Source organism: Microcoleus sp. AT9b-C3 (assembly GCF_036705485.1).
Lineage (GTDB): Bacteria > Cyanobacteriota > Cyanobacteriia > Cyanobacteriales > Microcoleaceae > Microcoleus.
In genome coordinates this window covers 23623-138965 of the sequence record NZ_JAUBUR010000020.1, presented here as the reverse complement: position 1 = coordinate 138965, position 115343 = coordinate 23623, and the positions used below count along the sequence as shown (strand labels likewise).

Genomic DNA, 115343 nt, shown 5'->3' with positions numbered 1-115343 from the left:
TCCCAACCTATCGGCTTCCATTGAAGTTAATTGCTGAAGTTCTGCAATACTCTTCTTTTCAAAAAATTGAGTTGAGATAGCCGGCTTGATTTCAGCGGAGATTGCTTCAACGCTTTTCATGCAGCGCTGAAGTTTTTCGCCCTCTTCATTTGTAAAACCTCCTTTCTGCCCGCCAGTGCCCCAAGAACAAGACAAACAAGCACTTTTGTGCAGCAAAGTTTTCCACAGTTTCGGGCCTTCCGGGGACAATGTATGTTCTGCCCAATATTCTATTACGGGCAAACCGCCACCTATCTCTGGTGTTTCTTCGTTTGTCTCGTTGAATGGCGGGATTGGTTGGACATTTTGGGAGTTGACATCCATGTGGTTGACCTTTTGTTTGAATTGCGGATTGATGCGGCGGGCAAACCGCCAAAAAAGTTAAGTTTCTTACTGGAATTTTACCGCAAATTTACAGCCAAAAACCCCAGTCAACAGATAGATATTTTAATCTAAATTAAACTCGACGTTCGCCGTCACGAATGCAAGTTGTTATTCATCCGCCGACAGAGGAATGCAGTCCTCACTAAAGGGTTTATTTCCTCTTATTTAATGCCTGCTTCCCAAACCCAAGACAAAGCAGTCGATCGCCCTCAGCAACATTCGGGTCATTCTGCAAATAATCTCCCAACCATTCGCAACTCCGAGCAATGATATTATTCAGTTCCAAATTCTCCAAATGCCACAGAATTACAGTTCTATCGCTGCTAGCAAAAGCCAGAGTTTTGCTATCAGAACTAAAAGTAACGCTCAACACGCGATCGCTCGATTCCAAAGTCTTAGATAACAGCGCCTTCTTGCCATTAAAATCCCACAGCTTAACAGTATTTCCCCCACTCGCCGCCGCAATCAATTTGCCGTCGGGACTAAAACTCACACTTTCTACAGTATCGCTGTGGTCGAGTTTTTCAGTTAAATTAACTGCGTTGCCATCAAACCCCCACAAGTAAACTTTTTTGTCAGCGCAAGCAGCAGCAATAGTCTTGCCGTCGGGACTGAAACTAACATTTTTAACGCTGTCTTGGTGGTCGAGAGTTTTCAGAATTTTCGCCGACGAACCGTTAAATTGCCACAGGTAAACTCTCTTTTCTCCGGTAATTTCAAAAGCTTTTTTCTTCCCGCTTGCCTTGTCCTCAGCAGCGGTAGCAGTAGCAATAGTTTTGCCGTCTGGACTGAAGCTAACGCTAATTACTGGATTGGTGTGATCGAGTTTGGCAAACAAAGTTGCTTTAGAACCGTTCCAGCGCCAGAGGTACAATTTGCGATCGGCATTGGCGGCGGCAATTATCTTTCCGTCTGGACTAAAACTCACGCTTCTAACAATCCCGCTGTGGCTGAGAGTATCTAACAGTTTGCCGTTTAAACTCCAGACTTTCACTGTTTTGTCATCGCTGGCCGAAGCAACAGTTTTATCATCAGGCGAAATGCTCACCCAGGTAACAGAATCCTTGTGACCTTCTAAGGTTTGTAATAAACTGCCGTCAGCCCGCCAAAGTCTCACGGTTTTGTCCCCGCTAGCAGAAGCAATTGTTTTGCTATCCGCGCTAAAACTGACTTTGTAAACCCAGTCTCCGTGTCCCGATAAAATCTTATTCAGCGGAGTGCTGTCCGGTTTCCAAATTTTCACTATTTTGTCCTTACTTGCGGAAGCAATAGTGCCGTCACCGCTGAAACTTACGGCCCTCACGTCGTCTTGATGTCCTCGAAAAGTGTTGAGCAAATTGCCAGTGCGACTCCAAACTTTCACCGTATCGTCTGCACTTCCGGTGACAATTTTTTTGCCGTCGCGACTGAAACTCGCGCTGACAACTTCATCGTTGTGTCCTTTGAGAGTTCTGATTTCCTCACCGTTTCGGTTCCAAATTTTAGCTGTGGTGTCGGCACTTGCTGAGACGAGTTCTCGGCTGTTTGGACTGAACTTAATGCTGTACACAATGTCAGAATGTTTGGTTAATGTTTTGGGATTAATTGTAAATTTCTGGGTTTTAGTTTCTCGGTTCCAAAGTTTGACAGTTTTGTCAACACTTGCTGAGGCTATTGTTTGGCCGTCGGGACTGAAACTGACACCGAGCACCCAGTCTTTGTGTCCGGTTAAGGTTTGCAGCAATTTTTTGTTCGCAAGGTTCCAGATTTTGACGGTGTTGTCGTGACTGGCGGAAGCTAGGGTTTTGCCGTCGGGACTGAAACTGACGCTGGTGACGATATCGCGGTGGCCGGATAAAATGCCACTCGCACTTTTGTCGTTATCTACTTGCCAAATTCTAATTGTACGATCGGCACAACCAGTAGCGATCGTTTTCCCATCGGGACTAAAACTAACACTCGTCACGCTATCTGGGTGATTGAAAGTTTTTAATAACTTACCTTCTTTGCTCCACAATTTAACAGTTTTGTCAGCACTTGCCGAAGCAACTGAATTGCCGTCGGGGCTGACACTCACATCCAAAACAAACTTGCTGTGCTGCTCGAAACGGTTGCGTTCTTGCACCCCGGCAACTGCTTGTCTGAGTCTTTCAGCAATTTGATTTTTAGTGTCCGCAGGCAGCGCTGTACTTTTCAGAGAATCACGACCAATTTTGATACTATTTTCTAACACTCCTAATTGATTTTTTTCATTAGAAATCACCAAAGCTTCCGACGCCGAATTTAGGGCATCAGTCCGACTTTTTTCTGCTTCTTGCCGTGCGCTTTCTGCTAATTTGGCTTGCTCGAATGCCAGCCCAGAAACACCTGCGAGTACAAGCACTCCTACAACCGCCGCCCGCAATTGCCATCTACGACTTTGGTAAAGTTGAGCTTCCGCTTGGTACTGTTTGTCTCTAGCTTCCGACAGTAAAGCGTCTTGCTCTCTGTCTTTGCGAATTTGTTCAATTTCATCTCGGTTAATTTGGTTTTGCTTTCGCAGTTCCTCAAATTCGGCCTTTTGATCTAATTCCTGCTGCTGGCGAATGAAGCTAACTAAATAATCGTGAACGAGCTGATAAAGCTCTGCTGGTAGTTCCGTCCATCGAAAAACTAAACCAGAGCTTACTAACAGTTCTAAGACTAGATCTAATTTATCAGCTTCAGCAAATGTCGCTAGATTTGAAGCTAATTCGGCGCGGGTTTTTAGGGGACGAATTTGCTCTTCATCTGTGAGTAAGTACAATACTCTGCGTGCAGCTACTTCATTTTCTGGACCACAATCTTTGATGACTTCTTCGAGAAACCTTTCGACTAACTTTTGTTGCGGATTGTCACCGAGTTCCTGATATTGAGTTAAAGTTCTAATGTTTTCTTGTTGCAATTGAGCGCCGACAAGTTGTAGTTCGATCGGGCGGACTTCTCCCAATTCTCCCGCTAAATCTTTGACTAATTCTTCGATGAGTTCCGGTTCTAAGTAAAACTGCGCTCGCTCAGTTAAAGTGCGAATTACCGCTCGCGCATCGACCAGCGAAAAGTTTCCCAAATAAAACAGAATGTTTTTGCTGAGAATGTCCTCCAAAATATCATTGTTAACGAATCCTGTCTGGTTTTTGGGTCGGGAAAATTCCAGCAAATAGTGCAGGTAATCTTCCCGCAAACACAGGACGACTTTTAAATATTTGATTTTTAAGCATTCCCGCAAAAAATCAAAAAATATTTGTCTTTCCGCTGGCTCTTTCCACACGAAAAAAAATTCTTCAAATTGGTCAAATATCAGAACAGTCACTAAATGTTCGGAATTTATTTGCAGCTCCTTGAGAATATTTTCGTATTCGATCGCCTGTTGTTGTATGATTAATTCTACTGGCTGTGACTGCTCCCTTTGCTCCTCATTATTCCCAGTCGAGCCACCCTGAAACCCCGAAATAAGATTTCCCTTGACTGCACCTGCTTCTACGGTCAAATCTACCGGAGCAGTTTCTGGTAATGCTTGGGAAATTTCCGGATCGAATATTTCAGCTTTCCCAGCAGATAGCTGTCTGGTCAATTCCCGCGGCCAGTTGTTGTAAACTTGCAACACTACTGGCAAAACAGTCCGCATTTCTATTTTTTTTTGTTTGAGAGCTGGTACTAACCCTCCCGTGACTATTGAACTTTTGCCAACTCCAGACTGACCGTAAATTACTGTCAGTTTGTCTGGGGTATTGTTCATCCTATATATTAAGCGGTTGAGGTCTTGCTCTCTGCCGGAAGCTGTAATTTCGTCCGCAATAGTAGCAGCCCCGGCAATAGTTTCGGCGACGGAATTAACCGCTTCTCTGTGCGGCTGCAATTTTCCTGCTCCAATAAAAGCTCGGAACCGATACGTATGTTCCACCGCTCGATAATCTTGCTTGATTTGAAATGCTTCGAGATATTCTCCCCGCTGAAAATAGAGCGAACGCAGCATTTCTAAAACCCGCAAATACAGTTGCGGGTTGTAGCACGCTTCGGTTTCCGAGCGAGCAAGCTCTAAATGCGCGATCGCCTCTTGCACCTCACCCAACTGACTCTGTGCCTCTGCTAAAATTAACAGATATAAGCCTAGATGCTGCGACTTTACAGGCGTTCCCTGTCCCGTCGCTTCTAAATTCGAGTTGAGAACGTCTAGAGCGATTAAAGCCCATTCTTTCGCCCCTTTCCAGTTCTTTTGCTCTAAGGCTACTCTAGCCAAAAAGCCGTAATCTTGAGCCAAATTAACTGCTGAATTTTCCATATTTTCATGTAACCTCCGAGCTTTGATAGCTAAATTCCAGAGTGCATCCCAATCTTCTAAATGCTGCAATACTTCGCCAAGTTGATTGATGAATATACCAACGGCATCCGGCCGTCCCGCCCGTTCTAAAACATCAATACATTCCTGAAAATAATTCTTAGCTTCCGTCCAGTAAGGACGGTTGCCGCTGCGGTGTTTTTCTGCTTGGAAGCGGTAGCAAAGGCCGATGTGGAATAGGATAATTCCCTCTAAGACCGGTGCGGGGTGAACGGTAAATAACAAATTGCTAAATTCTGTTTTTTGTCCACCAATAAATGCTACTTGATGCTTCCAAAAACTGAGACTTTTTTGATACAATTCAATAGCCGCAGGGATGCGGTGACAAGCATATTCGTGCCTACCGCGAATAAATTGCAAACTTGCTTCAATAGCTGGTTCTAACCTGATGTTGCAAGTTTGCAAGTCTTGGCTAGCCGACTCTAGTTCACTCAAAGAATTGGCTCCGAGAATGGCAGAATTAGTTAAACGCCAATTGCCACTTTCTAAAATGTTGGAAAAAATGCGATCGGCACTTTTGCCCAGGAAATCCGCCAAGTCGTCGGGACCAATCACAAATTCAACACTTGTCGTCCAAGTTTCGATATCTGTTACTAACCGAATCAGTTTTTTTAAGATTTTGTCTGTCACCCACAGCACCACCGGGAAGGGAAAATTATTCCGAAATTCTTCCCTCACGTAGTTGGTAGATGTCAGCAGTCGATCGATCGCACTTACCGATTCCAATCCAAACACCATTAAAGCAGACGGGTGGCTGCAGGAAACTTTGGTTTCTATCGTCGTGTAAAGAGTTTTAACAGATGGCGGGAGGACAATTTCTCGAATCTCGATCCCAGACTCCTCCCGCAATTGCCTTACAATTTCCTCTCTCATCGCACTGTAATTGCACCGCGCCAAAATCAGCGAAAATTGCCCCTGAGACATCGAGAGAGTCCGGGTGAGAGTTTGCAGCGAACTTTTGTTTTGCTGTGCTGCGGTGTCTTGCTGGCAGTGCGAATTAATCATAATTAATTAGTGAAAAATTTTCTCAGGATAGGTGCTGTCAACTGCCGAAAAAAGGAAGTTCGGCAACGGATTATTTAACGGATGTCACGGATGGCAGTTCGGCAACGGATTATTTAACGGATTTAACGGGTGGAAGTTCGGCAACGGATTATTTAACGGATTTAACGGATGTAACGGATGTAACGGGTGGAAGTTCGGCAACGGATTATTTAACGGATTTAACGGATGTAACGGACGGAAGTTCGGCAACGGATTATTTAACGGATTTAACGGATGTAACGGATGTCAGAAATCGACGGCAGGGGAAAGTGCAATTAAGAACGTCATCACCGTTTTGGCGGTTGCTCTAAGTTTACTTTTAGCCGTTTTTACCTGTGCCAATCACAGCGAAGAATCACATGATTAATTTTATTTCTGCCCTTGTGGGCGATTTCCAATCAATGGGAACTATCAATTAGTTAAGTTTATTTCAGCCTGCATACTTATTGTTTTAGCCGATCGCCTTAAAGCATACCCAAAAAAATACATACTCTGTTATTCGCATATTCCCAGCAAAATCAACCGGATTTTACTTAAATCTTGATAATGGCTCCAATTCTAGCCAGCCAAAGAGTCGTTGTTTGCATGGTTCCCAGCCATCGCCAAAATTGTACAAATCCGATTCAGTTATTCGCAGATCCCAGAAATCCGGCATTCCCGGGTTGACTGGCCCCTTGCATCACTGAGATAAACTATCGGCGGCGGCTCATCAATTACAGCTTGAAGATTTTTTGTCATAAATTTACTAATCTCCATATCTAAAGTAGCTGCAAAATCAGGTTTATCCCAATCCTCGCTTTCTTCAATGCTGATTGTTGTTGGTGGCCCAATATCAACATCTAGCTCATCGCCAAAATCCGAAACTTTCTTAATTGGATCTATTTTCTGATCGGTATCAGTGGCAAAAGCTTCAGTTGTATTGGCTATTAGTACGAGCGGCAGTGCTACTATGGCACTTATTGTTTGTCGCGCCGTGATTTTCCTCATGGTATTCTCCTGGTATAAACTAAACTTTGGTGCTGCTATACATTCAACTTCTGCGGCTACTTTAGAGCGCTGTCAGTCGATTTTAGATTTTAGATTTTAGATTTTAGATTTACTCCACAGATGAATATGAGAGCTTGAACTAGGGTGTAAAATTTTAGATGGGGGCCCAGAAACCGGGTTTTTTTACGACATACTTTGCTACACACCGTAAATTCGGTAAAAAACCCGGTTTCTTTGTCGGAGTGCGTCCAGTAATTAATAGTGGCTTGTTTTTCCACAGGATATAACCTTATCTGTGACTCTTCGCGGCAAGTTTGCTTAACGCAGCATATCCGGTCAAGTGTTTGCCTTTCTATTTACTACGTGAAAACTCTTAAACAGTCAGGTTTTCCCGTTAAGTAATTCCCCAGCCTTTGCGAGTGTTCATCTCAGACTCAAAGCAAAGTGCGTGAGAAGTTCGATCGCACACCAGTTTTCGCACACCAGTTTTCGCACACCAGTTTTCGCACTCCCGCGCTGCCACCAGCAAGCTGATGTGCGATACCACAGCCGCCGGATATCTGTCAATACTTATATCTTAACATTTCTACGTTTTTGGATGATTTTCGTTACCAGGCTCTTCCTGGTAACGCAGCTCGGCGAGGCACAGCCTCCAGCCAAGTCGAGAGGGCTCCTATTTCGTCAAGCCGTGTTCGAGAGCGAAGCGAACCAACTCAGTACGGCTGTTAGTACCCGTCTTGCTAAACAAACGGCTGACGTACTTTTCCACATTACGCACGCTAGTTTCCAAGCGGCGGGCAATTTCCTTATTCATCAAACCTTGAGCCACCAAATCCAAAACACTTTGTTCTCGCGGAGTCAAATCAATTTTAATCGGCGAAGGACTTTGGGCGATCGAACTCCGCCCACTCAGCAAAGACTCAATTCTCGCCATTTGGCTTGTCAAAGCAGCAATATCTGGACTTTCAGCATTTTCGCCCGTCTCCTTAGCAGCCGCGCGGCGGGCCAGCAAATTGGTTACTATTGCTACTAATTCGTCGGGATCGAAGGGCTTAGAAAGATAAGCATCGCAGCCGGCTTGATAGCCTTGAATACGATCGCTCGTCATCCCCTTAGCCGTCAAAAACACCACCGGCAAAGCCTTATAGCGAGGATCTTCCCGCACTTGCTTGAGAAATTGATAACCGTCCACCTGGGGCATCATAATGTCTGAAATCACCAAATCGGGATTGTACTGCTGCAAAAGTTCCCAGCCGTCGCGAGCATTACTGGCCACCTCAACCGCGAAATCGCTATCTTCCAAATAAGCTTGTACTGCTTCCCGCAAGCCCGGTTCATCATCTACCAATAATAATCGTGCTGACATAGTTGTTACCCTTACGCTTTACCACTATTTTTTAATTTAGCCGCATTTAAGTCTTATTGTCACTCCATCCATCGAAGGAACTAAAAAAATTGTTGTTCAACTCAAGAGTTTTGAGTTAGGTTTTGATCTAACGATTAAAAAGTGTTTAAATCTTTAATTCAAAACTCCAAACTCAAAACTCAAAATTATTGTTGAACCCTTCCACTTAAACTTTTGAACGATCTGTCAAAATTTCATAACCAGTTTCTGTCACCAACACAGTATGCTCAAACTGAGCAGACATAGCATTGTCAACCGTTACAGCAGTCCACTTGTCAGAAAGCGTCCGAGTGTACTTAGAACCGGCATTCAGAATTGGTTCGATCGCCAATGTCATGCCCGATCGTAATTTCACGTTCGGCATTTCCCGCGTGCGGAAATTGAAAACCGACGGTTCCTCGTGCAAATTTCGCCCGACACCGTGGCCGGTAAACTCCTCAACGACGCTAAAACCGTTGCTTTTGACATGATCTTCGATCGCACCAGCCAGATCGAGCAAATAAGCTCCAGCCTTCACTTGTTCGATGCCTTTGTAGAGAGCTTCTTCTGCAACTCGGATTAATTTTGCAGATTCGGGAGTCACTTCCATAACTGCGATCGTGATGCAAGAATCGCCGTGAAAACCTTGATAATATGCCCCAGTATCTACCTTGAGAACATCTCCTGCCCGAATTACTTTTTTGGGACTGGGTATGCCGTGAACAACTTCGTTATTAATGCTAGAGCAAATCGATCCCGTGAAACCGTGATAGCCTTTAAAGCTGGGAGTTGCACCCATTTCGCGGATGCGTCTTTCGGCATAAGCATCCAAATCAGCAGTAGTCATTCCCGGTTTTACCATTAGGGAAATTTCTTTGAGTACCGTTGCAACGATTTTCCCTGCCTGTCGCATAATTTCGATTTCGCGTTCCGACTTAATTTCAATGCCTCGACGCTGTTTTTTGACTTGGGGTGCTTGAGTTGGGCTAGAAAGCAGACTGCTAAAAATATTCATGTATTGATCGGCGGGTAATTTTGTACTTTGACGGCAGGTTGAAGCAAAAAACGGCAAATATCCAGTTTTTTGTGGAAAAAAGAGTGTCTTGTTCCGAACTGTCGATCGCTTGTCCTTTTAGCTAGCTTAATATTTTTCTCACTAATCGGCACGGGATTGGGGGGTCAACAAAGCGGTTTTAACCGCCGAGTCTGTCGGTTCAGGATTTCCGAGCATTCCTGTGAGGTTAGCAATTGCGGCAATTAACTTAGTTATGTCAACTGGTTTAGATAAGTGCATCTGGAAACCAGCTTCCAGCGCTTGCTTGCGCTCTTCCTCTCTGGCGTAGGCCGTCAGGGCGATCGCAGGCATCTTTCCACCCCTAAGCCTTTCCATTTCTCTCACCCGCGCGATCAACTCGTAGCCGTCTGCTTCCGGCATTCCAATGTCGCTCAGCAGCAGATCCGGCCAATAACTTTCCAGTGCATCTAGAGCCCCGGCCACCGATGCCGCCGATCGCACAATAGCTCCTTCGTCCTCGAGTAAAGCAATCAAAAACTCTCGCGTGTCATCGTCATCATCCACCACCAGCAATTGCAAATTAGCCAGAGTGGGGAGAGTCTCTGTCGCGTCATTGAGCAGCGACCAATCATCGTCAGCAGCGAGGGCGTTCCTCTGTGCAAGAGGTAGAGTCACCGTAAATTTCGCACCCTCGCCCGGATTATTTTCTGCATACACCTTACCGCCGTGCTGTTCCACCAAGTGACGGACGATCGCCAATCCCAGTCCCAAACCCCCGTAAGACCTAGTTGTGCTGCTATCAGCTTGGCGGAAGCGATCGAAAACATAAGGCAAAAAATCAGGCTCGATACCAATGCCGCTATCAATTATCTGAATTTGAGCCTTATCGCCAACTGACTCTAACCGCACCTCTACTTTACCATCTTGCGGACTAAACTTAATCGCATTTGACAGCAAATTCCACACAATTTGCTGCAAGCGATCGAAATCGCCGATAACTTCACATACATTGGGACTACAGGTTAATTCTATGCCTATTGATTTTTCCTCAGTCAGCGGCTGCAAAGAATCTATTGCCAGCTTAATCGCAGATTCCAACCGAATCGGGTGCATATTTAAATTTAGTTTCCCCCGCAGAATCCGCGAAACATCTAAAATATCTTCAATGAGTTGCGCTTGAGATTTAGCATTGCGCTCAATTGTTTCTAGGGCTTTGTCAATAGTGTCTTGGTCAAATGTTTTGGTACGAAGCAGCCTAGACCAGCCGAGAATTGCATTTAAAGGAGTGCGGAGTTCGTGAGAGAGAATAGCTAGAAATTCATCCTTCATCTGATTAGCTCTCTCAGCTTCTTGCCGCGCCACTTGTTCCCGGAGTAGTCTGCCGCGTTCTTCCTCTGCTTGCTTGCGGTCTGTGACATCTCTAACCGTGCCCACGTGACCGATCAGTTTTCCCAAATCCGAAAACATTGGCGACGACTGCACGTGAATCCACCTCACAGTTTCGCTACCAGCTAATCGAAACTCGTTAGAATATTCCTGGCTTTCTTTAATCCAAGCTAACCAATCTGCTACTACGCGATCGCGATCTTCTGGATGAACTTCCCGCTGCCAAACCTCTGCCAAACTTTCCTCCAATGTTAACCCGCAAATCGCTTGACAACGGGGATTGATGTAAGTACAGCGGCCTTCAACGTCAGCCAAGTAAATTCCCAGTGGTGAACAAGCACACAAAGTGCGAAACCGCTCTTCACTTTTACTTAGTTCACTATTAACCGCAGCTAACTGTGTTGCTTGCTGCTTCACCTCGACTGTTTTTTGGAACAATTCCACAAATACCTGCACCTTAGAGGTCAATATTTCCGGTTCTAAGGGTTTGAACAGGTAATCCACCGCCCCCAGAGAATAACCTTTAAACACGTGGGTGTCATTACTGCTGAATGCTGTAATAAAAATAATCGGAGTCGCTCGCGATCGATCTCTAGAGCGAATCAATGTTGCTGTCTCAAATCCATCCATTCCCGGCATCTGCACATCAAGCAAAATTACTGCAAAATCTTCATTAAGCAGGCATCTCAGAGCCTCCGCGCCCGAACTAGCTTGTACTAGATGATAAGAGGGGCTGTTGAGGATAGCTTCGAGAGCTAGCAAATTTTCTGGGCGATCGTCAACTAAAAGGACATTTACGCGCTGGGGGGGCTGCAGATTCATAATTTTTTTAATCTTTAATTCTTAGCAAATTGACTAAACAGGGAGCGATTTTAGAGAGGGGTAAAATCCAGTCTACTTCAACATTTGCGATCGCGGAGGCTGGCATTGTCGGGCATAGAGCTGAAGCCGGTTCCTCCACAAATGTCAATCCTCCCTCAGCTTTAATTTTTGCCAGCCCTTTACTGCCATCCGAATTAGCTCCCGTTAAAATTATGCCGATAACTTTCTCCCCAAAGGCATCTGCAGCAGACTCAAACAGCACATCGATTGATGGACGCGCGTAGGAGACAGGAGCCTCAGTTGATAGTGCAAATGTAGGAGTTCCGCGATTGGGGATTGGGGATTTTGAATTATGGATTGACTCCACTGCCACGCTCCCCCATTCTGTAAAGTCGTTTCCATAAAGGCTAAACTCCTCCTCACAGGGCGATTCTATTAGCAAGTGATAGTCCGCAGGAGCCAAGTAAACCCGTCCAGGTACGATCTCTTCTTTGTCTTGGGCCTCTGTGATTTGGAGAGAGCTTTGCTTTTGTAAAAAATAAGTAAGCCTATTCTGAGAACTCTTATGGCGGTGTTGGACAATAACTACAGGCAAAGGAAAGCTTGGTGGCAAATCTGCCAGCAGCACAGTCAGAGCCTCTAGCCCTCCCAAAGACGTGCCAACAACCACTATTTCAAAATTTTTTTTATTTAATTCTTCGGTAGATTTTATCACTACTTTCAATGGGTTCATAGTATTTTTCATAAGGTGTAAAAGTCAGAGACTCCTGATGTCCTAGTCCTAAAACTCCAAACATGGCCAGGCTCTCATAAAAAAGCTTGTGTACCCGCTCTTGGAGGTGTGAATTGAAATAAATCATCACATTACGGCATAAAATAACATTAAATTCATTAAAAGAATTATCCGTTGCTAGGTTGTGGTGAGCAAAGACAATATTATCTTTAAGTGAAGACCGAAAAATCGCATTTTCATAGGCAGCAGTGTAATACTCAGAAAACGCTTTCTTACCCCCCGCTTGGTGGTATAGTTGCGTATATTCTTGCATTTGTTTCAGCGGGAATATCCCTGTTTTGGCTGTTTTCAACACTAATTCATTCATGTCCGTAGCGTAAATCCGACAACGGTCATACAGTCCTTCTTCTTGCAGCAAGATTGCCATAGAATAGACTTCTTCTCCCGTTGAACATCCAGCGTGCCAAATCCGAATAAAAGGATAAGTACGCAGCAGCGGCACTACTTTATTTCTGAAACTAATGTAAAAGCTGGGATCGCGAAACATCGCCGTTACATTGACAGAAATATCCAGCAGTAAACGGTCTAGGTAAGCAGGATTGTGAAGTACCTTTTCCTGAAGTGCAGAGACAGTGGTGAGCCGTTCCGAGCGAATAGTGTTCCAAATACGGCGCTTGAGAGAGGCAAGAGCATAATTGCGAAAATCAAATCCGTAATAGCGAAACATTCCTTCTAGTAGGAGTTGAATTTCGATTGTTTCAAGTTCATGGCTTTCGGGCATTTTTAATGACTAATTGGTTATTGGGCATTTTTGACTGTTGAATGTTGAATATTGAGTGTTGACTGTTGACTGTTGACTGCTGACTGCTGACTGTTGACAAGTGCCAACAGTCAACAGTCAACTTCCAACTGACTTCATTATCGATAAAGCCAGACACGCAGCAGCGAGAGCAACTGTTCCGTATCAACTGGTTTGGTAATGTAGTCAGACGCACCCGCTTCGATACATTTTTCCCGATCGCCCTTCATAGCTTTCGCAGTAAGAGCAATCATTGGCAACGAAGCAAATTGAGGCATATTACGAATTGCTTCCATTGTTTCGTAACCGTCCATCTCTGGCATCATCACGTCCATCAACACAATATTTATGTCAGGCGTATTTTGCAATTTAGCAATGCCCTCTCTGCCATTCTCAGCATATTCAATCTTCATTTTATGGCGCTCCAGCATACTCGTGAGGGCGAAAATATTCCGCATATCGTCGTCAACAATCAAGACTGTTTTGCCCGCGAGCGTCGAATCTGTTTGATACAGTTGCTCTAGCATTTGGCGCTTTGGTTCCGGCAAATTTGCTTGGACTCGGTGCAAAAACAAAGCTGTTTCATCTAACAAACGTTCCGGCGATCGCACATCTTTAAGAATGATTGTTTCCGCCATGCGCTTGAGTTGAGTTTCTTCGGATCTTGTCAACTCTTTGCCCGTATAAATAATAATCGGCAGACTTTTCAAATTAGCCTCTTGCTTGATCTGATCGATAAGTTCAAAACCCGTCATATCTGGTAGTCCCAAATCGAGTACAACGCAGTCAAAATGCCCCGATTTCAAAATTGCTAGCGCCTCTGCACCACTCCCCACAGCCGTTGTAGAAACATCGTGATTGCCGATTAAATCCACAATACTCAGACGCTGTGTTTCGTCGTCTTCCACGACTAGCAAACTCTTCACTGGCCGCTCGACAAAACCCTTAATATCTGTCAAAGCTTTGCTCAATGCTTCGCGACTTACAGGCTTTTGTAAGTAGGCGATCGCCCCTAACTGCAAACTGCGCTGCCGCCCTTCTTCAACTGATACAATGTGAACCGGAATGTGGCGCGTACTTGGGTCGTGCTTCAAGCGATCGAGCACTGTCCAGCCATCCATCACAGGCAAATTTAGATCCAGCATAATCGCAGTTGGCTTGAACTCTCGCGCCATCGCCAAACCGATATCGCTCCGCAAAGCCACCAAACCTTTAAAACCCTGTTCCTGCGCCATATCCAACAGAATTCGAGCGAAGTTTACATCATCTTCAATAATCAAAAGCACGCGATCGTCATCCTCAATATTTTCTCGATCATCAGAAATTAAAGGTGAGGGGTAAGGCGCGATCGGCAAGTGGAAATTCGGCAAAGGAAGTGCGGGAGAATTAGCAGCGGGTAATTGAGGCGTTTGCTTGCCCGTCCCCGAACCAGTTTCATTCATTATTCGCGATTCTTGGTAAGTTTGTGGCAGATAAAGCGTGAACTTACTACCCTCACCAGGGCGACTTGTCAATTTAATTTCTCCACCTAACAAATTAGCGATTTCTCTACTAATTGACAAACCCAAACCCGTGCCCCCGTATTTGCGGCTAGTGCTACCATCAGCTTGTTGGAAAGCCTCAAAAATAACCCTGTGTTTTTCAGCAGAAATCCCAATCCCCGTATCGCTAACTGAGAAAGCCAAAACAGTAGGGGAAGTCCTTAAACTTTCTATCTCTAAACTCCACCCTTCCCGCGCTACCTCGGCACGCAATTTCACCTCACCTCGCTCTGTAAACTTAAACGCATTAGAGAGGAGATTCTTCAAAACCTGTTGCAGGCGTTTAGCATCAGTATAGAGACCTTTTGGCAACCCAGCCTCAAGCTCTATTTTAAAACTCAACTTCTTATCCTGGGCGATTTGGCGGAAAGTCCGATCCAAATGATCTCGCAAGTCCGTAAACAACACTTGCTCAATTTCCACCGACATCGTGCCCGATTCAATCTTAGCGAGATCCAAGATGTCATTAATCAGCCCTAACAAATCTGTTCCCGCCGAGTAAATTGTGCGCGTGTATTCAACTTGCTTCTGAGTCAAATTGCCTTCAGTATTGTCAGAAAGCAATCGAGCGAGAATCAACAGCGAATTTAGCGGAGTTCGCAACTCGTGAGACATATTTGCCAGAAACTCCGACTTATACTTAGAAGTTAGAGCCAACTGTTCTGCTCTTTCTTCCAACAACCCCCTCGCCTGTTCGATATCTCGGTTTTTCCGCTCCACTTCCTTATTTTGCAGCGCTAGCAATTCCGCTTGTTCTTCTAGTTCTTCATTGGTTTGTTGCAACTCTTCCTGCTGACTCTTTAACAGTTCCTCAGATGCGCGGAGTGACTGCGCTTGTTGTTCGAGACGCTTGTTAGTTTCCGTTAGTTCTTTTTGCTGAGTTTGTAACTCTTCTGCCAAAGACTGTGACTGTTTCAGCAACTCTTCCGTCCGCATACTCGCCGCAATTGTATTTAAGACAATGGCGATACTTTCTGTAAGTTGGTCGAGGAATGTCAAGTGTATTTCGCTGAATCGGCGGAACGAAGCTAACTCGATTACTGCCGTTACTTGTCCCTCAAATAATACGGGTAAAACCACCACATTCAGCGGCGTAGATTCTCCCAGTCCCGATCCAATTTTAACGTAATTTTCCGGCACTTCGGTCAACAGGATTCGTTCCTTTTCCAGGGCGCACTGTCCTACCAAACCTTCGCCTAAATGGAATCTATTTCCTAACTGTTTGCGTTCGCGGTATGCGTAGGTACTTAACAGTTTGAGAAACGGATCGTGTTCTACAGATTCCATCATAAAGAAGACGCCATGCTGAGCAGACACCAGCGGCGTCAATTCTGAGAGAATTAGTTTAGAAACAGTTTCTAAATCCCGCTGACCTTGGAGCATTCGAGTAAACTTAGCAAGGTTTGTTTTCAGCCAATCTTGCTCAGTATTTTTCTGCGTAGTCTCCCGGAGATTGGCGATCATCTGGTTAATGTTGTCCTTAACGATCGCAACTTCTCCTTCCGTGGCGACGGAAATTGACCTCGTTAAATCGCCTCTGGTAACAGCAATTGCCACTTCTGCGATCGCCCGCAACTGAGTAGTCAAATTCGCAGCCAATTCATTCACATTATCCGTCAAATCTCGCCACGTCCCCGCCGCGCCCGGAACCTTCGCCTGGCCGCCCAATTTCCCTTCAATACCCACCTCCCGCGCCACGGTAGTAACTTGATCGGCAAACGTCGCCAGCGTATCAATCATCTCGTTAATCGTATCTGCCAGAGTCGCAATTTCTCCCTTAGCTTCCAGCATTAATTTGCGCTTCAAATCGCCATTCGCCACCGCCGTCACAACCTTAGCAATACCCCGCACTTGCGCTGTCAAATTCCCAGCCATCGAGTTTACATTGTCGGTTAAATCTTTCCAAGTTCCCGCAACTCCTTTCACCTCAGCTTGACCGCCCAATTTACCCTCAGTTCCCACCTCCCGCGCCACCCGCGTTACCTCAGAAGCGAAGGAATTAAGCTGATCCACCATCACGTTAATAGTGTCTTTCAACTCCAGAATTTCACCTTTAACATCCACGGTGATTTTCTTAGACAAATCGCCATTTGCCACCGCTTTCGTCACTTCCGCAATATTCCGCACCTGCGCCGTCAAATTCCCCGCCATCAAGTTTACGTTGTCGGTTAAATCTTTCCAAGTTCCCCCTACACCCCGCACGTAAGCTTGCACGCCTAATTTACCTTCCGTTCCCACTTCCCTAGCAACTCTGGTTACTTCCGATGCGAAGGAACTCAACTGATCCACCATGATGTTAATCGTGTTTTTCAGTTCGAGAATTTCCCCTTTTACATCTACAGTAATTTTCTTGGATAAATCGCCATTTGCCACCGCCGTTGTCACTTCGGCAATGTTCCGCACTTGTGCTGTTAAATTCCCCGCCATCGAGTTAACTGAATCCGTTAAATCTTTCCAAGTTCCCGCAACTCCTTTAACTTCAGCTTGCACGCCTAATTTCCCTTCGGTTCCCACTTCCCTAGCAACCCTGGTTACTTCAGATGCAAAGGAATTTAACTGATCCACCATCGTGTTGACGGTGTTCTTCAGTTCAAGAATTTCACCTTTAACATCTACAGTAATTTTCTTCGACAAGTCGCCATTTGCCACCGCAGTAGTAACAGCCGCAATATTCCGTACTTGTTCGGTTAAACTACCCGCCATGAAATTAACTGAATCCGTTAAATCCTTCCAAGTTCCTGCTACCCCTCGGACATCCGCTTGACCGCCGAGTTTACCTTCCGATCCCACTTCCCTAGCAACTCTGGTTACTTCAGATGCAAAGGAATTAAGCTGATCCACCATCACGTTAATGGTGTTTTTCAGTTCTAAAATTTCGCCTTTAACCTGTACCGTAATTTTTTTAGATAAGTCACCGTTAGCAACAGCCGTCGTCACCTCAGCAATGTTGCGGACTTGTGCTGTTAAATTCCCGGCCATTGAGTTAACTGAATCCGTTAAATCTTTCCAGGTTCCTGCTACTTCCTGCACTTCAGCTTGTACGCCTAATTTCCCTTCGGTTCCCACTTCCCTAGCAACCCTGGTTACTTCAGATGCGAAGGAATTTAACTGGTCAACCATCGTGTTGACGGTATTTTTAAGTTCGAGAATTTCCCCTTTAACATCTACGGTAATTTTTTTAGATAAATCACCCTTTGCCACAGCGGTTGTCACTTCAGCGATGTTCCGCACTTGTGCTGTCAAACTGCCTGCCATGAAGTTAACGCTATCTGTTAAATCCTTCCAAGTTCCGGCAACTCCTTTCACCTCAGCTTGACCCCCCAGTTTGCCTTCGGAACCTACTTCTCTCGCCACCCTGGTTACTTCAGATGCGAAGGAATTTAACTGATCCACCATGATGTTAATAGTGTTTTTTAACTCCAGAATTTCACCTTTAACATCTACTGTAATTTTTTTAGATAAGTCACCATTTGCCACAGCAGTCGTCACGTCGGCAATGTTCCGTACTTGTGCGGTAAGATTACCCGCCATTGAGTTAACTGAATCCGTTAAATCTTTCCAGGTTCCTGCTACTCCCCGCACTTCAGCTTGCACCCCTAATTTGCCTTCGGTTCCCACTTCCCTAGCAACCCTGGTTACTTCAGATGCGAAGGAACTCAACTGATCCACCATGATGTTAATCGTGTTTTTCAGTTCGAGAATTTCACCTTTTACATCTACAGTAATTTTCTTCGACAAGTCGCCATTTGCCACCGCCGTTGTCACTTCAGCAATGTTACGCACTTGTGCTGTTAAATTCCCCGCCATCGAGTTAACTGAATCCGTTAAATCTTTCCAAGTTCCCGCAACTCCTTTAACTTCAGCTTGCACGCCTAATTTCCCTTCGGTTCCCACTTCCCTAGCAACCCGCGTTACTTCCGACGCAAAGGAGCTCAATTGGTCTACCATTGTGTTAACAATTTGCGCTGTTTGGAGGAATTCTCCTTTAAGGGGTCTGTCTTCTATTTCTAAGGCGATAGTTTGCGATAAATCTCCTTTTGCTACGGCCCGAATTACTCTGGCGGTTTCAGAGGTTGGTTGCACTAAATCTGTAATTAGGGTATTGACAGAGTTTACGCTAGCTGCCCATGACCCCTCGGCACTGCCAATGGTGGCCCGCTGGGCGATTTTGCCTTCTTTACCGACAACTGTGCCGATCCGCTCGAGTTCAGCGGCCATTCTCTCATTGAGCTCGATAATGTCGTTAAGTTCGTCAGCAATTTTCCCCGCTAGACCGGTCTGGTCTATGGGCATCCGAACTGAAAAGTCCCCTTTTTTGACTGCCACTAAGGTTCTAAGTAACTGTTTGGCATAACCATTATTGGAATTGGGGCTTGTGATCTGTGCAGTTGACATGACAGTTACCTTTGACGAGTTTGAAGGGGAAGGGGGGAATATTTTTGAGATTATTGATATTATCCAACTAAAGCAGTGTCTGATTGCTTCTATCGAAAGATGGATGACAAATTGCTGTTTATCAGCTACTTTGTTATTGGTTATTTTATACTGGTTCGCAGGCTCTTCTTAATAACCAGTTAATTGTCGGGTGTCAGGAACAAGCCCGAAAGCCTGTTCCACCCTGTTCTACAAAGAGTGAATTTTTTTGTAGGGCGGGCAGGATGTCCGCCCTACAGATTACCAACTGCGATTATTTCCAATTTTGCCACGAACTATTGAAAATAGAAGTACCCGGAAAGGCGATGGGATTGGCATTTTGTTGCAACCGCAACTGTAACACTTCCAAGTTTGGCTCGCGGGACGGCAATTCGTCCACCAATTCATAAGGTAGAATCCCCTTTTCTAGGGAAAAAGCAGCCGTAACTCCCGCCGCCGCACCTGCAGACCATTCAAAAGAATGCACTCGATAAGCAGCGGCCGCTGTGTGGCTCACAGCTATACTTTTACCTGCCACTAACATATTGTCAATTTTCTGGGGAATCATTGCCCGCAGCGGAATTTGGAAGGGATAAGCTTGCCCTTGACCTTTGCGAGTGCCTTCGCGTTCGGTATTTCCTGGTGCTTCCGGCGGACTGTTGGTCATGCAGGGGTGAAAGTCGATCGCATAATGACCGATACCCACAGAATCAGGATAAATCGTAGCGCGCGATCGCGATTTTGTATCCTCAACAGATTGACTTCCCACAGCCAAAGCCGGCGCATTCAAACCACCCACAGCTAACCACAAATTGCGATACTCTTCCTCGGACAAATTTTGGCGATAAAAATCAGCCGTAAAGTCAGTGCGAGACATATCAACTTCCCACACCGTAAAACCTTGAGGCTGATTGAAACTCGGCCGCCCAATAATGCGCCGGCCCTCCCGCATATAAGGATATTTAGAAAGTCCGTGCACCGTCCCCATCGGCGAATCCAACCCGCTCAAAAAACGATTGTTTGGATTAGGCTTTTTGACTCCCTCTCCTAGCTGCGAGTCAGTAGTTCCTGTTACCAGCCAGTAGAAAAATCCTTTGGCATTTTCCTCTCCCTTTCGCAAAGTTTCGGTTCGCAAACCGCCCATCCATCCCCCCGGTTGCAGTTGACCTGCTTCTTGCAACTGCTCGCGAGTATAAATTAAATTATCCTGGGCAGAACCGGGACGATAGTCATTGCCCCAAGTCCAGTTTTGCATCGAAATATCCCCCGGATAAATCGGGTATTGCTTCGGGTCTGAAGGTCGCTTTTCATCCGGCATCATGCTCCTGATTTGGCGGTAGGTGAAAACTAAGGGAAAGCTCGCCAATCTCTGCAATTCGTAGCTGTAGTAAGGAGCGTATTGTTGATAAAAAGACGGCACTTGATGCTGCTGCGGTTCCTTCGTTGCCTGCATCGCAAAGGTGTAGGTAAAACCTTGAGTGCAATAAGCGTCGCCGCTTGGGCTAGCGGAGGAAGGTTCGAGAGGGGAACGCGGGTCAATTCCGAGGCGGTAGGGAACATCGGCAAGTCCGATCAATTCGCCTGTTTCAGTGGCATCTACAACGTACCAATCAGCACCTTTAGGTTGAGAATTGGACTGGTTAGGTGGTTTAGGAATAAACCTAATAATAGTTTTGTTAAATCGCGGAGAATTTTCGTAGCGATAGGCATCTTCGATAGTCTGAGAAAGAGTTTCGGTGTTGAGTGGTGGCGTGTTGGCTGCGGGTTTGTGTTGAATTGCGATCGCACTTTTAATTTGTTGGCCCCCAACCGCATTCCCCGCCACAGCAGGAGTAATTGCTAGTTCTTTAATAACGGTATTGGGAAACCATTTCAGCGTGCCTTTGCCTTTTCTAGCAGCATCCTGCAAGATGTTAAATAGAATTTTGTGACCGTCGTAGGGCATGAAACACGAATAGCTAACCCAACAGCCTCCGGGATTTAGCCGGCCGTAATGTTCCTTGATCCGCCCCCGCAATTCGAGGTAGCCGCGGGGGTAAAATAAGAGCGATCGCTGAGTATCTCTTTCATCGAGTGCGGAAGTTCCCTGGGAGGAAATTTGACCCCCTACCCAGTCAGTAATTTCAGTAAGGCAAACTGTGCGCCCCGCCAGTAAACCTTCGTAAGCGGTAGCAGCGCCTGCGAGTCCGCCGCCTGCTACTAGAATGTCGCAAGTTTCTGCCTTGTCTGGATTACGCGGAGGTTCGGCAAATACTGGCGAAATGCTTCCTATCGCGGAAATTATGCCGAGGGTGAGGCTAAGGATCGATCGACCTTTGAGCAAAAATAGATACTGTCTAAGTTTCATCAGAGATTGTGGAATTAATTGTGACATAGCGCGAAAAACACTCATGCCATCTAAATGTTTATTTTGCAGTATACTGGTATTTCGCGGTGTTGTCAGGGAAAACTTTTTTAGAGAAGAGGCATTAATACCAGCAACAACTATTGAACAGCCGGCTCTACCTTATGCTCAAAATCGTCAAAATTTTTAGGTCATTGATTCCTTTTGAGAGTTTAACAATTACCACAAGTTTAACTTTTTCCGAGGTTTTACGCAGGTTGGACGAAGTTGTTACTCCTCCCAAAGTTGTTAGAATAATTATACCCTTTGGGCCGCCACCTCCAAAACCTTATGAAGGAACAATTTCTGGCAAAACCTTCAAAATTAATCGCATCATCATCGGTCGAAATTTATTGTTCCCAATTATAGAAGGAGATATACAGACTCAACAGTTCGGTTGTTCCATCAAAATTAGGATGACTTTACATAAAATAGTCATAGGACTTCTGATTCTTTGGCTGTGGACAACTGGCAGTATTGGAATGTTTGCTTTATTTGCTTGGTTGGTCGAACCCTCCGTGGGAGCAATATTTTTACCAATTTTAGGAATGTTTATTTTGGGCTGGCTTTTGTGCTTGATTCCTTTTAAAATAGAAGCAAAAGCAGCTACAAAATTTTTGTCTATTCTCTTAACCTAAAGTAAGTTGTAACGGCAATATTTTAGCTGTATTATTAAAAACAATTTAGGTGCATCGGTCGTCATCGACGGTAAAAAAAACTCCAAATTTATGCGTCAAAACCAACTCAAACAAAAAATTAAACAAGGCGAAACCGTCCTCGGTTTATTTATGAACTGCGCTTATCCCGCATTCATGGAAATATGCGGTCACGCTGGATTCGATTTCGCCGTTATCGATATGGAACACGGCCCCCTGAACCCGCTTGCTGCTGAAGATTTGTGTCGCGCCGCCGACTGCACTGGAATTGCACCGATTATTCGTGTCCGCAAAAACGACGGGCCGCAAATTCAACGAGCTCTTGATATCGGCAGTGCAGGCGTTCAAGTACCTCAAATTGAAAGCAAAATCGATGCCGAAACCGCTGTCAAAAGCGCTAAATACAGTCCTCTGGGTACGCGAGGCCTTTCCTTCGCTACGCGGGCGGGACTTTACACCGCTGCAGGTACAAATATCACCGACAAACTCAACCAAGAATCCTTAGTTGTGATTCATGTCGAAGGCAAAGTTGGCATCGACAACCTGGCAGAAATTGTTACTGTGCCAGAGGTGGACGTGATTTTTCTAGGGCCTTACGATCTGTCACAGTCGATCGGCATACCCGGCCAAGTCCGCGATCCCCGAGTCATCGACATGATGCAAGAGGCAGTGCAAACTATCCGCCAAGCAGGCAAAGCGGCCGGTACTTTTGCTGACAGCCCCGAAATCGCCCAGCAGTGGATTGATGCTGGCGTTCAGTACGTCACACTTGGGGTCGATGTTGCCGTTTTCCTGCGGGCCTGTCAGTCGCTGGTGAAAGCGGTCAATCGATTTTAGATTTTAGATTTTGGATTTTGGATTAAAAGAAAAACAAGCCCCCGGATTCGTCTTGCAAGCTTTACGATATCTTTGCAATTTTTGTAAGGTCTTTTACGACACATACAAAAAACCTGCGCTAGAGTAGAAGCATACACCTCCTCAAGGCAAAATTAGGGAGGGGAGCAAGGCTTCAGGGAGTAAAATCTATGAAAACCGTATTAGAATCCATTCATTTGGATTATGCCTTCATGTTTACTTTCAAAAAAGTAAACTCGATTAAGCTAGAAGGTTTCAAGGAATTTTTTGACGATATGCCTGTCGATCCGTATGTAAAAGGTAAGTATCGTTCTAGAAGATTGTCGCGGTTTACAGTCAACGGAGATGAGTTAGTTAAGTTACCTCACGGCTATTTGTTTCAAAGCAAAACATACAATCCGTTAGTGGGTGATATCAGGCGGGAATTTGCCGAATTGGACGATCGGCTAATCGCCCTCGATAATTTCAAACAGATGATTTTTGCTTTTTTCGATTCCTGCAAAATTCACCCGGAAGCTGAAATCGGCATCCATCAAATCAGGACGACTTGTTCGCCGCACAATTTCGGCAACCCCGCACCGGAAGGCATTCACCAAGACGGTACTGACTTTATCGGGATTTTCTCGGTTGACCGAACTAATATTGTAGGCGGGGAAACGCATTTGTACTTGGCTAAAAAAGAGAAGCCTGTTTTTAATAAAGTTCTGCAGCCAGGGGAATTGCTGTTAGTTAACGACCACGAGTTTTTCCACTTTACTACACCGATTAAACCGGAATCTGAAGGTGTGGGAACCAGGGATGTCTTTGTCCTGACTTCTCCGAGTTTGCTTACCGATTGAGGATACAGTCCTGGACGCATAACCTAATGATGTAGGGTGCGCGCCGCGCACCTTACTCCGATTACCGATTACTGCATCCCACAGAGCACCTTTTGGTTTCGCCCCCACCCATCTCGATCGTGGTTAATGCTTGGGAAAATCGATTCCTGAAATGGATATTCCTTCCATCTTCTGCACATATCGTCCTTGAGCAGCTACACATTCTGCCATTTTTTTAGCTTGTATGGGTTGACTCCTTGGATCGGGGGAGATACCTCTATACTCCCATGTACCGCGAATGTCGCCAGAGAATGCTTTTCCATTGTTTTTTAATACTAGCTCTGTGCCAGTTGCATCAATATAGAATTTCCCATTTTCCAAAGACACGCTGCTAATTGTGATAGATTCGACTCCTTTGTAGGGATTTGCAGGGCCATCGACGATCTTGATGCAGATTCTATTGTTTTGATGTGCAATCTCTCTACGGGAGTTATTGAACATTGTTCCTTGAGCGTAGTAAGCTCCTGTGGGTAGAATTGTAGATCCCTGTTGATTACTTTGAGCCGATGACAATGATGAGATTGACAGAAGAATAGAACTAACAATTAGTGTTTCGATCGCCAAAATTTTCATTTGCAACAAAACTCCATTAAAATTGTTTTTTCATATTCTACACGATCGCAGATGCTCTATAAACTTCTCTAGAGTTCTGGCAAAAGTAAAATTCACCCCCCTTAGTCCCCACTTATTAAGAGGGGAAACAAGAATAATCTTGCCTCCTCCCCTGATTCAAGGGGAGAGTTGGGGTGGGCTGCTTTGTATTTTTGCAAGAGTTCTAATCATGACTCAAGTCCTTACTACAAACCTTTCGTTAGTAGTGAGGACTTTATTCGTCTTTCTGGCTGTGAGTCAATCATGACTAAAGTCCTGACTACAAACCTGCGTATTTTCCTAAAAAACCAGGTTGATGCCTCTAACAACTCACAGATAAATCTTATCGAAACTTCCGTTCCGATTCTTGAATCGGAACATCATTAATGCTAGCTTCACGTCTTCGCATTAACCCATTTTCGGCAAATTCCCACTGTTCATTACCATAGGCGCGATACCAGTAGCCAGAATCATCGTGCCACTCATACTCGAAGCGAACAGAAATTCGATTGTCTGTAAAACTCCACAGTTCTTTCTTTAAACGGTAATCTAATTCCTTTGCCCATTTTCGTCTTAAAAAAGCCTTGATTTCTTCCCGTCCGCTGAAGAATTCGGCACGGTTTCGCCACTGAGAATCTTCCGTATAAGCTAAGGCTACTCGTTCGGGATCGCGGGTATTCCAGGCATCTTCAGCAGCTTGAACTTTGGCTTTAGCCGTTTCCAACGTAAAGGGCGGTAGAGGTGGTTTAGTTTCCATCAGCTTTGTTTTTTGTGATTATAAAAGATAAGGTGCGGGATGCTCGCGCTACAGAGATAGTTTTGGGACTTTGATATCAATCCTCAGCATCGGGATCGATTCCCATTGCTCGCAGTCGCTCCGCTAACTGGGTAACTTTTCGCTGCTTGTCCGGCTCTTTCCCATTCTTGTTCGGTTCTAGCCCGCTCAATTTCAACTTGTTCGGAGCCAGTTAACAGCAAATTCCCCTGGGAATCCCACCACCGCAGCCAAAGCAGTTCTTGATTTTGATAGCTTCCCTGCCACAGTCCCAATTCTACATCTAGTACAGGAATGGGATAGTGACCGCGTTCGTTTGGCTCCATCCTTTGATACACAAAATCTATCAGGTGATAGACCTCTAAATTGCCCGTTCTCATTTCATAAATGCCGTAGTAAGGAATGCGGATAATTCTCTCGTACACCCAGAACTTACCGGGTTTAGTTGTTGTACCGTCAGCGGCCACAGTCAAGGGAATACGTGAATAGTTTTGTCACTAAGGGAAGACTAATGGTAAAACCTGCCGCTTGTAGTCCCGAAGCTATTTCTTTATGCGTCAAATTAGTTTATTTGATTAACTCATTCATTGGGTCTCCGGCTGTGTGATTTTTTTAAACTTCTAAAAAGGCTGCATCAATGCCGATTTGAGTAGACAGAATACTTTTTATTCCCGCTCCTTTCTTTCTGACCCTGGAACTCTTTAGTGTCTCAGAGTCCATTTTTTATCAATCTTCTAATCCCTTGATGATGGTATTTCTGCTGCATCCCAAAAGTTGCTTTACATAGCTAATTCCACCCCATCCTAATTTTTGAGATTCTTTCTTCTGTATACCTTATTTTATCCTTTTATGATCTGGATTTATATTTTTTTTCATTTCTGACTCAATTGAAGTAGAATAAAACATGGATTAAAAAGTAAATTAGAATAGTTAAGGAGAAAAATCCGTTGTGAGTTGAGTTCTCTTTTGGCGAAAATTGCAATAAGCGCACTTTTTTCATTATAACCGATAACTCATCAACTTATTTATTTTTCATTCCTTAGCATAGAGGCTATCAAGGAAATTGAGCGTCAGATAGCGCTATTTGAGCCGTCAGCCGACAAAAATGCAAATAAACCTGCTTTTGAAGAAATGATAGAAGCTGTTCTTGAGGCGCAAAAAACTAACCATTTAGTTAGGCGATCGGTCAAAGCAGATTTGTACGTGCTATCCCGTGACGGGAGGAAAGTTTTCTTTGAAATTAAAGGATCTAAACCCAACAAAGGACAATGCAATGTCAGCTATTAGCTCAACTACCCGCGTCATAATCAAAGCATACTTAGAAGTTTTCATCGAAAATCTTGTCAATGAATACAGAGGACGGCTAATACCGAAACTTGATATTCCAGCAGCATATTTATCATGCAAATCCTCTAAAGGTCAACTGAAACCGTTTCAGGCTGCTATTATGCCGTCAGAATTGCTACGGATTAACGAGTTTGAAAGAGGTTTCAGCAGTAGCTTGGGCACAACTTATGAAGAATGTGCAAAACTCATTGCTTTGGAACATCACCAAGAAGCAAGCAGAAGCTATGAAATTTCTGGCGAAGTTAGCATAGAGGCTATCAATGAAATTGAGCATCAGATAGCGCTATTTGAACAGTCAGCAGACAATAATGCAAATAAACCTGCTTTTGAAGAAATGATAGAAGCTGTTCTTGAGGCTCAAAAAACGAACCATTTAGTTAGGCGATCGGTCAGAGTCAAAGCAGATTTGTACGTGCTATCCCGTGACGGCAGGAAATTTTTCTTTGAAATTAAAGGATCGAAACCCAACAAAGGACAATGCTTGGAGGTAATTCAACGACTGCTGAGATATCATTTACTGTGCGGACTGTCTCGGCCCGATGCTCAATCTTATTATGCTATGGCTTACAATCCTTACGGGCCAAATCGTTCAGATTATAAATGGCCAGTGGCAAGGAAGTACACCCCTTTTGAACAAGCTGTCATTATGGGACATGAGTTTTGGAATATTATAGGGGGAGAGAGTGCCTACGAAGAACTTTTGGATATATATCAAGAAGTGGGGCGGGAGAAGGGTAAGTATATGCTTGATGCTCTTGCTTTTGGATTTTAGTAAAGTATGAGTTTCTTCAGCTTTCTCTTTTCAGTTAACTAATATATAAAAGAGTTGAGGAGAAAGAAAAGTGTCAGAGCAACTTCATGAATTATTAGCATTTGTTTTAGAAAAAGAAGTAGGACTGCCTGCCAGAAAGTCTCGCTCTTTCGCCAGTCACTTTGCGGAGTTAGAAGAATTTTTTAACTTAGAAGCCGCAACACTCAGAAACGGCATCAGCAGCATATCTGGCAAAACAGCGCTCAGATTTACTGCCGATGAGATTGAACGGATTTTAGCATTTATATCTTCAGGCAAGCTTTCGCTGCAACTTACGATCGCTGAAAATTTTTTAGGCAGTATTTGTCGGGATTTTACTGGGCGACAGCTAGTTATGGTTGAAAATCTGACTTTAGGGAAAATTCATCCCAACCCATTTTTAATCAGGGCGTTAAATCTGGACACTCCTGAAGAAGTTGTCAGGCTTAATGTTTATATGACGGCTACTAGGTCTATTGTCACTTCAATGGGATTTTTTATTCAAAAACTATTGATATCTTGCTCTGAAAGTGCAGAAAGTGCACCGGAAGAGTCAGGATGGGACGCAATTAAAACTACGAGTGATGGCGAGAAATGCTGGATACAGGTAAAAAGCTGCCCCAATGATATGGATAAAGACCAGATAGTATATTGGGCTGCCAAAATTGAGGAAAAAATTCAGGAGGGCGATCGCGCTTATATTGGTATAGCTTACGGCAAAAGAACTAATAAAACTGTAACACTGGGTTTGCTGAAGCAAATTTTGCCAAATTCGGAAATGATCACTTTAATCGGTCGAGAATTGTGGGATTTTGTCAGTGAAGATACTCGCTATACTGTGAATCTGTTTGAAGTTTTGCGTCTATCCGCCAGTCAAGTTTTAGCACACAGTTCTATTGCTGAAGCTATAGAAAGGTGTAGCGATCGACTAATCGCTGAATTTATCGGAAAGTACGGTGAGGGAAGTCAAGGTGTTTTTAACTATATAGCAGATATATTTTGATTTACAGCTTTGCAGTAGCCCAGAAGCGCTACTGCAAACCCCAAACTACAAAACCCCTTTAGAACTCGGAATCCGACTGGCGCGCCGCGGATCGATTTCCACCGCCATCCGCAGAGCTCGCGCAAATGCTTTAAACGCCGCTTCTACAATGTGATGAGAATTTCCGCCCTGCAACTGTCGAATGTGCAGTGTCATTTGAGTGTGGTTCACCACCGCCGAAAAAAACTCTTTCACTAATTCGGTATCGTAAGTGCCGATCCGCTGGTTGGGAATTTCCAAGCTGTAACTTAAGTGAGGCCGTCCCGAAAAATCTAGCACTACTTCAATTAAAGCTTCATCCAAAGGTGCGATGAAATGTCCGAAACGAGAAATGCCCGATCGATCGCCGACAGCTTTTGCTAGGGCTTGGCCCAAGGTAATTCCCACATCCTCGTTCGTGTGGTGGTCGTCAATCTCCAAATCCCCGATCGCCTGCACGTCCAAATCTATCAATCCGTGAGAAGCAATCTGGTGCAACATATGGTCTAAAAACGGAATCCCCGTAGACGCCTTGCAAGTTCCCACACCGTCTAGATTGAGGCTGGCCGTGACATCCGTTTCTAGTGTCGTGCGTTTCACCAAGGCGGCCCTAGCTGGTTGAACTGAACTTGTAGGAGGTAGAGAAGGGCGATCGATTATCTCCATAATTCGCAATGGGTCATTCATTAGTTATGGATAATTAGTAATTGAAGATTACAGATTGAGCAGCGCTGATTCTCAAGTGTTTAGTTAAGAGAATTATGCACAACTCAAAACTCTCGAAAGGGGCGGATTTTGCATAAAACTTACTTGTTAAAGTTAAAGTTTATTGTCTCAACCCGCCCCTACATAACTCAAAATTCTCGACAACTGTTACATTCCCATGATTTCGTAACCGGCATCGACATACAAAACTTGACCCGTAATCCCGCTAGCGAGATTGCTGCACAGAAAAGCCGCAGCATTTCCCACTTCCTGCTGAGTCACCGTCCGCCGCAGCGGCGCCACTTCCTCAACGTGGTGGATCATGTCCAGAATACCGCCAACTGCTGACGAAGCCAGAGTCCGAATTGGGCCAGAAGAAATCGCATTTACCCGAATATTTAACGGGCCCAGTTCAGCAGCCAGATAACGAACATTCATTTCCAAAGCCGCCTTAGCAATTCCCATCACATTATAATTAGGAACTACCCGGACGCCGCCCAAATAAGTCAGCGTCACAATACTGCCACCCTCGGCCATCAGCGGTTTAGCAGCAGCACAAAGCCGCACCAGCGAGTAAGCGCTAATATCCAAAGCATTGGAGAAACCTTGGCGCGAGGTGTTGGTGAAATCTCCCGAAAGTTCGTCCTTGCCGGCAAAAGCCAGACAGTGGATCAAGACATCTAACTTGCCCCACTTGTCGGCGATGGTTTGAAAAGTAGACTCAATTTCGCTCTCGTCTTGGACATTGCAGGGCAAATACAGACTGGGATTGAGCGGTTCCACCAGTTCAGCGACTTTGCGCTCGTGCTTGCCTTTCTCGTCCTTCAAATAAGTTATGCCGAGGTTGGCCCCAGCTTTGTGGAGCTGCTGAGCGATGCCCCAGGCGATCGAGCGATTGTTGGCAATGCCCGTAACAAGAGCATTTTTTCCGGTCAAATCTATCATCTGTATTTCTTCTAGAAGCAACTAGCACCGTTCTCATTGGCTCTGTGCGACAACCCCGCCAGTTTAGACACAACTGATTCAGATTTAACTGAGCCAGACACAATTGAGACACAATTGAGACACAATTATATTAATTTTGCTGTGGAGCTACATGGGGGCGGAATTGAAAAAGTTAAGAGAAGGGCTAGATTTAATCATACAGTGCGTGTTTACCTTAACATTAGATGGAAGTAACCGAATCCTTGGATATTGGAGGTTGGGCAGTATATTTACTCAATAAGGTTAATCGGCAAGTTATAAAGTATTGATTAGTACAGAAGGATCTAGTCGTGACGCATGATAGACCGCTAGCAGCCGTGTTCCGCCAAATCAGCGGCGGGGCGTTTCCACCCATTGTGGAAACCTTTGAACGGGGCAAGACAATTTTTTTCCCTGGAGACCCGGCTGAGCGCGTCTACGTTCTCATTAGAGGTGCTGTGAAGCTCTCCAGGGTGTACGAAGCAGGGGAAGAAATTACAGTCGCCCTCCTGCGCGAAAATAGCGTATTTGGGGTGCTGTCTCTGATTACGGGACACCGATCGGACAGGTTTTACCACGCGGTAGCCTTTACGCCGGTGGAATTGATCTCGCTGCCGATCGAACAAGTCGAGAAAGCGCTCAAGGAAGACCCAGAACTGTCGATGGTGATGCTGCGGGGGCTGTCGTCTCGGATTTTGCAAACCGAGATGATGATTGAAACGCTGGCCCACCGAGATATGGGTTCGAGACTCGTCAGCTTTTTGCTGATTCTGTGCCGGGATTTTGGCGTGCCCGGTACAGAGGGGATTACGATAGATTTGAAGCTGTCCCACCAGGCGATCGCCGAAGCGATCGGCTCGACGCGGGTAACTGTGACTCGTTTGCTCGGGGATCTCAGACAAGAAACCATGATCTCGATCCACAAGAAAAAGATCACAGTCCACAACCCGGTGGCTTTAAGCCAGCAATTCACTTGATGCCGAGAAAGTATAGGATTTTGGATTTTGGATTTTAGATTCAATCCAAAATCCAAAATCCAAAATATAAAATCGGAATGACTGCTGGATACATCCTGGTATTTGTAATTTTAGTGTTGGGGGGTGTGATCGCCACTGTCAGCGATCGCCTTGGGACGAAAGTCGGCAAGGCAAGGTTGAGTTTGTTCAAGCTTCGCCCCCGCGATACTGCTGTTGTTGTGACAGTGATGGCTGGCAGCATCCTGTCAGCAATTACTCTGGGCATTTTGTTTGCTACTAGCAAGCCACTGCGAACGGGAGTTTTTAGAATAGACGAGATTCAAAAAAGGCTCAACAACGCCCGCAGAGAAATCAACCAAGCCACTCAAGAAAAAAATCGAGTTGAAAGTGAATTAGCTCAAGCCAGAGCCGCTCAAGCGCAAGCTAGAGCCAATTTAGAGCAAATTAATCAATCCCTCCAAGCAGCTAATGCTGAGCAAGCTCGGACGCAAACAAAATTAAACTCGCTGCGGGCCCAGCTCAACAGCGTGCAAGCAGCCAAGTCTAAAACTGAAGAGCAGTTAAGTCAGGTAGAAGCTGCTAAATCTAAGACAGAAGAACAGCTCAACAGCGTGGAAGCAGCTAAATCCCGCACCGAAGAACAATTGAAACTGGTTCAAACGGCCCGATCGACTACACAAGCTCAGCTCGATCGCACCGAGAACCAATTGAAAACAGTTTCTGCTCAAAAAACGACTTTAGGAGCGGAAATCGCCCAACTGCAAGAGGAACGCCAACAGTTAATCGAGCAGGTAAAAACTCAAATTGCCAAGCGAGACGCAGAAATTGCCCAGCGAGACGCAGAAATTGCCCAGCGGGACAAAGAAATTGTCGATCGCAACGAACTAATTGCCCAGCGGGACAAGGAAATTGCCCAGCGGGTGCAAAATCTCGCCGAGCGCGATCGAACTATTGTCGAGCGCGACAAAGTAATTGCCGAGAGGGAAGCACTCTTAGAAACCTTGGCACAGCAACAAGCTCAACTCGAACAGCAACAAACTTTATTGCAGCAGCAAGTGCAAGTTTTGGAACGCGATTTTCAGGCAATCCGCGAGGGTACAGTTGCTATCAGGCGCGGTCAAATTTTAGCGGCTGGCGTGGTTCGCATCCTCGAACCCGGTATGGCGAGTCGCGCGATCGATCGGCTTTTGCAAGAAGCAAATAAAACCACCGTCGGACTGATGCAGCCGGAAAATAGAAAGGTTAGAGAGCAGGTTATTCAAATTACTAAAGCAGAAATCGATCAACTAATTAGTCAGATTAAAGACGGTCAAGATTACGTGGTGCGGATTGTCGCCGGCGCTAATTACCTGCGGGAAGAAAAGGTAATTAAGGTATTTGCAGAAGCAGAAATCAATCGAGTGGTTTTCCGCGCTGGAGATGTGATTGGAGGGGTTGCTGTCGATCCCGTGACTTTGACCCACGAACAGGTGCGGCAGCAGTTGCTGCAATTGATAGAAGCTTGTCAATTTCGCGCTCGCCTGATCGGTGTTGTCGGCGGTAGAGTGCAAGTTGCCGACAATCAGATTGAAACTTTAGCTGGTTTTATCGAGCGATTGCAGCAGTACGAGAAACCGCTGGATGTTCAGGCGATCGCTGCAGATGTCACTTACATTGCCGGCCCGCTTAAAATAGATTTAGTGGCTCTTGAAAACGGAGCCGTTGTTTTCCGCACCGGAGAACAAAAACAAAGCTCAGGAGATTTGAAACTTAAATAAACTCTGGAGCGATATATCCAATTTGAGCAAAAATTGTGCGCCATCGAACCAAAATTTTGCTTGACTTTTTCGCGCCCTTGACATATCATTAAATCATGGGAATCCGTGCCGCCATATATATAGCAACCGCCACATCAGGCGCGGACATAAATAACCTCATAAACAGAGCCAATACCGGTCAAGCATAAATGGTTCGATTCCGGTACTATGCAATCATCAACTGCCAACTGCCAACCATCAACTGCCAACTGTCAACTGTTAAAATGCAGGAGCGTGCGGTGTAATGTCAGAGAATCAAAATGAACCCAGAGAATACGATGCCGTCCGTGGCGGTCAAAATTCAATTCCTATCAATGCTGGGGTACTCGGAGGCATTCCCGGTGTTAAAAGCCGCTTAGCTTCACCCATCGTCGAAGTGAGAATCGCCGCCCTCTCCGAAGCACTCAAATATGGAGAATCAGGTTTAGATTTGATAATTAAAGCATTGCACGATGAATCAATTCAGGTGAAATTTGCGGCCTATTCACTGCTGAAAAATCGAGATGACTTAAAGATTAAACCACAGTTTCAGGACTATCTCCCTACATTTGAATTTGATGTCATCACAGTCGATGCTGAAGGAAAAGAAAACAGTCGCAGAAAGTCTTTGGCTCGTTACTTCGCTGAAGACTTAGGTAATGGAGTTGTACTAGAAATGGTTTACATTCATGGCGGCACATTTATGATGGGTTCGTCAGCAACACAGGCAGGTAGGTACGATGGCGAAAGTTCGCAGCAGCATCAAGTAACAGTACCGGCTTTTTATGTAGGAAAATACCCCATCACTCAAGAACAGTGGCAAGCGGTGATGGGCAATAACCCTTCTGATTTTAAAGGTGCGAAACGGCCTGTAGAATCTGTAACTTGGAACGATGCGGTAAATTTCTGTCAAAAGCTGTCGGAGAAAACAGGGAAAAACTATCGCTTGCCGAGTGAGGCCGAATGGGAATATGCTTGTCGGGCCGGTACGACAACAGCTTTTCACTTCGGGGAAACTATTACTCCCGATTTAGTTAATTATAACGGCAACAATCCTTACGGTTCTGCGCCTCAAGGACTTTACCGCCAAGAAACTACTCTGGTGGGAATTTTTCCTCCGAATGCTTTTGGCTTGTACGATATGCACGGCAATGTTTCGGAATGGTGTCAAGATGGCTGGCATAGTAACTACAATGGCGCACCCTCTGATGGAAGCGCTTGGGAAACACAAAAAGAATCTTATACCCGAGTGCTGCGTGGTGGTGCGTGGTACTACCTTGCGATCCTTTGCCGTGCTGCCTACCGCTACTACGGTTCTGCGGGCAGCTCAAGCCGGGACGCGGGTTTTCGCGTTGTTGCTTTTGGGCAGCTTCCTGCTTCCCCCTCTTCCCTGTGAGGACTCTTTTCTTCCCTTTTCCCTTTTGCCCTTTGCACTTTTTCCTCTTTTCTCTCTTACGCGCGTCAGCGCGCTTTAAATTTTTTTGGGGGGGACTCATCTTTGCACCCGATTCAAGATAGTAGGGTGCGTCGCCATCTGCAATTTACAAATCAAATCGACAATCTCACAGCGACGCATTTCCTGCACGGGGTGAGAGAAACCGGGTTTTTTCGATAAATCTAAACTGGGAAGCAAATATTGTGACAAAAACCCGGTTTCTGATTTGTGCGCGTTGCTGTGAGAAACCGGGTTTTTTCGATAAATCCAAACGGGGAAGCCAAGATTGTGGCAAAAACCCAGTTTCTGATTGCTGCGGGGGGTGAAAGAAACCGGGTTTTTTCGATAAATTAAAACGGGAAGTAAAGATTATGCCAAAAACTTGGTTTTTGATTTTAGGCATTATATGACCGCACGGATTCCCACGATGATATAATATGTCAATCCCACAAAAAAGTCAAGTAAAAAAAGTACGATCGCCCGCAAAGATTTTGCTACAGTCAAGAATGCAAGTAGCAGATTAGATATAGGCTGGCGATTGAGTTGGCTGGCGCTCAAGCCCAACTACAAACTTATTAACCCAGAACTAATAAATATGATTTTAGGTTTCGATCCCGGTAAAGACAAGTGCGGCATCGCCGTGATGGGTAGAGATAAGAACGTCTGCTACCATCAAGTTGTGCTGTCCGACGAAGCAATATCTACGATTCAATCTCTGTGCAAAGAGTTTCCCATTGAGTTATTAGTCATGGGAGATCAAACGACTTCTAAAAGTTGGAAACAAAAACTCAGTCAGAGTTTGTCGCCGGAGATCGAAATTGTTCGGGTTGACGAGAGGTACAGCAGTTTGGAAGCCAAGGAACGCTACTGGGAAATGTACCCTCCGACGGGCCTTTCTCGCTTGATTCCCCAGGGGATGCGGACTCCGCCGCGGCCGGTAGATGATATAGTGGCGATCGTCCTAATTCAGAGGTATTTAAACAAAAGTTAGTCAATCTTATAACCGTTACCATTGATTCTATTTGATTATTAAGGAATCAATATGTTTTAGTGCCTCTTAAATTTTTAACTTAAATCATGTCCGGTCGAGCCATCGCAATTTTTGTAGGGGCGGGTTCACCAACAATACCTGCCAATAATTAACAATCTCAAAAACCAGCCCTGCCGGGATATTATGGTTAATCCATCGGACATGATATTAAATAAAATACACCCTAAATTTAGTGAATTTAATTTATCATTAAATAACAGTTAGTGTTACTTAATGACAGCTTCCGTCAAAATTACCTTACCATTCTGGCGGACTTGCAGGCGTTGGGGGTTAATCGAATAGATAATATTGCCGTTAGTCGCTTCATAACTTCCGTCATCACCTGTAGTTACTTGCATGACATTGATTTGGGTGCCATTTATTTTGCTGAGGCCGCGGTAAAAAATATCGCCTTCCTGGGTTTTGCAAATGTATATAGAAAAGTTGGGCGTTGCGAAAAATTGCACCATTTCGGCCCTCGGACATCCCTCAACTTGAGCAATTTGCAGCGGTGGATTATTGCCTAAAGTGTTGGGTGCGATCGCCCGAACTTTGCCAATCGGTTGATTTAGTGGAGTGGCTTTTGCTGAGGCTGTCAAAAAGCCGTGAAGCGAAGCTATCCCGCAGGGAATCGCACTAATGCCTGCCATAACTAGACCTACTCCTTTAATGCCCTTAACTCTATCTTTATCAAACATCTTGTCACTCCTGGTTTTAACTATATAATTACATCTTAAGCGATGTTTGCTGGATATTAATAATATTTAATATCAGAGGTGAAAGGTGCAGGAACACGGTACACCGTCGGTTTAAGTAAGGTGCGAACTGTGAACCCTACCCAGTAAAAATACATAAGTATGTCAATGCGATCGCAGGAAAGCAATCTCTTGCATTTATGACATTTTTAAGATTTTATGACTTGTCACGCTGATCTGAGAAACCGGGTTTCTTCATATATTTCTGGTTACTAAACCTTTGATTTTCCTAGAAACCGGGTTTCTCGCCTCCCATGCGATCGCGAACTGACTCAGTTACAGGGTAATGTTTATTTGCGGTTAGCTATTTAGTGAATAATAAAAAGGGAAACAGAAGATACATTTTTCCTCCCATTTCCCATTTTTAAAATAACCGTCGTCCTGACTGCGAACCTGGCAACTAATTAACTGCTGCCAACTGTTTGTCTTTGATTTCCACAGGCGCGGTTAATGCCTCTTCCAAATCCGCACAGCCGAGTTTTTCCTCCAAAATAGCCATCACTTCGCGGCCGAAATCATTGGAATTACGCTGCCAAGCTTCCAAACAAATCTCCCCGAAAAACGAACCCAAAGGCTCTGGATTCCACAGCAACTTGCGCGCTGTCCAAGGCATCAAACTCATGGGATCGTAACCAGGTTGCAGAATCTCCTGTTTAAAGGCGTATTCTTCCAAAATTGTGTGCGGCTGCAACCCAATAAAGAAAATCGCTGGTTCTACTTTATCGGCTCCGAAAATCCGCTCTAATTCTCGGTGATAAGCAATAGTTTGCCTGATGGTTTCAAAGGTTTCGTCAATGACGTTAAACGAGTAATTAACTGAAACCACATCGTTATAACCTGCGGCTTTTAAATCGCGGCAATTCTCTAAAACTACTCGCAAGTTGTAGCCCATCCGCATTTTCCGAACCAGTTCCTGGGAACCGCTGGTGATGCCGATTTCAAAGTAATTCATCCCCGTTTTTACCATCAAATCGCACAATTCTGGTGTGAGATTGTCCGCACGGATGTAAGCGGCCCAGTGTATGTCGTCCATCCCGGCGGCGATGATTTTTTGCAATAATTCAACTGCATCGTCGATGAATTTGCGTGCTGGGATAAATTGAGCGTCGGTAAACCAGAAATTGCGGATACCTCGATCGTACAATTGCCGAATTTCCGCCACCACCTCATCCGCCGGATTGATCCGCACTTGTTTGCCTTCAATCACCGTATAAATGCAGTAACAGCAATTGTGAGGACAGCCGCGCTTGGTTTGGACTCCCACGTAGAAGTCCATATCTTGTAGATAATAGGAAAATTCCGGCCAAATCGTTTCGATGTAGTTATAGTCGCAGGCAGTTTTCTCGATGTTGGCTGGCTTTTCGTGAATTAGCTTCGCGCGCGGGACGGTTTCGCCCACCACATAACATCTTTCCTCTGCCAAATCTTCGCCCTTAATCAACTTCTCCAGCAAAGCTTCGCCTTCCCCCACCGAAACCACTGTTCCGGCCGGCAAACTGCGTCCCAACTGCTCGTAAAACACGCTCACAGCACCGCCCCCGACCACTGCACGAGCTTCCGGGCGGTATTTCCGGGCCCGCTTCAATCCGCGCTTAATCAGTCCCAAATTGCGCCAGAGTTCGGTGTAGTAAGACGCGGCTAAACGCAGTCCTCCGAGGGCTCCCCGGAACTTGATCAGCGGATTTTTGGCGTAGTAAAACTCGAAGGCATTTTGCAACGGGTTGCCGCCTCTGCCGCCCACGGGCGCGTAAATTTGAATGTCGCGCCAAGAGAAAACCAGCAGAGTCGGCTTAAACTCGTCTATGCTGGCATCTAAAGCTTGAGCGAAATCCAGGGGGGGTACGGCACCTAAATCGAAAATGCGCTGTTCGACATCGGGAAACAGCTTGTGTACGTGATCCGAAAGATAGACAACTCCGATCGGGAAAATAGGATTGCAAGGGAGGCGAACGTACAGGACTCGGTTTTCTCGGTTTTCCATGATTGCCATATCCTAAAGTGGAACTTTTTCAGCTATGTTAATATTCTTTTAATATAACTTTACAATATGTCTAATTTTCGCAATTTGACATTAAATATTCTTAAATTTTTCTATTGGGTTCAAGGCCGAGCTTGGTGGTGTCGATCGGCGACAGCAGCAGAAAAAAGCTAATTTTTAAGTCAATACAGCGTATTTTGACTAAAAATCCCAGTGGGGAGTCAAAAAAACCATATTTATCCGGTTAGATTTTAAGTTAGGTACGATCGGTCTCTAATGTGTTAGGGAGTTGGTAGTCGGCTTTACAGTAGGCTGGGATCGCCTAGTGTTAGCCTGAGAAGATAACTAAAACTTTTAGGCAAGGCTCCCTCAGCAGTTATGGCTCAAATTCTTGACCCCTTACCCTCAGACACCGACAGCAAGATTCTGTGCTGCTACGTCAACGCCACCAGTCAGATTCAGATTGCTCGCATCGCCAACATTCCTAACTGGTACTTTGAACGAGTGGTGTTTCCCGGACAGCGCTTAGTGTTTGAAGCGATGCCGGCCGCAGCATTGGAAATTCACACCGGGATGATGGCCAGTGCAATTTTGTCGGATAAAATTCCTTGCGATCGCTTGCAGATTAACGAAGGCCCCTATTCAAACGTCAATCCTAGCAGATCGCCAGAGGCAGTTCAGGGCGATCGAACAGTAATGGCCGGCCGCCCAAAATCCCGAGAAATCTCAGAACCTCTGACTGTACCGGCACTAACGGCCGTTGATTAATGGGAGTTGTGAGTTTTGAGTTATAAATTGTCAGTTAATTGATAACTCCGCGCTCAAAATTCCAACTTCAGCAAAGTGGTAAAAACTCAACACTTAAGAATCAAAGTTTGTGAAATGAATTTTAGATCAAAACTCGCAACTGCAAAGATTGTCCGGTTTTTCCTATTTCCCTGAGTTTGGTTGGCGGGTTCGACAACTGTGCAAAAATATCATTAAACAGCTTCTCGAATTTCAGCCATGTCAGCACAACCTATCACCTCTTCCCCATCTTCTGCCCCAGTATTTGAGCCGGCGATATTCCGGCTTTCTCCCCTGATTAGAATCACGCTGTTGAGCTTGTACACAGCCCTGACAATTCCATTGCCGTTTTTGTCGGAAGTAACCAAAGCACCCGTTCCCCCGGCGGCACTCTGGGCGGCAATTTTTGTCGGGGCTGTGGGCCTCTACGGCGTGCTCAGTGAAAGGGTAATTTTGAGCGAGGAAGGGATTGAAGTCACATATCCCAACTGGTTTCCGCGTTGGTTTCGCAAGGGTTGGTCGCTACCTTGGACTGAGGTAAAAGCTCTCAAACCTCGATCGACCGGTCAAGGAGGTTTAGTTTACTATTTTTTGAGTCATTCGGGTGAAGGTTATTTGCTGCCCATGCGGGTGGCTGGATTTGGTAAATTAGTCGGTTTGGTGGAAGCAAAAACAGGTATTGATACTAGAGATGTCCGCCCTTTGTCGCAGCCTTGGATGTATCTTATTTTACTTTTATGTACGCTGCTGTTGCTGTTGGTGGATGCGTGGACTATTGTTACGGCGATCGGGCTTAAAGGTAATCTGTAATATTATAAACCTCTTTGATTAGACAATATTGAATAAGTCTTCGAGCGAGAAACCGCAGATGTAAGGCAGATTAACACAGATAAACGCAGATAATTGAAGGAATTGAGAGTTGGGAAATGCAATGCAAGTCTATTGTGTTCATTTCAGTCGCCAGCATCAGCTAAAAAATATTTAGTTTGCCTTTTTAAAACTCTTAAATTTCTTGTGGGTGGGCATCTTGCCCGCCCCCAATATCCAGGTTTAATGTGGAACATCTTATTATCAAACACGCGCAAAAAAGAAAAACCCGGTTTCTTTAAAAAGCCGGGTTTTTACGTATTCTATTGTTTATTTAAGCTACTTAACTTCAGCCGATCGCCGACTGTTAGGCGATTCGTAGTAAACTCCAGAACCTGTATCCGAGACAAAATGACAATCCCAGTAAGAGCGAATAAAACTCTTCCAAATGGGCTCGGTTGACTTGCGATAATAATCCCCCAACACTGGCTTGATGGCTTCCGTTGCTTCCTTCAAGTGATAGTGCGGCATTGTCGAGAAAATGTGGTGCGCTACGTGGGTGCCGATATCGTGATGGATGGAATTGATGATTCCGTAGTCGCGATCGATCGTAGACAATGCACCTTTCAAGAAATACCAATCATTACCGCGATACCAAGGAATATCGGCTTCTGTGTGGTGCAGGAATGTTACCAAATCCAGCCACATCACGAACACTACATAGGGAACTAAGTAGAACTTGAGCAAAAACAGCCAACCAAACTGATAGGTTAGCGCGCCTAAAAAGCCTACCATCAGTACCAAGGATGCGGAACTCGTCAACACATCCCATTTTTCGGACGGGCGGAAAATCGGGCTACCGGGCATGAAGTGAGAACCAGTTCGATCGGGCGATCGGCGAAATAGATAAATTGGATAGGCAAATAACATCAAATAAAAGCGTCCCAGCTTTTCGTACCAAGGCATTTGATTGTATTTGCTCTCCGATACCGGATACCAGCTTTCATCGTTATCTAAGCTGCCTGTATTGGCGTGGTGGGTTCTGTGACTAATTCGCCAACCGTGGAAGGGCACGAGAATTGGAGCGTGGGAGAGGTGTCCGATCAGGTTGTTGAGCCATTTGCTCTTAGAAAATGAACCGTGTCCGCAGTCGTGGCCCACTACAAACAATGCCCAAAACATGGTTCCCTGCATCAACCAAAAGATTGGGTAAAACAGCCAGGAATCGACGGTGTAGGCGATCGCATACAAACCTGCGATGATGCCAATATCTAAAAAGAAATAAGCCAGAGATTTCCCTGCCGAGGGCTCAAAACAGTGGGCTGGAATGGCTGCCTTGATATCAGCAAGAGTAAAAGGTAACTCTGTTGTACGAGAGGATGAGCCTTGATTGCTCGGGGGATTGAGAACAGTATTTGATTGCACGAAGTTTCCGATTTAAGCTGACTTGAGAAACCGCATTCCGCCTTCTTTTAACAGTCAATCGATTTTAGATTTTAGATTTTAGATTTTAGATTCACTCCACAGATGAATCTGGGGGCTTAAACTAAGATCTAAATTTTTTGGCTCTCCCCGACCGGAGTCGGGGGGTTGTATCCCTATGCAGGTGAGGTAGCATTCAACCTGCAAGGAGCCATATTTTTACTCTGCAAGGGTTCCTAAAGTTCTTTAGTTCGCATGAACAGCCCGTCCGCGATTCTCAAGCAAGTTGGCTTGTGGAATACTTGTGTGGGAAAAATTAGTGCGATCGACCCTGTTATCTGAAAAAATCTCATGTGCCCGTTGTTGGTGCGAAATGCGACTTCCATCTGAGAGTGGACATCTGGAGGAACTACCTCCAGTCTGCAGGTAGCATACAGCGTTTCGAGCAGGAATTGTGAACGAGAGTGTAGGGAAAAACCATCGATTTTAGATTGGCGATTTTAGATTCAAGCACAAATCTCAAATCTCCAATCTCCAATTCTCCAATCTCCAATCTCCAATCCGAGGGTTGGGTTTCACACAAGTTCTACCCAACCGACTGTTCACTACAGTTCACAAATTCTGCAATAATTGCTAAAGCTAAGTTAATGTAACATTTCTACACACATTCTGGCAATGACTTACCAGAAAAACTTGAAAATCCCTAAATTGGGGAAAGTGACCGGCGATCGCTTTCCCACTTTTTGATTTTCTAGGTTCCAGCTTTTTCTAATATGAGCTTAGACCGTTTTACCACTTCTGGAACGTCGATCGGATAATCACCGGTGAAACACGCCGAACAAAAACTCATCGGGTCTTCGTTAGTCGCCTTCAGCATTCCATCCCAACTCAAGAAAGCCAAAGAATCTACCCCTATTTGGGCGCCGATTTCTGCGACTGACTTAGTAGCAGCAATCAACTGATCTTGATTGTCGGTGTCGATCCCGTAGAAACAAGGATGTGTCACCGGCGGCGAAGAAATTCTCATGTGAACTGCCGTTGCGCCAGCATCCCGCAAGGCTTTGACTATTTTGCGACTGGTAGTCCCGCGCACGATCGAATCATCGATAATAATTACTCGCTTTCCTTCCAACACATCTTTGAGAGGGTTGAGTTTCATGCGAATTCCTGACTCCCGCATTGTCTGAGTCGGTTGAATAAAAGTGCGCCCGACGTAGCGGTTTTTAATCAATCCTTCGGCGTAAGGAATGCCGGAAGCTTGAGAAAAGCCGATCGCTGCCGGGATTCCCGAATCAGGAACTCCGATAACTATATCAGCATCAGCCGGAGATTCTGCTGCTAACAAACGCCCGATCCGCAGCCGGTAGCTGTACAAACTTTCACCTTCCATTTGGCTGTCGGGTCGAGCAAAATAGATCATTTCAAAGATGCAAAGTTTGCGCTTTTGCTGCTGACTCCAGTGGAAGGAAGCCATACCTTCCTCTGTAATCCAAACTAATTCTCCCGGTTCTACGTCCCGCAAAAATTCAGCACCGATAATATCCAAACCACAAGTTTCCGATGCTAAAACGTATCGTACCGGAGTTGTGGGGAGGATGCCAATTACCAGCGGGCGGACGCCGTGGGGGTCGCGGACTCCCATCACGCCTTTGGGGGTGGCGATCGTCAAACTAAAGGCTCCTTGGCACATAGCAAAGGCGCTGATCGCTGCTTCCAGCCAGTCTTTGCCCTTGTCTACCTCGGAACCGATCGCCACTGCGATCGCCTCTGAATCCGTCGTGCTGACAAATTCGCAGTTGCGAGACATCAACTCTTCCCGCAATTCTTTTGTATTGACAAGATTCCCGTTATGTGCTAACGCTAGACTTCCCAAACGGGTTTCGACGACAACAGGTTGAGCGTTGACAACCCGCGACGAGCCGGTAGTAGAGTAGCGAGTGTGGCCTACTGCTAAGTTACCGGGCAAGTGACCTAAACTCGACTCGTTGAAGACTTGGGAAACCAGTCCCATATCTTTGTGCAGGTGGACTGTTTCACCGTCAAAGGTGGCAATTCCTGCTGATTCCTGACCGCGGTGCTGCAAAGCATACAAACCGAAGTAGGTCAACTTGGCGACATCTTCACCCGGTGCGTAGATACCGAAAACGCCACAAGCTTCCTCTGGCTTGTCGGGTTTGCTAGAATGCTCGTCAGCCGCGAAGGAATGGTTGGGAATCATAGATGGGTGAGTTCCTAATGGGGAAGGTGGGTTAGGGGGACAGTTTCAGCGGGAAATCTTGTTTGCGAAAGCGTCGCATAACTTAACATTCCCTTAATCTTGCCACGGATCTGTCATTATTTCCAACTCGTGTAGCATTTCAGACAGAAGCGATGCGGCGTTTAATGGCATTGTAGTATCGATCGCCCTCAAATCCTATACTAACCTTGATTAACGGCGGGCGAGCGATGCGGCGATTGAAAAATACTGTTGGCGAATTCGCCAAGGGTGTTACCCCTCACATCTGGCATGCAGCATGTGGGTTCGCTTTAGCTAGTTAATAGCTATATGGTTAATTAAATATTTAGTCCCGATCCACCCTTTTTAGGGGTGAGGGGTGAAACCATTTTTAAATTCGCCAGCAGTCTCTTGAAATCGCCGAACTATCGAGGAGGTAGCTTGTATTAACCACCCGCACTCTATCTATCCAAACTTCGTCAAGAATCGGAAAGCATCGAGTACATGACTCGCGCAAACGTAAGGCGAAGTATTGTAAAAAGCTTGCCAAGCCGCCGCTTTATCTTCGTCGTATTTATCGGCTCTTTCGGGATATTTTCCTTGCCAATTCAGGCGAACTGCGTGACCGACTAATACATCTAAAACGATGTATTCTTCTACTTGCAGTTCAGAGTTGCGCTGGGCAATTGCTGCCAACTCCATCAGCGCCTCAATATTTACTTGTCGGTATTCTGGCGCAACAATTTTATTCAGCAAATGCTCGATTTGTAGCGCAAAATTCTTTTCACCTGGGGTCATTTCCGATAAAATGATATGGCTATCTAACCGATTGCGCCGCTCTAATTTGTCGCCAATAATCAAGCCTTTGCAGTGCCGCAGCAGTCCCCAAACACTCGGATAAAAATCCTTCGGTACGCGATTGACTGCACCTTCCATTTGCCGCTTCCGGCGCCATCCTCCCGCAGGCATTTGCGGTTCTTCGGAAACTGGCGCTACTACCCATTCAATATCTTTTTCCGGCTGTTTGACGCGCAGGGATTCTTGCTGTTTGAGGATTTGATTCATTTCCTCGTATTCGGCCAACACTTGGCGCAGGCGATTTTTGATTTCAAAGGGACTTAGCTGCATTAAATGTTCGTAAGCTTCATTTTGGGTCACTGCCAATTCGCGGGCTAATTCGCTTGTTAACAGCAGAATAAAGTAGCTAACTCTCAGTGTCAGCAGACCTTTAAATAACTGCGGTTCGGCTTTAATTAATAGGCCGAGGTAGATGAGAACTTCTTGAGTTAGAACTCGATCGCGAATGTCTTCTCCGCAGAATTCGCGAATTTTGTCCATCACTTCCGTGTAAGATCCGGGTCGCGAAATTATCGAATCTTCGCTGTAGGCTTTCCCCACAGCAATCTGTTTTTGCCGCACCAAAATGTCTGTCACCGCATCGGACAAGTTGATATCAACTTTGTCCAGCAAACCTGCGGCATGGCGGATGACTGCCCATTGGATTTTTGATTGCGAACTTTCTCCAGCTTTTGTATAAACTTCGTTGAGCAAATCCACAACTTTAACTGTTTCTTCCGCACCTCCAAATCCTGTATCAAAATTTAATCCTTTGAGACGAACTAACGTGTGCAGCAACTCAATTTGTTCGTACAAATTTTCTGAATCTCGCAGGCTAGTTAGCAAGAATTGAGTATTAGTTTCGCACTCTAATTTAAATTCTTGCGTGTGACCCAAAGGCCAATTTTTGTCAGGATTGTAACTTAGATAGCTGCGCGTTTCTACTGCACCTGTCACCGGAGATTCGGTAAATTCAAAATGTTGCATGAAATCAATTCTTTCGGTGCCAGCAGTCAGCATTAACTGCTTAAGATTTCCGAGTTTAACGGGCGTGTTGTTACAGTGTCCATCCCGGAATTCCTTCATTAATTCTAACAACGCTTCCCGGCCGGTTTCCAGCATCGTGTGAGTCAGCATCAGCGTTACCGTAGGGCGTCCCAACTGATACCAGTGGCGGTGAATGTGAGCTATTTCGCTCTTGATTTGAGCTACTAAAAAATGGTAATCTAAAGTTAAGTAAAACTCTTGTCTGTTCAAAAATGAGGGGAGAAATACGATCGCCTCTTCGCGAATTTTAAACACCCGAGAAGTTGTTAAACTCCGCAGACGGCGCACGGGGCGGCCGGTTAAGCCTAATGGGTCGTTGCGTCCAATTTGCGTGTAAATAGCTGATAATTCTTTAGTCTGGCGGACTTGAATGGGTTCTACCTGTTTTGGGGTTTGGGCAGCAATGCCGTTAGCGGCTAATTCTGCTTGCAAATCTTCGTCTTCAGCTAACAGTGCAATTTGCACTAAAGGTTCTCTGTGGGGCCCGACTGACAAATATCTTCCCAGCGGGTCGATGTCGCCAACTGCGATTAATCCTTCGTTCAGCAATTGACCGAGAAAATACAGACTTTGCGCCCAAACGAGGGGAATATTTTCATTGGGTAAGCGCTGCTGGCTGCGGGGATTTAGCTTTTCTGCTTCAATATTTTCGGCGGGGACGTAGTACAATTCTGGTAGTAGTGGCAAACCAGAGCGATCGACTGCTAGAGATTCCAAACGCTGCTGGTACTCTTGCACTTGAGCTTGATTTCCCTGAAATATGCCATCCAATAGCAAATAAGTGAAAAATAGCGGCCACTCGCATTCAATGTGCTCAAACTGCCTTAATTCTGTGGGTTCGTAGTGCAGGCGATCGGCATCTTCCAAAACTGTTTGGTGTCCGTCCCGCAGAAACCGCTTGCAGCCGTATTTTCCTTGCAATTTATCAATAATCTTATTCCGAGTCCGTTCTATTAATTCTCGGTCTTCAACAGCAAAAGCCGGAAAACTAATCACGCTCAATAAAGCGGCATCTACTTCTTTTGAACTCGATTCGCGAGGCAAAAGCGATTCCAAAGTTATGCGACTTCTGGCAATTTCGTCGGGCAAAACGTGAATAACAGATGCTTGAGAGCCTTGAATACCGAACAAATCCAACCCATTTATTGCTTCCAGCGCTGCTTTTGCCATGCCAACTGAACTGGCGTTCAATTCTGCATTGCCGCGATTGATTTTATGACCTCTTTCCCAAATTCCGTAATCCGGCGTGCGGTAGGCTCTACCGATGTAGTAAACTAAATTTTGCACGAAATTGACTTCATCTATTGTAAAAATTACGTGCAGCCCGGAAGCCGTCATTTGGGCAAGAATTAATAAGAATATAGATGTAGCGTCTAACTGTAAATGTCCCCACTTGTCATCACCGACAACAATACCTCCAGTTTGAGTATTGTATTTAGCGTGCAGGGCATCTAGGGGCGACTGAGTATTTTTAAAATGTTCTACTTTGCTTGATTGCTGCATCATCGCAAACAGCAAGCCTCGCATCAGTTTGACTGTGCTGTGTTCGAGTTCAAATGTTCTGCCCTGATCGCCATCAATTTTGCGGTAAGCTAAACCCAAACCCCAAACCGCGAGAATGCTGTACACGTTGTCGCGCACCCAGGCATCGGTGTAGTCGCCGTGGGCGTTAACGGCGGTACTCGCCGGTAGCAAACCAGTAATGGGATTTTGGCGCTTGAGGATGATGTTTTTGATTTGCTGGTAGTAATAATCTAACCTGGTTTGCCGCTGGGTTTTTGCGATCGCCATTTCGTTTTCCTTGTTTTTCCTGATGCGAGTAGATTTGCGGTGAATAGACTTTTAAATATATCAGAGATTAGATCATTTCTCAAGTTATCCAAACACAAAAAGGTAATTGCCATGTCTACGCAAAACCACAATAACAACAGCGTTCCTTTCGTAAAAATTGTCTACTCTACAGTGAAAATTAATGGTAAAATTGAGCTAGTACCGATGGAATGGTACGCTGACGGGTCGGTCAAAAAAATCGAACACTAATGCTCGATCGCACTTGGCTGGCCAACTCTAATGAACTTGCGCGACCCGTCGCTTACAAAAAAACCGGTTTCTGGGCCACCGAACGATGACTTAACAGACTTTTGGTGGCACAAACCGGGTTTTTTGCGACCAAAACTGCTCTAGCGTCGATCGCCAATCTCAGCTAATTTAAATAACTAGGTGTGTAGGAATATCAAAGAAAAAATATGGATGGATCGCGCCCGCAATTTTCAGTTTTGGGACTACCAGTTCACATATTAGATGATTATGCAGGTTGGCTGATGGAGCGTCTGCATCAAGGGTTAGGAAGTCATGTCGTGACGCTGAATGCTGAAATGGCGATGCAAGCCGAGCAAAATCAGGCTTTAGCAGATGTAATCCGCAAAGCGGAACTCGTGATACCCGACGGTTCGGGAGTGGTGCTGTACTTGCGGCTGCGTGGCAAACCGGCACAGCGCTATCCGGGGATTGAATTAGCAGAATCCCTGCTGCAACAAGCCGGAAAATTGCCCGATTCGGAACCAGTATTTTTCTTTGGAGGTTCCCCAGGAGTGGCGGCTGCTGCGGCAGAAAATTGGCAACAAAAGGTTAACGGATTGTCGATTGCTTCTCAACACGGTTATCTTTCCGCAGATGAAGAGAAAGACTTCCCTGAAAGCCTCAAAAAAATGCAACCAAAACTGATTTTTGTAGGCTTGGGAGTACCGCGCCAAGAATTTTGGATTGCCGAACACCGACACCTTTGTCCTCAGTCAATTTGGGTGGGAGTTGGTGGCAGTTTTGATATTTGGGCGGGAACAAAAGACCGCGCGCCGGCTTGGTTTTGCGACAATCATTTAGAATGGCTGTATCGGCTTTATCAAGAACCTTGGCGGTGGCGCAGGATGTTAGCTTTGCCGCAATTTGCATTGAAAGCTTTGGGGGATTTTCGAGCTTAAAAGCTGCCACAATAAAATAGGTTCCTCGTGAGGACTAAAGTTCTCACGAGGAACCTATTGCCCTTAGACAATGTAAGGAGAATCGATCGCCTTTGCCCGATTAATCGCCACCAGAGTCTGGTAAATCAAGGCCGAAATCTCAGCGCGGGTAATATCTCGCAGCGGCGAAAGCCAATCGCGGGAAGGATAATTAACCACAATCTTCAAAGCAGTTGCTGTGGCGATCGCACTCAAAGCATAATTAGGAATTTGAGAACGATCGATGTAAACTTTCAAAGAATCAGGATTGCCGCCCTTGAGTTCCAAACCGTTAACCAAAGATACGATCGCATCAGCCCTAGTTAAATTCTGATTCGGGCCGAACTTCAACCCCGGAAACCCCGCCAAAAACCCCCCCCGATTTGCCCGTTCGATCGCACTTCTCGCCCAAAAAGTAGCAGAAACATCAATAAAATTTGTAGCCGGCACCCTCGGAATCGGACTAAACGCACTCACCAACAGCGCCGCATATTGAGCACGATTTAAACTGTCATCAGGCCGAAAAGAACCGTCAGGAAAACCGCTAATTATATTCGCCGCAGCCAAAGCTTCAATAAACTTCTGTGCCCAATGTCCAGAAATATCGCTGAACACCGCACCGCCGATATTCGGATTGCCGCCGCCCTTTCTCACCGCAGCTTGCACAGCTTTAAAAGCATTCACTTTCCCGTAACCAAACCAATCGCTGCGGCCGCTGTTAGGATCGTAATTTCCCAGGCGATTGCCCAACTGAGGATCGGGATCGGGATCGACAATTTTCTCAGCAGTTTGTTCAAGAATTCCCCGCACTTCCCGCGCCGTCAAACGGGGGTTAGCCGAAAGTATCAACCCTGCAACCCCAGCGACTACTGGAGTGGCGCTGGAAGTACCGCCAAAAGTATCAGTATAGTCCCCCCAATCGTAGCCCTGAGTCCCGACTCGATCGGCAGTAAACACCCCCAAACCGGGCAAATACTGCGTCACCTCCGGCGGCGTGCCGATAAATCCGGTTTCGGGCAACCAAGTTCCCGGCGGCGCGTTGTTGCTGGGGGCACAAACCGAGATGCTGCTGCCCCAATTGCTGTAAGCTGCTTTTTTGTTGAGGGAAGTGGAAGCGCTGACGGCAATTACGTCTGGGTGAACGGCAAATCCGTTTAGCCATCTAGTTTGACCGCCCAGGATGTTGTTGGGCCAGCCTTTTTCGTTAACAGTACCGTTGACTGGGCGGTTGGCATTCCCCGCAGCGAACAGAATAACGCAGCCTCTGCCGCCCCGCCCTTGGGTTGCTGCTTTGGTGATGACGGCACTCTGCCGCAGGGAAAGGGGATAGTAAACTGCTGAAGACCCCCAACTGCAAGAAATGACGGCGGCCCCTTTTTCGATCGCCCAATTAAATATTTTTTCGACAGAATTGTCATCGAGAAAACCACTGGTACGGATGGGCATCAGGGCGCATCCGGGGGCGACGCCGACAATGCCTTTGCCGTTTTCTTCAGCAATGGCGACGCCGGCACAACTTGTGCCGTGGTTGTCTGAGTCGGCGACTGGCATCGGGGAAGTGTCGCCCTCTTTGAAATCGATGGGTGAGACGATTTTGCCTTGGCCTTGAAAATCTGGGTGGGTGATGTCAACTGAATCGTCGGCGATGGCAATTACGATCGATCGAACTCCGCGAGTCATGTCCCACGCTGGTTCTGCATAAATTTGAGCACCGCCGACAAGTTGGTTGCCGCCTTTGTTGTTGAGATACCACTGTTTGGGATAAAGCGGATCGCGGGGCGTGTAATGCTGCTGCGTCTCTACTAAAATGTTTGGTTCCGCTACGAGAACTTCTGGATATCTTGTCAGGCGGTTGGCAATTTTGATCGGGTTTTCTGTTGCTTGTTTTGTGACTTCGCAGACGAAAGTGTTGGGAATTCCTTCTACTGGCCGGACTATTTTTAAAGCTGCTGCATTGGCGATCGCCTTTCGCGATTTTTCGTCTACTTGTTCGCCAAATTGAATTGTCATTTGGTCGGTTAAATAAAAGAATGTACTCGGATTGTTGGCGGGGCAATAGACGTGGCTGGCAAAAGCTACAGCATCGCTGGCGCGGGCTGCTTGCATTGCTGCTTCTAGGCTAGAGGGCCCAACGAGATATTCATCAAGATTGCTTTGGCCGATGCGGCGGTTGAGTTTTGCCCCAGTTGTTGCAGCCCAATCGTTTGAGGCTGATGCTGTTGGTGAGGGGCGGACTGTAAAGCGATCGTCCGCTTTTGACAGCAGCAATTCATCGCCCCCGCGCTGCAAAATCACTGCCAGACTTTCATCGGGTACTCCAATTCCTTGATAATTTTGGAGAGTGTCGGAGGTCGGTTGGCTGGGTTGTACCATCAGAAATTTTCCTGTTTGATTTTGATGTAGATTTATCAAACATATTTATAAGCTGTCAGGGAGGTTTTTGCCATGAGGGGTTTGAAGCTGTAACTAAAAGCGGTAGTTTTTCGATTAGTCCGCGGCGGACTTAGGATCGCGAATTAAATAATTTACAGAAGTTTGTGGGGTTTCGGGCCCGCCCTTTCTGGACGGGCGGGACGCCCATCCCACAAGAACCATGACGCATTATAAGTTATTTAATTCTCATTCCTTAGTTTGTGCGATCGCGTTGGTAGCGGTTTCAACCGCCGAGTCTTTTTCGATATCAGCGAGTTTTTCAGATAAACACGCTCAAATAAACACGCTAGGATTAACATTAAAAAATTCTCCCAGCGCCTTAGCTTGCGCCTTGCTAATCGCCCGTTTCCCATTAACCACCTCAGAGACTACTCCTTTGGAACCAATCACGCCCACTAAATCGGCTTGTTTGAGTTCGCGAACTTCCATGAAATGTAATAGAACCTCCTGGGGACTCACTTCAGGATCTGGGTAATATTTTGATTCGTATTCTTCGATCAACAGCCCCCAGAGACTCAGTAAAGTTTCTTCTTCTACTGTTAATTCATCCTTGGACATCAGAAAATCGACTTCTGCGAGGGCAATATCGTTATCTTCTTCGTTCAGGATTGGCTTAGGCTGAGATTTCGCCAGCAGTTGACCGTAAGCTGTTTTTTCAATTGTGATGTTCATTTCTCATTCCTTTGCTTGCTTACTTAGACATGGTTCTCAAGTAGAAGGTGGGTGTTTGTTTCTCGGCATCATAATTTTGACGTTCGGAGTAAATGTTTTAGATTTATTGAATACATCAGGGAATTTGTAATAATTCTCTGATGTATAGAGTGGGATATTAACCTATTTTCTGTTTTACTTCATCTTCATCATTCCACTTGATTTTGTCATATTCGGCATGGGTTATAAAATTTTTAAAATAAATAATTTGGGTTGTATAATTGATTTTTACGATTAATCTATACTGATTGCCTTTAATATTAAATATCGTATATCCACAGACTTGATCGACCGATTTGGAATATCCCTGTCGAATCTCTTCTAGTGATTCCCAATCGTTGTCTTTGATTGCCTTGCGCCAGACTGCGATCGCCGCCTTGGCATCGTCGGAGTAGGATTCGATCGCACTCTCCAGATTTTTCTTGGAAATTAGTCTCATTCCAGTACCGTTTTTTACACGACACCTCCATGTTCTCATGATGAGAACTTCCTGTCAAGTCTCTACTGAATTTTTCCTAAAGAGCCTTTTGCCCGATCGCGCACCCTTTGACATTTCAACAAATTTGGTTTACACTTAGCCGGTTGCGATCGCCAATGGTAAGATCGGCTCAAGCTAAATATTTTTTTAAAGCGCACAGGCGCAAAGTAATTTCATGGTATACTCTGGAACTGTTTGTTGGCTTCGCTCCACTGCCCGGATTACGATCGGGGCGATCGCAGCTTTTACCCTGTTGCAACCGCTCCAAGTCCAAGCACAACAACCTTCTGGGCCAGAGAACCAACCGCAAGTCGAACCCGCCGACGACCCCACAGACCCCAACAATCTTCGCCCTCTGACGCAAGACAGCAGCTTGCTGAGCGTCCCAGGAGGCCAGCGTTTGATGACAGAAGCCAGCAGTGCTATTTCTAATCAGAATTACGCACTCGCCAGTCAAAAACTCCAAGAATCCCGCCAAATTTTCAATCAACTGTCTAACTTCTATCAACAACTGGGTAGCAGTTTTGCCGGAATAGACATCCGCTTGGCGGAAAGCCACCGCACCAAAGCTGTAGAAACAGCGCAAATGCGCGACGAAGCTACCTACCGGCTGGCCTTGGTACACCGGGCGCAAAATAAGCCCGAACTCGCTGTGCCTCTGCTAATTCAGATTATTCGATCGCAGCAGCCAACTCGCGACTTGGGAAAGAAAGCTTACCAGCAGTTACTGGAATTGGGTTTTGTGGATTCGCCCTTTCCCCGGCCTGCCAGCAGTCAACCGAGCTCATCGACAAAATAGTTCCACTAAAATCTACATTACAGCCGTTTATCAGAGAAACCAATGGTTACACCGTCTCAAGTAGCAGAAATGATTAAGGCAGGGTTGCCCGACGCTAAAATACAAGTTGAGGATTTGACCGGCGGCGGTGACCACTACCAGGCGAGAGTCGTCTCTGCAGCCTTTGAAGGAAAAAGCCGAGTACAGCAGCACCAACTGGTCTACGGCGCTCTCAAACAGGCAATGGCTAGTGAAGCCATCCACGCTTTGGGCTTGGAAACCTTAACTCCCGCAGAATGGGAAGCGAAAAGTCAAGTTGCTTAATTGTTGACTTGCAAGTGGGTATCACAAATTTGTGCTTTTGTCAATAGTGGGTTGAGAGACAACTACTACACTCACGCACAAAAAGCAAAGAAACCGGGTTTTTCAACCGGAATCTATGGCTGTAACGAGACATTTTCGTAAAAAACCCGGTTTCTGCCTCAGTCAACGTTTAAAACTTTTCAAACAATATTAGGACCTACCATGAGTACAACAGCACATCAAAGAATTGACGAGTTGGTTAAGCAAAACAAAATCATGGTGTTTATGAAGGGCAATAAGTTAATGCCCCAGTGCGGTTTTTCTAATACTGTGGTGCAAATTCTCAATACTTTGGGAGTGCCTTACGAAACTGTGGATGTTTTGGCCGACCAGGAAATTCGTCAAGGCGTTAAAGAGTATTCCAACTGGCCGACAATTCCCCAAGTTTATATCAACGGCGAGTTTATTGGTGGCTCGGATATTATGATCGAGATGTATCAAAAGGGCGAATTGCAAGAAGTTGTAGAAGTGGCTTTGGCTTCTTAAATTAGACAGAAAAAACATATCCCCGACTTCTTAAAGAAGTTGGGGAAATAACAGCAATCGCGTTTTACGTTGAATTAGGTTGATTTACTTAATTATTCGTTACCAGGCAGAGCCGGGGAACGCAATGCGGTCGGCTCGACATCCAATTTTTAGGCTCCCAAAGCGATGCCGAGCCTGTGGACATCGGTTCCCCAGCACGGCCAGGGAACCAGTTAAGCGCAGTACAAGTTCCCAATTCCCAATTCCCAATTCCCAATTCCCAATTCCCAATTCATCAAGGGTTTATCAAACCGAATTTGCTATTTAATAGTAGTCGGCTTCAGTTTGGGTCTGTGGCATTGCAAAATTGGAGGGGTCGTGAATGTAACGCGCTGCTTCTTCCTCTAGCCTGTGAATCAGATAGGGTTCCAAACTGTTGGAATGCCGCAGGGCTGCTAAATACCCATCTAAGTAAAGCCGCAGGTCATCGAAGCGATAACCTCTATTCCACATTTCGACGAGGGCGTCGGTGAGTTTTTGGTAGTGCCGGATTGTTTGGGTGTCTTGTAGCATGGTGTCAGGTTGAAATCCTTTGTGGTTTGTATAATGACGGCGGGATTTAGGAATGGCCTCGATTGATGCTGAGTGGCTCAGAAGAGAGGCTATTTCTAAATAAAAGTTTTTACCCTGCTCAACAGGCTACCCTCCATAAAAAATTTCACTCGTTGCAATGCAGTTGCTCGACTTTTTGCGCGCACCTAGATAATTCGCTGTGCGTTTAATGGAGTCGGGATGTTGCTGAATTTTGCCGTCAAAGTGGCTGAGTGTTCCGGCTACCGAGCGAACGGTTGGAGGAATTCTAGTTTCACTTGCGCGATTTGTCAACCTCCTGGGAGTGGGGGCTGGGTCGGGGGGATCGCTTTTGGCAGGCGGTTGGGGCATGGGGTCGATCGGCTTTACACTGTCTTATTTTCATTGTAAGCTCATCGCCAGAAGGATTTAACCTTTCTGCAGGCTGACCCTGCCAAATTAACCCAATCTTTAAAATTCCTACCCTAGGTATGTCCGCTGCTTTAAAGGCAGCTAATGCTTGAGTAGCGATGGTTACAAAAGCTTGACAAAAGCTCTGTTAACCTTGTAGCAATTAGTGATATGGGAAGCTCGCCTCTGTGGAATCTGCAAGTATTTCAATTGTTGAAGGGAATCCGCACCTGCGATCGCTCTTGGGCTGGCATCTACAGCAAGTCGGTCACTGGGTGCACCAGTCAGCGGATATCAGTCACGCTAGGGAAATATTTTTCAGCCGTCAGCCAACCCTAGTCATTCTGGATGCCCAATTGCCGGATGGGGACGGTTTGGAATTTTGCCACTGGCTGCAACAGCAGCAGCAGTCGCTGATTTTGATGCTGTCAGCGCGGAATTCGGAATCGGATATTGTTGAAGGTTTAAGGGCGGGCGCAGACGATTACCTGACTAAACCCTTTGGGATGCAAGAGTTTATGGCGAGGGTGGAAGCTCTGATGCGCCGCAACCGCACGATGGTACCGCCGGCGACGCTGGAGTGCGGGCTGCTGAAAATTGATTTGGTGCAGCGCCGAGTCAGATTGTACGAGGAACATATTGAGCTGACTCCCCAGGAATTTAGCCTGCTATACGTGCTAGCTCAAGCTGGAGGAGTGCCGCTGTCGCGCTCGGATTTGCTGCGTCGGGCCTGGCCCGATGCGATTGATAACCCCCGGACGATCGACACTCACGTACTCTCTCTGCGTAAAAAAATCGAAAACGACCCGCGACAGCCGAGCCTGATTCAAACTGTGCGGAATGTCGGCTACCGACTGAATCTGGAGTTGTTGAATGGGAATCAACGGCTTTCTCCGTTGGTACCCGGAGCTGTGAGTTCTTAGACTACGATCGAGCTATAAGTCGGATTTTATTTTGGGAATTGATTGGCGATCGCATCTGTTTTCGCCGCCATAATAAAATCATTGCGGTGCAGTCCAGAAATCGCATGAGTCCACCAAGTCACGGTAACTTTTCCCCACTCGGTTAACAGTGCGGGGTGATGTCCTTCGATTTCTGCTGCTTCGCCGACGCTGTTTGTAAAGGCGATCGCACTTTTGAAATCCGGGAATTCGTAGGTGCGTTCTATTTGCGGAATGCCATTTTTTTCGATTAAATTCCAGTCGGGAATTTGAGGTTTTAGCTGGACAATTTCGTAAGCTGTGAGGCGGGGAGAGTTGGGGCGGCAGGCGGCACAGCGTTCTTTTGCTAAAGGTTCCATAAATTGCTTGTTAGCGAGAAGATGCTAAAAGATATTATAGACATTTCTAATGTGGATTATTTTGGACGGGGCAACAGTCCTTTAGGAGTGACGTAGAGAGTGTGATGGAAATCGTTCAAAAAACCGATGAGCAATCATTTAAAATTTATGGAAATAATCGTTCACAGTGGAATTGCTTAACCGGTTAATATTAGGAAGGGGTGGGCTGATTTGGCTATCTCGCTTATATTGTCAAAGTTGGTGAGCCCGCCCCTGCAAGTGCGATCGATCAACCGATAACTTTCTTAATCAAATCCAACTTACCTAGATAGGGAGCGTAGCGCCATTTTAAGTCAAGTAAAAATGACTTTTGCAGCACGCTTTTTTGATGAGAGAAAGTGTCAAAACTTGCTTTGCCGTGATAGGTGCCGATGCCGCTGTCGCCAACTCCGCCAAAAGGTAAACTTGTTACTCCGACTTGCATAACCGTGTCGTTGAGACAAACTCCCCCCGAAGAAGTTTCCCGCAAAACTCGCTCTTGTTTCTCTTTATCCTTCGAGAACAAATACAAAGCTAGGGGTTTGGGACGGGCGTTGATTTGGGCGATCGCCTCGCCGAAATCATCATACTCCAAAACTGGCAAAATCGGCCCAAAAATCTCATCCTTCATCACAGGCGCATCCCAGGAAACCTTGTCGAGAACCGTCGGTGCAATATATTTATCTTCGGGGTTTGTTTGGCCGCCGACGACAACTTCTCCGTCTTTGATAAACTCTGCCAAACGTCCTAAATGATGCTGATTGATAATTCGGGAATAGTCGGGACTTTTCTGCGGATCGTCGCCGTAAAATCCGTGAATTGCTGTTTTAATTGCCTGCATCAAATCGGGTTTAACTTTTTTATCAACTAACAGGTAATCGGGAGCGATACAAGTTTGACCGGCATTGATGAATTTGCCCCACGCAATGCGTTTAGCAGTGTATTCAACTTGAATATCTGAGTCTACAATGCAAGGAGTTTTGCCGCCCAATTCCAAGGTTACAGGTGTCAGGTGTTTAGCGGCGGCTTCCATGACTATTCTACCGATTTTTGTGCCTCCTGTAAAGAAGATGTGGTCGAATTTTTCGGCTAATAATTGTTGGCTGATTTCCACTCCTCCTTCGACGGCGGCTACGTAGGCGGGATCGAAGGTTTTGGTAATCATGTCGGCGACAACTTCCGACGTGTGCGAGGCGATTTCAGAAGGTTTGAGGATGGCGCAGTTGCCGGCGGCGATCGCCCCGACCAAAGGTGATATCATTAGCTGAAATGGGTAATTCCAAGGCCCGATGATTAAAACTACGCCCAAAGGTTCTGGGTAAATGCGGGCTGATGCTGGGAATTGATCGATCGAAGTAGGCACTTTTTTCGGCTTTGCCCACGATTTTACATTTTTGATGGCATAATTAACTTCTGCGATCGCAGCAATTTCAAAATAAGCCTCGTACTCCGGCCTGTTCAAATCAGCCTTGACAGCATCCACAATCCGTGATTGATTGGAGACGATCGCACTTTTGAGATTCTTGAGTTGTTCGATCCGAAAATCCACATCCTTAGTTTTCCCAGTCGCAAAAAATTGTCGCTGCTGCTGGATAATATCGCTGACTCTGATTACCATATTTATTCCTCCATGTCTATCAATAAATGTTACAACAGGAAAACGGAAGTTGGGTAAAGTGCGATCGGTGTTAAAGCGCAGACTTCTTCAATAAGTCGGGGATATTGGCTTTATGCTATAACTTATAAGGTATTAATTGTAGATTTTTAATGTGAGTTAAGTCATGAAAATCTCTAAAAACGATTTTTTTTTCTATTCCTGCTGGCTGCTTTGCTTGCTTGCAGTAGCAGGATGTACCTCTAAGCCCCAAAAGCAAGTTGTCATCTGCTCGAAAGACTTTACCGAACAAGTCATCCTTGCAGAAATTTTAGCACGCCATATCGAAGCTAAAACAGATATCAAAGTAGAACGAGAACTGAATCTCGGAGGTTCGCTTTGCCATCAATCCCTAACAGCAGGTAAAATCGATTTGTACGTCGAATACACGGGTACTGCTTACGCCAACCTGCTCAAACAAAAACCGATTTCTGACCCCAAAAAAGTCCTCGATTACCTCAAACAAGAATATCCCAAACAGTTTAAAGCTGAGTGGACGGAACCGCTGGGATTTAATAACAGTTTTGCGATTATTGTGCGCGGAGACGATGCCAAAAAACTCAATTTACAAACTCTCTCGCAACTTGGGAAAGCTGCACCTAACCTCCGGGCTGCTTTCGGCCCAGAATTTAAGGAGAGAGAAGATGGATTTCCCGGGTTGGCTAAAACTTACGGGATTAAGTTTCGAGAAGAACCGAAGGAGTTGCTGTTAGGATTGCTTTATCAAGCGCTGCAACAAAAAGAAGTAGATGTGATTGCTGGTAATACGACGGACGGTTTGATTCAAAGTTTGGGTTTAGTAGTGCTCAAAGATGACAAGAACTATTTCCCGCCCTACGAAGCAGTTCCCGTTGTGCGATCGCAAATTTTGGAAAAATACCCGGAATTGCGTCCAGTCCTCGCAGAATTGGGCGGCAAAATCTCTGAGGAAGATATGCGACGACTCAATTATCAAGTTGATAAGAAACAGCAGGAAGCTGGAGAAGTAGCCCAGAACTTTTTGCAGCAAAAGCTGGGCGAGTCAAAGCCAGTAAGTCCGCCCAAATAAAGGGTTTCATTGTTCTGCCTGTTTGCTGAAGCCTATTGTGGTTAGCTATACTATGAGTTAGACTCATATAAATAAATGAAGGTATAAAGCTATGACAACTGTCAAAACTGCTATCTCATTGCCAGCATCTTTATTGGAACAAGCCGAAACATTAGCTGGCGAAATGCAAATTTCTCAGAGTTTTTTAATCGAAATAGCCCTTGAAGAATTTATCCGCCGCCGCGAAAATCAACAACTGTTAGAAAAAATTAATGCTGCTTGCGAAGCACCTCTCTCTGAAGAAGAACAAGTTTTGCTTCGCAAGATGAGTCGCTCTCATCGCAGGCTGGTGGAAGGCGAATGGTAATAAATCAAGGTGATATTTTTTGGATAGAACTTGATGAGCCTTCTGGTTCAGAACCCGGTTATCTCCATCCCCATGTAATCATTCAGAACAATTTATTCAATCGTTCCCGCATTAATACGGTTGTTGTTTGTGTGCTTACTTCAAATCTCAGACGGGCTAATTCACCAGGAAATGTCCTGTTAGAAGCAGGAGAAGCTGATTTACCAGAACAAAGTGTTGTTAACGTCTCGCAGATTTTGACGATCGATAAATCTCAGTTAGGTGAGAAAATTGGCACACTCTCGGCCGAGCGAGTTGGTCAAATTCTTGATGGAATTAGGCTGGTACTTGAACCTCGCGAAGCTGAGTAAAACTTTCCTTAGCCTTTTAAATTTTATGGGGCTGAACCTCTCCTCAGCTAGTTATCAGGTGCGCGGGGCGCACCCTACAATACAGTTAGGCTATCTTCTTAAGTCCCTTCACTCAGCCGCCGCAAATTCAAAATATCGCTCATCTTTTTAATTTGCATACAAGTGCGCTCGAACTGTTGTTTATCCTGGATATCCATGCACAAGTCAATTAATGCCGGCAATCCGGGATATGTTTTGACTTGAGCGCTGCGGACGTTCACTTGGTTGTCCTTCAAATGCGATAACACATCATTGAGAACTCCCACTCGATCGAGGGCTTCAATTTGAATGTTAACCGGATAAGTGTTGGGTCGAGATTCATTGCGGTTACTCGAATTCCAACTCACAGGAACTAACCGATCGCCCGGTACGCTCTCAACATTTGAACAGCCTTGCCGGTGAATCGAAATTCCGCGAGTGCGAGTCACAACTCCAATAATTGATTCCCCAGGAATCGGACAGCAACAGCCAGATAAATGGTAGAGCAATCCCTCTACACCTGCGATCGGCGATTTACTCGGAGACGAACTCGGTACTGGTTTCGGTGTCGTCGATGCAGGTATTAGCTGGGGCACTTCCTGTCCTCCTGCGGGAGCAGCTTCAATTTTTTGCTGCACTTTTACTAAATCTCGCAGTCGATTTACTACGAGATTTAGAGTCACTTCGCCGTAGCCCAAACCGGCGATTAAATCTTCGACGCTGTGGTAGTTGCAGCGCTGAGCCACAGACTGCATGGGTTCAGATTTCAGCAAAGATTCTAAGCCGTTTTTACCTAATTCTTTTTCCAGCAATTCCCGCCCGCGAGCGAGATTTTCATCTCGGTGCGATCGCTTCAACCACTGGCGAATTCGGTTTTTTGCTCCGTTTGTCTTGACAAAATTCAGCCAGTCGGAACTTGGATGACCATTTTTTTGGGTCAAGATTTCTACAATATCGCCGTTCTTTAAAACCTTGTCTAGTGTTACCATTCGCCCGTTGACTCTCGCACCGGTGCAGCGATTGCCAATTTCTGTGTGAATACGGTAAGCAAAATCTACGGGAGTTGAGCCGCTATTGAGAGCAATCACGTCTCCGTTAGGAGTAAAAACGTAAATATCTTCGTCGAATAAGTTGTCCTTAATACTTTGTAAATATTCGCGATCGTCTTTGAGGTCGCTTTGCCATTCTAGGAGTTGTCGCAGCCAAGTAAATTTTTCGTCGTCGCCGGTAACTGTTGTGTTAGAACCGCCAGTTTCTTTGTATTTCCAGTGGGCGGCAATGCCGTATTCTGCAATGTGGTGCATTGCTACGGTGCGAATTTGCACTTCGATGGGGCGGCCGCTGGTTCCGATTACTCCGGTGTGCAAAGATTGGTAGCGGTTGGCTTTTGGTAAACCGATATAATCTTTAAAGCGGCCGGGAATCGGGCGGAAAGAATCGTGGACGATCGCCAACGCGCGATAACAGTCATCATTGGTTTCTACTATGATCCGCACCGCAGCAATATCGTACACTTGGTTAAAGCCTTTTTGGCGCCGCTGCATCTTCCCATAAATCCCGTACAAATGTTTGGGACGGCCACTGACTTCATAGCATTTAATGCCTAAATTGTCAAGCCTTTCTCGCAAACTATCTGTGACTTCTGCGAGTTGAGTTTCTCGATCGGCCCGCTTCACTGCCACCAATTCCTGAATTTCGCGGTAAGCTTCCGGTTCTAGGTATTTAAACGCTAAATCTTCCAATTCCCACTTAAAGCGCCCGATACCCAAACGGTTCGCCAGGGGAGCAAAAATATCTCGGGTTTCTAAGGCAATACTGCGCTGCTTTTCTTCGGATAAATGCTCCAAAGTCCTCATGTTGTGCAGCCGATCTGCCAGTTTGACGACTATGACGCGAATATCTTTAGCCATTGCTAGAAACATTCGGCGGAAATTTTCAGCAAGGCGCTCTGTTTTGCTGGAAAAATTAAACTTAGAAAGCTTGGTGACACCTTCGACCAACTGTCGCACTTCCGCACCGAACCGCTGTTCTATTTCTTCGAGAGTAATATCCGTATCTTCAACAATGTCGTGGAGGAAGCCCGCGGCAATCATGACGTTGTTGCCGCCCATATACCGGAGTATTCCAGCCACAGCTACCGGATGGCAAATGTAAGGTTCTCCCGATTTGCGGTATTGTCCTTCGTGCAAGTCGCGCGCAAATTCAAAGGCCCGACAAATTAAGCTGTCGTCAGTCGAACAATTCGGGTTACAGCCCCCATCCGGCTGCGATCGATTATTCAGGCATTCTTGCAGCCAATCGGGAACTACGGCAGGATCGATCGAAGGAGAGGGAGTCAGAGTGTTCGCGTTCATGGGGTACACCTTTAAAACTTAGAAATACAAATGGTTAAAAGCCGGTTTCCGGTTGAATTGCCGAAATTATGTGTTTAGCTATACTAAACTAATTGAATGCCACAATTTGCAATTCAAAAAAATAGTCGATTTTTCTGTTAACTATACCTATCTACTTCCGAGTCGCCCCCCCTCGCAGGTAGGAAAATATAGTGACACCACTGCAGCCTCCGCAGTCTGTCGATCGGGGAAAATCGGGTAAAATCAGCAGATTTGGGCGGTAGCCGTTGAGGTAGCGGGGGATCGGCATTTACCGGCAACGCTAAACAAAAAGCAGCAGCCAGAAGGGTAGAGTCAGGGCAGCAAATCAAAAAAAGTTCTCACAAAACAGGGAATTGCTCCAAAAACGCACCGCTTCCCTCCATATGAGCAAACTTAAGTAAGTATCTACTTTGATTATAAATACAAATTTGTTTACAAAATCATGATATTGTCCGAAGACCGCCGCCAGTGCTACCAAGAATTACAGCAAGCACTAGAACAACTACAAAGAACTGCTGCACAGGATAATCTGGATCGGGCCGCGCTGGCGATCGAATACACAAAAGTGCAACAATTTTTCGGAAACCAAATTATGAGAGCCGAAAGCGATGACTTAGACGCCTCAGAAACACCCCCAGAGCAGTCCTATTTGACGGAAATTCACAAGCAACTGCGGTTATTGGGGACAGATGTCACGTTTTTGCAAGCGTCGCGCCAGCCAGCGACAGCAAAGGCGAGGCAAACTGGGGCGATCGCGCGGCTCAACACGCTAATTGGCTACTGTGGCGCGCTGCTGCAAAAAAATTCTGGTTCTTCAGGGCCCGCCCAGATACAGAATTAATAATTGAATTAACAGGGAATTAATAAGGCAAGGAGAAATAAAGCGGTGGAATGTCCAAAATGTAAACATCCTAACTTAGAAGGCGGTACCTTAGCCGGCCGTATGTCGGTGCAGTGGTGTCCCAACTGTTACGGTATCTGGATTCCAGGCAGAGAATACGAAGCTTGGCAAAAAGAGCAAAGCCAGTGGTACAACAAATCCGAGAAGCCTGATCCGACAGGGACGCTCGGCATAGAATTCACACCGTCTGTCTACGACAGCAAAGCAGCGCTGTGTCCCGAAGACGGTCACTATCTGTCGCGGGCGAAAGTTCCTTTTAGTAGAGTCCCCTTTTACATAGAGCGCTGTATGTTGTGCGGGGGCATTTGGTGCGATAACGGCGAGTGGGACATTCTCGAAAGTCTGGGATTCCACACCGAGATTGACAAGATGTTTTCTCCGAATTGGCAAGCTAAGGCCCGCGTACAAGAACTCGCCTCTCGCGAACGTCAAGTGCTGACTGAGAAACTGGGGCCGGATATCGCCGGATATGTGTTGGAACTTGCGGAAGTTTTAGCAGACCATCCTCACGCAGATTGTGCCGCTACTTACATACTGCGGAGAGCGGAGTTGAAGCGAAGGGAAATTTAGTCAGTTGTCAGTTGTTAGTTGTCAGTTGTTAGTTGTCAGTTGTCAGTTATCAGTTATCAGTTGCTCGGTGAATGATGTACTAATAAAAGCTTGGTTTGTAGCTATTTTTATTTGTATTTACAAACAGCAGAGCAGTCTCTTGCCAATAACTAATAACTCTTAAACACTAAGAAGTAACAACTAACAGCCAGTATATTGACCATTAAATAACAAATAACAACTGACTACTGACTACTGACCGAAAGCATCCAGGATACAAGCCCCCGAATTGATCCGTGGGGTTAATGCTTTAATTCTTTAATCTAAAATCCAAAATCTAAAATCTAAAATCGATTGACTAAGGACTAAGGACTAATGACTAATGACTCTTCTCTATTTTCCGTTGACAATCTGCGAGTAGCTTATCCTCAGCGGCGCGGCCAATCCGGTTGGGCCGTTGACGGGGTTTCCCTGACGCTGAAACCGGGGGAAAAGCTCGGATTAGTTGGGGAGTCTGGGTGCGGTAAGTCAACTTTGGGAAGGGCGGCGATGCGGTTGCTGCCGGATTCAACGCTGATTGAGGGGCGAGTGAGTTTTGCTGGAGAATCGGTGTTTGATATGAATGCTTCGCGGCTGAGACGGTTTCGGGGCGAAGCTGTAGCATTGATTTTTCAAGATCCGATGACTCGTCTCGATCCTTTGATGACTGTAGGAGAACATTGCATCGAGACTTTGCAAGCTCACAGACCGAATTTGGATCGCAAGCAAGCTAAGAAACGGGCGATCGAAACTCTGGAAGCTGTGAAAATTCCCGCGTCTCGCTGGTCGCAATTTCCCCACGAATTTAGCGGCGGAATGCGGCAAAGAGTAGCAATTGCTTTGGCTCTTTTGCTCGATCCCAAATTAATTGTGGCAGACGAACCGACTACAAGTTTGGACGTAACTGTCGCTGCTCAGATTTTGCAGGAATTAACCCGACTTTGCGCGGAACGGGGAACGGCTATTTTGTTGATTTCTCACGATTTGGCGATGGTGGCTGAGTATTGCGATCGCATTGCGGTGATGTACGGCGGCAAAGTCGTAGAAACAGGGCCGGTGCAAAACGTGTTTGAAAAGCCGCAGCACGAATATACTCGATCGCTCCTCAAAGCAGCTTTGCACATTCAAGCCGATTCTGACAAAGGATTAGCATTCGAGGAAATCAGGACTGAAGTCGTTACTGCAAACTCAACAAATTCGCCTCTTTTGACCGTAACGAATTTGCAGCAACACTACAGTTTAGAAAGCAATTTATTGGCTCAGTTGTTTTCCCGGAATCGCCAGGTAATTAAAGCAGTAGACGGCGTTAGTTTAGATCTAGAACGGGGAGAAACCCTAGGGCTTGTAGGGGAGTCCGGCTGTGGCAAAAGTACCTTGTCACGCACGATTTTGCAGCTAATTACCGCGACTGGCGGCAAAGTTGAATTTCAAGGAATAGATATAACTGCCCTGAACCGCAATGCTGTGAGGAAGCACCGCCGCGAAATGCAAATGATCTTTCAAGACCCCCACGCTTGCCTGAATCCAATGATGACTGTCGGGCAAAGTATTGCTGACCCTTTGTTTATTCACAAATTAGCTAATGGCAGCGAAGCTAAAAAACAAGTAATCCAAATGTTAGAGCGGGTGGGTTTAAGTCCAGGGGAGGATTTCTTTCGTCGCTATCCGGGGGAATTGTCAGGAGGACAACAGCAGCGAGTTTCGATCGCCCGCGCTTTGATTACTCGGCCGCAACTGATAATTTGCGACGAACCCGTGAGTATGCTGGATGCCAGCGTGCAGACTCAAGTATTAGAACTGATGTTGGAGTTGAAGCAGGAATTTAATTTGACTTATCTGTTTATTACGCACGATTTGTGGGTGGCGAGATTTTTTTGCGATCGTATTGCGGTAATGAATGCTGGAAAAATTGTTGAAATCGGTAAGACTAGGGATATTTTTACTAATCCGCAGCACCCTTATACTCAGCAATTATTGCAGGCAGCTCCTTTACTGGCTCGAACTCAATAGAAAGGTAGAAAATTGGGGCCATCTAATTTCTGTCACGGACTTCTAGATGGATTTCGGAAATTTCCGGTTAAATTGGTTAAAGTTAAGGGATACTTTTCAAATCCTTCCACCGACACCAAGCACGATATGGCAGAATCTGACCTAGGCAGTTTTGCGGTGGCACCCGAAGCCTCATTCGCGATCGCACAAGATGAAGACACTGAGATCGATCGTCCCACGGTAACTCGCTCGTCAGCATACAACAACTGGTCTGCCGACGATCCAGTGGGAGCTTTGTTCAAGGAAATGGCTCGCTATCCTCTACTGACTGCCACCGAAGAGGTGGAGTTGGCGCGCCGCGTTCAAGAATTGGTAGCCCTGGATGAACTAGAACAGCGTTTGCAGCAGGAATTAGACAGAGTGCCGACAAAAGCTGAACTCGCAGCGGCTTTGGGGATAAGCGAAACTCAACTGCAACAACTTCGCCACCAGTGTCAGTCGGCGAAACGGAAAATGATCAGCTCGAATTTGCGCTTGGTGGTTTCGATTGCCAAACGCTATCTCAATCGGGGCGTGCCTTTTCTCGATTTAATTCAGGAAGGAGCTTTGGGTTTGAACCGGGCTGCCGAAAAGTTCGATCCGGAGAAGGGTTACAAGTTTTCTACTTATGCCTATTGGTGGATTCGCCAAGGAATTACCCGGACAATTGCCAATCAAGGGCGGACGATTCGCTTGCCTGTTCACATTGTCGAACAGTTAAATAAACTCAAAAAAGTTTATCGAGATTTGAAGCGTTCTCTTCAACGCAATCCAACTGAAACTGAACTTGCTAGAGAAATGCAAGTTTCTTGCGAACAGCTTCGCTACCTCCAGCAAGTACGCCGGCAATCTTTGTCTCTCAATCACCGCATCGGCTCAGAAGAAAGTTCGGAACTTTTGGATGTTCTCGAAGATAACGCGACGCAATCTCCCGAAGCTCAGATGAATGAGATGATGATGCGCCAAGATATTTTGGAGGTGTTGGACAGTATTTTGACTGAGCGGGAAAAAGAGATTGTTGCTATGCGTTACGGTTTGGTGACCGGCGAACCTTACACTTTAGAAGAGGTCAGCAATTTGTTCAATTTGTCCCGCGAACGAGTCCGTCAAATTCAAAATAAGGCAATGCGAAAGCTGCGCCGCCCTCAAGTGACGGAGCGATTGAAGGGCTGGTTGAAATAAGCTAAAAAACATTGAGTTGGCATTGTAAAAAATCTTAAAATTATTCTGGGGGACACTCCGATCCCCCCGTATATATGCTGATTAAATGGGGAAAAACTTAATTAAAAATTACAAATTAAAAATGTCTTGATGTGGTATTTTTAATTGTTGATTGTCGCGTACTACTTACTTATCTATTTATGTCTTCTGAGGTAATTTTGCGTCCAGCTACCCGCGCCGACGTGCCGGTGCTGTTTGATTTGATTAAAGCTTTAGCTGAGTACGAAAAATTATCTCATGCCGTTACTGGCAATGCGGTTGATTTGGAGAATCATTTGTTTGGGGATCGACCTTTTGCTGAAGCGATTTTAGCCGAGTGCGAAGGTCAAGTTGTGGGCTGGGCGCTGTTTTTTTACAATTATTCTACTTTTTTGACTCAGCCGGGAATTTATTTGGAAGATTTGTTTGTGCTCCCTGAGTTTCGAGGGCGGGGTATTGGCAAGTCTTTGATAGTTTATTTAGCCAAGTTGACTGTTGAAAGGGGCTGCGGGCGTTTGGAATGGAGTGTTTTGGATTGGAATGAATTGGCGATCGGATTTTACAAGGGTATCGGTGCTGATGTGATGCCCGACTGGCGGATTTGCCGGGTTGCGGGCGAGTCTTTGGCAACTTTGGCATCGAAGTGATTTTAGATAACACTTGGCAAAAATATCGATCGTAGGGTGTGCACGGAGCAAGCACCTTCCGACTAATCTGTAGTCAACCGGTGCGCATTGCGCACCCTACAAACTACTAATCTGTAGGGTGTGCACCGCGCACCTTCCTACAAACTACTAATCTGTAGTCAACCGGTGCGCAATGCCCACCCTACAAACTACTAATCTGTAGGGTGTGCACCGCGCACCTTCCTACAAACTACTAATCTGTAGGTGCGCAATGCGCACCCTACAAACTACTAATCTGTAGGGTGTGCACCGCGCACCTTCCTACAAACTACTAATCTGTAGGGTTTGCACCGCGCACCTTCCGACTAATCTGTAGCGCCTCAAATCTGTGGTTGCGTAAATCCTAGTAGATAATTGACGAAAATATAGGAAAATTTAAATAACAGTAGATTTTGATTGAGAGAGTAGATCGTGATTATTTGGGTAAACGAGCAAATCGATCCGTCGGGCATTCTTTATTCTTGCATTGCTTGTTGCGATGAAAGCTACAAACTACTAATCTGTAGGGTGTGCACCGCGCACCTTCCTACAAACTACTAATCTGTAGGGTGTGCACCGCGCACCTTCCGACTAATCTGTAGCGCCTCAAATCTGTGGTTGCGTAAATCCTAGTAGATAATTGACGAAAATATAGGAAAATTTAAGTAACAGTAGATTTTGATTGAGAGAGTAGATCGTGATTATTTGGGTAAACGAGCAAATCGATCCGTCGGGCATTCTTTATTCTTGCATTGCTTGTTGCGATGAAAGCCAAGCGAAGGATTGCCACGAATCTTTTGAGAAGAATTTGACGGCAGAGCAAAAACAGCAGGGCTGGGTTGCTACTTTGCGGACTGTTAGTTCTTGGGATGAGGTGCCTGTTAATGCTTTGAAATTGAATTAAGGAGTGCAAGTCATTAGCAGCTTTAGTGTCGCCCTGTTTCGGTTCGAGAGAAATGGCAGGAAAACGTGGGACATCTGTTTGGAAAAGGCAAGATAGCTCGATCGCACATTGGTCAAATTACAAAAGGTGTGGTGAATCAGAAGGTAAAAAGCTGCAATCATTTGGGGCTGCGAGTCTGAGGATTGTGCCCGGGAAAGTGCGGGAATTTGGGCGAAATTTTTCGGGCTGGCACTGCTGCGAACACGCTAGGACGAAAAAGGGTGCAAGTGCGATCCTCTTCGAGGGCTCCGCTAACGACAATTCGCATTTCTTAAACGGATTTTAGCATTACTATTAATAGATAGAGGCATTTCCAATTGTCTAGTTAAATTTTTATGATTGAAACCTTATTTCACGCTTATACGCCTCTAGTTATCTGGACGGGCTTAGGACTGCTGCTGTTTAGGTACATCCCAGTTGATTTTCCCAAGCTGCTGAGCCACTTTCTTTTCTGGATTGGGATACCGCTGCAAATTCTAGTTTTAGCCCGTCAGAGCGATTTTTCGGGTGCTGTGGGATTCACGCCGGCGATCGCCATATTCGTGTTATTTCTGAGTACGAGTTGTGCTTGGCTGACGTGGGTATTATTGCGTAGGCTGAGTGCGGCCCACATCAAAAATCCCTATTTTCAGGGCAAAAATTCTCTAGTAAATTTATTTTTATTAAATTTTAATACCCTGAAGCGATCGAGCCAAGGCAGTTTTCTCCTAGCTGCGATGTTAGGGAATACGGGCTTTGTTGGATTAGCAATCACCCCGTCTATCATCAGCACCGATAACAACAACTGGGCTGTATTGTACAGCGTCACTAACAACGTTATTGGAACTTATTGTTTTGGTGTATTTATTGCTAGCTATTTCGGGAACTCCGAGCAAAAAAATCACTGGTGGACTCAGCTCCGGGACGTGCTGACAGTTCCCGCTCTGTGGGCATTTTTAATTGGTTTTTATACTAGAAACATCCCCCTGCCCGAAACAGTGGAATCGGGATTGCAGACTGCTGTTTGGGTGGTAATTGCCAGTGCTTTGCTGTTGGTTGGCATCCGGCTGAGGTCTATTAAAACATGGGAAAGTTTTGAACTGGCGTTAATACCGTCGCTGTTAAAAGTGGTAATTGTGCCAGTGCTGATCGGATTGGGTGCTAGTTATTTCGGATTGACCGGCGATCCGAGGTTCGTGTTGGTGTTGATGTCGGGAACGCCCACAGCTCTTTCCGTGCTGATTTTAGCAGAAGTATACGAGCTCGATCGCGATTTGTTAGCTAGCAGCATCGCCATAACTTCCGTCGGGTTGCTGGTGATGCTTCCCTTGTGGTTAGCTGGGTTTAGTTAATATTAGCTAAAATTTCAAATTAGATTGCTCTAAAATTTCGCAGTACAATTAACAATAACTGCAAGGAAAACGACGATGAACGAGACAATAACTGCTACTGGTCTGCCTCCTTCATTCCCCGATCATACCCAATTGCCAGACGAAGACGGTACATTTGTGAAAAATTTTCAGGAGCATCCTCAGAGCATAATTCTGACAGATTCGATCGGGTCGGTTGTCAGGGTAAACGCATCTAAATTAATTTGAAAAACCCCGGAATTTGTGCATTACTAACTAACTAAAAAAACCTTATTAAAATCATTAATTTTAACCCCTGTTAAGCAGATTAAATCAGAACCTTAAGATTTTCTGAACTTCTTAAAGCCGGATAATTTCTTTCGTATATAGGTATTAGATTTCGAGCATTAAGTGGCAGAGTTTAAAATTTGAACTAAATAATTATTCTCAATTGCCGCTCGATACCGCTTCATTTTTAAACCTTGTTTATAAGTTTTTTATGCTTTCAGTAAATTTATTGCTAGCCCACGTAGAAGTGCAAAATTTTCGGGAGAGTTCTGTTTCAGAATCCGGCTTTCATATAATAAAAAAGGTAACATAAAGCGTCCAATGTAAGCTATTTTTAAGGCCCCAATGACGGCAGATAGCCCCAGCAATTGTCTCAGCATTAATGCTTAAACTACTAAGCGTAAAAACGAGCTGAGCGTGGTGGTTTTATTCCACAGCCGTTGTTCACTAACTATCATGACAACTGTTTTTAATCTCGTCCATAATTCTTGATTATGCAGAGGTGGTAACTCGGATACATCAACAGTCCAGACTTGTATTTTTTCCACTCGATAATTTCGGGCTTCTACTTGTTCATGCCAGATTGTAGTCTCGGCCTAAATAATCGGCTTTTTGAGCTACTTCAAACCAGTCTTTTACAGCTTTATACAGGAGTTTTTGATTCCCTTTTTAATCTAAAATATAATCTGCTCTCTTGTTGATAATCAGAGAGGTTATGTCTTTTTGACATCAAGCTAACGTTTATGGTTATTACGCTTTCGGTCATTTCTATTAATGCCAAAATTGCTGTCAGTTGGTTATATTTTCTCGACTTTTTTTCTCATAATACCAATTAATGAGATGAAGACCAGGCAGTAACTATATGTAACGCTTTTTGCGGGTAATTTCAGTCATAAGATTGTTTCATTGTTTGGCGATCAATGGCAATCACATTTAGTTCTAATTCCCCGACTATAGCATTTACCCCACTCAAAAAACATTCTTGAAACTGTTGTGGTTCAATTCGGGCAAATAGCCGACTAAATGTGTCATGAGATGGTATGCCCTTCGGTAATTATAGAAAGCTTTTCAACCATTCATATTTGGCCCTGCCATAGGCTTCTATTCCTAACCATCCCTCTGCACCACTGATGATAGCTAGAATCGGAATCGATCTAATATCTCTGAGTAAGTGTTCTTTACTTCTTTCTATTCTTGGGTATTTCAACTTTGCAAAATGCTCTAAAAAACTTGCATTTAAAAATTCATTGAAGGCAATGACTCTGTTTGTTTTTGTTGAGAAGCTACAGCTTTACTAAAACGGGAGCATCTCATATTTGTAAAAACACTTCTTCTGGCTCCTTCCTTCTTCCTCTTTTCTCCTGGCTCCTGACTCCTGACTCCTAACTCCAATTTTGGGCTTGGCTGCAAAAGTGAGATGCTCCCTACTAAAACCTCTTGCCATTAATAGCACCAATAAACTACAACCAACTACATGGAGATTTAGTTAAATTTAACTGTAGCATATTTTGGGTTCAAGTTAAGATGCGTTTACCCTGCTGTGGTGGTGTAACTGTGAACAATTAAAAAAGTATATTGAAGGACAAAATAGACCTGCTGAATAAAGAGTTTGTTTGTCTCGTCATCCACCCGCCGACCGATCAAAACATAGTTTTGAATTTGTTGAGGGGTGGAATCCACAGCGAAACGCGCCTTTTATCCCCCACTCATCGAAGCGACAAGCGTGTGGGGATTCCCGTCTGTTTAGCTAACTTTTTTGCAGAAGATCAAGCTGACAGCGACAAGACAGGAGACTCCTGCCGAATCGGAATCTCAATAATAAACTCTGTTCCCCCGCCTGGTGCAGAAATACACCCCAAGCTTCCCCGGTGTTTTTCCACTACAATTTGCCAGCTAATCGACAACCCAATCCCTGTGCCCTTACCGGGGGGTTTTGTCGTAAAAAATGGGTTAAATACGTGGCGACGAACCTCTTCCGAGATCCCTGGCCCATTGTCCACAATTCGGACAGCTACGCAATTGCTGCTTGTTACTTCTGTGCTAATCCTAATCACGCTAGGATTCGCTTTAATTTCTTCTAGCGATCTCTGCGTGTTCCACTCGTCAATAGCATCGATCGCATTTGCAAGTACATTCATAAATACCTGATTCATTTCTCCCCCGTAACAGTCCACTTCGGGCAGGTTTGGGCAATAGTCCCGCACCACTTCAATCGAGGGGCGGTCTGAGTTAAATTTTAGTCGGCTCTGTAAAATCATCAGCGTGCTGTCCATGCCTTCGTGAAGGTTGACCGATCTCATTTCATATCCTTCTTGCCGTGCGAAGAGGCGCAAAGATAAAACAATTTCGCGGATGCGATCGGCTCCTAAGTACATCGATTTGAACATTTTAGGCAAGTCGTCTTTGAGATAATCTAGCTCGCCGGCTGCGATTTCTGCTTGTATATCTGGAGCCGGATTAGGATAGTGCTTTTGGTAGAGGTCAAGGATAGTGACCAAAGTTTTTGAATATTCCAGAGCATAGGAAAGATTTCCATAAATAAAATTAATTGGATTATTGATTTCATGGGCTACGCCAGCCACAAGCTGGCCTAGCCCGGACATTTTTTCGCTCTGAATGAGCTGGCTTTGCACCTGCTTGAGTTCGTGGAGGGAATTTTCGAGCTGTAGGGCTTTTTGCCGCTCTCGCGCTTCCGATGCTTGCAAAGCTGCTTCTGCAAGCTTGCGTTCAGCAGCCTCCTGCTTGAGGCGTTCATTCGTTTGGGAAAGTTCTGCAGTGCGCTCTTCTACTCGCGTCTCTAGCTCTTGTGTCAAAACTTGTAGCTCGGCTTGCGCTCGCTCGCGTTCGACAATTTGCGCCTGAAGCTTTTTAGTTAGATTTCGCAGATTCAGGTGCGTGATAGCCCGAGCTAAAACTTCTTCCTGTTGAAGGGGCTTAGTGATATAATCCACTCCCCCCACATTAAAGCCTTTGACTTTGCTTTCTGTATCGTCCAGCGCGGTCATAAAAATAACTGGGATATCTTTAGTTAAGTCATTTGCTTTTAGATGTTCACAGGTTTTAAATCCGTCCATATCTGGCATCAGAACATCCAACAAAATTAAATCAGGCTGGCAATATTGCACTTTTTTAAGAGCGCTAGACCCACTACGAGCTACCCAAACAGTGAAGCCAGATGCGGTCAAAAAATCCAATACTGAACCCAGATTAGTGGGCGTATCATCTACAATTAAAATGGTTCCTCTGTCTAAAGATTCGCTAGTCATTTTTATTCCTCATCTAAACTGTTGAACAAATTCTACTAATTTGTCTTCTTCAAAGTTTTTAGTTAATTCGAGCAACTGATTGACAAAAGGTGCATAACGCATATCTATTGCCTTCAGCTTACTGGCTCGCTTCTCAATACTGAGGAGTTCACCTTTCATGGCTAAATCGAACAGGACTGCAACTTCTTCCGAAGAGGGAGCAATCAGTTGCTGGTCTTGGATTTGGGAAGGTGTATCGGTGAAGATACCTTCTGAACAGAAAGTTGTTTGCTCCTCATAAACCCATTCTAAACCTAAATGGTTGCCCAAGCATTCTAATAACTTTTCTGCCCGAATTGGTTTGAGGAGAAAAGCGTTGCAGCCAGCCTGGAAAATGCTTTGGGGATCGCCGGATAAAATGCTAGCAGAAGTTCCGATCGCGATTACATCCTTCAATAGAGGAATTTTTCTGATCCGCCTCACCGCTTCAAAGCCGTCCATCACTGGCATTACCAAGTCAATTATAATACAGTCCGGTTGAAATAACAGCGCTTGATTCACGCAGTCTTGACCGTCCGTTGCCTCCATTAATTCAAACCCAATGGGAGCTAAAAGATTAACTAGAACCGAGCGATTTTCCCAGCGATCGTCAACGACTAAAATTTTCCGCCGATCGCCTGAGAAGCCCCTGATAATTTTTTCAGGTTCTTTTTGACATCCTTCCCAGCTTTCGGTAATAGGCAACTCTAACTCAAACCAGAAAATACTGCCTTTACCTAAAGAGCTTTGTACTTTCAGTTCGCCGCCCATCATCTCCACTAATTGGCGACTAATTGCCAGCCCTAATCCTGTTCCCTCAATCTGGCTAACTGAACCGCTGGCTTGCTCGAAGGGCAAAAATATTTTTGAGAGTTCGTCCGGCGCGATGCCAATGCCTGTATCTTCTACTTGGAAAATAAATTTCGCTGTTAGGGATTGGGAATTGGCGATTGGTGTTGACAAAAATTTCTGAGTCTCCAGTCTGTCTACTTTGAAAGTAACGCCTCCTTTTTCGGTGAATTTTACGGCATTGCCGAGTAAGTTGATGAGAATTTGCCGCAACCTTTTTTCATCGGCTTGGACGCAAGTGGGAAGTTGAGTTAGCGGTTCGTAAATCAAAGAGATTCCCTTCTGTTGGGCGCGAATCTGGCAGATTTCAGTAATGCCTTGGAGAAAGTCTGACAGGTGAAACTCGGTGAGGTAGAGTTCCATTTTTCCGGCTTCGACTTTGGAGAGGTCTAGAACGTCATTGATCAGAGTTAGGAGGTGTTCGCCACACTGATGAATGATATTAATACCAGAAATTTGCTGACTGGTTAAATCTATGTCTCGTTTGAGGATTTGGGTATAACCTAAAATGCCGTTGAGGGGTGTGCGAAGTTCGTGGCTCATGTTGGCGAGAAATTGGCTCTTGGCGCGGTTTGCGGCTTCTGCTGCTTGCTCGGCTCGCTGTCGCTCTTGAACTTCTACTTCGAGGCGCGTATTTTTGGCTTTTAATTCTTCGGTTCGCTCTTCTACTTTGACTTCTAAAGTGTGATATAGGTTGGCATTTTCTAAGGCGATCGCCGCTTGTCCCGATAGCATCCGCAAAACTTCTACCCGCTTCGGCGTGAAAGCGCCAGCAATCACGTTGTTTTCTAGGTACAGGATGGCAGTTAACTTACCTTGATATAGGATAGGCGCACACAAAATTGATTTTGGTTTGTGCTGGGTAATGTAGGGGTCGGCGTTAAAGATTTCCTCGCGGCCGGAATCATTTAAAACGACATCTTTCTGAGTTCTGGTGACGTAATTAAGTACCGAGATAGGCAGTAGCCCAGAAGTTGATACTGGTAAAGATTCCAGCACTCGGACTCGATCTTTAGTCCCCGCCGCTTCTATAACAAGTTGACCCTCTTTTGAGAGAATAAGCACTCCAGTTTCAGCGCCTGCGTTTTCTATCAAAATTTTCATTAACTTGGTGAGCAAGTTAGGTAAAACAATTTCGCTAGAAATGGCAATAGATGCTTTCATTACAGTTGCCAAGTCTAGCAACTCTGGTTGACCGCCTGTAATGGTCACAGGAGCAATTGTCATCTTAGGATCGAAAGGGGTTTCGGTGACCGCAGGCGATCGCGCTATTAATTGCGGGTATTTTTCTTCTAGATGTTTAACTTTAGCTAAAGCTCCCCAGCGCATATAGGCATAATAAGCATCGGTCATGTAGGTGCGGGCAATCTTTTCTTTACCCCATAAAAAATAAAATTTAGCAGCGAGTTCGTGAGCTAGTGCTTCTTCGTTGATGTACTCGTTTTCTTTAGCAAGAGCGATCGCTTTTTCGTACATCTCGATCGCTTCTACTTTTTCGCCTAAAACACGATTTTTTTCGGCCTCTACTAAATAGAATTTATGTAGATGATTCATTGGGGCATAATGCGCCCATTTTTGCAATTTCTCTTGATTAGCTTGTACTCGGTTAAGAATGTCCTGTTGGTCGGGCTGCGAAGTTTCAGAATACACAGCTAGCCGTACTAGAGAATCGTAGAAATAGAAAATAACAACAGTTAGCTGCCCTGTTGATGATCCGAAAGAACTTTCTACTTGAGGGATATTTTTTAAAGCTTCCGCGTAATTTTCAAACACATAACAAAGCGCAAGTTTGTGCAAGTATAAGTAATGAATTGCCAGTTGGTTGTTGGTTTGCTGATATAGCGGCAGCATTTTCTCTTCGTCGTAAACTTCCCCCTTTAACTGGCATATATTTTTGCTTTTTCCCATCATGTTTAAGACGGATTGCCAACAAATTTTTGTATTATTAAAGGCTGTTTCTTGGCTAATTTTATGAATTGCATCTGTATAATTTGCTATCTCTCGTTCGAGTTGCATTAGTTGCTTGCCCACAAAAAACGAGTAATGACTCCACACCATTACGGCATAGCCAGCATATTCTAAATCTCCAGTTTCCAGCCCAGTAGAGAAAGCTGCCAGGAAAGGTTCTAAGGTATTTCGGACGTGTTCTTTCCAATGTTGAACGGCAGCATACACTAAGTGGCAAGTCTTGGCTTCGATTTCTTTGGCATTTAACTTTGACACTAGACGTAAAGCTAATTCGCCGAACTCATAGCCCCGCTCAATATCTCCTACCGCCCCGCAAAGAAGAAGACTATATACCGCATACGCAAAGGGAGACACAGAAGCATTGCCATATTGAACGGATAAATCGACCTGTTTGCACACTGTTAAAGGCACCAGTACGGGCATTCCAGAATAGCAAGCAGAAAATATCCTTGACAAAATCCTGATGGCTGCTAATTGATAAGGATCTGTCATTTCAGGAAGCTCGATTAAGTCCTCAATTCGAGTTCCGCTCAAAATTGCCGCAGTTTCCCCCAGCGCCTGCCCAATATCAGATGGGTTTGGCGAGTCGGGAAACTCTACCTCCAACTGCTTTAAGACTTCCAGCCCCGTATTCAATGCTTCCTGCAGCTTGTTCTGCGCCATATAAGCTTGAATCTGGACTTCGTACACTTTTACTATGTCCAATAGCGTTTTGGCGCAGTTTTGTACTATTTCAACGAATCTCTGCATTCGGTCAAAATCACCACTCAAATATGCTGACTCTGCTGCTTCTTCATGCAGCCTTAAGGCCAGTTCATACCGATTGTCCCAACTATCTACTGCTAGCAGAGATAAACCCACTTGCAAATATTTGACGGCGGAATCGTGGGCTGTAGCAGCTTTCGCTTTCTGACCTGCAATCAGATTCAGTTGGGCGAGTTCATATTTTTGGGATTCAGTTATAAGTAAGTCAGTACCATAATTGAGTTGGTTAACTAAAGCGAAAATATTTTCTTTCCGGTCTTCTGGCGTTGTACTTTGCAGCAGCAGTTGACCGATTTTTAAGTGGGTTTCTTTTTTCCGATCATCGGGAATCAAAGAATAGGCAGCTTGCTGCACGCGGTCATGTAAAAACTTGTAGTCAACCTTCACATCAGTTAAGGTATAAACCCCCGATTCTTCCTGACTAAATACCAGGGGAATTTTGTATTCATTGCTCAAAGGTAAAATCAACCCAGCTTGAAGTGCTGCCCACAATTGCGCTGCCGTGACTAAAGATGATTCCTGATTGACAATCGCCAAAACTTCTAAGTTAAAACTGTTGCCAATACAAGCAGCAAATTTTAATACTTTTTGTGTATCTTCGGGCAATTTGCGTATGTTTCTAGCAATCAGTTCGACAACATTGTAATCGGTGATGCCGATCGCTTGAATTTGCTCGATATTCCATTGCCAACCCCCCTTTGTCCCCCCTTGGTAAGGGGGGATTAGGGGGGTGAAGTTATAAGTCAACAAATCTTCTTGATATAGAGTTTTCAGGAGTTGACTTATGAAGAAAGGATTGCCCTGGGTTTTATTAAAAAGTAGAGACGCGAAATTTCGCGTCTTTACAGACAGGGCTTCCGAACCGCCAGATTCATTTAAAGTATCCGCAATTAATTCTTCAACATGAACCAGGTGTAATGGTTGAAGGACAATATTATTCACCGTCGCACCAGTTTGGCGAATCTTGTCAATTGTTTGAATCGTCGGATGAGTTGGAGAAACTTCGTTATCTCGATATGCCTCAATCAGCAATAAATACTTGCTATCAGAATCAGTTATTAGCAATTCTATTAATTTCAACGATGCCGAATCCGCCCACTGCAAGTCATCGAGGAAAATAACTAAGGGATGGTCAATAGTCGTAAATACGCCAATGAATTGTTTAAAGACGCGGCTGAAACGGTTTTGAGCTTCAGTTCCCCCTAGTTCTGCTACGGGTGGCTGTTTGCCAATAATTAATTCGACTTCAGGGATAACATCAATGATGAGTTTTCCGTTATCGCCTAAAGCAGATAACAGTTTTTCTTTCCAAGTTTGGATTTCTACTTCGCCTTCGGTTAGAAGTTGCTGAGTTAAGGATTGGAATGCTTGAATCAGGGAAGCATAAGGAATATTGCGCTTGAACTGGTCAAATTTCCCCGCAATAAAATAGCCTCGTTGCCGCACAATGGGTTTGTGAACTTCATTGACCAAAACTGTTTTGCCTATCCCGGAATAACCTGAAACCAGCATTAATTCGGTGGTGCCACTGGCAACGCGATCGAAAGTTTCTAGAAGTTTTTCAATTTCTTGGTTGCGACCGTAGAGCTTTTGCGGTATATTTAATTGCCCTGCTTTATCCGCACTTCCAACAACAAAGTTGGAAATAAATCCGCTAGCCTGTAGTTTGAGCAAGCAAGTTTCTAAGTCAAATTTTAGTCCTTCAGTGCTTTGGTAGCGGTCTTCAGCATTTTTAGCTAATAACTTCATCGCAATCGCTGAAATTTGTGGTGGTATTTCAGGATTTAGCTGGTGAGGGGGAATGGGAGTTTTGGCAATATGGCTGTGTACCCATTCCAGCGGGTCTGTGGAATTAAAGGGCAACTGGCCTGTGAGCATTTCATAGAAGGTAACGCCTAGTGAATAAAAATCAGTGCGGTAGTCAATTGACCGATTCATCCGGCCCGTTTGTTCTGGCGACATATAGGCGAGTGTGCCTTCGAGCAAATCTGGATGGCTGAGCGTCGAATTTTCTCTCTCCAAGCGCGAAGCGATGCTAAAATCAATAATTTTAAGTTGTTCAGTGGCTGGGTTGATGATAATATTTTGTGGCTTTACATCTTTATGAATAATGTTATTTTTATGAATTTCTGCTAAGGCAGAGACAAGCTGGAGACCCAAAGAAATAAATTGAATGGTTGTGATTTTTGTACCCTTCATCCAATCGTTGAGAGACTCGGAGCCTGAATCTTCTAATATCAGAGCTAAACCGTTTTTATAGCTTTCTAAACTAATGGCTTTGACAATCGCTTCTACGTTCAAGCTGTGCAGGATTTGATATTCGTGTCGCAAGCGGGTGATGTCAGAAAGAGTGGGATACTCAGCCTTTAGCCTTTTGACGATCACGCTGGAAAAGTCTGAATCCTTCCGAGCGCGATCGACTGAAGTTCTTATTCCGCTGTGGAGGGTTTCAACGAATTGATAGCCAGCTAAGTTGATAGTCATTGTTATTCTACCGATCGCAAGGGAATTGAGTGTGAGGTTAAGGCCGGTTTTAAAACTTAATTATTATTGGAGCTGATCGTAACATAGTAACTTATTCAACAAAAGTGAGCTCATGTTTCGCTTCTGGCAATCATGGCCTCATGAGATTGTCTTGTTAACTGTGCTGCCTCAAGGCGCGTTTTGGGTGTTTGTTGGGGTATTAGTTGGCTGCACTTTCAAGCGGGATGTCGATCGAGTGTTTTGCAGTTGCTGATAATTATCGCTGTCAACCATCACCTCAAACCGAATCATCTATCCATCGGCAAGCCGAACAATCCCAATGAACAGGCGGCGTTTCATACTGGGGGTAAGTCATTTCATATTGGGGACACCGGCCAGTAAACAGTGGGTGGGTATCCAAAAGTTCTACCTGTTTTTCTTTCTGGTGTCCACCGCTGCCGGGCGTTGCAGAATCAATTCGCCACCATAGTAGCTTGCCCCTTCGGCTTCCCAAAGTTCATCGGGTTCAGCGTTGGGGTCTGCTCAAAAGTCGGGGCAAGTGTCGGTGTCTGAGCCGGTGGGATGAACTGCACAGATTAAGTGTGGGTTGCGGGTGTAGAGGAGACAGCGAGGGCTCCGCCCCGGCTCACCCCTACGCATTCAGGAAGGCAAGGGCATGGCGGGTCTGTGGGGTTTTGGTTTGGGTTTAGTTTCCCCCAGAACAGAGGCGAGCGTATCCTTTGATAAGACTTATTAGGTCAGGCTATCAACAAAGCTAGGATTTACGCATTGACAGAAATCTTTTAATCCCAAAAAGTTGTTTGTTTGATGGCTCTGCGATCGCATTCAATTGCCCTATGAATCGAATGTGTGGCGAGAAAACCTACACATCAAAGCCGGCTCCGTGAAAGAAGAATCCCCGAAATAGAATTTCGAGGATTCTCAAGAAAATCCAAATTTTCACAACAATGCTGAAGCTAAAAAACCAAATTTAGCCTTCAGTTGGATAAGGTTTTTCCTGACTGGGTAGACTGGGAGTGCGGAAAATCGCAATAATCGCTCGCACCACGAAGATAAACATTGCCAACGCCCCAACAGAAAAGATCACATCACCGGGAATCCTTGTCCAAACCGTCCAGTGCATCCATTGGGAACCCATCACCGTCTCACCCCGTGCATACCAAGTTCCGTAATTGATCGACTGGGTAAGCTGGTAAAAACCATTCGGAATCGGCCCAAATAGCAGCATCACCACCAAACCAATATTCAGGAACCAGAACGAGAACTTTAGCTGCTTCTCATTCCATACCGATTCCGGCGTAAATTCACGCAGGGCAAACAACATTAGTGCTAACGCCAGCGACCCATACACCCCAAACAACGCTCCATGCGCGTGAATAGCGGTTGTATTCAAGCCTTGGGAGTAATAGAGAATACTCGGCGGGTTGATCAGGAAACCAAACACCCCAGCCCCCACCAAATTCCAAACGCAGGTAGCAATAAAGAACCGTAGGGGCCAGCGATAGAAACCTTCCGCCTCCTGTGAAAACTTCAGCGTTTGCAACACCTCAAAGCCAATCAAGGTCAGGGGAATCACCTCCAAGGCAGAAAACACCGACCCAACGGCTGCAATAAACACCGGAGTTCCCGAGAAATACAGGTGGTGCAGCGTTCCCACAACACCACTACCCAAGTAGAGGATTGTGGTCAGATAAGTTGCCCGTAATGCTGAGGACTTTTTCAAGAAGCCTAACTCACTACACAAGTAGGCAATCACCACCGTGGCGAACACTTCAAAAAAGCCTTCGACCCACAGATGCACGACCCACCAGCGCCAATATTCGGCAATACTCAATGGAGTCCGGTTTGTGTAGAACAGTCCCACCGAGTAGAACAGGGGAATCGTAATCGCACTGTAGAGGAAAAAGTGACTTAATCCTGTCGGGCTTTTCTCCTGTTGTAAAGCCGGGCGGAAGGCACGGTACATCAAGAATAGCCAGAACACCATCGCCACAATTAGGAGAACTTGCCAGACCCGCCCTAACTCAATATACTCATAGCCTTGATGCCCCCACATAAAGCTATCTTCAACGCCAAGAATTCCTTGAATGGCGGCCCATGACCCCACAAGGGAACCCACCACCACAACGGTCAAAGCACCTAACAACACCAGGTTTCCCACCGCCTGACCTTTCGGTTCAATGCCTCCAAAGCGTGGCGCAAAGTAAAGCCCTGCGGCTAACCAGCACGTAGCAATCCAAAATATCGCCAGTTGCACGTGCCAGGTGCGGGATGCCGCGTATGGAAGAAATTGTGCTAGGGGAATGCCATAAAAACTATCGCCTTCAACGGCATAGTGTGCCGTTACCATTCCCATCGCCATTTGCACCATGAATAGTGCCATTGCCACACCAAAAAAGAGTGAGGTGGTTTTCTGGCTGGCCGTCGGGATTCGCACGGTGGGACGAGTGGTGACCGACTGGAGGTCGTCTACACTTTCACGAGTCAAGTAAAGCAGTAGAAATCCACCGGTTCCGGCAATCAGCAGCACCACGGAAATGATTGACCACAGAATGAATTGTCCGGGTTGTTCATTTCCAATCAAGGGGTCGTGGGGCCAATTGGCGGTGTAGGAAAAAGTCGCGTTGGGGCGATTGGCGGCAGCGGCCCAGGCAGTCCAGGCAAAGAACGCCGTGACATTACGAATCTGGGATGGATCTTTAAACCAGCCATGCGGAATCGAGTGAATGACGGAACCGTGGGTCAGCAGGTGTTCATAGTCCGCAAAGACTTGTTTGAGTCCCTGTGTCTGAGCATCGGTCAGTAGCAATTGATGGGTGTTCGGGTCATACCGATTGGTTTTGAATTGCTCGCTGATTGTGGCTTGCAACGCTGCCCGTTCTGGTGCAGGCAATGCTTCTAAATCACTCTGGCTCATCGCTGGGTCATTGTTGTGCAAAACCCCGGCGGTGGCTAATCCCCAGCGATGCAATACATCTGCTGTCCAGTCAGGAGCGAGGTAGCTACCATGTCCCCAAATACTGCCGATGTGCTGACCACCCCTTGCTAGGTAGGTGGCTTGACCATCCTGAATCTGTGCTTTTGTGATCACAATCTCCTGTTTAGGAGAATGGATCGCATCGGGTAATGGGGGAGCATTTTTCCAGATGGCAGCCCCTGCTGCCAGTAGCGCGGTAAAAGCAATGATACAGATTAGCACCAGCCACGCCGGAAGACTCAGGGCTAATCGTCTATGAGGAGGTGCCAGTATTTCAGGACTGGCTATCTGAGAATCTGTCATCTCTTTCACCTTAAAAACAAATTAAATAGGCAAGGATATTCTTCGCTTTTTGAGGATCGGCTATGACCAAAGAGCCTACCTACTACAAGAGTAAGATAAGATTTTGGTGATGGAAAAAAAATTGATAAACTAAAATAGTTTCGCAATAAAATTTATTACTTCCGAAGCTGCCTGTTCAATTCCTTTGCCGGCGACCAAGGTAATCGCAAGGGTGGAAGTAAAACTAGATTCAAAGCGGATCTAACATAAATAATCTTTCTTAAAACCTTTAATTTTTAGTCATCTATCTTAAGAGTGAAGTGTGATAGGGAAAGTCCAAAGTAAAGTTTTTGTACTGAGCTATGAAAGTAACAACCGAACAGTTCGCATTGAACCCAGTGTGTGCTCAACTGCAACCAGATCCTCGGCTAGCAGAGTTCCGGTAAACGAATACGGGATTCGCTATCTTGAAGCCTTAGACGCTCGGAAAGCTGCTCCAAATTTTGTAGCGATTGCTAACCTTATTCAGTTTGATGAACCTGCCACAAGCCCTTATAGTTCTGTGACGATGCGTAACTGCTGTGGGGTTTAGTCAGAGGCGTGAGCACAAGGTGAGAACATCCACGTCAATATCACTCAGCACTTTGGGCTTCATCTCACACAAATCTTGCAGCACAGCCTTGACGTTGCTCCATGCTCCATACTCAGTTAGTTCACTGCAAAGATGGAAGGGTTGTTTGCGTACAAAGTGCAGCGCTCGCCTTCGGGGAGTTTGGGGAGAACGAAGGAGGTGGAACGCCTGAGCGAGGGACTTCAATGCCCCTGGGATCACGATTGGGTATTCTGCTCGTCGTGCACATCGACTGCATTTACTGGAAGCGGGCCTTGTAAGCGTTGCTGAATTCACTGCGGGTTCAGGACAGTTGTAGGTGGTTTTTCGCTCGGCTTTCCCTAATAAAAAATACCGAGAGCAAGTGTAGCTCCCGGTATCAACTTTTCCAGTTCCGTTGTTGTTAAGTAAATCCAATTAGGCTCAATTTGGGAAAATTTGCCTCACTCGATTAAGCACAGCCCGTTATTGGTTCGCCTGTTCCAAAGGGGGATTTGCTGGAGTTCCAGCAATTTCGGCCAAATTAATCTTGACGACTTTATTGCGGGCTTCAGTTACTTTGGGCAGGGTTAGCGTTAGAATGCCATCTTTGTATTCAGCTTGCACAGAGTCGTTTTGAATGTGTGCGGGCAAGGGAAGCACCCGGTGGAATTTGCCATAGCGGAATTCAGAGCGGATGTAGCCAGATTTTTCGTTTGTGTTTTCGTAGCGACGCTCGCCAGAGATAGAAATTGCTTCGCGAGTGACTTGAACGTCAATGTCTTTGGGGTTAATTCCAGGCAGTTGCGCTTTTAATACGAAGTTGTCCCCAGCATCAGCAAATTCCACAGCGGGCATCCAAGCGGCTTCTGAGTTATCTCTCGTTGTTGCTCGTTGGTCAAAAACTTTATCGAGTTGCTGGCGGAGTGTTTCAATTTCTGTGAATGGTTGCCAATAGCGCATCAACATAATCTGTTACCTCAAAGATTGGTAATACTTTCTAACTTTGTTTGGGTTGAAGCTCGTTGCTTACAGTTATCATGATGCCGCTCGATCGGTTGGAGTAACAGTCAGGAGAACCATACTCTTTTGGTCGTATTTGCCCTAATAAAGGTGAAAGGCTCGGAATTAATTGGCAGTGAAGAAAACCGTACAAAGCTATTCCTAGAAACCGACAATACTGTGGCAACGCCATGATTAGCCAGCCGAGCGAACTCTGCACGGCGCGATCGTTCCCGGAAGGATCGCCGGTGTTGCCAACCGTACCAAAAACGCGGTGCGGGTGATGTGTAGCAGGCACGTAAGGACGTGGAGAGCCGGCGTGAGCTGGTTTCTAAAAGTTGTCGATTTTAGTTGACATTGGTACTCCCGCTCAAAGGCCTAAACATAGGGGAAAATCCCCTGGCTGGGAAAAAGGAAAGGTACGTACTAAGGCACCGTGCTATCCCACCGTTAAAAAACGGGTTTCTCGACGCAAAAAGTCTTCAAGATTAGCTGTTTAATCTTCTACCTCTTGAGTTTTTGAGCAACAGCTTGCCTTCTGTTAAAAGGCAGCTACTTTTAGCTGTGACCATTTTTTAGTCTAAACTCCAGTAAAATCTAAAATCTAAAATCGATTGACTGACTCTCGCGGTGTGTCGCTGCGAGATTGTCGATTTGATTTGTAGATTGTTCAATGCGACGCACCCTACCACTACTACGCGGAAACCAAAGCAACGCGAAAACCGATGTCTGAGAAACGATCGCCCGCCGAATTGCTAAGACGATACGCACTGCGACAATTCACCGCAGCGCCCTTCCAGGAACCGCCACACCGCACCGGGCGATCGCCCGGATCGTTGTCGAGATGACTGCACCATTCCCAAACATTTCCGTGCATATCATAAAGTCCAAAAGCATTGGGTGAAAAATTCCCGACATCAGTTGTTTGTTTGCGGTAAAGTCCCTTCGATGCCCCAGCGTAGGGATTATTGCCATTATAATTAACTAAATCCGGGGTAATTGTTTCACCAAAATAGAAAGGTGTTTTAGTTCCGGCGCGACAAGCATATTCCCATTCCGCTTGTGAAGGTAAGCGATAAGTCTTGCCTGTTTTTTGAGAAAGCCGCTTGCAGAATTCCACAGCATCATTCCAGCTTACTTTTTCAACAGGAAGTTTCGCACCTTTGAACTCAGAAGGGTTATTTCCCATCACCGCTTGGTATTGTTCTTGAGTGATCTCATATTTACCCATAAAAAAAGCAGGCATATTCACGGTACGCTGCGGCCCTTCATAGCTACTTCGTCCGGCTTCCGTATCGGGGGAACCCATCACAAAACTGCCGCCAGGAATTTCTACCATGTCTAGAGTAATACCATTCCCAATATTTTCTATAAAAGCCTGTGCTTTTCCTTGACGGCGGTTGGCGATTTGCCCCGTTGAGTTGACTGTCACTGTTTCAAAAGTAAAGCTTTTTAAAGCATTGGAAAATGGCTTAGGTTTTGGAGTTTCTGGTGCTGGTTTGGGAGAGGGTTTTAGAGATGGTTTTGGGGATGGACTTTCTGCTACAGATTCTGGAGATGGTTTTGGCGATGATTTTTTGGCTGTAGTTTTTGGAGATGATTTTTGAGCTGATGATTTAGGAGAGGGGGTCGCCTTGTTGGATGAAGGTGGAAGATTTGGTGAAGATGAAGAAGATTTGTTGTTCAACAAATTTTGACCCAGCACAGCTAATGCAAATCCTCCCCCAGCAAAAGCCGCTAATTGCAATAAACCTCGCCTTGTTGTGTTAGTCGATAACGGCAAACTGTGTTGTGGAATCACAGGAATTGTGGGATTTAGTATCGGTGCGGGAGTTGATATTGACTGACGTTGAAAATCTTTTAAAACTTCCTCTGCTGATTGATAGCGCTGCTGGATATCTTTTGCCAACAACTTAGATAAAATCAACTCCAATCCCTTGTCTATTGGACTTTTCAAATATTGCTGCCAATTTCCAGTCCAGCTATAACCGTGTTCCGTCCACAAACCATAAGGATGTACCCCCGTCAGTAGATGAAAAGCCGTCGCCCCCAAGCTAAACAAATCGCTTGCTGCATAAGCTTCACCTCCTTGCATTTGTTCAAGCGGTGCATAACCATGCGAACCAATTTGCGTTCCCTGTCGCGATATCACTGTTCCCGACAACTGTTTGGAAACTCCGAAGTCAATCAGCATTAATACACCGTCGCTGCGACGGCACATAATATTCTCAGGCTTGATATCTCGGTGAATGATTTTTTGTTCGTGAATAAACTTGAGAACAGGTAGAAGTTCTAGTAATAGTTGCTTAACTTGGTTTTCTTGCCACATTCCCTGATTTTGGAACAGCGTCAACAAATTATCCCCATCCACAAACTGTTGTACGAGATACAAATATTTGTTGTCTTCAAAGTAGGCATCTAGTGATGGAATTTGGGGATGCTGTCCTAGCTGTTGCAGTTGTCTGGCTTCTTGCTGAAATAATTCTACGGCTTTGTTAATCGCCCAAGTTCCCTGGACATCTGGTGCTAATTGTTTAACGACACATGGTTGATTTAGTCGATCGATATCTTCTGCTAAATAAGTTCTGCCGAAGCCACCTTGACCGAGGAGTTTTATCGTGCGGAAACGATTTCGCAGCAGGGGTACGAGTTGAAGACCACAACTGATGCAATATGTTTGGCCGTCGGGGTTTTGAGGATTGGGGCAGTCGGGATTGATACAGCAAATCATTTATTGTCTGAATGATACTGTTTATATTGTATGGGAGTTAAGCATGGGGCCGGTGAAACCGGGTTTTTTTACGAAAAGACCCGTTGCACCTCGCACACGGGCGTAAAAAACCCGGTTATGAAGGCGGAGTGCGTCCAGTAGTCTAATTTGTAGGGTGCGGATATGTGAGATTTGCATCTTACTTGGAGATTGTAGATGGCGACGCACCCTACAGCTTCAACCCGCGCCCCATCAGGTTTTCGTTGGTGTAGACGCCGTTTCAACCGCCGATTCCAATTCTTGAAAAATTTTGTAACTACCGCAAACTACTTCGATACAAATATCCCCTTCCAGTCGAAAGTAGAAAAGGGGCGACGAACCTGTCTCAATCAAACCTGCTTGATTTTGAAAAGGATAGGACAAAGTAGATAAAATTTGAGTCTTATCTTCCGTCAATTGTCTTAATTCTGCGTTACCCACCCAGAAGCAAGACTCTTCTGAGTCGGAGTTGACTGGTTGAGAGATTACCTGATGAACGAGTTGATAGAATTCGAGGGAAGTGTCATAAATCCCGGTTCCGAATGTAAAGTCTAAGCGCAAGGTTAAAGGTTGGGGGATTAGAGTAATGCCTGCGAGGTCGGCACTTTTCAAGTCTTCTATGCAAAAATGTTTTAAAGGGCGATCTGTAGCAGTCATAGAATTATATTTTATCCGGTACTGTGGGTGCTTGAACCTGGGATAAATTGAATCTGATTGCCAAACTGGTTCTATCGGCGGTAAAAGTTACCGCGAGCGATTGACTTTTACCTGAAATTGACATACGATATTATCAGGGTAATCTGTGCGGTAATATAAAGTCTTTTCAACTAAAATTAGTGGCAAAAAATATGGAAATTTTGCTATTAACAGTCGTTATTATTTTGCAGATCGTGCTAATCTTTCTAATTCTACAGTGGGAGTACCAGTTGTTGCCAGAAGGTGTGGGTGTCCGGGGAGAATCTCAACTTTCAAAGGCTACAATCCAGAAACAAAGGGCAAGTTCAAAAAATTTATGGGATAACCCACCACCAGCCTCAGAGGAACTTAAGTTGACTGTTGCTGAATTTAAGGATAAGTATGACAGGGGTGAACCGTGGGATGAAGATTTTGCAGCCTGAAAAGTTTTCCTAGTCTAAAAAGTCAATCAGCTTCATCACCTGAAAAAACTTCCTCTAAATCTCTCGCTGCGTGCAGAATTCGCACCACCTCAATACAGTCATCGAAAGACAAATAGAAAATCAGATAATTTTCAAAACCCCTAACTGGTAACCTTCGCAAACCCTCCAACCGTGGATTTTGAACCGGATACAGGCGACCCATTCCCGACATTTGAGCCAATCTCGCAAATGTCTGACGTGCTGCATCAAAAAAACGCAATGCAGCATCAAGATTATTTTGATCAATATAAGCAAAATTTTCGTCTAAATCTTGACTTGCTCTTGGTGTAATGACAATCCGTTTAGTCATTGCTGCTGTCGGTCAAGTTTCTGCACCAACTGAGCGCGTTTTTGCTCCCACCAATCATCGGTAATCTCTATAGAATTGCCACTATCCAAACCAGCCAACAATAACGACTCAACCCGCGTGGCTCTTGCTTGTTCTTGACGAATTAGGTGCAAGATGTATTCCGCTGCATTACTGTAGCCTCCGATTGCCACTTGTTCGTTAATAAATTTTTGAATTGAATCGGGAAGAGGAAGATTGAGGCTCATATTTTTTGTTTTTCCTGATGTGCGACCTTGGCATATTTTAACTATTATAAACCAGGTTTGACCGATTTCAATCATTTCGAGCAGTGATGAAAAATCCAGTTTTTGATGAATATCATGTCCTGTTACCTTAATTCTGCGGTAGGGGCGAGTTTTACCAACCATCTATGTCGGAACCAACAACATAATAAACCCGCCCCGGCCTAATCTCCGAATCCTCTTCACAAGCCCCCGGATTCATCCGTGGGGTCGATTTTTGAATTCTTTAATCTAAAATCTAAAATCTAAAATCCATTGACTAACTCTCGCTGTGTGTCGCTGCGAGATTGTCGATTTGATTTGCAGATTGTTCAATGCGACGCACCCTACCACTACTACGCGGAAACTAGGACGAGGAAGAAAGCGACGCTACCGCAACGCGAAAACCAAGGTGCCTGCTGCGATGGACCGCCCAATTCCTGCCACGATAGGCACTACGGCAATAGACCGTATTGCAGTTCCAGCCACCACCACGCAGCACTCGGTTATTATCTGTTCCAGTTTCCCAAGAACTTCCATCAGTCGGTGCGCCGTTATAATTACCATGCCATTTATCGCTGCACCATTCCCAAACATTCCCCTGCATCTCGTATAAACCAAAGGCATTAGGTGGAAAACTCCCCACATCCGTTGTTTGTTTGCGGTAAAGTCCCTTCGGCGCAGAACCGTAGGGATAATTGCCATCATAATTAACTAAATCCGGGGTAATCGTGTCACCAAAATAGAAAGGCGTTGTAGTTCCGGCGCGACAAGCATATTCCCATTCGGCTTCCGAAGGTAAGCGATAAATATTGCCGGTTTTTTGAGAAAGTTTCTGGCAGAATTCCAGAGCATTATTCCAGCTTACTTGTTCTACAGGACGTTTCAAACCTTTGATCTCAGAAGGGTTATTTCCCATCACTACTTCCCACTGTTCTTGAGTAATGGGATATTTACCCATAAAAAAAGGAGAGATATTAACAGTACGCTGCGGCCCTTCATTGTTACTTCGCCCTGCTTCCGTATTGGGAGAACCCATCACGAAACGGCCGCCAGGAATTGCTACCATGTCTAAGATTGCACCGCTACCTAAATTTTCCCTAAAAAATTGTGCTTGACGGTGTTGACGGCTAGTTATATTACCCCGCACATCAACTTTCACCGTGTCAAAGTCAAACCTTTGTAAAGTCTGTATAAAATTTGGCGTTGACTGACGTTGAAAGTCTATTAAAACTTCCTCTGCTGATTGATAGCGCTGCTGGATATCTTTTGCCAACAACTTAGATAAAATCAATACCAATCCCTTGTCTATGGGCTTTTTCAAATGTTGCTGCCAATTTCCGGTCCAGCTATAACCGTGTTCCGTCCACAAATCAGAAGGATGTATCCCCGTCAGTAGATGAAAAGCCGTCGCCCCCAAGCTAAAAAAATCGCTGGCTGGATAAGCTTCACCCCCTTTCATTTGTTCAAATGGTGCATAACCATCCGAACCAATTCGCGTTCCCAGTCTCGACATCACTGTTCCCGACAACTGTTTGGAAACTCCGAAGTCAATCAGCATTAACACACCGTCGCTACGACGGCGCATAATATTCTCAGGCTTGATATCTCGGTGAATAATTTTTTGTTCGTGAACAAATTTGAGAACAGGTAGAAGTTCTAGTAATAGTTGCTTAACTTGGCTTTCTTGCAAAATTCCCTGATTTTGAAAAAGGTTTAACAAATTATCACCATCGACAAACTGCTGTACGAGATACAAATATTTGTCTTGTTCAAAATAGGCATCTAGTGATGGAATTTGGGGATGTTGTCCTAGCTGTTGCAGTTGTCTGGCTTCTTGCTGAAATAATTCTACAGCTTTGTTAATCGCCCAAGTTCCCTGGACATTTGGTGCTAATTGTTTAACGACACAGCGTTGATTTAGTCTATCAATATCTTCTGCTAAATAAGTTCTGCCGAAGCCACCTTGACCGAGGAATCTGATGGGGCGGTAACGGCTTCGCAGGATGGGTACGAGTTGAAGACCACAACTGATGCAATATGTTTGTCCGTCAGGGTTGTCAGGCTTTTCGCAGTTGGGATTGATACAGCAAATCATTTATTTTATGAATGATAATGTTTATATTGTATAGTGTCTAAGAATCCCGACTTCTGTCATAGGTTTTTCTAAGAATCGTGAATTTTGTAAGAAGTTGGGGTTCTAGGGTGTGTTTTAAACCCGGAGATCCCCCCTAGCCCCCCTTAAGAAGGGGGGGACAAGAGTATTCAAAGTCCCCCTTTTTAAGGGGGATTTAGGGGGATCAAAACTTCACGTTGTCAGACAGATGCAATCCGACGCTCGATCGCATTATAGAATCGATCGCCCATATCACCCATCGCCACCTCAATTAACACTTGATTGTCAGCACTCACAACCCGCAAAGGTGATTCAGCCCCGCCAACTAAACCAATTTTCTGCCACATTTTAGTCAAATGTTCTTGCAGGTAAGACTCCCAAATTTCTTGATTTTTCGGCGCGACTGAAACTACAATGCAGTTGCCCATTTCACCAAACAAAATTTCATCCCAGCGACTGACATTTGCCGAATTACAACTGAGATGAATTTCCGCACCCATTTTAGCAGAGATACAGCATTCCGCGAGGGCGATCGCAATTCCACCTTCCGCACAATCATGGGCCGAACCTACCCAACCTTGCCGAATTCCATCCCGACAAACCGATTGCACTTTTCTTTCTAAATCAAAATCTATCCTTGGGGGTTTCCCAGCTATAATCCCGTGAATTGCTGCTAAATATTCCGAACCTCCGAGAGTAGGAGAAGTTGCAATTTTTGAGCTTTCAGATGAAAGTTCTGGGTTTTCGGATGATTCACCAATTCCCAGCACATAAATTAAATCACCTTTCTTTAGCCAAGCTTGGCCAGAAATCTTCTTCAAATCGGGAATTAACCCCACCATTCCGATTACCGGAGTCGGATAAATTGGTTGAGGATTTCCCTCAGCATCAACAGTTTCATTATAAAGAGAAACATTGCCGCCAGTCACAGGCGTTCCCAACTCCCGACAAGCATCAGCAATTCCGCGACAAGCTGAGGCTAACTGCCAATATCCGATCGGCTTTTCGGGACTGCCAAAATTCAAATTATCAGTAACTGCCAGAGGTTCAGCACCCACACAGCTTAAATTTCTCGCTGCTTCTGCTACGACTGCTTTTGCACCTTCATAAGGATCGAGATAAACATAACGAGAATTGCAATCAACCGTTGCAGCAACTCCAGGAATCATCCCCAGGGGCGCTTCCTCCTTGCTAAGGGGGGGAGAAACTTTTGGAGTTTCCCTACCTTGTGCCTTTTTAAATAGAGGAATTACCTCTTCTTCCTGTTTGCTTTCAGAAGCTAGAGAAACAGCATTTTCTCTCTGTAGATCCCCCTTAGCAAGGGGGTGTACTTCTAGCCCGTTACCAAGGGAAGATTGGCAAGGTTCTAGCGGACGCAATCTGACAACCGCAGCATCAGCGCCTCCCGGTAAAACAACAGTATTGTTTTGCACTTGATGGTCGTATTGGCGATAAACCCAGCGTTTAGAAGCGATGGTGGGAGTATCTAAAAGCGTCAGCAAAATCTGATTCCAAGTTTGGAAGTTGCCGTTAATTTCGATACCTGTAACTGTGGATTGTGGCAGCGAATCCGCCGTCCATTCCCATGCTTTTTTAGCATATTCGGGCGGCTCTGTCAACAGTTCTCGGTGATAAATTGGCGTGTTATCTGCCAAAGCAGTGGCGGTAATTTCCGCAGCGATTTCGCCTTTAAAGAGAATTCGGACGATCGGCTGTTCGATAACTGTCCCCGCTACTACCGCGTGCAATCCCCATCTGTGGAAAATATCGATTAATTCCTGTTCCCGTCCTTTTTGGGCAACAAACAACATCCGTTCTTGGGATTCTGAAAGCAGGTATTCGTAGGGAACCATACCGCTTTCTCGAACAGGAACTTTGTCTAAATCGAATTCAATGCCGACGCTGCCTTTGGCTGCCATTTCTGATGTCGAACAGGTGATTCCGGCTGCACCCATGTCTTGGGCGGCGACGACTGCACCGGTTTTGAATGCTTCTAAACAAGCTTCAATTAAGGATTTTTCTAAAAATGGATCTCCTACTTGGACGGCGGGGCGATCGTCCATTGATTTGTCGGTCAATTCGGCACTGGCAAAACTTGCTCCTCCCATGCCATCTCGCCCGGTAGTTGAACCGACGTAAAGCACGGGATTTCCAATTCCCGAAGCGCCGGATTTGACGATTTCTTGAGTTTCCATTAAACCCAAGGCCATGACGTTAACTAATGGGTTGCCAGAATAAGCAGGATCGAAGTAAACTTCGCCGCCAACTGTGGGTACTCCGATGCAATTTCCATAATGAGAAATTCCCGATACTACGCCTTTGAACAATCTCTGAGTTTTAGCATCGTCTAAGTTGCCAAAACGCAGGGAATTTAAAAGTGCGATCGGGCGTGCACCCATTGTGAAGATATCGCGGAGAATGCCGCCGACACCGGTTGCTGCACCTTGGAAAGGTTCGACTGCAGACGGGTGGTTGTGGGATTCAATTTTGAAGGCGAGTTGCAAGCCTTCTCCCAAGTCTACGACGCCGGCATTTTCTCCGGGCCCGACGAGAATTCGATCGCCCTCTGTGGGAAACTGTTTTAATAGTGGCCGCGAATTTTTGTAACAGCAGTGTTCGCTCCACATAACGCCGAACATTCCCAATTCAGCTTTATTAGGATGGCGACCGAGACGCTGAACGATTTCTTCATATTCTTCTGGTGTGAGTCTTTCACCGGCAATTTGTTCGGGGGAAAATGGGGATTCGGAGATGGGAGACATGGAAACTCGTTATAAACCACAGGCTTTATTCTAAATGCCCTGTGCTTGGTTAATCTAAAATCTATAATCTAAAATCTATAATCCTAGGTCTTTGGGTTGCTAACCTAAAATCTAAAATCTAAAATCTAAAATCTAAAATCGAATGACTTTACCTCAAAATCTCAATTTTGCTAACCAAAACTTGCGGAACCGTTCTTTTAAAGGGCTTGACTTATCAGGGGCGAATTTCAGCGGTTGCGACATTCGAGGCTGCAATTTCACCGGGGCGATTTTGAGGGGGGCAAATTTTCAGGGTGTCAAAACCGGACAAAGCCGCAGGCGGGTGAGAAATTTGATTGCTAGGGCTGGGGTAACGGCGGTGACAGTGACGGCTGCTGGGGCTTTGACTGGACTGATAGCCGGGGCGGATGCGGGGGCTGTGGCGGTGGCTGGAACCGCTGCGACGGCGATTGCGGCGACTCGGTGCGAGGCTGGGATTGTGGCGGGGGCTGTGGCTGGGGCTGCTGCTGCGATCGGGGCTAGCGGTATTGTGACATTTTTGGGTGGAGATACTCTCAGGGGAATTATCTTATTTTTGGTTTCTGGGGTAATTCTTGGCTTAACTGCGATCGGCTTTTTTATCGCTGTTGAACAAATAGAAAAATTGTCGATAACGTCGTTTAGAAAAGCTGATTTAACTGATGCTGTTTTCGATCCGGGCGCAGTTCTAGATGCCGATTTTTCCGATGCGCGAGGATTGCGGTGGTAGACTGCACAATTACTGATTTCTCACCCATTCCCGGAATTCTCGCACTGCTGCGGTTGCGCCTGTAGTTTGAGTGCGATCGATAAATTCGTCAACTTTTGCAGTCGGTAGCATCGGGAAAGCCCGGGAAAAATTGCACTCGGCATATTCGCCATCTTGCAATTGAGAAAACTTGATGCTTCGTCCGTCGTACCGCCAAATTTCTGGTACGCCTAAATCTGCATATAAATCGAATTGATTTAAGGAACTGCTGGTAATATCAATTTCCAGTGCTAAATCTGGCGGCGGATCTTGAGCAAAGTCTAATTCGGTTCTCCCTCTGACCAGTGCTTCATTCTGGATATAATAGCATGAATCTGGTTCTTTTCCCGCTGCTTTTTGGCGTTTTTTAATCGTCATCGAGCCAAAGGGGTTGTACTCTAGATTGAGTTCTTCTATGAGAGTTACAATTAAGCGATCGATTAGCCTGTTGCGATTTTCATGTTCCGGTAGCGGCACCATAATTTCTAATTGACCTTGATGATAAGCAATTCTGGTGGAACGTTTGTTTCCCAGTTCCCCTAGCAGGCTTTCATATAACTGCCAACTGATATTTGGCAGTAAAACTCGCTGTTCGGGGGGCGTTGATATTGTTAGCATTTTACTTGGGTTTTAGAGCTTGAGTATATTTTAGTTGATCTTTTTGTTTTGCGAACTGAACAAAAAGTATCTGCCGACAGCTACGGTCATGCGCTACTGTAGTTAATAATAGACTGTGGTCATTAGTCCTTGTTGTATGAAGCTGCGATCGTTCTTTTCTTTCCTCATTGCTGGCGTCTTGGCACTCTTAGGCTTGAGTGCCGGTGGTTTTTACTGGCTGACAACTCACACTCCCCTGAATTTGCTCGCTGGCGGGCCGACAACTACTCCGGCTGCGGCTGTGTTTGTCTCGAAACAAGCACCTTTGTTAGCATCAATGCTGGTAAATCCCGATCGCCTCGAAGCATTGCGGCAAGTTTTTGCCACTCCTGAAGAAAGAAGTCGATCGCACGCGGAATTTGAGCAAATTAAAAAAAGTTTCCTCGCCAATACAGGCCTGGATTACAGTAGAGATATCCAACCTTGGATAGGTGACGAAATTACCCTAGCCGTTACAAAGCCCGATTTGGATGGCGACAGCAGAAACGGCCAACAAACCGGGTTTTTGCTGGCGGTTTCCTCCCAAAAGTTCGATCGCAGCCAAAAATTTATCGACTCCTACTGGCGCCAACAATCTCGTGACGATAAAACAGTGCAGTCGGAAATATATAAAGGCGTGAAAATTAATTATAAACAAGCACCAATATCCCAGAAAAAATCTGCTTCGCTTTCGCCTTTTAACCCGTTTTATCTGCCGACTTCCAAGTTGCCATCCAGCTTCGCAACAGCAGCCATCGGCGGTAATTTTAATTCTGGGGAGAACCAAAATTTTGTTTTATTTTCCAATAGCCCCACTGTGATTCGAGAGGCAATTAATAACGTTGAATCAGCAAACCTAAATCTCAACAATACCCCCGAATATCAAAAAGCTTTGCAGCAGCTAAATCAAGGTAGAATCGCTTTAGCATTTGTCAATCTCCCGCAGTCAGCAACTGGCCCAAATCCCCCAGTTTCTCTTAATTCTCTCGCAGTTGCTGTGGGAGTGAACCGACGGGGATTGCTGGCTCAAACTGCATTAGTGACATCGCGAGAAAACACAGCTTCTCCAACACTCTCCGAACCAGTGCAAGCCTTGCAATACATTCCCTCAGCCAGTCCTTTCGCGGTCGCCAGCACCGATTTAAGGAATTTTTGGGCTGATTTGTCATCGGCGGTTTCCACTAATGCAGAAGTCTCAAATTTAGTCGCTCGCACTCTCGCAGATATTCAGCAAGTTTGGGGCGTCAACCTGCCGCAGGATATATTTGACTGGGTACAAGGAGAATACGCTTTGGCAGTGCTTCCGAATTCGTCAAATAGTACCGACTGGATTTTTGCTACCGAAAACTCTGCTGATTCCCAAAAGGCGATCGAGAAACTCGATGAAATTGCCCGCAGCAAAGAATACAGCATCGGCAGCTTCACTCTCAGAAACCAGAAAATTACCGCTTGGACGCAGTTGACAACGAGCCAAAATTCTGGTAAAGAAAATAATAGAAAAAGTGCGATCGAAACCGAGGCAAAAGGAGTTCGAGCCACCGTCGGCAAATACGAAATTTTCACCACTTCCGTAGAAGCAATGGACGCAGCACTAGAAGCCGCTGAAACAGGCTCTTTATTTGCCAATCAAGATTTTCAAACCAGCATTGAACCGCTACCGCCATCTAACGACGGCTATTTTTATTTAGACTGGCCTTCCAGCAGGCCAATTTGGGAAAAACAAATCCCGCTGTTGAGGTTAATTGAACTTTCGGCAAGACCATTGTTCGACCACTTGCGATCGCTCACTGTCACCAGTACGGGAGAAATAACAGGAATTCGCAAAGCTACAATATTTATGCGGCTGAATTAGTCAGAAGGAAGTTCGGCAACGGATGAGTGTAACGGATGTCAAGGATAGAAGGAAGAAGGAAGTTCGGCAACGGATTCGCTTTCTGAGGATGTAACGGATGTCAAGGATAGAAGGAAGAAGGAAGAAGGAAGAAGGAAGAAACTATGCCCAATTCCCAATTCCCAATTCCCAATTCCCAATAACTAAGGAGTAATAACTACTGACTGCTTCACCTTTTTCGGTTGCCCAAAATAAGCTTGAAACACCTCTTTGGCGATCGGGGCCGCGGCAACAGAACCATAACCGCCATTTTCCACAACCACGGCGATCGCAATTTCCGGCTTTTCAGCAGGCCCGAAGGCTACATATAAAGAGTGATCCTCCTGTCCAATAACCTCCGAAGTCCCTGTTTTGCCCGCCGTCAGCGGAATTGTACCGTCATTGAGTCCCTGTCCGGTACCCTCTGCCACCACCGCGATCAGTCCCTCCTTAACCACCTGAATTGTTGAAGGTTTCATCCCCGTATGTGCCGGTTTAGTCTCCGCTGTGCCAGTCATAGAAGTCAAAAGATGAGGCTTCACCCGATAGCCCCCATTAGCGATCGAACTCACCATTACCGCCCCCTCCAAAGGAGTCATCAACACCAACCCCTGCCCGATCGACATCGTTACCGTATCACCCGCATACCAAGGTTCTTTATAAATTTTCTCCTTCTCCTCCGGCGTCGGGATTTGGCCGTGATCGCCGCCGCCTAACCCCAAAAGATTAAAATCCGTATCCTTGCCAATTCCCAAGCGTTTTCCCCACTTAGAAATTTGCTCCGGCCCGGTACTAATCCCCACTTGATAAAAAAACGTATTGCTGCTGAAAGCCAAAGCATCCCGAAAGCCGATGTCGCCGTAACCGCCGCTGTGTTCGTTAAAATCAATTCCCCCCACAGTAATGTAAGACGAAGTACCGAGAATTGAGTCCGGGGAAAATTTGCCCGACTCCAGACCCGCGACGGAAGTCACAATTTTAAACGTGCTACCGGGGGGATAGCCTTGCATCGCCCGATTCAAAAATGGATTTTCCGGGTCTTGAAGAGTTTCCCACTCATCCTTAGTGATTTTTCGCGTAAACAGATTGGGGTCAAAAGTCGGGTGGCTGGCCATAACTAATACCGCCCCGGTTTTGACATCCAGCGCCACTACTGCCCCCCGGCGGTTTCCCAGGGCTTTTTCGGCTGCTTTTTGCATGGACAAGTCTATGGTTAGCTGCACCGCCTCACCGGGTTTGGGCGGTGTCTCTCCCATTAGCCGTAATTCTTGATTTTGGGCATTTACCTCGATCAGCCGATCGCCCCAAACTCCCGCAATCTTCTGGTTAGAACTCGCTTCTATGCCCATCTGACCGACAATCATCCCCATCGGGTATTCAGGATGAGCTTCCAAGTCTGCTGCGGTAGCCTCGCCAATATATCCGATCACGTGAGCCGCCAAACTGCCTTCGGGATAGTAGCGGTTCGCTTCTGGCCGCACTTCCACTCCCCGCATTTGTCCCACGTGTTCTGCTAGTGGCACAAACACCTCTGGCGGCATTGCTTGCTTGAGCCGCACCGGTCTATAGGATTGAGGATCGACCTCTTTTAATTTTTTTAAAATTTCTTGTGCCGGGATTTTAACCAACGGACTCAACTTTTCTGCTGTCGCTTTCCACTCTTCCGGCGTTTGTTCTTTCGGCCACAAATATACCGATCGAGCTAAATTGTTTGCTGCTAGCAAGTTGCCTTTGCGATCGACAATGTGTCCGCGATTCGCCGGCATGGGCACTAGGCGAACGCGATTGTTTTCGGCTCGTTCCCGGTGTTGCTTTCCTTGTATCAGTTGTAATTCCACCAGCCGACTAGCGTGCAGGCCCAGCAAACCGGTCGCCACCAGCATTAACACGATCGCCCGGTGTATCGGACGCTCCTGTTTCTTAGGAGTTTCCGCCAGGATTTTGTCAGGAGAGTGAAATGCTGAGATCGAATAAACTTGTCGTTGCATCATTCTATAGGTAGATGTCAAATCCTAGATTTTAGATTCTTGAATTGTCAATTGTGAAGTATACATCATCACACCGGGGACGATCGGGCCTTGACTCTTGGGGGAAGTGGAACGATCGATGATTAACTTTTGACTAATCATTAATAACTCATGATTGCTGACTAATCCCCCAAGCACCAAGAAATAGCCAGAAAAATCAAGGCCAGGCTCAGCCAATTAGGGAGGTGGAGCCAGCCGGATAGACCTATAGGTAACAATACCAAGGCCTGTGTCAATAGGGAACCGAGCGCCAACAGCAAGACTAAGAGTATCAAATTTATCATCTTGACACCGTACTATTTCGGATATGAGTCGATCGCCTGTGGCAGAAATCCGAGTGGCACAAGCGAGCGCGATCGTACAGGGATTGTCCTGATAGACATAAGAAAGAGAAGCCAGGAGGTTTTGAACTAATTTTAAAAAAATTATTCTTCCTCCATAGTTTGGATTCTAGGGGCTGCGATGGGTAAATTCTGAGTTGTGATTTGAAGTTGTGACCGAGGAGTATTGCCATGTTGTTTAATCAGCGAGCCAATTTCAAAAACGGTGCGCTCTTGGCGGCGATCGCCGCGATTGCCGCCCTACCAGTTTTAGCAGAAACAGCCAATTTCGGCACTTTAACTTTATCGCGAGGTTTTGCAGCCCCAACAGCAGTTTTGAGAGGTTCCACAGGCGGATCGTACTCTCTATCTGCCATAGCCAACGCCGATCGCCACAAAAACAAATGTTTGGGTTTTGCCACCCCAACTCCCGACCACATCATAGTCTTGCAGGAAAACTTTTCAAAACTCACACTCCAACTCAACAGCGGAGGCAAGGACACGACCTTACTCGTACAAGGCCCCGGTAATGCGGTGCGCTGCGGAGACGATATAGGTCAGAATAAAGATGCTGGCATAGTTGATTCTGACTGGCAAGCAGGCTCTTACAAAATTTGGGTAGGTACTCTCGAACCCGGAGTCAAGTCTAACTATACAATCTCAGCACAGGAATAGTCAGCAGTCAGTAGTTATTGGTTATTTGTTGTCAGTTCCAATGCCCCATGCCCCATGCCCAATTCCCCATGCCCCATGCCCCATGCCCCATGCCCCTATTTCCCCCAATCTGCCAATCTCTTAATCTCCCACTCCCCAATCTCCCGATCGACCGCTCACCTCCCCCATCCAGTAAAATGTAAAATCGAAAGTGGCGTGTTTAACCAAAATAGGTAACTCCGAAAGTGCTAAAGACTCTTAGAGCTGACTTCAGTATAATTTTCGATCGCGACCCTGCCGCTCGCAACTGGCTGGAAGTTTTGTTTTGCTACCCCGGTCTTCAGGCCCTGGTGCTGCACCGCCTCGCACACTGGCTTTATGTACTGGGACTTCCCTTCATCCCCCGCTTGATTTCCCACATTGCTCGCTTTTTGACCGGAATTGAAATCCACCCAGGGGCAACCATCGGCAAAAGCGTATTCATCGACCACGGTATGGGGGTTGTGATCGGCGAAACAGCGATTATCGGCGATTTTGCCCTAATTTACCAAGGTGTCACCCTTGGGGGTACTGGCAAACAAAGCGGCAAGCGTCACCCTACCGTCGGCGAAAACGTAGTTGTAGGTGCCGGCGCGAAGGTACTCGGCAATCTGCAAATTGGCAATAACGTCCGCATCGGCGCCGGTTCCGTCGTGCTCCGCGACGTACCATCTGACTGTACAGTGGTAGGGATTCCCGGCCGCATCGTCTATCGATCGGGAGTGCGCGTCAATCCCCTAGAACACGGCAGTTTGCCGGATTCGGAAGCTGTGGTAATTCGCTCTTTGCTCGATCGTATCGAATCCCTCGAACAGCAAGTAAAAAGTTTGCTTCCTCAAGCATCTGTCTCCTTAGATTCTGTTCCCAATTCCCACAATTTCCACTCAGTATCAGAAGCTTTAAACCAAGCCAGCAATGTAGCCTTAGCCGAAAAAACCCAACTAGCTGCAACCCCTAGCTGCAAGTTAAAAGATAAAGCCATTCAAGAATTTTTCGACGGCAGCGGCATCTAAAAATAGTTTTGAGTGTTGAGTTTTTCATTGGGAATTTCTCAACTTAAAACTTTCCTACTGACAACAGTCAACAGTTAACAGTCAACAGTCAACAGTCAACTGACTTCAAGGATTAACCGATCGCACCGACCAATTTCCCTCCCCGTCGCGCCGATAAAGCGATCGATTTTGCGGTTCCCCCCGCAACTCCAAAAAATCCACAGTTTCCGGTTCCAACAACAGCAAGCAAAAATTAGGCAGCGGCTCGATCGCATCTGGGGAAGCAGAATCAAAAGCACTAGCCTCGGCTTTGTCATCCCCCGGCTGCGGCCAAGCAAACTGCGCTCTAGCCGCCTCAGAAAGCTCCTGCCAACTTGTGCGGCGCGATGAGTAAAACTCTGCCTCTGGATCATCTGCCCCTACCAAAACTAGCTTTCCAGCAATCCGAAATTGTTCGCGAGTTTTGGGGAAATACCAGCAAATTTCCCCCCAAGGATAGAGGTTAATTTCCTCTGCCTTTTGGCTGCGAATATCTGTAATAAATTTCAACTGATTAGTATCTGCTAAAAAGCCTCGAAACACCACAGTGCGGTTGGCCGGACGCCCGGTGGCGCGAACAGTTGCTAATTGCAAGTAACGGGCAAAAGCAAGACTGCGGTTGCGGTGGAGCGCGCGAGCTAAGGGCGATCGCCAAAGTGCTAAAGGCATAAAGGAAGGAAGAAGGAAGAAGGAAGAAGGAAGAAGGAAGAAACAGTTATCCGTGAATTCCCTGTCATGCTAGTGGTAATTTTATGTCAAATTCACTCTCAAAACTCAAAAATATTGAAACTCCCCACAGCGGCTACCACTGGGACGGCAGTTCCCGGCGCTTTTTTGAAGGCTGGTACTACCGAATAACCTTACCGATTCACGGACAATCCTTTGCATTCATGTATTCCATCGAAGACCCCAGAGGCGGTCAACCTTACAGTGGCGGTGCAGCTCAAATTCTCGGCCCGAAAGATAGCTATTTGTGTCGTACTTTTCCCGATGTAAATAAGTTTTGGGCGCACCGAGAAAGCTTAGGTTTCGGACATTGGGGCAAAACAGATTTACAAATTAAACCCCAATATTTAGAGCCGCAAGTATTCGACAGCCGCGTCGAAGAAGGTTATCAAGCTACTGCTACTGTGAATCAAGGTTATCTGCACGATCCGGGAAGCGGCAGGCACTGTTTTTGGCAGTACGAAATTCAACCTATTTATGGCTGGGGAAACTCTGAGGAAATCCAGAAATCTACGGCGGGAATGCTATCTTTTTTACCCATATTTGAGCCTGGATGGCAAATTTTAATGGCTCACGGTTTAGCCACGGGCTGGATTGATTGGAACGACCAACGCTACGAATTTAAAGATGCTCCCGCTTACAGCGAAAAAAACTGGGGCGGTGCTTTTCCGCAAAAGTGGTTTTGGATTAATTGCAATTGTTTTCAAGGCGAAAAGGATTTAGCTTTAACTGCTGGCGGCGGCAAGCGGGGCGTGCTGTGGTGGATGGAATCGGTAGCAATGATTTGTCTGCATTACCGAGGCAAATTTTACGAATTTGTGCCTTGGAATTCGCAAGTTACTTGGAATATTGAACCTTGGGGAAGCTGGAAAATGCAGGCTAGAAACAGCCAATTTGAAGTTGAGTTGATTGGCACTACAAATAGTCCTGGTACTTATGTGCGAACTCCTACAGAAAAAGGCATGGCTTTTTGCTGCCGGGATACGACGCACGGCGAATTGCGCTTGCAACTGCGAGAGTTGTTGGGGGGAAATGTGGAAAAAAATGGCAAGCAGCGTTCTAGAATTATCTTAGAGGCTCAAAGTTCTTTATCGGGTTTGGAAGTTGGGGGCGGGCCTTGGGATGAAGTTTGGCGATCGAATTAAGTCATTAGTCATTAGTCAGTTAAGCTGTTGGGTCTTTAAATTGTATGTAAAAAAAATTAAAGTCTTGTGGGGTGGGCGTCCCGCCCGCCCTCAATATACAATTTAAATGCGCGACAGCTTAATAGTTAACATTAGTCTGAACAGCCATGATCAATTTACTCGGTTGGCAATTAGGCAAATTCTACCGCAGCCAGCGGTTACAAAAAACTTTCAAGATGATTTTGGGAGTAATTTTATGTTTGAGCACAATCTTGATGCCGGCGGCAATTGCTAGTGCTGGGGGTGATTTGTCTCGCCAACCTGTCACCGAAATTACTGTTAGTTTGGGTAACGAAGCTGGGGAACTTAAGTTTTTTCCCAATCTGCTAGAATTTGAATCTGGCAAGCGCTATAAATTAGTGCTAAAAAATCCCAGTTCGCAGAAACATTATTTTACTGCCAAAAACTTTGCTGATGCGAGTTGGACTCAAAAAGTTGAAGCGGGTAAGGTGGAAATTAAAGGAGCGATTCACGAATTGGAACTTAAACCGGGCGCTATGGCAGAATGGGTGTTTGTACCAATGAAATCGGGAACCTACAACCTGCGCTGTACGGTAGCCGGACATACGGAAGCGGGGATGAGGGGCAAAATTACGATCGCCTCTTAAATCCCAATCTCCGTTCAATTTCAGATTAATTACCGAAAATCGATCGAACTTTCGGCCCTCTAGACACTTTTCAAATAGACTCTAGCGGAGCCATTGTCAGTCCCGCACGGCTCAATTGCATATGATAAAGTTCTGCTTGCTCTTGCGGGCCAACCCAGACGGTGGCTTGGCCTTCGTGGTGGATTTGGTTGGCGAGTTTCCAAGCTCGATCGCTCGTCATCCCCGGAATGTATTTCGTCAAACATTCCACAACGTGCTGAAATGTGTTGAAATCGTCGTTAAGAACTATTACCCGATAGTTGGGATAAGGTTTGCGGGTAACTTGACTCGATCGAACGGGTGATATGGTTGGTGAAGAGGTCATCGTGCGAACAGCCACTGAAACTACAGAATTCGTAAAATAGTTACCTCTAACATCATAACACAATTTCACAATTTTTCAACCCCTACTTGGTATTTTGATCCGCTTCGGGGTTTATTTTCACCACCGGGCCCTGCGTTAGATTTCTCCAGAAACTGTGGGGAGTAGAGGTTAGGAATCCTGCCCCCCATTGACAGGCTTTTCTGGAGAAATCTATTGCACCGCGCCGATTAAACTAAAGTTAACACTCGATCGACCTCAGAAGTGTCCCCGCCGTCCGAATACGCTTGCAGCAGAAGTTGCTTTAAATCTTCAATCAGCGGATAGCGGGGGTTAGCTCCGGTACACTGATCGTCAAAAGCACGATCGGCCATTTCCTCAACGCGAGCAAAAAAGAAATCATCACTCATTCCCTGACTGGCAAGAGCCTCCTGAATCGTGCTAGGAAGATCTACCTCACGCTTCAGATCTTCCACCGCTGCGATCAACTTCTCAACTTTTTCATCTTCTGTATCGCCGCCCAAATTCAGATAGTCCGCAATTCGAGCATAACGCCACTTGCTGTTAGGATACTTGTTTTGAGAAAAAATCGCTTGTTTGAAAGGAACATCCGTTGCATTGTAGCGAATTACGTGGGAAATCATCAGCGCATTCGCTAAACCGTGAGGGACGTGGCAAGTTGCACCTAATTGGTGAGCCACTGAGTGACAAACCCCCAGAAAAGAGTTGGCAAATGCCATCCCGGCGATCGTAGCAGCATAATGTACTTTCTCCCGCGCTTTCGGATCGTTAGCACCATTTTTGTAAGCGCTGGGCAGGTATTTAAACAGCAAACGAATCGCTTCTAAAGCCAAACCATTTGTATACTCAGAAGCCAAAACAGAAACATAAGCTTCTAAAGCGTGGGTTAGCGCATCAATGCCGCCGTAAGCAGTCAGTTTCCGGGGCATATTCAGCGTAAGTTCTGGATCGACGATCGCCATACTCGGAGTCAGAGCATAATCTGCAAGCGGATACTTAATCCCCGATCGTTCATCCGTAACAACCGCAAAAGGCGTGACTTCCGAACCCGTTCCCGAAGTAGTTGGAATTGCCACCATAATTGCCTTCGATCCCAAAGGTGGCAGTTCGTATACCCGCTTGCGAATATCCATAAACCGCATCGCCAATCCTTCAAACTCAATTTCGGGATGCTCGTACATCAGCCACATTACTTTAGCAGCATCCATCGGCGAGCCACCACCAAAGGCAATAATCGCATCTGGATGGAAACTATTGCAGATTTCTAAACCTTTGCGAACAGTAGCCAGCGAAGGATCGGGTTCCACATCGTAAAATGTGTAGTGATCGATGCCGATTTCTTCCAAACTATCTGTGACTTCCTTAGTCAATCCCAATTCAAACAAAGGTTGATCCGTCACGATCAAAGCACGTTTCTTACCTGCAAGATCCCTCAAAGCTACAGGAAGACAGCCCGACTTAAAATAAATCTTGGGAGGAATGCGGAACCAGAGCATATTCTCGCGCCTTTCTGCTACGGTTTTGATATTCAGCAGGTGATGGGGTGTCACGTTGACAGAAATCGAATTATCGCCCCAGCTACCGCAACCGAGGGTAAGGGATGGATCGAGGCGGAAATTGTACAAATCGCCGATCGCACCTTGAGAAGAAGGCGTATTAATCAGCACCCGCGAAGTCTCTAGTTTGCTTTCAAAATAACGAATGTGCTTCTGATTGTGGGGAGCAGTGTAGAGTACAGAAGTATGTCCGTGTCCGCCAAAAATAATCAGCGATTCAGCTTTGTCTACTGCTTCAGTAAAGTCCTTGGCGCGATACATGGCGAGAATCGGCGAAAGTTTTTCACAAGCAAAGGGTTCTTCTTTACCAACCGCATCAACTTCTCCAATCAAAACCCTGATGTTTGACGGCACTGTAAAACCCGCAATCTGCGCCACCTTTTGCACCGATTGTCCGACTATTTCGGCATTCAATCGCCCATCAATTAAGATTACCTGCCGCACTTTTTCCCGTTCTTCAGCATTGAGGAAATAAGCACCGCGCTTGATAAATTCCAGTTGCACTGCATCGTACACCTCATCCACAACAACCACCGATTGTTCCGAAGCACAAATCGTGCCGTTGTCGAAAGTTTTGCTGAGCAAAATTGAGCTGACAGCCATTTGGATGTGGGCGGTTTCATCGATGATGGCGGGAGTATTTCCTGCGCCGACACCGAGGGATGGATGCCCTGAAGAGTAGGCAGCTTTTACCATTCCCGGGCCGCCAGTTGCCAAAATTAGTTTGATATCGGGGTGCTGCATCAAAGCTTGGGAAAGCGGCACAGTTGGCTCATCAATCCACCCAATAATATCCGGTGGTGCTCCTGCTGCTACAGCAGCATCGAGGATGATTTTTGCCGCCGCAGCCGTGCAGGATTTGGCGCGGGGATGGGGAGAAAATATAATGCCATTTCTAGTCTTGAGCACGATTAAAGACTTGAAGATGGTGGTGGAAGTCGGGTTAGTTACAGGAACGATTCCCGCCAGCACTCCCACGGGTTCGGCAATGCGTTCGTAGCCAAAATGCCGATCGGACTCGATGATACCGCAAGTCTTGTCGTTTTTGTATTTGTTGTAAATCATTTCTGAGGCAAAATGATTTTTGATTGCTTTATCTTCGATGACTCCCATTCCCGATTCTTTGACTGCTGCTTTGGCTAGGGGAATGCGGGCGGCATTAGCGGCTAAAGCTGCTTGCTTGAATATGCGATCGACTTGTTCTTGAGTGTAGGTTGCAAATTCAGCTTGGGCTGCTTTTACTTTTTGAATTAAGACTTCTAATTCTTCTAAATTGGTAACTTTCATGTTGTTTTTCCTGATGTTTATTTCGGGAAAATTATTGCCTCAATCTTTGATTGGTGGGGAACCCGCAGATCAACGCAGATAATTTCAAGATTGTTGGTGAGTTGTGAACGCGGTCTTTTAATTATTATATACCGCTAGCTCCGATCGCATTGACCCCGCGACTGCGAAAAATATCAACTGTTTGTTGCACGAGTTCCGGTGAAGCTGGAGGTGTATCCTTGAGTTCGTAATCCAGTTTTAATTGTTCCCATTTGTATTCTCCCATTTTATGAAATGGTAATACTTCTACTTTTTCCACATTGTTGAGATTGGCAATAAAATCCGCTAGTTTTTCTACGTTTTCGATGGCATCTGTGAGGTGAGGAACTAGAACGAATCGAATCCAGGTCGGTTTGCCAATTTCGCTGAGATATTTAGCCATTGCTAAAGTCGGTTCGATGGAAACGTTGGTGACTTTGTAATACAGTTCGGGAATGTAGGATTTGATGTCCAATAAAACCAGATCGGTCATTTCCAGAACCGGTTTAGCAACTTCTAAAAGACAGAATCCTGATGTGTCTAGGGCTGTATGCAAACCTATTTGATGACAGCGGGTAAAGATTTCTCTGACAAAATCCGGCTGCATCAACGGTTCGCCGCCGCTGACTGTAACGCCTCCTTTCCGCAGGTAGGATTTACATTTTGTAATTTGATCGATTAAATAATCAACGGTTACTTCTTTACCATCGTGGGAATTGTGGCAGTCGGGATTGTGACAGTAAAGACAGCGTAACGGACAGCCTTGGGTGAAGACGATAAACCGGATTCCGGGGCCGTCTACGGTACCAAATGTTTCGATTGAGTGAATGCGACCAATTCCAGACATTGATTTGGTTTTGAATTTTGCTTGGCTTCAACTGTGCTCGGGCAGCCGTCAAGTTAAAGTTTTAGTTTGGGCTTCGATTCCGCTCAGCCAGCGGTTAAATCGTTAACGGAGCGAAGTCGAAGTTTGAGTTTGGGCTTTGCTCAGATACCGTTTAGGTTGGTAGCTGAGGGAAGTCGAAGCTATACCCGTTCGTGGAATGTGCGTTTAATCACATCTAATTGCTGTTCGCGGGTAAGTTTGATGAAATTAACCGCATAACCGGAGACGCGAATTGTTAGCTGGGGATAGTTTTCTGGATGTTCCATCGCATCGAGTAATGTTTGCCGATCGAGCGCGTTAACATTGACGTGATGGCCGCCATCGTGGAAGTAACCGTCTAACAGACTAACTAGGTTATTAGTTCGATCGCTCTCCATTCTGCCCAAGGCCTGCGGTAGAATCGAAAAAGTATTCGATATGCCATCTTGACAATCGCTGTAAGGCAGTTTTGCTACAGAAGATAAGGATGCGATCGCCCCACAGGAATCTCGGCCGTGCATCGGGTTAGCACCGGGAGCAAAGGGTTCGCCTGCTTTACGTCCGTCGGGAGTGCTACCAGTTTTTTTGCCGTACACTACGTTAGAAGTAATTGTGAGTACCGATTGAGTCGCTACAGCACCGCGGTAGGTTTTGTGCTGGCGAATTTCGTTCATGAAGCTTTGCACGAGGTCGATCGCCAGACTGTCTACGCGATCGTCATTATTGCCGTATTTTGGATATTCTCCTTCGATCGAGTAATCCACTGCCAAACCTTGCTCGTTGCGAATCACCTTAACTTTCGCGTGTTTAATCGCCGATAGCGAGTCCCCCACCACGGACAGTCCGGCAATTCCGCAGGCCATTGTCCGGTAAACATCGCGATCGTGCAATGCCATTTCCAGGCGTTCGTAGCAGTATTTGTCGTGCATATAGTGAATGACATTCAACGTATTGATATACGTTTTTGCCAACCACGCCATCATTTCCGTGAACCGCGCTCTTACCTCTTCATAATCGAGATATTCGGTAGTAATCGGTGGGAACTGCGGCGCGATTTGGTCGCCGGACTTCTCATCTTTACCGCCGTTAATCGCATAGAGCAAAGTCTTAGCCAAGTTAACTCGCGCGCCGAAAAACTGCATTTGCTTGCCAATTCGCATCGCGGAGACGCAACAGGCGATCGCGTAATCATCGCCGTATTGAGGACGCATCAAGTCGTCGTTTTCGTACTGAATCGAACTCGTGTCGCTGGATACCTTCGCACAGAATTGTTTGAAGTTTTCCGGCAAGTTTTCCGACCACAAAACGGTGAGATTTGGTTCTGGTGCAGTACCGAGGTTTGAGAGAGTGTGCAAGAATCGGAAACTGTTGCGAGTTACCAATGTTCTACCGTCATCGCTGATACCGCCGATCGCCTCTGTTACCCAAGTTGGATCGCCTGAAAACAGAGCGTTATAGTCGGGAGTTCGCAAAAACCGCACCATGCGGAGTTTCATGACAAAATGGTCGATCAGTTCTTGCAATTCTTGTTCAGAACTCGCGCCGCTTTGCAAATCGCGCTCGAAATAAATGTCTAAAAACGTCGATACGCGGCCGAGAGACATCGCTGCCCCGTTTTGTTCTTTCACTGCTCCCAAGTAGCCAAAATACACCCACTGGACTGCTTCTCGTGCGTTTGCCGCCGGACGGCCAATATCAAAGCCGTAGCTAGCAGCCATTTCTTTTAACTCAAACAATGCCCGAATTTGCTCGGATAACTCTTCGCGCAAGCGAATTGTTGCCTCGTCCATCGCCTCTAGTTCGAGCGATTCTTGCTGTGTTTTTTTATCATCAATCAGGCGATCGACACCGTACAAAGCAACGCGCCGGTAGTCACCGATGATCCGCCCGCGTCCGTAGGCATCGGGCAAACCTGTGATAATACCAGAACGTCTCGCCAGACGCATCGAGCGCGTGTAAGCATCGAATACACCATCGTTATGAGTTTTGCGATATTTCGTAAATATTTCTTCAGTTTGTGGATCGAGCTGATAACCGTAAGCTTCTAAACCGGCCTTGACCACGCGAATTCCGCCAAAGGGCATAATCGCGCGTTTCAAAGGTCTATCTGTTTGCAAACCTACTATTTGTTCTAAGTCGCGATCGATGTATCCTGCTGCATGAGCCGTGATAGATGTGGGAACTTTTGTATCAACATCCAATACACCTTTTTCGCGCTCTTGCTTCATTAATTCCAGGACTTTCTGCCAAAGCTGCTGAGTCTTTTCGGTTGGTGCTGTGAGAAATTCTGCATTCCCTTCGTAGGGGGTGTAATTCTTTTGGATGAAGTCTCTAACGTTGACTTCGTTTGTCCAGTTGCCTTCAGTAAAGCCGTGCCATTCTGCAAACATAGCTTGCTTTCACCTCAATTTTTTGTTAGCGATCGATCTTTTTTTCTTCGACCACTACATCTACTATATATTTAATTTCAATATTTTAACTACCCGGTTCGCTATTTGTTACAAAAGTTGACTTGTTAATTCCGTGGAAAGAATTAAGATAGATAGTAGGCAGAACATCCTCTTGAATTGTTAAGGAAGCTCTGACCAAATTGGTTCCCGAACTAACACTTTGACAACCGAAATGTTGTTTAAGGGCGGGTGGGTCGGAAACGCGCAATGAGATTTTTTTTTCAGAAACCGCGAACAGCCGAAGAAGCTGAATAAAAAGCAGAAAACAAGTAGAAAAAGAGTTCGGATTGGATGCGGTAGTTGTCGAAAGCAGAGCAATATTAATTGCTGATTAATTGAAGTAGGGTATTATGCAGATAAATTCAAGAAATCAAAGCACTGCGAGCGATCCGGCTCACGATATTTGGAAAGAACAGCGTCATCCGCTCGATCGGATTTTTCGGCCTCAGTCCGTGGCTGTAATCGGCGCAACAGAGAGAGAAGGCAGCGTCGGACGAACTCTCCTGTGGAACTTGATTCGGAATCCGTTTGGCGGCACAGTTTTTCCGGTGAACCCGCAGCGCCACAGCGTGTTGGGACTCAAGTCTTATCCTGACATTGCTAGCGTCCCGGAGGTAGTGGATCTGGCGGTGATTGCTACGCCTGCTGCTGGGGTGCCGCAAGTGATCCGCGAATGTATCGCTGCTGGGGTAAAAGGAGCAATTATTGTTTCTGCTGGCTTTAAAGAGATTGGTGCGGCTGGGGAGGCTTTAGAACAGCAAGTTATGGCCGAGGCGCGTCGGGGCGGAATGCGGATTATCGGCCCAAATTGCCTCGGTGTGATGAATCCTGTGCTCGGGCTCAATGCTACTTTTGCAGGTACGATCGCCCGTCCGGGTAATGTCGCCTTCATCAGTCAAAGCGGCGCCCTCTGTACTTCGATCCTAGACTGGAGTTTGGGAGAAAATGTCGGTTTTAGCGCTTTTGTGTCGATCGGCTCTATGCTCGATGTCGGTTGGGGCGATCTGATCGAGTATTTCGGGGACGATCCACATACTCACAGTATCGTTTTGTACATGGAATCAATGGGTGATGCTCGTTCGTTCCTGTCCGCCGCCCGCCCAGTGGCGATCGACAAACCGATCATCGTTCTCAAGGTAGGACGTACCGCCGCCGCCGCCCAAGCCGCCGCTTCCCATACGGGAGCTTTGACCGGTAGCGATGACGTGCTTAACGCTGCTTTCCGCCGCTGCGGCGCGTTGCGGGTACATACGATTTCCGATTTGTTCGACATGGCAGAAATTCTGGCCAAGCAACCGCGACCGCAGGGCAACCGCCTGTCGATCGTCACCAATGCAGGAGGCCCGGGGGCGATTGCCACTGATGCCTTAATTAGCGACGGCGGTGCGCTGGCAGATCTGGCACCGGAGACGGTGCAGCAGCTTGATGAGTTTTTGCCGCCTCAGTGGAGTCATCACAACCCGATCGATATTTTGGGCGATGCTAGTAGCGATCTTTACGCCAAAACTCTAGAAGTTGTCGCTCCCGATCCCAATAGTGACGGATTGCTGGTCATCCTAACGCCACAAGCGATGACAAATCCCACGCAAACCGCAGAAAAACTCAAGTCTTACAGCCAACTCGGAAAGCCCTTATTAGCAAGCTGGATGGGCGGTGTGGAAGTGTCAGCGGGAACGCAAATTCTCAATCAGGCAAATATTCCGACTTTCCCTTATCCCGATACCGCCGTCAGGTTATTCAACTATATGTGGCGGTACACATACAACCTGCGCGCGATCTACGAAACGCCATCTCTCCCCGCTGATTGCGAACTCGATACTTCCGGCTGTGCGACTGCTGCGAAGATTTTGACTGCCGCGGGCCAAAACAATCGCACTCTATTAACCGAGTACGAATCAAAACAGTTGCTGGCAGCTTACGGCATTCCCACCGTAGCGACAGAAATTGCAGCAAGTGCGGCCGAAGCTGTGGAAATTGCCGATCGCCTGGGTTATCCAGTGGTGCTAAAACTTCATTCTGAGACGATTACTCACAAAACCGATGTGGGGGGCGTAAAACTAAATTTAGGCGATGCTAACGCTGTAATTAGTGCCTTTGAGGCGATCGCTCAGCGGGTACGGGATCTCGATCCTGCAGCGTTTCTCGGCGTAACCGTGCAGCCGATGGTGCATTTGGAAGGCTACGAACTAATTTTAGGTAGCAGTATTGACCCACAATTTGGGCCGGTGATGCTGTTTGGTTCCGGCGGACAATTAGTGGAAGTCTTTCAAGATCGATCGCTCGCACTTCCCCCTTTAAATACCACCCTAGCGCGGCGGATGATGGAGCAAACGCGCATCTATAAAGCTTTGCAAGGAGTGCGCGGTCGATCGGCCATTGACCTGGTACAACTCGAACAGTTATTAGTTCGTTTCAGTCAACTGATTGTAGAGCAACCTCAAATTGCCGAGATTGATATTAATCCGCTGTTGGTTTCTCCTGAAGGTGCGATCGCTCTTGATGCCCGCGTTGTTCTCCAAACAACGGAAAACGCTATTTCACCGGCGATTCGTCCCTATCCTACGCAATACGTTCAAAAATGGTCAACGGAGGGCGATCGTCCCCTCACCATCCGTCCGATTCGCCCAGAAGATGAGCCGCTGATGGTGCTGTTCCACCAAGAACTTTCGGAAGAGAGCGTGTATTTGCGCTACGCTCACATGGTAAAGTTAAAGCACCGCATCGCTCACGAACGTTTGACCCGGATTTGTTTTATTGACTACGATCGCGAAATGGTGTTAGTAGCCGATCGTCTTGACCCGGAAACCTCAGAACACCGGATTTTGGGAGTAGCGCGTCTGAGCAAACTCCACGGCACAAACCAAGCCGAATTTGCCCTGATCGTTAGCGATAGCTATCAGCAGCGCGGTTTGGGAACAGAATTATTGAGGCGGCTGCTGCAAATTGGTCAGGAAGAGAAATTAGAGGCGATCGTCGGCTACATTCTCAATAGCAACTACAAGATGCAGAGCCTCTGTAAAAAACTAGGATTTGAACTCCAACCAGACCGAGGCGAAGGAATGTTGAAAGCTGTTTTTGTTTGCTAATAGCAAGTTTGGTTAAAAAATAATAATATCAATTCCGGCTTCGCCGGAATGATATCAAATCCGCGCTTCATCGTCGCGATCGAGTCGAATCAAGCAGCCAACAAATAATTCGCGCCCTTTTCAGTTTTTTGACCCGCCCGTCAACAGTCAACAGCCAACAATCACGGACGGTGCAACCGGAATTAATATAATTCTCATTCATCACAACTTTAGTCCTCACTACAAACTTTATCGGTTTGTAGTGATATCATGTCCGGTCGAGCGACCGCGATTTTTGTAGGGGCGGGTTCACCAACAATACCTGCCAACAATGGACAATCTCAAAAACCCGCCCCGACCGGGATATTATGGTTAATCGATCGGACATGATATGAGGACGAAAGTCCTCAAACTAAGATGCTACTAAGCCGCAGCCAAATTTGCTGCTGCGAAATCCCAGTTAGCCAAATTATCCAAGAAATTAGTAATGTAGTCGGGACGGCGGTTTTGGAAATCCAAATAATAAGCGTGTTCCCACACATCCAAAGTCAGCAACGGAGTTTGGCCGTGTGCTACCGGGGTGTCAGCGTTAGCAGTTTTGGTAACTTTCAAAGTACCGTTGTCTAAAACTAGCCAAGCCCAGCCGCTTCCGAACTGAGTTGTCGCAGCAGTCTTGAATTCTTCTTTGAATTTGTCGAAGCTGCCGAAGTCGGCGTTGATTTTGTCAGCTAAAGCTCCTGTCGGAGTGCCGCCGCCGCCCGGTTTGAGGGAATTCCAAAAGAAATTGTGGTTCCAAACTTGACCTGCATTGTTGAAAATGCCTGCTTTGGATGGGTCTTTAGCAGATTCCTTGACAATTTCTTCAAGGGATTTGCTCGCCATTTCAGTCCCTTCAATCAGTTTATTCAGATTGGTCACGTAAGCAGCGTGGTGCTTGTCGTGGTGGAACGAAAACGTGTTAGCCGACATATGAGCTGGTTCTAGGGCGTCAGCGGCGAAGGGTAATGGTGCGAGTTCAAATGCCATGGTGTTCAATCCTCTCTGGATTACTTTGGGTTTTTCGGTTGACTTGGTGGCTTTTTTATGATTAAAGCCGAAAGTCACTAGCTTGAGTTTATCAAGCTGTGGTAAATAATTCTTTACAATTTTCCTATTTTATAGCAGTTGCAGCATTTTAGGATTTTGAGTTCTGCTTTTCACCAGTCAAATCTACTAATAGCAGGTTTTAAATAGCACAAAGTTTGGCAAAATGTCAACCCGCCAGCGCGGTAAATAAAAGTTTGTGGGAAATTGTCAACAGAGGGAATTTTTATAAGAGTTATAAATAAATTAAACGGATTTTTTGTCAAAGATAAGCTCACTTTAACTTAAGCTGTAAACAAGTCAAACAGATTGGAGGAGCCGTCTATGCAAAACCGTTCAAATAACCAGATTAATCAGCCCCCCCAATGGTTGAATCTAAAACTAATAGTCACCGCTCTGGAAACTGTTCAAGATTTAATTGTAATTTCTTTGTGTATTGGTTTGTTCTGTTTCATGGTACTCGAACTGCGAGAAATGTTTTTCTCGCTGCTGCCTCCTTTGAATTTTCAGGAAGTGACTGCCGACATTCTATTTTTATTGGTTTTGGTGGAATTATTTCGGCTGCTAATTATTTACTTGCAAGAGCAGCGCGTTTCGATAGGGGTGGCTGTGGAAGTTTGTATTGTATCAGTTTTGCGAGAAGTTATCGTGCGGGGAGTGCTAGAAACTCCCTGGGTTCAAATATTATCAACAGGCGCATTTTTGCTGGTTTTGGGAGTGCTGTTGGTAGTCCGAGTTTGGTTGCCGCCAACCTTCGAGGGAATTGACCCGGAACGCCGCCTTGCTAGCAGAAATAGAAAATTGTCACAGCCTGAATCTTCTTCCGATTCTGTTGCAATCAATAGCAATGTTAATTCTCATTGAGTATGGCAAGACAGGCGATTTTAGATTTTAGATTTACTGTGATATTGCTTGTTACGTTACCAGCCATCATTTCCCGTAAAATTAATCTGGTAACGTTTGTAGTTAAGACTAAAATTATCTGCATTTTTAGAGGATTTTAGTCCTCACTACAAACACAAGCTTCATCAGTCATTGCCAGTTATTCAAATCTAAAATCTAAAATCTAAAATCGTATTACCCGTTAGCCTGTAATTCCCCCAAACGAGCCAACACTTCTTTAGAATGAATCGCCGGATTAATCTTCACAAAAGTTTCCCGCAAAATGCCTTCAGGGTCAATAATAAAACTGTGCCGCGCCGAGATAAAACTCATCCAAGAACCGTAAGCTTTACTCACTTTACCATCAGTATCAGCTAACAGCGGAAACTTCAAACCTTCGGAATCGCAAAATTCCGCGTGAGAGTTGACATCATCAGCGCTAATGCCGAGAATTTGAGTATTCTTGGCCAAGTATTTCGGCAAGTCTTCCTGAAATCTCCGTGCTTCGATCGTACATCCCGATGTAAAGTCTTTCGGATAGAAATAGACTACCAGCCACTTACCGCGATAATCGGAGAGGGAGACTTGTCCGTCGCCGCTGTTTGTTGGCAAACTAAAATCCGGTGCGGCTTCATTCACCGTCGGAAGCTTGCCACCGAGGGCAAATGCAGGTGTGGCAAAATTGAAACTTAGAAAAACTAGACAAATTGCCAATAAAGTGCTAAAAAACTTGCGGCGAGACATCATAAATTTAGAAGTAGAACTGTACTTAAGACAAGTTTACAGTTTTCTGATTAAATGGGTAGGGGCAATTCGCCGATTGCTTCTGAAACCCCAATATCACTCACTCAAATAGCAATTTACCTATGAGCGCTGCACTCCCGTTAACAGGCAAAGTTAGAGTAGTCCAGGTAATTAACGGTCAACCCGTTACGATCGAAGTAGACGGCACTAATGCCCCGATTACTGGAGGAAATTTTGTTGACTTAGTTGAACGCGGCATTTACGACGGGGTGATGTTTCACCGAGTTGTGCGCCAGCCAGAGCCTTTTGTGGTGCAAGGAGGCGATCTGCGCAGCATAGATACTTCAATTCCAGCCAGTCAATTGGGAACGGGTAGTTTTATTGACCCGGATACCAATCAGGCGCGTTTTATTCCTTTGGAAATTAAGCCGCA

Annotated in this window: 90 protein-coding genes and 2 pseudogenes (1 of these 92 running past the window's edge); 41 read left to right on the top strand and 51 right to left on the bottom strand. The window is 45.8% G+C overall.

Annotated features, from left to right (window positions below; translation table 11 throughout):
* Both QUB77_RS18895 and QUB77_RS18890 read right to left on the bottom strand, forming a co-directional pair.
* Nucleotides 1–363 carry the start of an FdhF/YdeP family oxidoreductase gene (locus QUB77_RS18895; RefSeq protein WP_333175882.1) on the bottom strand. 1905 nt of this gene lie to the left of the window's left edge, so the window shows 363 of its 2268 coding nt (coding positions 1–363); its start codon is at nucleotides 361–363; its stop codon lies off the left edge, out of view.
* A 211-nt stretch (nucleotides 364–574) separates the two neighbouring features.
* The gene (locus QUB77_RS18890) at nucleotides 575–5761 is read right to left on the bottom strand and encodes an nSTAND1 domain-containing NTPase (protein ID WP_333175880.1); all 5187 of its coding nucleotides are present in this window, start codon (nucleotides 5759–5761) and stop codon (nucleotides 575–577) included.
* Nucleotides 5762–5792: 31 nt separating this feature from the next.
* Here QUB77_RS18890 and QUB77_RS18885 point away from each other — a divergent pair, with 31 nt between their 5' ends.
* Nucleotides 5793–6167, top strand: a complete 375-nt coding sequence (locus tag QUB77_RS18885; RefSeq protein ID WP_333175878.1) for a hypothetical protein — start codon at nucleotides 5793–5795, stop codon at nucleotides 6165–6167.
* Between the two features lie 260 nt (nucleotides 6168–6427).
* Here the strand turns inward: QUB77_RS18885 and QUB77_RS18880 are convergent, their stop codons facing one another.
* The 9 genes from QUB77_RS18880 to QUB77_RS18840 all read right to left on the bottom strand — a co-directional run bounded on the left by QUB77_RS18880 (nucleotide 6428) and on the right by QUB77_RS18840 (nucleotide 21227).
* Nucleotides 6428–6787: a hypothetical protein gene (locus tag QUB77_RS18880; RefSeq protein WP_333175877.1), complete on the bottom strand. Its 360-nt coding sequence runs from the start codon at nucleotides 6785–6787 to the stop codon at nucleotides 6428–6430.
* A gap of 394 nt (nucleotides 6788–7181) precedes the next feature.
* Nucleotides 7182–7334, bottom strand: a complete 153-nt coding sequence (locus tag QUB77_RS18875; RefSeq protein ID WP_333175875.1) for a hypothetical protein — start codon at nucleotides 7332–7334, stop codon at nucleotides 7182–7184.
* A 126-nt stretch (nucleotides 7335–7460) separates the two neighbouring features.
* Nucleotides 7461–8153 carry a response regulator transcription factor gene (locus QUB77_RS18870; RefSeq protein ID WP_333175873.1) on the bottom strand — a complete coding sequence of 231 codons (693 nt, stop codon included), beginning with the start codon at nucleotides 8151–8153 and terminating at the stop codon, nucleotides 7461–7463.
* A gap of 205 nt (nucleotides 8154–8358) precedes the next feature.
* Nucleotides 8359–9186, bottom strand: a complete 828-nt coding sequence (map, locus tag QUB77_RS18865) for a type I methionyl aminopeptidase (protein WP_333175871.1) — start codon at nucleotides 9184–9186, stop codon at nucleotides 8359–8361.
* A 141-nt stretch (nucleotides 9187–9327) separates the two neighbouring features.
* Nucleotides 9328–11394 (bottom strand): response regulator, encoded by a 2067-nt coding sequence (locus tag QUB77_RS18860; protein WP_333175869.1) that lies wholly within the window; start codon nucleotides 11392–11394, stop codon nucleotides 9328–9330.
* Between the two features lie 7 nt (nucleotides 11395–11401).
* The gene (locus tag QUB77_RS18855; RefSeq protein ID WP_333175867.1) at nucleotides 11402–12127 is read right to left on the bottom strand and encodes a chemotaxis protein CheB; all 726 of its coding nucleotides are present in this window, start codon (nucleotides 12125–12127) and stop codon (nucleotides 11402–11404) included.
* Entirely contained in the window at nucleotides 12081–12908 is an 828-nt protein-coding gene (locus tag QUB77_RS18850) for a protein-glutamate O-methyltransferase CheR (RefSeq protein ID WP_333175865.1), read from the bottom strand. Before QUB77_RS18850 ends, QUB77_RS18855 begins: the two co-directional genes overlap by 47 nt.
* Before the next feature lie 137 nt (nucleotides 12909–13045).
* Nucleotides 13046–18862 (bottom strand): HAMP domain-containing protein, encoded by a 5817-nt coding sequence (locus tag QUB77_RS18845; protein WP_333175862.1) that lies wholly within the window; start codon nucleotides 18860–18862, stop codon nucleotides 13046–13048.
* Nucleotides 18863–19154: 292 nt separating this feature from the next.
* Complete coding sequence (locus tag QUB77_RS18840; RefSeq protein WP_333175897.1) at nucleotides 19155–21227, bottom strand: FAD-dependent oxidoreductase; 2073 nt, start codon at nucleotides 21225–21227, stop codon at nucleotides 19155–19157.
* Between the two features lie 161 nt (nucleotides 21228–21388).
* Between QUB77_RS18840 and QUB77_RS18835 the strand changes: the two genes are divergently transcribed.
* The 3 genes from QUB77_RS18835 (at nucleotide 21389) to QUB77_RS18825 (ending at nucleotide 23613) form a co-directional block, all read left to right on the top strand.
* Nucleotides 21389–21901 carry a hypothetical protein gene (locus QUB77_RS18835; RefSeq protein WP_333175860.1) on the top strand — a complete coding sequence of 171 codons (513 nt, stop codon included), beginning with the start codon at nucleotides 21389–21391 and terminating at the stop codon, nucleotides 21899–21901.
* A gap of 90 nt (nucleotides 21902–21991) precedes the next feature.
* Complete coding sequence (locus QUB77_RS18830; RefSeq protein ID WP_333175859.1) at nucleotides 21992–22756, top strand: aldolase/citrate lyase family protein; 765 nt, start codon at nucleotides 21992–21994, stop codon at nucleotides 22754–22756.
* 188 nt (nucleotides 22757–22944) lie between these two features.
* On the top strand, nucleotides 22945–23613 hold the full coding sequence (locus tag QUB77_RS18825; RefSeq protein WP_190663232.1) for a 2OG-Fe dioxygenase family protein: 669 nt from the start codon (nucleotides 22945–22947) through the stop codon (nucleotides 23611–23613).
* Nucleotides 23614–23736: 123 nt separating this feature from the next.
* Here the strand turns inward: QUB77_RS18825 and QUB77_RS18820 are convergent, their stop codons facing one another.
* From QUB77_RS18820 to QUB77_RS18810, 3 genes are all read right to left on the bottom strand, one after another.
* On the bottom strand, nucleotides 23737–24225 hold the full coding sequence (locus QUB77_RS18820) for a hypothetical protein (protein ID WP_333175856.1): 489 nt from the start codon (nucleotides 24223–24225) through the stop codon (nucleotides 23737–23739).
* A gap of 361 nt (nucleotides 24226–24586) precedes the next feature.
* A complete protein-coding gene (locus QUB77_RS18815; RefSeq protein ID WP_190657739.1) occupies nucleotides 24587–25000 on the bottom strand; it encodes a nuclear transport factor 2 family protein in 414 nt (137 codons plus the stop codon).
* Nucleotides 25001–25083: 83 nt separating this feature from the next.
* Complete coding sequence (locus tag QUB77_RS18810; protein ID WP_333175854.1) at nucleotides 25084–25491, bottom strand: hypothetical protein; 408 nt, start codon at nucleotides 25489–25491, stop codon at nucleotides 25084–25086.
* 535 nt (nucleotides 25492–26026) lie between these two features.
* Here QUB77_RS18810 and QUB77_RS18805 point away from each other — a divergent pair.
* The 3 genes from QUB77_RS18805 to QUB77_RS18795 all read left to right on the top strand — a co-directional run bounded on the left by QUB77_RS18805 (nucleotide 26027) and on the right by QUB77_RS18795 (nucleotide 28158).
* Entirely contained in the window at nucleotides 26027–26305 is a 279-nt protein-coding gene (locus QUB77_RS18805) for a TdeIII family type II restriction endonuclease (RefSeq protein WP_333175895.1), read from the top strand.
* Nucleotides 26292–27137 (top strand): TdeIII family type II restriction endonuclease, encoded by an 846-nt coding sequence (locus QUB77_RS18800; RefSeq protein ID WP_333175852.1) that lies wholly within the window; start codon nucleotides 26292–26294, stop codon nucleotides 27135–27137. The genes QUB77_RS18805 and QUB77_RS18800 overlap by 14 nt, the downstream gene beginning before the upstream one ends.
* Nucleotides 27138–27207: 70 nt before the next feature.
* Nucleotides 27208–28158 carry a PmeII family type II restriction endonuclease gene (locus QUB77_RS18795; RefSeq protein WP_333175850.1) on the top strand — a complete coding sequence of 317 codons (951 nt, stop codon included), beginning with the start codon at nucleotides 27208–27210 and terminating at the stop codon, nucleotides 28156–28158.
* Nucleotides 28159–28203: 45 nt separating this feature from the next.
* Here QUB77_RS18795 and hisB read toward each other — a convergent pair whose 3' ends face one another.
* Both hisB and fabI read right to left on the bottom strand, forming a co-directional pair.
* Nucleotides 28204–28842, bottom strand: a complete 639-nt coding sequence (hisB, locus tag QUB77_RS18790) for an imidazoleglycerol-phosphate dehydratase HisB (RefSeq protein ID WP_333175893.1) — start codon at nucleotides 28840–28842, stop codon at nucleotides 28204–28206.
* Nucleotides 28843–29049: 207 nt separating this feature from the next.
* Complete coding sequence (gene fabI / locus QUB77_RS18785; protein ID WP_006634022.1) at nucleotides 29050–29826, bottom strand: enoyl-ACP reductase FabI; 777 nt, start codon at nucleotides 29824–29826, stop codon at nucleotides 29050–29052.
* Nucleotides 29827–30155: 329 nt separating this feature from the next.
* Between fabI and ntcA the strand changes: the two genes are divergently transcribed.
* From ntcA to QUB77_RS18765, 4 genes are all read left to right on the top strand, one after another.
* On the top strand, nucleotides 30156–30821 hold the full coding sequence (gene ntcA, locus QUB77_RS18780; RefSeq protein ID WP_006634020.1) for a global nitrogen regulator NtcA: 666 nt from the start codon (nucleotides 30156–30158) through the stop codon (nucleotides 30819–30821).
* Nucleotides 30822–30898: 77 nt separating this feature from the next.
* On the top strand, nucleotides 30899–32578 hold the full coding sequence (locus QUB77_RS18775; protein WP_333175848.1) for a DUF3084 domain-containing protein: 1680 nt from the start codon (nucleotides 30899–30901) through the stop codon (nucleotides 32576–32578).
* A gap of 283 nt (nucleotides 32579–32861) precedes the next feature.
* Entirely contained in the window at nucleotides 32862–33992 is a 1131-nt protein-coding gene (locus QUB77_RS18770; protein ID WP_333175846.1) for a formylglycine-generating enzyme family protein, read from the top strand.
* Nucleotides 33993–34626: 634 nt separating this feature from the next.
* A complete protein-coding gene (locus QUB77_RS18765; protein WP_333175843.1) occupies nucleotides 34627–35022 on the top strand; it encodes a pre-16S rRNA-processing nuclease YqgF in 396 nt (131 codons plus the stop codon).
* Nucleotides 35023–35288: 266 nt separating this feature from the next.
* Here QUB77_RS18765 and QUB77_RS18760 read toward each other — a convergent pair whose 3' ends face one another.
* On the bottom strand, nucleotides 35289–35759 hold the full coding sequence (locus QUB77_RS18760; protein ID WP_333175842.1) for a hypothetical protein: 471 nt from the start codon (nucleotides 35757–35759) through the stop codon (nucleotides 35289–35291).
* Between the two features lie 457 nt (nucleotides 35760–36216).
* Nucleotides 36217–37797 (bottom strand): photosystem II high light acclimation radical SAM protein, encoded by a 1581-nt coding sequence (locus QUB77_RS18755; protein WP_333175840.1) that lies wholly within the window; start codon nucleotides 37795–37797, stop codon nucleotides 36217–36219.
* Nucleotides 37798–38172: 375 nt separating this feature from the next.
* Between QUB77_RS18755 and QUB77_RS18750 the strand changes: the two genes are divergently transcribed.
* The gene (locus tag QUB77_RS18750) at nucleotides 38173–38562 is read left to right on the top strand and encodes a DUF1830 domain-containing protein (RefSeq protein ID WP_333175838.1); all 390 of its coding nucleotides are present in this window, start codon (nucleotides 38173–38175) and stop codon (nucleotides 38560–38562) included.
* Between the two features lie 237 nt (nucleotides 38563–38799).
* Entirely contained in the window at nucleotides 38800–39390 is a 591-nt protein-coding gene (locus tag QUB77_RS18745) for a hypothetical protein (RefSeq protein WP_333175836.1), read from the top strand.
* Nucleotides 39391–39726: 336 nt separating this feature from the next.
* Here the strand turns inward: QUB77_RS18745 and QUB77_RS18740 are convergent, their stop codons facing one another.
* The 4 genes from QUB77_RS18740 to QUB77_RS18725 form a co-directional block, all read right to left on the bottom strand.
* A complete protein-coding gene (locus tag QUB77_RS18740; protein ID WP_333175834.1) occupies nucleotides 39727–40812 on the bottom strand; it encodes a DUF3474 domain-containing protein in 1086 nt (361 codons plus the stop codon).
* A gap of 748 nt (nucleotides 40813–41560) precedes the next feature.
* Nucleotides 41561–43027, bottom strand: coding sequence for an amidophosphoribosyltransferase (gene purF / locus QUB77_RS18735; protein ID WP_333175832.1), 1467 nt, complete (start codon nucleotides 43025–43027; stop codon nucleotides 41561–41563).
* A gap of 139 nt (nucleotides 43028–43166) precedes the next feature.
* Nucleotides 43167–43292 (bottom strand): hypothetical protein, encoded by a 126-nt coding sequence (locus QUB77_RS18730; RefSeq protein ID WP_333175830.1) that lies wholly within the window; start codon nucleotides 43290–43292, stop codon nucleotides 43167–43169.
* 197 nt (nucleotides 43293–43489) lie between these two features.
* Nucleotides 43490–46699 carry a glycoside hydrolase family 15 protein gene (locus tag QUB77_RS18725; protein WP_333175828.1) on the bottom strand — a complete coding sequence of 1070 codons (3210 nt, stop codon included), beginning with the start codon at nucleotides 46697–46699 and terminating at the stop codon, nucleotides 43490–43492.
* A 111-nt stretch (nucleotides 46700–46810) separates the two neighbouring features.
* Here QUB77_RS18725 and QUB77_RS18720 point away from each other — a divergent pair, with 111 nt between their 5' ends.
* Complete coding sequence (locus tag QUB77_RS18720; protein ID WP_333175826.1) at nucleotides 46811–46948, top strand: hypothetical protein; 138 nt, start codon at nucleotides 46811–46813, stop codon at nucleotides 46946–46948.
* A 206-nt stretch (nucleotides 46949–47154) separates the two neighbouring features.
* Nucleotides 47155–47886: a WecB/TagA/CpsF family glycosyltransferase gene (locus QUB77_RS18715; protein ID WP_333175824.1), complete on the top strand. Its 732-nt coding sequence runs from the start codon at nucleotides 47155–47157 to the stop codon at nucleotides 47884–47886.
* Between the two features lie 63 nt (nucleotides 47887–47949).
* Here QUB77_RS18715 and QUB77_RS18710 read toward each other — a convergent pair whose 3' ends face one another.
* The 3 genes from QUB77_RS18710 to QUB77_RS18700 all read right to left on the bottom strand — a co-directional run bounded on the left by QUB77_RS18710 (nucleotide 47950) and on the right by QUB77_RS18700 (nucleotide 51487).
* The gene (locus QUB77_RS18710; protein ID WP_333175822.1) at nucleotides 47950–50277 is read right to left on the bottom strand and encodes a S8 family serine peptidase; all 2328 of its coding nucleotides are present in this window, start codon (nucleotides 50275–50277) and stop codon (nucleotides 47950–47952) included.
* A gap of 333 nt (nucleotides 50278–50610) precedes the next feature.
* Nucleotides 50611–51009, bottom strand: a complete 399-nt coding sequence (locus tag QUB77_RS18705; RefSeq protein ID WP_333175821.1) for a transcriptional regulator — start codon at nucleotides 51007–51009, stop codon at nucleotides 50611–50613.
* Nucleotides 51010–51166: 157 nt separating this feature from the next.
* Entirely contained in the window at nucleotides 51167–51487 is a 321-nt protein-coding gene (locus QUB77_RS18700) for a type II toxin-antitoxin system HigB family toxin (protein ID WP_333175819.1), read from the bottom strand.
* Between the two features lie 214 nt (nucleotides 51488–51701).
* On the opposite strand from QUB77_RS18700, the gene QUB77_RS18695 reads away from it, so the two are divergent.
* From QUB77_RS18695 to grxD, 3 genes are all read left to right on the top strand, one after another.
* On the top strand, nucleotides 51702–52325 hold the full coding sequence (locus tag QUB77_RS18695; RefSeq protein WP_333175818.1) for a hypothetical protein: 624 nt from the start codon (nucleotides 51702–51704) through the stop codon (nucleotides 52323–52325).
* 42 nt (nucleotides 52326–52367) lie between these two features.
* Nucleotides 52368–52628, top strand: a complete 261-nt coding sequence (locus QUB77_RS18690; RefSeq protein ID WP_333068825.1) for a BolA family transcriptional regulator — start codon at nucleotides 52368–52370, stop codon at nucleotides 52626–52628.
* A 201-nt stretch (nucleotides 52629–52829) separates the two neighbouring features.
* A complete protein-coding gene (gene grxD, locus QUB77_RS18685) occupies nucleotides 52830–53153 on the top strand; it encodes a Grx4 family monothiol glutaredoxin (RefSeq protein WP_190657705.1) in 324 nt (107 codons plus the stop codon).
* 303 nt (nucleotides 53154–53456) lie between these two features.
* Here the strand turns inward: grxD and QUB77_RS18680 are convergent, their stop codons facing one another.
* The gene (locus QUB77_RS18680) at nucleotides 53457–53705 is read right to left on the bottom strand and encodes a DUF6761 family protein (RefSeq protein ID WP_332985209.1); all 249 of its coding nucleotides are present in this window, start codon (nucleotides 53703–53705) and stop codon (nucleotides 53457–53459) included.
* A gap of 126 nt (nucleotides 53706–53831) precedes the next feature.
* Nucleotides 53832–54074, bottom strand: a complete 243-nt coding sequence (locus tag QUB77_RS18675; protein ID WP_333175815.1) for a hypothetical protein — start codon at nucleotides 54072–54074, stop codon at nucleotides 53832–53834.
* 227 nt (nucleotides 54075–54301) lie between these two features.
* Here QUB77_RS18675 and QUB77_RS18670 point away from each other — a divergent pair, with 227 nt between their 5' ends.
* Nucleotides 54302–55036, top strand: coding sequence for a response regulator transcription factor (locus QUB77_RS18670; RefSeq protein ID WP_333175813.1), 735 nt, complete (start codon nucleotides 54302–54304; stop codon nucleotides 55034–55036).
* 26 nt (nucleotides 55037–55062) lie between these two features.
* On the opposite strand, the gene QUB77_RS18665 is transcribed toward QUB77_RS18670, so the two are convergent.
* On the bottom strand, nucleotides 55063–55413 hold the full coding sequence (locus QUB77_RS18665) for a 4a-hydroxytetrahydrobiopterin dehydratase (RefSeq protein WP_333175811.1): 351 nt from the start codon (nucleotides 55411–55413) through the stop codon (nucleotides 55063–55065).
* A 268-nt stretch (nucleotides 55414–55681) separates the two neighbouring features.
* Nucleotides 55682–57049 carry an aldehyde dehydrogenase gene (locus QUB77_RS18660; RefSeq protein WP_333175809.1) on the bottom strand — a complete coding sequence of 456 codons (1368 nt, stop codon included), beginning with the start codon at nucleotides 57047–57049 and terminating at the stop codon, nucleotides 55682–55684.
* Between the two features lie 163 nt (nucleotides 57050–57212).
* On the opposite strand from QUB77_RS18660, the gene QUB77_RS18655 reads away from it, so the two are divergent.
* From QUB77_RS18655 to QUB77_RS18645, 3 genes are all read left to right on the top strand, one after another.
* Complete coding sequence (locus QUB77_RS18655) at nucleotides 57213–58133, top strand: glycine betaine ABC transporter substrate-binding protein (RefSeq protein WP_333175807.1); 921 nt, start codon at nucleotides 57213–57215, stop codon at nucleotides 58131–58133.
* Between the two features lie 91 nt (nucleotides 58134–58224).
* A complete protein-coding gene (locus QUB77_RS18650) occupies nucleotides 58225–58479 on the top strand; it encodes a hypothetical protein (RefSeq protein ID WP_333175805.1) in 255 nt (84 codons plus the stop codon).
* Nucleotides 58473–58829, top strand: coding sequence for a type II toxin-antitoxin system PemK/MazF family toxin (locus tag QUB77_RS18645; RefSeq protein ID WP_333175803.1), 357 nt, complete (start codon nucleotides 58473–58475; stop codon nucleotides 58827–58829). The genes QUB77_RS18650 and QUB77_RS18645 overlap by 7 nt, the downstream gene beginning before the upstream one ends.
* A gap of 98 nt (nucleotides 58830–58927) precedes the next feature.
* On the opposite strand, the gene QUB77_RS18640 is transcribed toward QUB77_RS18645, so the two are convergent.
* The gene (locus tag QUB77_RS18640; protein WP_333175800.1) at nucleotides 58928–61201 is read right to left on the bottom strand and encodes a bifunctional (p)ppGpp synthetase/guanosine-3',5'-bis(diphosphate) 3'-pyrophosphohydrolase; all 2274 of its coding nucleotides are present in this window, start codon (nucleotides 61199–61201) and stop codon (nucleotides 58928–58930) included.
* Nucleotides 61202–61664: 463 nt separating this feature from the next.
* Here QUB77_RS18640 and patD point away from each other — a divergent pair, with 463 nt between their 5' ends.
* The 8 genes and pseudogenes from patD to QUB77_RS18595 form a co-directional block, all read left to right on the top strand.
* Nucleotides 61665–62063, top strand: a complete 399-nt coding sequence (gene patD, locus QUB77_RS18635) for a heterocyst frequency control protein PatD (RefSeq protein WP_333175798.1) — start codon at nucleotides 61665–61667, stop codon at nucleotides 62061–62063.
* 45 nt (nucleotides 62064–62108) lie between these two features.
* Nucleotides 62109–62693: a zf-TFIIB domain-containing protein gene (locus QUB77_RS18630; RefSeq protein ID WP_333175796.1), complete on the top strand. Its 585-nt coding sequence runs from the start codon at nucleotides 62109–62111 to the stop codon at nucleotides 62691–62693.
* A gap of 354 nt (nucleotides 62694–63047) precedes the next feature.
* Nucleotides 63048–64721, top strand: coding sequence for an ABC transporter ATP-binding protein (locus QUB77_RS18625; protein WP_333175794.1), 1674 nt, complete (start codon nucleotides 63048–63050; stop codon nucleotides 64719–64721).
* 126 nt (nucleotides 64722–64847) lie between these two features.
* Nucleotides 64848–65921, top strand: coding sequence for an RNA polymerase sigma factor, RpoD/SigA family (locus QUB77_RS18620; protein WP_333175792.1), 1074 nt, complete (start codon nucleotides 64848–64850; stop codon nucleotides 65919–65921).
* A gap of 179 nt (nucleotides 65922–66100) precedes the next feature.
* The gene (locus QUB77_RS18615) at nucleotides 66101–66586 is read left to right on the top strand and encodes a GNAT family N-acetyltransferase (RefSeq protein ID WP_333175890.1); all 486 of its coding nucleotides are present in this window, start codon (nucleotides 66101–66103) and stop codon (nucleotides 66584–66586) included.
* Between the two features lie 715 nt (nucleotides 66587–67301).
* Nucleotides 67302–67508, top strand: coding sequence for a glycogen debranching protein (locus QUB77_RS18605; RefSeq protein WP_333075545.1), 207 nt, complete (start codon nucleotides 67302–67304; stop codon nucleotides 67506–67508).
* 374 nt (nucleotides 67509–67882) lie between these two features.
* Nucleotides 67883–68878, top strand: a complete 996-nt coding sequence (locus QUB77_RS18600) for an AEC family transporter (RefSeq protein WP_333175789.1) — start codon at nucleotides 67883–67885, stop codon at nucleotides 68876–68878.
* Between the two features lie 75 nt (nucleotides 68879–68953).
* Nucleotides 68954–69100: pseudogene (locus QUB77_RS18595) on the top strand (Uma2 family endonuclease); the annotation flags it as partial.
* A 949-nt stretch (nucleotides 69101–70049) separates the two neighbouring features.
* On the opposite strand, the pseudogene QUB77_RS31810 reads toward QUB77_RS18595, so the two are convergent.
* The 3 genes and pseudogenes from QUB77_RS31810 to QUB77_RS18585 all read right to left on the bottom strand — a co-directional run bounded on the left by QUB77_RS31810 (nucleotide 70050) and on the right by QUB77_RS18585 (nucleotide 78513).
* Nucleotides 70050–70370 (bottom strand): annotated as a pseudogene (locus tag QUB77_RS31810) (ISAs1 family transposase).
* A 559-nt stretch (nucleotides 70371–70929) separates the two neighbouring features.
* Nucleotides 70930–72429, bottom strand: coding sequence for a response regulator (locus QUB77_RS18590; protein WP_333175787.1), 1500 nt, complete (start codon nucleotides 72427–72429; stop codon nucleotides 70930–70932).
* A 9-nt stretch (nucleotides 72430–72438) separates the two neighbouring features.
* A complete protein-coding gene (locus QUB77_RS18585; RefSeq protein WP_333175785.1) occupies nucleotides 72439–78513 on the bottom strand; it encodes an AAA family ATPase in 6075 nt (2024 codons plus the stop codon).
* Nucleotides 78514–78693: 180 nt separating this feature from the next.
* Between QUB77_RS18585 and QUB77_RS18580 the strand changes: the two genes are divergently transcribed.
* Nucleotides 78694–78894 carry a hypothetical protein gene (locus QUB77_RS18580; protein WP_333175783.1) on the top strand — a complete coding sequence of 67 codons (201 nt, stop codon included), beginning with the start codon at nucleotides 78694–78696 and terminating at the stop codon, nucleotides 78892–78894.
* A gap of 589 nt (nucleotides 78895–79483) precedes the next feature.
* Here the strand turns inward: QUB77_RS18580 and QUB77_RS18575 are convergent.
* The 5 genes from QUB77_RS18575 to QUB77_RS18555 form a co-directional block, all read right to left on the bottom strand.
* Complete coding sequence (locus QUB77_RS18575; RefSeq protein ID WP_333175781.1) at nucleotides 79484–81793, bottom strand: nitric-oxide reductase large subunit; 2310 nt, start codon at nucleotides 81791–81793, stop codon at nucleotides 79484–79486.
* A 1054-nt stretch (nucleotides 81794–82847) separates the two neighbouring features.
* Nucleotides 82848–83330 (bottom strand): Hsp20/alpha crystallin family protein, encoded by a 483-nt coding sequence (locus tag QUB77_RS18570; RefSeq protein WP_333175779.1) that lies wholly within the window; start codon nucleotides 83328–83330, stop codon nucleotides 82848–82850.
* Between the two features lie 31 nt (nucleotides 83331–83361).
* The gene (locus QUB77_RS18565) at nucleotides 83362–83661 is read right to left on the bottom strand and encodes a hypothetical protein (protein ID WP_333175777.1); all 300 of its coding nucleotides are present in this window, start codon (nucleotides 83659–83661) and stop codon (nucleotides 83362–83364) included.
* A 396-nt stretch (nucleotides 83662–84057) separates the two neighbouring features.
* A complete protein-coding gene (locus QUB77_RS18560; RefSeq protein ID WP_333175776.1) occupies nucleotides 84058–86094 on the bottom strand; it encodes an SUMF1/EgtB/PvdO family nonheme iron enzyme in 2037 nt (678 codons plus the stop codon).
* Nucleotides 86095–86325: 231 nt separating this feature from the next.
* The gene (locus QUB77_RS18555; protein ID WP_333175774.1) at nucleotides 86326–86769 is read right to left on the bottom strand and encodes a hypothetical protein; all 444 of its coding nucleotides are present in this window, start codon (nucleotides 86767–86769) and stop codon (nucleotides 86326–86328) included.
* Between the two features lie 191 nt (nucleotides 86770–86960).
* On the opposite strand from QUB77_RS18555, the gene QUB77_RS18550 reads away from it, so the two are divergent.
* Nucleotides 86961–87230, top strand: coding sequence for a hypothetical protein (locus tag QUB77_RS18550; RefSeq protein ID WP_333175772.1), 270 nt, complete (start codon nucleotides 86961–86963; stop codon nucleotides 87228–87230).
* A 22-nt stretch (nucleotides 87231–87252) separates the two neighbouring features.
* Here the strand turns inward: QUB77_RS18550 and QUB77_RS18545 are convergent, their stop codons facing one another.
* From QUB77_RS18545 to purL, 4 genes are all read right to left on the bottom strand, one after another.
* Nucleotides 87253–87579: a type II toxin-antitoxin system RelE/ParE family toxin gene (locus QUB77_RS18545; protein ID WP_333175770.1), complete on the bottom strand. Its 327-nt coding sequence runs from the start codon at nucleotides 87577–87579 to the stop codon at nucleotides 87253–87255.
* Nucleotides 87576–87986 (bottom strand): hypothetical protein, encoded by a 411-nt coding sequence (locus QUB77_RS18540; RefSeq protein ID WP_333175768.1) that lies wholly within the window; start codon nucleotides 87984–87986, stop codon nucleotides 87576–87578. Before QUB77_RS18540 ends, QUB77_RS18545 begins: the two co-directional genes overlap by 4 nt.
* Nucleotides 87987–88206: 220 nt before the next feature.
* Nucleotides 88207–89937 carry a bifunctional serine/threonine-protein kinase/formylglycine-generating enzyme family protein gene (locus tag QUB77_RS18535; protein WP_333175766.1) on the bottom strand — a complete coding sequence of 577 codons (1731 nt, stop codon included), beginning with the start codon at nucleotides 89935–89937 and terminating at the stop codon, nucleotides 88207–88209.
* Nucleotides 89938–90155: 218 nt separating this feature from the next.
* Nucleotides 90156–92717 (bottom strand): phosphoribosylformylglycinamidine synthase subunit PurL, encoded by a 2562-nt coding sequence (gene purL / locus QUB77_RS18530; RefSeq protein ID WP_333175764.1) that lies wholly within the window; start codon nucleotides 92715–92717, stop codon nucleotides 90156–90158.
* A 142-nt stretch (nucleotides 92718–92859) separates the two neighbouring features.
* Here purL and QUB77_RS18525 point away from each other — a divergent pair, with 142 nt between their 5' ends.
* Entirely contained in the window at nucleotides 92860–93465 is a 606-nt protein-coding gene (locus QUB77_RS18525; RefSeq protein WP_333175762.1) for a pentapeptide repeat-containing protein, read from the top strand.
* Nucleotides 93466–93474: 9 nt separating this feature from the next.
* Here the strand turns inward: QUB77_RS18525 and QUB77_RS18520 are convergent, their stop codons facing one another.
* Nucleotides 93475–94101, bottom strand: a complete 627-nt coding sequence (locus QUB77_RS18520) for a Uma2 family endonuclease (RefSeq protein ID WP_333175760.1) — start codon at nucleotides 94099–94101, stop codon at nucleotides 93475–93477.
* A gap of 136 nt (nucleotides 94102–94237) precedes the next feature.
* On the opposite strand from QUB77_RS18520, the gene QUB77_RS18515 reads away from it, so the two are divergent.
* Nucleotides 94238–95971, top strand: coding sequence for a DUF3352 domain-containing protein (locus QUB77_RS18515; RefSeq protein ID WP_333175758.1), 1734 nt, complete (start codon nucleotides 94238–94240; stop codon nucleotides 95969–95971).
* A gap of 182 nt (nucleotides 95972–96153) precedes the next feature.
* Here the strand turns inward: QUB77_RS18515 and mrdA are convergent, their stop codons facing one another.
* Entirely contained in the window at nucleotides 96154–97980 is a 1827-nt protein-coding gene (gene mrdA, locus QUB77_RS18510) for a penicillin-binding protein 2 (protein ID WP_333175756.1), read from the bottom strand.
* Between the two features lie 548 nt (nucleotides 97981–98528).
* On the opposite strand from mrdA, the gene QUB77_RS18505 reads away from it, so the two are divergent.
* Both QUB77_RS18505 and cysE read left to right on the top strand, forming a co-directional pair.
* The gene (locus QUB77_RS18505) at nucleotides 98529–99011 is read left to right on the top strand and encodes a hypothetical protein (RefSeq protein WP_333175754.1); all 483 of its coding nucleotides are present in this window, start codon (nucleotides 98529–98531) and stop codon (nucleotides 99009–99011) included.
* A gap of 224 nt (nucleotides 99012–99235) precedes the next feature.
* A complete protein-coding gene (gene cysE / locus QUB77_RS18500; protein WP_333175752.1) occupies nucleotides 99236–100042 on the top strand; it encodes a serine O-acetyltransferase in 807 nt (268 codons plus the stop codon).
* Between the two features lie 105 nt (nucleotides 100043–100147).
* On the opposite strand, the gene QUB77_RS18495 is transcribed toward cysE, so the two are convergent.
* The gene (locus tag QUB77_RS18495; protein WP_333175750.1) at nucleotides 100148–100729 is read right to left on the bottom strand and encodes an Npun_F5749 family FMN-dependent PPOX-type flavoprotein; all 582 of its coding nucleotides are present in this window, start codon (nucleotides 100727–100729) and stop codon (nucleotides 100148–100150) included.
* 83 nt (nucleotides 100730–100812) lie between these two features.
* On the opposite strand from QUB77_RS18495, the gene QUB77_RS18490 reads away from it, so the two are divergent.
* Nucleotides 100813–101931 carry a tocopherol cyclase family protein gene (locus tag QUB77_RS18490; RefSeq protein WP_333175748.1) on the top strand — a complete coding sequence of 373 codons (1119 nt, stop codon included), beginning with the start codon at nucleotides 100813–100815 and terminating at the stop codon, nucleotides 101929–101931.
* A gap of 146 nt (nucleotides 101932–102077) precedes the next feature.
* The gene (locus QUB77_RS18485; RefSeq protein ID WP_333175746.1) at nucleotides 102078–102578 is read left to right on the top strand and encodes a plastocyanin/azurin family copper-binding protein; all 501 of its coding nucleotides are present in this window, start codon (nucleotides 102078–102080) and stop codon (nucleotides 102576–102578) included.
* 70 nt (nucleotides 102579–102648) lie between these two features.
* On the opposite strand, the gene clpS is transcribed toward QUB77_RS18485, so the two are convergent.
* The 4 genes from clpS to pflB form a co-directional block, all read right to left on the bottom strand.
* Nucleotides 102649–102942 (bottom strand): ATP-dependent Clp protease adapter ClpS, encoded by a 294-nt coding sequence (gene clpS, locus QUB77_RS18480; protein ID WP_333175888.1) that lies wholly within the window; start codon nucleotides 102940–102942, stop codon nucleotides 102649–102651.
* 227 nt (nucleotides 102943–103169) lie between these two features.
* Nucleotides 103170–105803 (bottom strand): bifunctional acetaldehyde-CoA/alcohol dehydrogenase, encoded by a 2634-nt coding sequence (adhE, locus tag QUB77_RS18475; RefSeq protein ID WP_333175744.1) that lies wholly within the window; start codon nucleotides 105801–105803, stop codon nucleotides 103170–103172.
* Between the two features lie 124 nt (nucleotides 105804–105927).
* Complete coding sequence (gene pflA / locus QUB77_RS18470; RefSeq protein ID WP_333175742.1) at nucleotides 105928–106668, bottom strand: pyruvate formate-lyase-activating protein; 741 nt, start codon at nucleotides 106666–106668, stop codon at nucleotides 105928–105930.
* A gap of 179 nt (nucleotides 106669–106847) precedes the next feature.
* Nucleotides 106848–109076, bottom strand: a complete 2229-nt coding sequence (gene pflB / locus QUB77_RS18465) for a formate C-acetyltransferase (RefSeq protein WP_333175740.1) — start codon at nucleotides 109074–109076, stop codon at nucleotides 106848–106850.
* A 410-nt stretch (nucleotides 109077–109486) separates the two neighbouring features.
* Here pflB and QUB77_RS18460 point away from each other — a divergent pair, with 410 nt between their 5' ends.
* Entirely contained in the window at nucleotides 109487–112222 is a 2736-nt protein-coding gene (locus QUB77_RS18460) for a bifunctional acetate--CoA ligase family protein/GNAT family N-acetyltransferase (RefSeq protein WP_333175738.1), read from the top strand.
* A gap of 402 nt (nucleotides 112223–112624) precedes the next feature.
* On the opposite strand, the gene QUB77_RS18455 is transcribed toward QUB77_RS18460, so the two are convergent.
* Nucleotides 112625–113227, bottom strand: a complete 603-nt coding sequence (locus QUB77_RS18455) for a superoxide dismutase (protein WP_015178829.1) — start codon at nucleotides 113225–113227, stop codon at nucleotides 112625–112627.
* A gap of 381 nt (nucleotides 113228–113608) precedes the next feature.
* Here QUB77_RS18455 and QUB77_RS18450 point away from each other — a divergent pair, with 381 nt between their 5' ends.
* Nucleotides 113609–114148: a phosphate-starvation-inducible PsiE family protein gene (locus QUB77_RS18450; RefSeq protein ID WP_333175736.1), complete on the top strand. Its 540-nt coding sequence runs from the start codon at nucleotides 113609–113611 to the stop codon at nucleotides 114146–114148.
* Between the two features lie 213 nt (nucleotides 114149–114361).
* Here QUB77_RS18450 and QUB77_RS18445 read toward each other — a convergent pair whose 3' ends face one another.
* Nucleotides 114362–114913, bottom strand: coding sequence for a peroxiredoxin (locus QUB77_RS18445; protein WP_333175734.1), 552 nt, complete (start codon nucleotides 114911–114913; stop codon nucleotides 114362–114364).
* Nucleotides 114914–115032: 119 nt separating this feature from the next.
* Between QUB77_RS18445 and QUB77_RS18440 the strand changes: the two genes are divergently transcribed.
* The coding region (locus QUB77_RS18440) for a peptidylprolyl isomerase (RefSeq protein WP_333175732.1) at nucleotides 115033–115343 on the top strand (311 nt) is incomplete at its 3' end.

Excerpts from the sequence above, each read along its gene's own strand:
- QUB77_RS18890 (WP_333175880.1), bottom strand. The coding sequence starts at position 5,761 with ATGATTAATTCGCACTGCCAGCAAGACACCGCAGCACAGCAAAACAAA.
- QUB77_RS18880 (WP_333175877.1), bottom strand. The coding sequence starts at position 6,787 with ATGAGGAAAATCACGGCGCGACAAACAATAAGTGCCATAGTAGCACTG.
- QUB77_RS18870 (WP_333175873.1), bottom strand. The coding sequence starts at position 8,153 with ATGTCAGCACGATTATTATTGGTAGATGATGAACCGGGCTTGCGGGAA.
- map (WP_333175871.1), bottom strand. The coding sequence starts at position 9,186 with ATGAATATTTTTAGCAGTCTGCTTTCTAGCCCAACTCAAGCACCCCAA.
- QUB77_RS18860 (WP_333175869.1), bottom strand. The coding sequence starts at position 11,394 with ATGAATCTGCAGCCCCCCCAGCGCGTAAATGTCCTTTTAGTTGACGAT.
- QUB77_RS18855 (WP_333175867.1), bottom strand. The coding sequence starts at position 12,127 with ATGAACCCATTGAAAGTAGTGATAAAATCTACCGAAGAATTAAATAAA.
- QUB77_RS18850 (WP_333175865.1), bottom strand. The coding sequence starts at position 12,908 with ATGCCCGAAAGCCATGAACTTGAAACAATCGAAATTCAACTCCTACTA.
- QUB77_RS18845 (WP_333175862.1), bottom strand. The coding sequence starts at position 18,862 with ATGTCAACTGCACAGATCACAAGCCCCAATTCCAATAATGGTTATGCC.
- QUB77_RS18840 (WP_333175897.1), bottom strand. The coding sequence starts at position 21,227 with ATGAAACTTAGACAGTATCTATTTTTGCTCAAAGGTCGATCGATCCTT.
- QUB77_RS18835 (WP_333175860.1), top strand. The coding sequence starts at position 21,389 with ATGCTCAAAATCGTCAAAATTTTTAGGTCATTGATTCCTTTTGAGAGT.
- QUB77_RS18830 (WP_333175859.1), top strand. The coding sequence starts at position 21,992 with ATGCGTCAAAACCAACTCAAACAAAAAATTAAACAAGGCGAAACCGTC.
- QUB77_RS18825 (WP_190663232.1), top strand. The coding sequence starts at position 22,945 with ATGAAAACCGTATTAGAATCCATTCATTTGGATTATGCCTTCATGTTT.
- QUB77_RS18820 (WP_333175856.1), bottom strand. The coding sequence starts at position 24,225 with ATGAAAATTTTGGCGATCGAAACACTAATTGTTAGTTCTATTCTTCTG.
- QUB77_RS18815 (WP_190657739.1), bottom strand. The coding sequence starts at position 25,000 with ATGGAAACTAAACCACCTCTACCGCCCTTTACGTTGGAAACGGCTAAA.
- QUB77_RS18800 (WP_333175852.1), top strand. The coding sequence starts at position 26,292 with ATGTCAGCTATTAGCTCAACTACCCGCGTCATAATCAAAGCATACTTA.
- hisB (WP_333175893.1), bottom strand. The coding sequence starts at position 28,842 with ATGGAGATAATCGATCGCCCTTCTCTACCTCCTACAAGTTCAGTTCAA.
- fabI (WP_006634022.1), bottom strand. The coding sequence starts at position 29,826 with ATGATAGATTTGACCGGAAAAAATGCTCTTGTTACGGGCATTGCCAAC.
- QUB77_RS18775 (WP_333175848.1), top strand. The coding sequence starts at position 30,899 with ATGACTGCTGGATACATCCTGGTATTTGTAATTTTAGTGTTGGGGGGT.
- QUB77_RS18770 (WP_333175846.1), top strand. The coding sequence starts at position 32,862 with ATGTCAGAGAATCAAAATGAACCCAGAGAATACGATGCCGTCCGTGGC.
- QUB77_RS18765 (WP_333175843.1), top strand. The coding sequence starts at position 34,627 with ATGATTTTAGGTTTCGATCCCGGTAAAGACAAGTGCGGCATCGCCGTG.
- QUB77_RS18760 (WP_333175842.1), bottom strand. The coding sequence starts at position 35,759 with ATGTTTGATAAAGATAGAGTTAAGGGCATTAAAGGAGTAGGTCTAGTT.
- QUB77_RS18755 (WP_333175840.1), bottom strand. The coding sequence starts at position 37,797 with ATGGAAAACCGAGAAAACCGAGTCCTGTACGTTCGCCTCCCTTGCAAT.
- QUB77_RS18750 (WP_333175838.1), top strand. The coding sequence starts at position 38,173 with ATGGCTCAAATTCTTGACCCCTTACCCTCAGACACCGACAGCAAGATT.
- QUB77_RS18745 (WP_333175836.1), top strand. The coding sequence starts at position 38,800 with ATGTCAGCACAACCTATCACCTCTTCCCCATCTTCTGCCCCAGTATTT.
- purF (WP_333175832.1), bottom strand. The coding sequence starts at position 43,027 with ATGATTCCCAACCATTCCTTCGCGGCTGACGAGCATTCTAGCAAACCC.
- QUB77_RS18725 (WP_333175828.1), bottom strand. The coding sequence starts at position 46,699 with ATGGCGATCGCAAAAACCCAGCGGCAAACCAGGTTAGATTATTACTAC.
- QUB77_RS18720 (WP_333175826.1), top strand. The coding sequence starts at position 46,811 with ATGTCTACGCAAAACCACAATAACAACAGCGTTCCTTTCGTAAAAATT.
- QUB77_RS18715 (WP_333175824.1), top strand. The coding sequence starts at position 47,155 with ATGGATGGATCGCGCCCGCAATTTTCAGTTTTGGGACTACCAGTTCAC.
- QUB77_RS18710 (WP_333175822.1), bottom strand. The coding sequence starts at position 50,277 with ATGGTACAACCCAGCCAACCGACCTCCGACACTCTCCAAAATTATCAA.
- QUB77_RS18705 (WP_333175821.1), bottom strand. The coding sequence starts at position 51,009 with ATGAACATCACAATTGAAAAAACAGCTTACGGTCAACTGCTGGCGAAA.
- QUB77_RS18700 (WP_333175819.1), bottom strand. The coding sequence starts at position 51,487 with ATGAGACTAATTTCCAAGAAAAATCTGGAGAGTGCGATCGAATCCTAC.
- QUB77_RS18695 (WP_333175818.1), top strand. The coding sequence starts at position 51,702 with ATGGTATACTCTGGAACTGTTTGTTGGCTTCGCTCCACTGCCCGGATT.
- QUB77_RS18690 (WP_333068825.1), top strand. The coding sequence starts at position 52,368 with ATGGTTACACCGTCTCAAGTAGCAGAAATGATTAAGGCAGGGTTGCCC.
- grxD (WP_190657705.1), top strand. The coding sequence starts at position 52,830 with ATGAGTACAACAGCACATCAAAGAATTGACGAGTTGGTTAAGCAAAAC.
- QUB77_RS18680 (WP_332985209.1), bottom strand. The coding sequence starts at position 53,705 with ATGCTACAAGACACCCAAACAATCCGGCACTACCAAAAACTCACCGAC.
- QUB77_RS18675 (WP_333175815.1), bottom strand. The coding sequence starts at position 54,074 with ATGCCCCAACCGCCTGCCAAAAGCGATCCCCCCGACCCAGCCCCCACT.
- QUB77_RS18665 (WP_333175811.1), bottom strand. The coding sequence starts at position 55,413 with ATGGAACCTTTAGCAAAAGAACGCTGTGCCGCCTGCCGCCCCAACTCT.
- QUB77_RS18660 (WP_333175809.1), bottom strand. The coding sequence starts at position 57,049 with ATGGTAATCAGAGTCAGCGATATTATCCAGCAGCAGCGACAATTTTTT.
- QUB77_RS18655 (WP_333175807.1), top strand. The coding sequence starts at position 57,213 with ATGAAAATCTCTAAAAACGATTTTTTTTTCTATTCCTGCTGGCTGCTT.
- QUB77_RS18650 (WP_333175805.1), top strand. The coding sequence starts at position 58,225 with ATGACAACTGTCAAAACTGCTATCTCATTGCCAGCATCTTTATTGGAA.
- QUB77_RS18645 (WP_333175803.1), top strand. The coding sequence starts at position 58,473 with ATGGTAATAAATCAAGGTGATATTTTTTGGATAGAACTTGATGAGCCT.
- QUB77_RS18640 (WP_333175800.1), bottom strand. The coding sequence starts at position 61,201 with ATGAACGCGAACACTCTGACTCCCTCTCCTTCGATCGATCCTGCCGTA.
- patD (WP_333175798.1), top strand. The coding sequence starts at position 61,665 with ATGATATTGTCCGAAGACCGCCGCCAGTGCTACCAAGAATTACAGCAA.
- QUB77_RS18625 (WP_333175794.1), top strand. The coding sequence starts at position 63,048 with ATGACTAATGACTCTTCTCTATTTTCCGTTGACAATCTGCGAGTAGCT.
- QUB77_RS18620 (WP_333175792.1), top strand. The coding sequence starts at position 64,848 with ATGGCAGAATCTGACCTAGGCAGTTTTGCGGTGGCACCCGAAGCCTCA.
- QUB77_RS18615 (WP_333175890.1), top strand. The coding sequence starts at position 66,101 with ATGTCTTCTGAGGTAATTTTGCGTCCAGCTACCCGCGCCGACGTGCCG.
- QUB77_RS18600 (WP_333175789.1), top strand. The coding sequence starts at position 67,883 with ATGATTGAAACCTTATTTCACGCTTATACGCCTCTAGTTATCTGGACG.
- QUB77_RS18590 (WP_333175787.1), bottom strand. The coding sequence starts at position 72,429 with ATGACTAGCGAATCTTTAGACAGAGGAACCATTTTAATTGTAGATGAT.
- QUB77_RS18585 (WP_333175785.1), bottom strand. The coding sequence starts at position 78,513 with ATGACTATCAACTTAGCTGGCTATCAATTCGTTGAAACCCTCCACAGC.
- QUB77_RS18575 (WP_333175781.1), bottom strand. The coding sequence starts at position 81,793 with ATGACAGATTCTCAGATAGCCAGTCCTGAAATACTGGCACCTCCTCAT.
- QUB77_RS18570 (WP_333175779.1), bottom strand. The coding sequence starts at position 83,330 with ATGTTGATGCGCTATTGGCAACCATTCACAGAAATTGAAACACTCCGC.
- QUB77_RS18560 (WP_333175776.1), bottom strand. The coding sequence starts at position 86,094 with ATGATTTGCTGTATCAATCCCGACTGCCCCAATCCTCAAAACCCCGAC.
- QUB77_RS18555 (WP_333175774.1), bottom strand. The coding sequence starts at position 86,769 with ATGACTGCTACAGATCGCCCTTTAAAACATTTTTGCATAGAAGACTTG.
- QUB77_RS18550 (WP_333175772.1), top strand. The coding sequence starts at position 86,961 with ATGGAAATTTTGCTATTAACAGTCGTTATTATTTTGCAGATCGTGCTA.
- QUB77_RS18545 (WP_333175770.1), bottom strand. The coding sequence starts at position 87,579 with ATGACTAAACGGATTGTCATTACACCAAGAGCAAGTCAAGATTTAGAC.
- QUB77_RS18540 (WP_333175768.1), bottom strand. The coding sequence starts at position 87,986 with ATGGTTGGTAAAACTCGCCCCTACCGCAGAATTAAGGTAACAGGACAT.
- QUB77_RS18535 (WP_333175766.1), bottom strand. The coding sequence starts at position 89,937 with ATGATTTGCTGTATCAATCCCAACTGCGAAAAGCCTGACAACCCTGAC.
- purL (WP_333175764.1), bottom strand. The coding sequence starts at position 92,717 with ATGTCTCCCATCTCCGAATCCCCATTTTCCCCCGAACAAATTGCCGGT.
- QUB77_RS18525 (WP_333175762.1), top strand. The coding sequence starts at position 92,860 with ATGACTTTACCTCAAAATCTCAATTTTGCTAACCAAAACTTGCGGAAC.
- QUB77_RS18520 (WP_333175760.1), bottom strand. The coding sequence starts at position 94,101 with ATGCTAACAATATCAACGCCCCCCGAACAGCGAGTTTTACTGCCAAAT.
- QUB77_RS18515 (WP_333175758.1), top strand. The coding sequence starts at position 94,238 with ATGAAGCTGCGATCGTTCTTTTCTTTCCTCATTGCTGGCGTCTTGGCA.
- mrdA (WP_333175756.1), bottom strand. The coding sequence starts at position 97,980 with ATGATGCAACGACAAGTTTATTCGATCTCAGCATTTCACTCTCCTGAC.
- QUB77_RS18505 (WP_333175754.1), top strand. The coding sequence starts at position 98,529 with ATGTTGTTTAATCAGCGAGCCAATTTCAAAAACGGTGCGCTCTTGGCG.
- QUB77_RS18495 (WP_333175750.1), bottom strand. The coding sequence starts at position 100,729 with ATGCCTTTAGCACTTTGGCGATCGCCCTTAGCTCGCGCGCTCCACCGC.
- QUB77_RS18490 (WP_333175748.1), top strand. The coding sequence starts at position 100,813 with ATGTCAAATTCACTCTCAAAACTCAAAAATATTGAAACTCCCCACAGC.
- QUB77_RS18485 (WP_333175746.1), top strand. The coding sequence starts at position 102,078 with ATGATCAATTTACTCGGTTGGCAATTAGGCAAATTCTACCGCAGCCAG.
- clpS (WP_333175888.1), bottom strand. The coding sequence starts at position 102,942 with ATGACCTCTTCACCAACCATATCACCCGTTCGATCGAGTCAAGTTACC.
- adhE (WP_333175744.1), bottom strand. The coding sequence starts at position 105,803 with ATGAAAGTTACCAATTTAGAAGAATTAGAAGTCTTAATTCAAAAAGTA.
- pflA (WP_333175742.1), bottom strand. The coding sequence starts at position 106,668 with ATGTCTGGAATTGGTCGCATTCACTCAATCGAAACATTTGGTACCGTA.
- pflB (WP_333175740.1), bottom strand. The coding sequence starts at position 109,076 with ATGTTTGCAGAATGGCACGGCTTTACTGAAGGCAACTGGACAAACGAA.
- QUB77_RS18460 (WP_333175738.1), top strand. The coding sequence starts at position 109,487 with ATGCAGATAAATTCAAGAAATCAAAGCACTGCGAGCGATCCGGCTCAC.
- QUB77_RS18455 (WP_015178829.1), bottom strand. The coding sequence starts at position 113,227 with ATGGCATTTGAACTCGCACCATTACCCTTCGCCGCTGACGCCCTAGAA.
- QUB77_RS18450 (WP_333175736.1), top strand. The coding sequence starts at position 113,609 with ATGCAAAACCGTTCAAATAACCAGATTAATCAGCCCCCCCAATGGTTG.
- QUB77_RS18445 (WP_333175734.1), bottom strand. The coding sequence starts at position 114,913 with ATGATGTCTCGCCGCAAGTTTTTTAGCACTTTATTGGCAATTTGTCTA.